The sequence below is a fragment of the Micromonospora sp. A3M-1-15 genome (assembly GCF_024213425.1).
Taxonomy (GTDB): domain Bacteria; phylum Actinomycetota; class Actinomycetes; order Mycobacteriales; family Micromonosporaceae; genus Micromonospora; species Micromonospora chersina.
Map to the genome: position 1 here is coordinate 337446 of NZ_JANAVK010000006.1, position 115343 is coordinate 452788.

The following is a 115343-nucleotide window of genomic DNA, read 5'->3' on the forward strand; positions in this document are numbered from 1 at the left end:
CCGAGCCGGCGGCGCACGACGGTCACCGCACCGGCACGTGGGCCAGCCGGCGCTGCCCCGACGTGATCTCGATCTTGTCGCCGCGCTTGATCGCGCCGCCGTTGTTCAGATAGAGCAGGTAGTAGCTCTGCCCGGGGCGCAGCTCGTGGCCCTGCTTCATGAGCGCCGCCCGCCAGGCCAGCTTGCCGGAGCGCTCGTTGCGCAGCCGCGGCGGATGCTTCGTGTCGTTCTGGAAGGCCGACGCCTTCTGGGTGTCCAGCACCACGTAGCGCAGCTCCACCAGGCCGCCGTCGCCGACGACCGCGGCCTGGGTGAAGCGGATGCCGAGGGTGGCCTCCAGCTGCCCGTCGTGCGGGACGGCGTAGCCCTGGCGGGCGTCGGCGTAGCCGCCGAAGCGGACGATCGACACCGCGACCAGCGCCAGCACGAGCAGCGCGAGGACCAGCCGGCCGAGGCGGGGGCGCGGGATGCGGAACGGGATCGCGACCATGGTCAGGACTCCTCGGGGAGGTGGGGGCCGGGCGGGTGCCCGGCCCCCGGTCGTCAGGGTGCGGTGTAGCGGGTGGCGGCGTAGTTGTCGAAGCGCAGCGACCCGCTGGTGGTGGCGGTGCGGGCGACCAGGCCCAGCGCCGCCGACTCCACCGTGTAGCCGCTGGTGTCGCCGGTCAGCGTGCCGACCGTGACGGCGCCGACCTTGAGCGTGGCCGAGCCCGCGGTGGCCGAGGCCCAGTCGAGCCGTACGGTGCCGCCGCTTGCGGCGACCCAGCCGGTGTACGCCCAGCCCGCCGGCCGCAGCAGCCCCAGCCGGAACTGGTTGACGCCGTTGCTGCGCCGGTACTGCACCACCGCCAGGGCCCCGCCGGAGGCGTTGCGGAGCTGGTAGACGGTGACCACGGCGGTCTGCGGGTTGACGGTGCCGAGGATGACGTCGGCCCGGGCGTGGACGGTCCGCTCGGCGGCCGGGGTGTTGTCCACGACGTACCCGACGGTGCCGGCGACCAGTTCCCCGCCGCTGACCGACACCGTGCCGCTCACCTGCGACCAGGCGCTCGTGCCGCCCGTGAACGCGTCGGCGAAGATCGCGTTCGGCGGGTCCACGGTGACCGTCACGCTGCCGGCCGCGCCCCAGTTGCCCAGCGCGTCCCGGGCCCGCACCCGCAGGGTGTGCGCGCCCCGGCTGAACCCGTTGAGGGCGACCGTGGCGGAGACGGCGGTGCCGCTGACCGCCATCGGGTGCCCGTGGCCGGCGCCGGGGTCGGCGCCCTCGTACCACTCGGCGGCGGCGACGGCGGAGGCCGCGTCGGTGGCGGTGGCGCTCAGGGCGAGCGTCGCCGCCCGTGCGGTCGGGTTCGGGGCCGCGGTGACCGCGGTGATCACCGGCCCGGCGCGGTCCAGCACGAAGCCGACCGCGGCGAGCGGGCCCCAGTTGCCGGCCGAGTCCCGGGCGTGCACCAGCACCTGGTGGGCGCCGTCGGCCAGCCCGGTCAGCTCACTGAGCGGCAGCAGCCCGTACGTGTTCTCGGTGCCGCCGTTGAACGAACCGTCGAGGGCCACGAAGGTGAAGCCGGTGCCGTCCGCCCCGCCGGCGTCGAGGAAGCCCTCCGCGCCGGCGATGACGGAGTGTGTCCCGCCGCCGGCCGGGTCGGTGAAGGCGGCGTTGATCCGCAGGTCGGCCGGGTCGGACGCCGATCCGGTGCGGCCGTCGGTGGCGGCCGGGTCGACCGCCGCGGACAGCAGCGTCGGCACCGTGCGGTCCACCACCAGGTCGGCCGTGGCGTACGGGCCCCAGAGCCCGAACGAGTCCCGCGTGTGCACCAGGACGGTGTGCCGGCCCTCGGCGAGCGCTGCGGCCACCACGGCGGGCACCGTGCCGGACTCGGCGCTGACCGCCGCGCCCGGGCTGCCCAGCGTCAGCGGGGTGCCGGTGCCGTTGGCCCCGGTGGTGTCCAGGAAGTACTCGGCCCCGGTGACCGTGCCGCCGAGGCCCCGGTCGTCGCCGGTGGCGGAGACCGCGACGTCGCCGGTGCCGGCGGTCGGGCTGGGACTGAGGGTGACCCCGGTGGTCACCGCCCCGGTGACCGCGAGGTTCAGCGTCGTGCTGCCCACCACGCCCCAGTTGCCGGCCGCGTCGTGGCCGCGTACCCAGATGGTGTGCCGGCCCTGGGTCAGGGTGGTGAGCAGGTCGGCGGGAAGCGCCGCGACGGCTCCGGTGACGGTGGGACCGGCGCCGAAACCGGCGGCGGTGAACGGGATGCCGGTGCCCTCGGCGACCCGCAGGTCGTCGACGACCGCCTCGGCCCGGTCCACCACCGAGTTGCCGTTGCGGGCGTCGGTGAAGTCCGCCGTGACGGTCACGGCGTCGCGCACGCTGGCCGGGTTCGGGGCGGCCCGCACGTTGGCCGCGGTCGGGCCGGCGTGGTCGCCGCTGACCGGCGGCGGGTTGGTGTCCAGGAAGGTGAGCATGCCGCCGAACGCCTGCTGAGGGCTGACCCCGGTGACCGTGGCGCCATAGCGCTGGCCGGCGTTGTTGAGCCGCCCGCCGGACTCCAGCAGCGCGAAGCGCCGCCCGTCCGGGCCGGCCGGCACGGCGACCACCGCGTCGACCGCCTGCCCGGGTTGCAGCGGCACGGTCACCGCCGCCTCCGGGTACGCGGCCGGACGGGCGTCCTGGCCGACCACCGACTGGTCCAGCCCGAGCAGGGTCATCGGGTGCGGCTGGAGCCCGGCGGCGACGTAGCGCAGCAGCACCCGGCGGCCGACGTCGGTGGCGACCACGTCGGTCTCCGGGAACGCCTTGCCGTTGATCAGCCGGTACGCCGGCGCGTAGGCGCGCAGGTCGTAGGTGCGCGGAGCCGCGTTGAAGGCCGGGTCGACCTCGGTGAGCACCAGCACCGCCTCGTCGTCGTAGACCGAGGCGGCGTCCCCGTACGCGCTGGGCCGGCCGCCGACGGCGGGAGCGCGGACCACCAGGGCGCCGACCAGGCCCATGGCGACCTGCCGGGGGCCGAGCGCGGTGTGCCCGGCCTCGTAGAGGTAGGTGCCGGGGCGGGAGGCGGTGAAGGTGTAGCCGCGGGTCCCGCCGGGCGCGGCGCCGGTGCGGTCCGGGGCGAGCCCGGTGACCGCCGGGAGGGCCAGCGCCAGATCGTCGGCGAGTCCGTTGTGCACGGTGATCGTGACCCGGTCGCCCTGGTCGACCACGAGCACCGGCCCGGGCAGGGTGGCCGGGGCGGCGTCGGTCGAGGCGAAACCCCAGATCGGCACCGGTGTGGCGGCACCGGGCAGCACCACCGTGCCCGGCTTGGCCCACAGGTCGCAGCTGGCCGTGCCGCCGGTGAGCTGGCAGCCGGTCTGCGGCAGCGGACCCTGCGGCGGGGCCGGCTCCCCGGCGAGGGTGGCCGGCGCCCGCCCGGCGGGAGCCGCGTGCGGGGCCGCGGCGTTCGCCGGGGCCGGGCCGAGGGCCAGCAGCGCGGCCGCGATCCCGGCGACCAGCCGAGGCGTACGGGTCAGTGTCATCGTCGCCCTCCCCTGCCTGATCACGCCGGGCATCCGGCGGGCGGGTCGATGCGGATCAGCGTCATCATTCCGCCGAAGCTCGCCCCGTAGTTGGTGGCCTGTTCCAGCGCGTGGCTGTGCGCGACGTGGTAGTACTCGCCGCACTGGTTGTTCTGCACCACGCCGGGCGGCAGCTCGCCCGGCTCGCCACCGAGGTACGGGTTCTCCGCGAACCAGGTCTCCGGGCCGGGCCCGACGATCTGGTCCTGCAACGAGGGCAGCGGCACCGGGATCGGGTTGCCCTGCGGGTCCCAGTGCTCGGCGTCCTTCCAGATCATCAGCGTGTCGACGGTCTGCCCGGGCGCCACGTCGATGAGGAAGTTGGAGTACGACAGGTCCTGCCCGCCGGGGCCCTGCGCGGGCCGGCCGTCCCGGGCGATGAGCTGCTCGTCGCTGCCGTGCGGGTGGAACGGGTAGCTCACCGAGCCGGCGTTGAGGTAGCGGATCAGCGCCGGCTTCGGGTTGCCCACCGGGTCGTACGGGCGGATGTGGATCAGCGCCCCGTACGGCTGGGCGGGCAGCCAGTCCGCGTGGTTGGGCGCGATGGTGTCCGGCATGCTGCGCCCGTTGATGGTGAAGTAGCGGGCCTTGTAGCGGGTGAAGTCGTAGGCCCGCTTCCGCTCGACGGCGAGGTGCAGGTCCGGGTCGATCTCGCCGAGCAGGTAGAGGTACTCGCGGTCGGGGTCGAACGCCGAGTCGGCCCGGTCGTTCTCCCGCTCCGGGTGGCCGGCCGGGCGGACCACGAGGGCGCCGTAGAGGCCCATCTGCACCTGCTTCTGGGCGTCGGTGCCGGACTGGTAGAGGTAGGTGCCCGGCGGGCCGGCCGTGAAGGTGTAGGTGACCGAGCCGGTGTTGGCGGCGGCCGTGGTGGTCAGCGAGGTGAGGGTGCCGGCGGCGTCGGTCTCCGGCTGGGCCGGCTGGCCGTCGGCGAGCACCTGGACCTGGCCGGGGAAGGTGATCGAGGTGGGCTCGGGCAGGCTGTTGTGCAGCACCACGGTCACCTTCACCCCGGCGGTGACGCAGAGCGTCGGGCCGGGGAGCTGGAAGGCGCCGCCGCCGGCCGCGTAGCTCCACATGTAGATGGTGTTGCCGTCGGGCATGGCCGCGTACCCGCCGGTGGCCGTCAGGTCGAAGGCGTTGTCGCCGGCGGTGAGGCACTCCAGGCCGGCGGGCGGGCTGGCGGCCGACCGGCTCGGACCGGGGACGACGAGCACGGCGACGATGGCCGCGACGAGCGGCACCGCGCTGAGTCGCTTCCACCGGCCGCGGTCGAGACGAAGCATCGGAACCCCCATCTCAGGCGTTCGCCCGGGTCTGTGCCGGCAGGGTGCCCGGCGGCGAGACCCGGATCTCGGTCAGCTGCCCGCCCCGTCCGCCGCCGGCGTTGGCCAGCGACATCAGGTCGCGGTCGTAGAGCAGGTACGTGCCGGGGTCGGGCGCGGTGAAGATGACGTCCCGGCTCTCCCCCGGCCCGATCTGGACGGTGTTGGTCACCTGGTACTCGGCGCTGCCGTCGCGGCCGCGCAGGAGCGCGGCGTCCTTGCCGACCACCAGCAGGTCGATGCCGTCCACGGTGACGGTGTGGTTCTGGTAGCCGAGGTTGGCCAGCCGCAGCAGCACCCGTTCCCCGGCGTTGGCGGTGATCAGCGAGGAGATCGGCTGGTAGCGCAGCCGGCCGGCGGCGGCGCTCATCGGGTCGCCGTTCGGGGCGAGGGTGTCCGGGTGGCAGCGGCCGTTGAAGGCGAAGAAGGACGGCCGGTAGTCGGTCCAGTCGGTGGTCTGGATGTGCGCGTCCCGGTAGTGCGCCTCGGCCCACACCTCGGTGAGCATCAGGGCGAACTCCCGGTCGTACCGGGTGGTGCCGTCGCCGTCGTTGTAGACGTACCTCCCGGGCGGCACATCGGCGGTGCCGGCGTTCTGCGCCGGGCGGACGTAGACGATCCCGGTCATGCCCATCTGCACGTGCTCGACGTCCTCGAAATGACAGTGGTACATGTAGGTGCCGGCGTCGTGCGGGCGGTAGAAGTAGGTGAAGTCGCGGCCGATCGGCACCGAGATGGACAGCTCCGGCACGCCGTCGAAGAGCGGGATGGCGTTGCGGAAACCGTGCCAGTGCACGGTGTGCCCGTCGGTGAGGTCGGGGCGGACCGACAGGCCGAGATTGGTCAGCGTGATCCTGATGTCGGTCTCCTGGTCGAAGCCGAGCAGCGGGGCGCTGATCTGGGCCTTGCCGCGCTGGGCGGTGACCTCGGTGGCGGACAGGCCGGTGACGTCGCGGAAGCCGAAGACGTAGAGGTCGGCGCCGGGCGGGGCGAGCGGGTCGGGCCAGAACGGGCTGATCGGCGGGGCGCCCTGCGGCATGGAGACCCAGCCGTCGGTGGCCGCCAGGTGCAGGGTCGCGGTCGGGTTCGGGACCGCGCGGGGCAGCACCGCGGCCGGGCGGCGGAGCTGGGCGTCGGAGCCGCGCTCCGGCAGGACCGCCCAGGTGCCCAGACCGGTGACGCCGGCCAGCAGGGCGCGCCGGCTGATGCTCGGCTGCCGTACGGGATCGGTCACGATCTCCTCCTCGGTGGGTGGGACGGACGGTCAGGGCAGTTCGTCGGCGCCGGCGTCCGGCCGCGTGGTGCTGCGCGGCTGGCCGTCGATGTCGACCCTCGGGGCGGTGAGGGTGAAGGTGCCGTAGGTGCGGGAGGCCACGCCGAGGCCGTTGGCCGGCGAGCCGGCCCCGGCGAGGTGCCAGTCGCCCATCTGCGTGAGCGGGACCTGCTGGAGCACGATCACCGCCTGGCGGAACGACGGGAAGGTGCGCGAGGTCAGGACCTGCACCGACACCGGGAACTGGCTGCGGAACGCCGGGTCGAGGCCCACCCGGTTGGTGCTGCTGAGCGTGGTGCCGGTGGTGTCCTGGAGCACCGAGTTGGTCGGGGTCAGTGGGCCCACACCGTCGGCGGAGCCCATGTCCCAGTGCCGCACCGGCTCCCCGGCGGGTGCGTCGGCGGCCCCGATGCCGGTGACCCGGACGCCGTTCCACTCCCCGGCCCGGTTGTCCCAGAAGATGTTGTTGAACAGCTTCGGCTTGCTGAAGGTGGGCGAGCCGTCCGGGAGCGTGGCCTGGAGCTGGTCGCTGTTGGCGGTGGTGGAGAGGCCGGCGGGAGCGGCCCGGCCGTCGCTGGTGGCGGCGGTCGCCGTGGTGAGGTTGCCGGCCACCGTGTTGTTGACCATCCGGACGTCCGGGGCGTCGTCGAGCGCCACACCCGCGCCCTCGTGGGTGGAGATGTTGTCCACCACCATGTTGTTCGTCACCGAGATCGGCACGTTGCCGGCCTGGAGCAGCCGGATGCCGCCGCCGTCGTCGTTGGCGAGGTTCGCCTCCACCACGTTGGCGTCGATCTCGACGGCGCCGGAGCCGGGCGACAGCTTCGTCGGGTCCGGCGGCAGTTCCCCGGCCACCATGACGCCGCCGGCCTCGTCGTACGACTGGTTGAGCCAGATCCGGTTCGCGGCGATCCGGCCGTTGTAGGACAGGCCGTAGTGGCTGATCCCGCCGCCGTACTCGGCGGAGAAGTTGCCGCAGACGGCGTTGTGGTCCACCGAGTACGCGTTGCTGCCGGCGAAGATGCCGATCCCGCCGGCCAGGTTGGTGCCACCGTTGTCGCGGATCTGGTTGCGGGAGATGCTCACGTGGTCGTTGCTGGTGTTCAGGTACGGGGTGCCGACCCGGATCGCGCCGCCGTAGGACCCGCTGTTGGCGACGATGACGTTGTCGGTGATCCGGGTGTAGTCCGCGCCGGCGTGCAGGTAGACGCCGCCACCCTGGGTGACCACCGCGCCGGGCGCCCCGTACGGCGTCGTCACGCCGCCGGTGACGTCGTTGACGTTGCCGGCGAAGTCCGACTGGTTGCCGCCGGTGATCCGGAAGCCGTCGATCGTGACGGGGTTGCCGGCGCCGAACTGGCCCGACCGGGCCAGCACGGTCACCACCGCGCCGTCGGGCACCGACGCCGGGCCGAGGTGCGGCAGGGAGCCGACCAGGTTCAGCCAGGCGGTGCCGGTCGGGTTGTCGATGCCGAACGCCCGTCCGTCGAGGATGGACCCGGCGACCGTGGTGTCGTCGGCGTACCGGCCGCCCGGGCCGACGCCCTGGAGGCGGACCGAGGAGTGCACGACCACGTTCTCGTAGTAGGCGCCGGCGGGGTTGTCCGGCCCGGGGGTGTTCGGCCAGACCGCGACCACCGCGATGCCGCCGGCGGCGGCCGCCGCCTCCAGCGCCGACTGCACCGTGCCGTAGGTGGTCTCCCCGGTGCGGACCGCCCACGCGGGCGGCTTGACCTGGAACAGCCGCGGGTTGGCCGCGCCGCCGACGCCGGTGCCGGTGGTGGCGCCGAGGAGCTGGAAGGTGAGGCCGTTGGTGGTCGTCCGGCCGTTGGCGGCGGTCACCCGCAGCTCGGCCGGGCCGACCGAGCCGCCGGTCAGGGTGACCTCGATCCTCCGGTCGGACCAGGAGGTGACGGTCACCGTCGGGTCGGTGCCGGCGGAGTCGAGGACGACCGCGCTGCCCGGGCCGCGGGCGCCGAACCCGGTGCCGGTGATGGTGACCCGGCGGTCGGTGTCGGTGCTGCGCAGGAACGGCCGGGAGACCGCGAAGACCTGGGGAACGTCCCCGGCCGGGTCGCACTGCACCGCGCCGAGCTGGCCGGAGCCGGGTGAGATGCCGACGGCCGCGACCGCGGTGGGCGCGGTGTCGGTGACCGTGTAGAGGCCGGGCCACGCCTGGAAGTTGGTGGCGATGGTCCGGTAGCGGGGGTTGTAGTTGCCGTTGAGGTGGCCCGGCTGGCCGGGGTCGTTGCCGACGAAGCGGTACATGTTCGGGCACGGGCCGGCCGGCAGCGGGCAGTTGTAGGTGCTGGTGGACGGCTCGATGGCCTCGTACATGCCGTTGAAGTCGGTGTCCACGGTGTCCACCAGGCGGCCGGCCCAGTCGTACAGGCCGACGGGGATGTTCGGGATGCCCTCGGCCTCGCCGTAGTTGGCGCTGCGCCGGTCGTGGGTCAGCCCGAGATCGTTGATCACCAGGCCCCAGAAGTGGGTGGGCAGCGGCACCGGGGTGAACAGGTTGAAGTTGGGGGCGCTGGCCTGCCCGCCACGGACCTCGACGAGCTTGGTGTCGCAGAGCGGGCGCGGCTGGCCCTCGAACGGGCTGCCGCCGCCGTCGAGGAAGCCGGGGTCGGTGACGTGAACCGTGTGCAGCGCCCCGGCGCAGGACGAGGTGATGCCGTTGCCCTGCGACGGCGGCTCGCCCGGGTCGGGCTGCGGGTCGGGCGGCGCCGGCTGGTCGGCGGCCTGGTCGGGCGCGGGCGGGAAGTTCTCCTGGGGCAGGAAGCCGTCGCCGTCGAAGACGTTGACGTCCTCCTCACGGGTGGGCTGGTACATCGCGCCGCCGCCGACCGGGTTGTCCGGGCTCTCCACGCTGACCAGGTAGTCGTCCGGCACCAACGGCTGGGTCTGCCCGTCGGGCAGCGGCGCGTACAGCGGCAGGTCGTGGTCCGGGCCGGGGTTGGCCGGGTCACCCGGCGGGATCAGGTTGCGCGTGGAGTCGGCGAACGCGTAGTTGCCGTTGACGGTCTGCCCGAAGTTGGTCGGGTCGTTGTCGGTCGGCGCGGCCTGGAAGCCCATCATCGGGGCCTCGACGCACATCTGGTCCGCGTCCCGGCCGAAGTCCGGCAGGGCGAGCTGATCGGTGAGCGGGCGCCCGTCGAACATCCGGGCGGTGCAGCCCCGCCCCGGCTGCCAGGTCTCCGAGGTGTACGCGTCGTTGAGCTCCGGGCCCTTCCTCAGCGAGCCGTCCGTCTCGCGTACCGGGTTGCCGTCGGCGTCCCGGACGACGGCGTACAGGTGGACCTTGATGCCGGGGATGCCCGGCTGGTACGGCTCGGTGGCCGCGTTCGCCGGGTCCAGCTCGTTGCGGGTGGTGTCGTAGGTGACGGTGCCCGCGATGCCGCCGTTCTCGGCGCCCTGGTAGGGCTGCACGCCCCAGTCCACCCGGCCGGACAGCCCGATGATGGGCAGCACGTCCACGTCGACGGCCGCGCCGAGCAGGGTGGTGGGCTCGGGCTCGTTCGGCGCCTGGTAGGTGATCCCGGTCGTCTTGTAGCGGGTGTTGAACGCCTCCAGCACCAGCCACTTGGTCAGCGGGTACGCCTCCTTGATGGCGTAGTGGCCGGCGCTGTCGGTGACCACGCTGTTGGTGGCCTGGTCCATGAGGGAGTTGTCGCGTTCCTTGAGCACCACCGGGAAACGCGGCACGCCGCTCTCCCCCGGGTCCTGCCGGCCGTTGCCGTTGGTGTCGACGAAGACCGTGCCGGTGATCTCGGTGAACCAGCCGACCAGCGGCTTCGCGCCGATGTCGACGGTCTTCCCGCCGCTGACCGTGACGTTGAACGAGTCGAGCAGCATCTCCTGCGGGCCGTCCCAGAGGGTCAGCTGGTAGTCGCCGTCGGGGACGTGCGGGATCCGGAACGACCCGTCGGCGGCGCCCCGGTCCAGGTAGATCATCCGGTCGCCGTCGCCCAGGTCGGACAGGGCCACCCAGGGCCGGGCCACCGGGCCGGCGATCTTCGCGCCGGCCACCCCGTCGGCCGGCAGCGTCACGCCGCCCTGGCCGCCCACGTAGGTGTACGCCTGCACGACCGTGCCGGTGACCGCGCCGGCGGCGGTGCCGGTGAGCGGCTTCGGGGCGACGAAGCCGAAGTCGACGTACGGCACCGGCTCGCCGCCCAGGCTCTGCTCGGTGTCGTAGCCGGTGTCGGCCTCCTGCACCCAGACGTCCCAGTCGTGGCCGCCCTCCAGGGTGGTGGTCTGCACCCAGGTCTGTCCGCTCGGCGCGACCACCGAGGCGGCGTACCGGTCGGGGCCGAGGTTGGGGATGACGATGTCGCCGGCCGCGTCGCTGCGGCAGCCGGTGGACTCCCGGGCGACGACGGGCCGGCCGTCGGCGAAGACGACCTGACCGGCCGGGTGGGTGGCGTCCGGCGCGGTGTGCCGGTACTCGGTGCAGAGCGGGTTGCCGTAGTAGTCGACGGTCACCTCGCCCATCACGTCGGCCAGGTGGGCGGTGAAGCCGGCGAGCCCGCGTTCGGCGCCCACCTCGTAGGTGCCGTCGACCGGGACGCTGTCCTCGAAGATCCGGAGCCGGACCGTGCCGAGCGGCAGCGGGTACGGCTGCATGCCGACGGTCACCGCGCCGGTCCGGCCCGCGGTGACGGTGAAGTGCTCACCGTCGATCTTGTAGCCGTCGGCGGTCACCGAGATCAGGTAGCGGCCGGCGGGCAGGCCGTCCAGGGCCGTACCCGGGGAGAGGGTGTCCTGGTCGCCCTGGGCGACCACCGGGACCGCGCCCGGGGTGTTGCGGATGGACGGCCAGCGGCAGTGGTCGGCGAAGTCGGGCGCGCTGGCCACCCCGGCCCGGGCGGGCAGGCAGTGGTCGAGCCCGTCGTGCGGGTCGCCGGTGTCGTCCGCGGTGATCATCCAGCGGTAGTCGGTCACCGGGTCGCCCTGCTGGATCTGCGGCGCCGGACCGACGGTACGGGCGCTGACCACCGCCAGGGTGACGGCGCCCGTGGTCGGCTCGGCGGCGGCCGGGCCCGGTGGCACCACGAACCCGACGAGCAGCAGGCAACTGGCGGACACGAACCAGCGCGGCCAGACGGAACGACGCGGCATGCCCTCACCCCCTCGGTCAGCGGAGAACGGCCGCGTGCGGTACGCAGCCGGGCTGGTGTGCCGAGCATGGGTGGCGCCGGGGCGGCGATGACCGTTTATGACGACGCCGTCATCCGTCCGTCATCCGGCCGGCGACGCCGCGTGTCGGAACGGCGACAGCAATGCACCCCGTTCGGCTGTGGCGTGAATCAGGAGGAAGGGGCTTCATAAAGGCACCAGAAAGTCGCCGAGGTCTGTGGGGGCACGGTGGGACGAGTACTGGTGATCGAGGACGATGAACGGATCGGCCGGCTGGTCACCCGCGCGCTCGAGGGCGGTGGCCTGCTGACCGAACGCGCGGCGTCCGGGTCGGCCGGTCTGGACGCCGCGCTGCGCCGGGACTTCGACCTGGTCGTGCTGGACCTCATGCTGCCCGGCCTGGACGGTCGCCAGGTGCTGGACCGGCTGCTGGAGCAGCGGCCCGACCAGCGGGTGCTGGTGCTGTCCGCGGTGCCCGAGATCAGCACCCGGGTCGCGGTGCTGGAGGCGGGCGCGGCGGACTTCCTGGGCAAGCCGTTCGCGGTGGCCGAACTGGTGGCCCGGGTACGCGCCCGGATGCGCGGGGCGCCGGGCGGCGACGCCGCGCGGTGGCTGCGGGTCGGTCCGGTGCAACTGGACCTGCACCGGCGACGGACCACCGTGCGCGGGGTGCACGTGGACCTGCCGCTGCGGGAGTTCCTGCTGTTGCAGCACCTGATGAGCCGGGCGGGCCGGCCGTGCAGCCGGGAGGAGCTGCTGGCCGACGTGTGGGGCCTGCACTTCGACCCGGGCAGCAACGTGGTCGACGTGTCCGTCCGCCGGCTGCGGGGCCGGCTGGGCCGGCCCGACCGGATCGAGACCGTACGTGGCGTGGGTTATGCGTACGCCGCCGACTGAGCGACTGCTGGCCCTGGTGTGGATCCTCTTCGCCACGGTCAACGTGGCGTTGATGTGGTTCCTGCCCGGGCAGGAGACGGTGCCGTTCCACCTGGTCTGGATCAGCCTGGCCCTGGTCTACGGCTTCACCACCTGGCGGTTGTCCCGGATGGTGGCCGCGCTGCTCGCGGTGACCACCACCACGGGGGTGATCCTGGCCCACCACGCGGCGGCCGGCGAGATCCGCTGGGAGGAGACCGCCGAGGAGCCGCTGATGGCGACGATCTTCATCGTGATGGCCTGGCACGTGCACCGCCGGCACGTGCTGTTGCAGGAGATGCGCCGCATCGGCGCCGCCGAGCGGGACCGGGCGCACCGGCAGGAACTGCTGGTGCGGCTCGCCTCGCACGAGCTGCGGACGCCGCTGACCATCGCCCGCGGCTACACCGAGCTGCTGCGCAGCACCCATGACGATCCGACCACTGTGGAGGACACCGCGGTGGTCCTGGACGAGCTGGACAAGGCGACCCGGATCGCGCACCGGCTGGTCACCCTGATGCAGCTGGAGGAGCAGCACCCGGTCCGTCCGGTCGACCTGGACGCCGAGCTCGCCCGGATCGCGCGACGCTGGGAGCCCGCGGCGGACCGGGACTGGGCCTGCCGGTCCGCGATCGGGTTGACCCGGGTCAACCCGGAGCGGCTGGAGACCGCGCTGGACTGCCTGATCGAGAACGCGGTGAAGTTCACCGGCCCCGGGGACCGGATCGCGCTGCGGGGCCACCGGGACGCCACCGGGTGGACGGTGGAGGTGGTCGACTCGGGGACGGGCATCCGGCCGGAGGCGGTCGCCGACCTGCTCGCCGGGCGGCCGGGGCGCCCGACCGCCACCGGCACCGGGCTCGGCCTGGCCAGCGTGCGGGCGGTGGTCGGTGCGCTCGGCGGCCGGCTCGTCATCGGCGCCGGACCGGACGGGGGCGCCCGGGTCGGGCTGCGGGTGCCCGAACCGGGCCCGGCCCGCCCCGAGCCGGTCCACCCGGCGTCCGCCGGGCAGCCGGTCGCCTGACCACCGGCCGTCCCGGTCGGGACGGGCGGGCGCCGGCCGGCGTCGTGGACGTCAGCGGGGCGGGTCCCGGTGCGCGCCGAGCGGCCCGACCGCCCAACCCTGGCGGCGGCACTCGGCGAGCAGCCGGGGCAGGGCGGCCAGGCCGGCCCGCCAGGCTCCCGGCGCGCCGGCGCAGGACGAGTCGTGCAGCAGGATGGTGCCCCCGCCCGCCAGGCCGGACCGGACCGTCCCGTACACCGAGTCGGCGGTGGCCGAGCGGGTCCAGTCCCGCCCCCAGCAGCTCCACAGCACCGGCTCCAGTTCGAGCCGCCTGGCGGCCAGCACGGTGGCGCCGGTCAGCACCCCGTACGGCGGGCGCAGGAAGCGGGGCCTCCGTCCGGTCACGGCGGTGATCAGCGACCGGGTACGCGCCAGCTCGCGTACGGTCGCCACCGGTCCACGCAGCAGCAGGTTGTCGTGCCGCCAGCCGTGCACGGCCACCTCGTGACCGGCGGCGACGATCTCCCGTCCGAGGTCGGGGGCCCGGTGCAGCATCCCGCCGAGCAGGAAGAAGGTGGCCCGGACCCGGTGCGCGGCCAGCACCTCCAGGAACCGTGGGGTCGACTCCGGATCGGGGCCGTCGTCGAAGGTGAGCGCGACCCGGTCCGGCGGGCCGAGGCCGTGGAGGCGAGGGAGGAACCGGCGCCGGACGGCGGGCAGCGCGGTGAGGGCGGGCGCCAGGTGCAGCACCGGGAGCGCCACGGCGACGGCCCGGCCGGCCCGTACCGCCCCGCCGGTCATCGCGGGCCGCCGGTGGCCTGGAGCAGCGCGGCCACCACCGCCACGGCGTCGCCGACCGAGTCGACGAGGGCCCGGCGACCGCGCCCCTCGACGCCCGCGCTGCCGGCCCGGCCGGCCACCTCGGCCACCACACCCGCCGGATCGGCGGTCGGGCCGGCGAGGTCGGGTTCCGCCGGGTGGCCGGCCGCCGCCGGCCCGGGGTGGGACCTCGGCTCGCCGTCGCGGTCCGGCCGCTCACCGTCCCCCTCGCCGAACAGGGCGGCCAGCACCGGTCCGAGCTGGTCCGGCCCGGGCACCCACCGGGTGAGGCCGGTCCGGGCCAGGATCGTGGCGTTCGCCCGCCCGTGCCCCGGGATCGGCCGGTACGTCACCACCGGCACCGCGCACGCCAGCGCCTCCTGGCAGGTCAGGCCACCCGCGTTCTCCACCACCACGTCCACCGCGCGCATCAGCGCCGGCATGTCCTCCACCCAGCCGAAGACGTGCTCGCCGCCGCGCAGCCGCTGGTACAGCTCCTCGTTCCGGCCGCACACCACCACGGGGCGCACGTGCCCGGTGGCCCGCACCTCGGCCACCGTGGCCGCGACGTCACCGGCGCCCCAGGCGCCCGCCACGATCAGCGCCAGCCGCTCGTCCGGCGGCAGGCCGAAACGCTGCCGGGCCTTTCGCCGGTCGACCGCCGACGAGGTGGCGAAGGCCGCGGGCACCAGGGGACGGACCACCGTGACCTCGACGTCGTCGACCGCCCCGGACGGTTGCACCTCGGCGTGCCGCACCGCGCAGTAGACGTCGACGCCCGGGGCCAGCCAGGTCGGATGGACGACGAGATCGGTGACGTAGCTGACGACCGGGACGGCCAGCCGCCCCTGCCGGCGCAGCGGCCCGAGGAGCTGGTTGGCGAACGGATAGGTCGTCACGACCGCCCGGGTGTCCGGCGGGATGGCGCGACGCATCCGGCGGCGAACGGGTCGGAGCAGCGATCGGAGCACCGAAGCGGACACGCGGGACCGGCCGGTGAGCCGGAAGAGCACGTCGTAGCCCCACGGCAGCCACCGCAGGAGGCCCCGGTAGGCATCCCGGACCACCCAGCGCGCGGCGACCGGCAGCACCTCCAGGAGGTTCAGCCGGTCCACCACGAGGCCCCGGCCGCGCAGCCGCCGGGCCAGCTCGGCGGCGGCCGCGTCGTGCCCGGCGCCGATGTCCGCGGAGACCACCAGGATCCGTCCGGGCCCCTCCATGTCGCGGCGCATACCCACGGCCACGCCGTCCACGCCGCGATCACACGGCCTCGCGGCGGACGAGCAGGCGCAACGCCGCGTAACCGGGCAGCACCGGCAGCCAGAACGTGGCGAGCCGGTAGACCAGCACCCCGGCGACGGCGGTGTCCACCGCGACGCCGTAGAGCAGCAGACCGGAGACCAGGGCGGCCTCGGTGGCGCCCAACCCGCCCGGGGTCGGCGCGGCCGTCGACACCCCCTCCCCCACCACGCACACCAGCACCACCGGCGCGACCAGCGCCGGGTCGGTCGGCAGGCCGACGGCGAGCAGCGCCAGGTACAGCGCTGCCCCGTAGGCGATGGTGAGCGCCACGCTCACGGTCAGCAGCGGCAGGATCCGGCCGCCGCGGACCAGCGCGCGCAGGGCGTCCGCGGCCTGCCGCCGGGCCGCCCGCAGCCAGGCCCGCCACCGTGGTACGGCGAAGGCCACGGCGACGACCAGCAGCGCGCCGAGCACGATCAGCAGCACCGTCAGGCCCCGCCCGGTGGCGGCGTTCATCAGGTGCCGCCGGGTGCCCCGGGCGAACGGCAGCAGGACCGGCAGCAGGAGCAGGACACCGAGCACGCCGGCGACCCGGTCCACGGCGACCGCGGTCGCCGCCGCCGGTACCGGCAGGCCCTGCCGGCGCAGGTAACGGATGCTCAGCGCGGCGCCGCCGAGCGCGCCCGGCGCGAGCCGGTTGACGAACGAGGCGGCCACCTGGACCGCGATCGTCCGGCCGAGCGGCACCCCCCCGGCGGCGGCGAGCCGCAGCGCCATCGCGCTCAGCAGGTAGGTGGCGGCCGAGGCGAGCAACGCCCCGGCCACCGCGAGCGGGGCGGCGTGGACCACCGCGTGCAGGGCGGCGCGTACCTGGCCGATCTGCGGCAGTAGGAAGTGCACCAGCAGGCCGAGCATGACGAGCAGGAACACGTCCCGGCGGGTGATCCGGACGACCCGGGCGAGGCGGTCGGGCCGGTCGGGGCAACGGCGGGCGATCTCCTCGTGCAGGTCGTCGAGCAGGCCGGGCCGGCGGTCGGCGAGCGCCCGGCCGGCGCGGGACAGCAGCGCCGGCTGGAGCCACGGCAGGCTGTCCGCCACCGCGCCCGCGCCGAGCTGCCCGACGGCGGCCGCCACCGCCGGCCGTACGCCGGCCAGCCCCGCCAGCGTGACCAGAAGCTCCACGAGGTCGCGGGCCTGCTGGTCGGCGGACGCCTCGTCGGTGCCGAAGCCCAGGTCGACCAGCCAGGCGGTGGAGTCCACGACCAGCACGTTGGCCGCCCGCAGGTCCCGGTGGGCCAGCCCGGCCCGGTGCAGGCGGGCCACCTGCCGGCAGACGTCGTCGAGCAGGTCGGGGCCGAGTTCGGCCGGGTCCAGCGCGTCGAGCGGCCGGCCCGGCACGAACTCCTCCACCAGCAGCGCGTCCCCGGCCGGGTCGGTGGCGGTGGTGACCAGGCGCGGCGTCCGTACCCCGGCCCGCTCCGCGCGCAGCAGGAGGTACGCCTCGTGCTCGCTCTTCTGCTTCGCGGTCACGTACGGCGGTTCGTCGACGATGCCGCGGTAGCGCAGCCGGCGGTAGAGCTTGTAGAGCCAGTCGGCGTCCCGCTGGCTGCCCCCGGTGACCTTGACGAAGAGGCACCGGCCGTCCTCGGTGGTGACCCGCAACGGTCGGGAGCCCCGGGCGTCGCCCCGGACCGGGGTCAGCTCGACCGCCTCGATGCCGCGGCCGAGGAGCACCTGCCGCAGCCGCCCCACCGTGCCGCCCGGCCCCACGTCACCCACGACCACCCGGGTGAGGCTCGCCATGAACCAGCCGACCAGGAACCCACCCAGCACGTCGACCGGCAGGTGGGCGCCCACGTAGACCCGGGCGGTCCCGACGGCGGCCACCGCGAGCCAGGCGAGCGGGCGGACCCGCCGGGGCAGCACCGGGGCGAGGACCGCCACGAGTGCGGTCGCCACCGCCATGTGCCCGGACGGGTAGCCGTACCGCCCGGTGACGGTCTCGTGCAACCGGATGTCGGCCAGGAAGGCGGCCGGCCGGGCCCGGCCCACCACGAGCTTGGCCAGTCCGGCCCCCCAGTAGGCCAGGTTCCCGGCGAGCAGCAGGTCGCGGGCGAGCCGCCACTGCCGGGCCGCCGCCGCGACCGCCGCCGCGACCAGGATCGCCGGGTACGCCCCGAGCTGCATGACCGGCACCAGCACCGGGCCGACCGGGCCGGGGACCTGGTTGACCAGCGTGAACAGGTCCCGCTCCCAGGGGCCCGGCGACCGGTGCCGCGCCCAGGAGCTGACCAGCGTGAACAGTCCCCCCGACAGGACCAGGCCGAGGACCAGCGCCGGTGACGGACGGTGGGTCCGGGGCATCGCTGGCGTCAGCGGATGGCGGGCGGGCGACCGGCGGCCGGGCGCGCGGCCGGGTCCGTCGTCCTGACGGCTGCCCCGGTGTCGCACATGGGACGACCATATGGTCGCCCGTGGCCGGTGCGGGCGGCAACGCCGCGATCCGCCCCGCCGGGCGGACCCGGTCGCGGGTCAGGCGCGGCGGCGGCCGGCTCGGCGGGACCGGCCGCGGCGGGCGGCCAGCACCGCCGCCAGCCCGCCGACAACCAGGGCGAGCAGGCCGGCGATGGGCACGATGACGCGCCAGTCGCCGTCGGCCATCCGGCGTAGCGCGGTCCCGGCCGGCCCGCGCCACTGCGCGGGCGGCGTCGGGCGGACCGCCGCCGGGGAGCCGCTGGGGGCGGTCCGCTCGGCGTCCAGTTCGCCGGGCTCGACCAGCCGGCCGACCGAGGCGTCCCGGGGCAGCGAGAAGCCCCAGTCGAGCAGCTGGGCGCCCTGCTGCCAGCCGCGTACCGGGCGGGCCTCGGCGCCGAGCAGGGTGACCACGAGCCGTCGGCCCCCGCGCTGGGCGGCGCCGACGTAGCTGTGCCGGGCCAGCTCGGTGAAGCCGGTCTTGCCGCCGAGCGCGCCGGGGTAGCGGTAGATCAGCTGGTTCTCGTTCTGGATCTGGAAACCGCCGGCCTTGAGCGCGGGCTGGGCCGGGATCTGGGCCCGCTCGGTGAGCGCGTAGCGGCGGAACCGCGCGTCGGCGAAGCAGGCGCGGGCGATCAGCGCCAGGTCGTACGCGCTGGTGAACTGACCGGGACCGTCCAGCCCGGAGGGGGTCACCGCGTGGGTCTGCAGGGCGCCCAGCCGGTGCGCCTCGGCGTTCATCCGGGCCACGCCGGCGCGGGCGCTGCCGGCGCCGAGCCGGGCCAGCATGTTCGCCGCGTCGTTGCCGGACTGGAGCAGCAACCCCAACCAGAGCGTCTCCACCGGGTAGCGGCCGCCGACGAGGAGGCCGACGGCCGAGCTGCCCCGCTCGATGTCCAGGTCGGCCCGGGTCGCGGTGGCCACCTGCTTCGGGTCGATGCGGTTCAGGAGGGTGGCGGCCAGCAGCAGCTTCTGGGTGCTCGCCGGGGTGCCGTACTCGTGCGGGCCGCAGGCGCCGAGCACGGCGCCGGTGTCCAGGTCGGCGACCAGCCAGGTGGTGGCCGTGACGGCCGGCGGCGCCGGGCTGCCGGGTGGGGTCGTCAGGCCCTCGGTGGCCAGCGCGTCCCCGCCGACGGCCCGCTGCTCGGGCACCGACGGCGGCGGGGTGGGCCGGGGCGGCCGGGTCGCCTTCGGCGCCGGCAGTCGGGGGCAGGGCACCGCCGCCCCGGCGGCGGTCACCGGCGGCGCGGCGTCCGCCGGGGCCGGGGCCCCGGTGACGAGCAGGGCGACGACGGTGGTGGCGGCCAGGACCCGGGCTCTCATGGAGAGGCACCCTACCCAGCCCCGTTCCGGGGCCGTCGCGGCTCACCCCGCGGACCGTGCCGTGGCGGCTCAGCCGACCCCGCGCAGCCACCGGCGCTGCCACGGGGTCTCCACCGCCCGCGGGTGGTAGCGCGCGCGGACCCAGGCCACCGCCTGCGCGGGATCGAGGCCGTCCAGGACGGCCAGCGCGGCGAGGGCGGTGCCGGTACGGCCGACGCCGCCGTGGCAGGCGACCTCGACCCGCTCCCCCGCGTACGCCCGGCGCCGCGCCTCCCGCAGCGCGTCGAGCGCGTCGGCGCGATCGAGCGGCAGCCAGAAGTCGGGCCAGCGGATCCGGCGGGCCGGCCAGGCGGGCGCCGGGCCGGGCGCCAGCAGCAGGGCGAAGTCGGCGGGCGAGGCCGCCGCGGCGACCCGCCGCCCGCGTACGGTGGCGCCCCCGGGCAACGCCAGCAGTCCGGTCCGGTCCGTCCACGGCCGCGTCGCGTCCATCCGGTCATTGTGCGGTCCCGGCGTGTGCCGACGCGAAGGTGCCCGCCGGAATCCGGCGGGCACCTTCGGAGATCGGTCCGGGCCCTGCCCGGCGCGCCTCGGCTCAGCGGGAACCGATCCCGAAGCGGCCGCGCCGGCGCCAGGCCAGGGAGAGCAGCACCAGCACCGCGCCGGCGCCGGCCAGGCCGCCGCCGAGCTTCAGCGGCGTGCCGATGCTGTCACCGGTCACCGGCAGGTTGCCGCCGCCCTGCGGCGGCCGGCCCGGCCGCTGCGGCAGGACGATGCCCGTGGCACTGTCCTCCTCCGTCCCCTGGGTGGCGGTGAAGACGTGCCGCCCGGTCCGGGTGGGCTTGTAGGTGGCGGTGAAGTCGCCCTCGGCGTCCGCGGTCACGGTGAACGTGGTCGGCGCCGACTGCGGCTGCTGGTAGGCCACCGCGGCCATCGCAACGACGCTGCCGTCGCTCCGGCGGACCGACCCCGCGGGTGCCGCGTTGGGGTTGCCGGTGATCGTCACGTTGATCGTGACCGTCCCGGGCGCGAAGCCTTCGCCCTCCAGGGTGAAGGTCTCACCGAGTCGGATGGTCGTCGGCGAGACGGTGAGCGACGCCGGCGTCGGCGCGTACACGGGTGGCTGCGGCTGTGCCGCGCCGGCCGCCGTCGGCACGGCCGCCACGGCCAGGCCGACCGTGAGCGCCATGAAGATGCGGGATAGCCGCATGATGGATTCCCTCCTACTGATCACAGCTTGGTGCGGAAACAACTTGGGTGGTCCATGGGGTGACGGTGGGTGTGAGCACCAGCTCGGCCGTGCCGGCGCTCGTCTTGCCGGTGAGCAGGGTGACGTCGAGAGTCCGGGTACGACCCGGCTTGACCTCCACGTTCGCCACGGTCACCTGGCGACTACCGGCGGTCCCGCTGCCCATCGCGGTGTCCCGCCCGTCCAGCCGGCCGCCGAGCACCGCCCCGCCGGTCGGGCTGTACACCGACACCAGGGTGCGGGCGGTGTACGGATCGCCGGAGAGCGCGAGGCCGGTGACCGACTCGGCCAGGCCCGACTTCGGGGCGGTGGAGTGGACCGTGACCCGGAGCCGCAGCTCCCGCCGCCCGTCCGGTTGGCAGTCGCCGACCGTCACGGTTGCCGAGAACCTCAGGTAGTAGCCGAGCTTCGCGCCGCTGCCGTCGTTGAGGAACACGCCGACAGCGGGCACGGTGTCCTTCTCGCGGAGCTTCCCGGCCAGCCGGCTGTCGCCGAGGACGCGCTGCTCCGTGGGGTGGACACTCCAGAACAATATCCGTCGTTCGGTGATAGAACGGTTGAAAACGGTCAAAAGCGCCCGAGGATTTACCGCCTTGGTGAAGAGCGCGTCGAACACGGCCGAGGCGGCCTGCGCGAAGTAGGCGTCCTGCGCCTTGTTGTCGAGCATCCGGTAGGTGTCGCTGAGCAGCGTCCGGACCACGCTGCTGCCCGCCAGGCCCGGACGGCCCGGCACGGCGACCGGCCCGAGCACGCCGAGCAGGTACGACAGCACCAGCGGGTCGACCGCGAGCACGCCGTCCACCGCCGTGCCGGTGCGCCGGCGGACCATCTCCCGGTAGAGCGCCGCCGCGGTCGGGAAGTCCGGGCTGAGGTTGACGTCCGCCGGATACGTTCCGGGCAGGTCCTTCCAGAGGCTCCGCAGCTCCTGGTTCACCTTCAGCGGCGGCGTGAACCTCCCCAGGCTGCTCGCGCTGTTCTGGCCGGACATCCGGATCCGGCCGCCCTCGGCCCGCACCACTGCGTAGGCGCCGAACATGCCGCCGGTGGCGCGCAACTCGGCCGGGTTCTGGGAGACCACCAGATAACTGCGGGGACCGTCGGCGCCGAGCAGCGCCGGCAGCAGCCGGGCGCCCTGGTCCGCGGCGGCGGTGAGCTCCCCCAGCCGGTCCAGTTCGGTCCGCAACCCGGCGACGGCCTCCCGGACCTGCCCGACCAGGTCGTCGGTGGACACGGCGCGCAGGCGCTCACCGTTCCGCCGCACCGCCCGGTCGGCGACGGCGAGCTCGGCCGACGCGCCGCGCAGCCGGCCCAGGTCGAGCTTTCCCTCCTTCGGCACCAGCGAGGCGAGGTCGACCCGGAGCAGGGTGGGGAAGGCGAGCCGGGCCAGGTCGTCCACGGCCACCGCGATCTGGCGCACGGCGGCCAGGTCGTCGCCCGCGTACGGGGCCTGCTGGCCGAGCCACCAGGCCGGGTCGCCGGTGGCGCCGCGGGCGGCGGCGGCCTGCTCCTGCAGCGCGGCGAGGGTGCGCTGGGCGCGGGCCACGTCGCCGCCGACCACCTGCGTGCTGAGCTCCTGGGCCAGCCCGGCCGCGTTGAGCAGGTGCGCCCGGGCCTGCCAGCCGCGGAACCCGACCCACCCACCGCCGGCCAGCAGCACCGAGACGACGACCAGTCCGACGAGCAGGACCCGGCGTACGCGGGCCCGGCTGCGGCGCCGGGAGCGCCGCCGCCGACGGGGCGACCCACCGCTTTCCGTCACACCACACTCCTCGGGTCGAAACCGGACACCAATGACGTTCGATCGCTTTCTAGCACGAACTTCCACGAGTTCGTGGCGTTATAGCGCGCTTCATCGTGGTGTGGCGGTTTCGTGAGGTTCGCTCCGGTCAGCGACGGGTGTCGGCAGCGCGTGCCGAGACCTCGTGCAGCAGCCGCTCGATCCGGTCGACGCCGGCCCGCAGCGACATCTCCCGCAGGTAGGCGTCCCGCCCCCGGCGGCCCATGTCCACGCGGGCCGGCGGTGGGATCGCCGAGGCGAGCCAGAACCGGTCCGCCAGCGCGGCCCAGTCCTCCGGCGGGCAGGACAGGCCCGCCCGCGCGCGTTCCACCAGCGCCACCGTGTCACCGCCGGCCGAGGCGACCACCGGGGCGGCGCAGGAGAGCGCGGCCTGGAGCTTGCCGGGCACCATGCCCCGCAGCTCCGGGAGGTCACGCAGCATGACGAGCTGGTAGTCGGCCGCCGCGTACAGCTCCGGCATGTCCAACGGGGACCGCCGGTCGACGAACCGGACGTTGTCGGCCCCCAGCTCGGCGGCGAGCCCCCGCACCCGCCGCTCCTCGGCTCCCGAGCCGACCAGGACCAGGTCCATCCGGTCGTCCAGCGTGGCCGCCGCGCGCACCGCGGTCTCCAGCCCCTGCCGTACGCCGATCGTTCCGGCGTGCATCACCACACAGCGGTCGTCCCGGCGGATCAGCCGCCGGGCCGCCCGGCTGGGCTCGGTCGGGCGGAAGATCCGCTCGTCGGTCCAGTTCAGCACCACCCGCACCCGGTCCGGGTCGGCGCCGCCGTCGACCACCAGGTCGCGCATGGACGGTGCGGTGACCGCGACGGCGCCCGCCTCCTGGTAGATCCGGCGCAGGGTGGCGTCCAGCCGGCCGGACCACCGGCGGGCCTCCCCCGCCCGGTCCCGCTCCTCCTCCGGCCAGACGTCCTGCACGTGCAGCACGGTCGGCACCCGGCCGAGCAGCCGCAGCAGGCCGGCCGCGGCGAAGGTGACCGCCGGGAGCTGGAAGACGTACAGGGCGTCGACGTCGCCGAGGTAGCGCCGGCCGGTCAGCGCCACGCTGCCGGCGAAGGAGAGCCAGCTGGCCATGCGCGACTTGGCGGAGCCGTCACCGCCGGCGTACCGGGGCACCCGGCGGACGGTCAGCCGCTCACTGTGCGTCTGGTGCCGCCAGCGCTGCCGCCAGCCCGGGTAGACGTGCCCGCCCGGGTAGTCCGGGAAGCCGGTGAGCACCCGCACCTCGTGGCCGCGGGAGGCCAGCTCCTCGGCCAGGCTGCCCGGGATGAACGCGGGCTCCGGCGGGAAGTGGTACGACAGGATGCCGATCTTCATGGCCGCGCTCCCGGCGCGGCTTCCCGGCACGCGCGCCCCGGCACCCCGTACGATGCCGGCATCCCCTCTGCGTCCGGCCGCGATCGCCGGAACACCGCCGTCGCGGCGCCACGTCCCGCGACCGTGCCGACGAGAGGGGTGCAGATGGTCGACGGGGTGCTCTTCGTCTGCCACGCCAACATGTGCCGGTCACCGATGGCGGAGTTCATCGCCCGCCGGCTGCTGCGCGACCTGCCGGTCGCGGTGGCGAGCGCGGGCACCGACGCCCTGGACGGGGCGGCCATGCACCCGTACGCGGTCGAGGTGGCCGCCGGAACCGGGGCGGACCCGGCGGCGTTCCGCACCCGCCGGCTCCGCCCGGAGCACCTGACCCGGGCCGGCCTCGTGCTGACCGCGACCCGGCGGCAGCGCTCGATCTGCACGGCACTGGCCCCGGCCGCGCTGACCCGGACCTTCACGCTCCGGCAGTTCGCCCGGCTGGCCTCCGCCGCGGCGGAGGCGCCCGAGGCGACCGAGCCGGCCGCCCCGCGCGCGGATTCCCCGCTGCGCGCGGCGGTCGCGGTGGCCGCCCGCGCCCGGGGGCGGCTGCAACCCGCCACCCCCGACGCGGACGACCTGCGCGACCCGATCGGCGGCTCCCCCGCCGACTTCCGGCGCTGCGCCGAGGAGATCGAGCGGTCGATCCGACCGGTGCTCGCGCTCATCGGGACAGCCGGGTGAGTTCCTGGGTGTGGTCGCCCGCGGCGGCCGGCTCCCCCCGCCGGGCCACCCCGGCCCGGTCGGTGGGCACGGACGGCGCGGCGGCCGGCACGACCACCTTGTACGCCTCGTACTGGTAGGCGTCCGCCTTGGCCACCTTGGCCATGTTCAGCACGCAGCCGAGCAGGCGCACGGAGACGGAGTGCAGCGCGTGGGCGGCGGCCGCCACCTGGCTGCGCGAGGTCCGCCCCTGCTGGGTGACCAGCAGCGCGCCGTCGGCCTGCACGGCCACCACGACGCCGTCGGTGACCGCGAGCAGCGGCGCGGTGTCGATGATGACGATGTCGGCCGACTCGCGCAGCGCCACCAGCAGGTCCGCCATCGCCTTGGAGCCGAGCAGTTCGCTGGGGTTGGGCGGGGTGGCGCCGCTGGGCAGCACCAGCAGGGACTTGTCGCCCCACCGCTGCACCACGTCGCCGACCTGGACGTCGCCGACCAGCACGTCGGTGAGCCCCACCCCGCCGTCCAGGCCGAGGTAGTCGCCGACCTTCGGACGGCGCAGGTCGGCGTCGATGAGCAGCACCCGCCAGCCGGCCTCGGCCAGCGCGATGGCCGTGTTGCAGGCCATGGTGGTCTTGCCCTCGCCCTGCAGGGCGCTGGTGACCGCGATGACCCGGGCCGGTTCGTGCACGTCGACGAAACGCAGGTTGGTCCGGAGCTTGCGGATCGCCTCGGCGCGCGGGGAGTTGGCCGCCTCGCCGACGATCAGCGGGGCCGCCTTGGCGCCGGACTCGAACGGGATCTCGCCGAGCAGCGGGCTGCCGGTCACCCGCTGGAGCGCGGCGGCGTCCCGCATCCGGACGTCGGCCAGCCCGCGCAGCACGGCCAGCCCCGCCCCGAGCAGCAGCCCGAGCAGGCCGCCGATGACCAGGTTCCGCACCGGCTGCGGCGATACCGGGCTGGAGGTCACCCGGGGACCGCTGACCACCTCGAGCTTGATCGGCGGCGCCTTGCCGTCCGGCGGGGTCTCCACCTTCTGCACCAGGTCGATGAACTTGGCCGAGAGCGTCTCGGTGGTCTTCAGCGCCCGGGTCTGGTCGGTGTCGGTGACTGTCGCCTTCAGCAGCACGGTGCCGGCCTCGGTGGAGGTGGTGATCCGGCGCTGCACCTGGTCGGCGGTGAGCCCGAGCGGGGCCTCGGCGACCACGCTCTGCGCCAGCCGGTCGCTGGTGAGCAGGTCGCCGTAGGACTTCACCCGCTGCTGGAGGAAGAGGCTGCCCTGGTACGCGTCGGTGACGCCCTGGCTCGGCGTGGTGACGAAGAAGGTCACCGACGCCTCGTAACGGGGTGCCGTACGGACCGTCACGAGAGCGGCGGCACCCAGGGCGAGCATCACCGTGACCAGCACGATCCACCAGTGGCGTCGGACCAGGCGCAGGTAGCTGAGAACGTCCATCACGCTCCCCCTCGCGACACGCCGGTCTGCCGATGAAACTGCACGAAAGCCCCCTAATAACCGCAGTACACGTGCCAGGACCGAAAACGCTTATACATGACGGTAAGTGACTTGATGAATGTAAACGATCAGAGCCCCACAGACGGTCTAAATCCTTCCATTCACGGGTCGGACGCAGGGGGCAGCTCATGGATCGTGAAGCCACCGCCGCGAGGACGCCGTCCGACCACGGGGTCGGGCCACCCGCCGGGTGGCCACCCTCTCCCTGTTAACGCTGGACACGGCCGCGTGGTGCGGCGCATTTCTCGGCGCGGCCCGGACCGGTACGAATTCGCGCTGACCGCCGCCCGGCGCCCCGGGTGCTCACCGTGGCGCTCGGCTGCGCCGCGCCTGGTGGGAGGTGCGTCCCCACCCGGTCCGGTCGCCGCGTCCCGCCCGGCCGGATAGGGTGGAAAGTGGTGTGCCGGGAAGCCTGGTCGGCGTTCTTTCGCCGACCCCTGCTCCCGGAACGGACACCGCATGACCGACCCCACCCGGCAGTCCCCTCGCCTGCTCTCCCGCCGGTCCTGGCCGGAGGCCCGGTTCCTGGCCGACGTGCTGCGCACCGAGACGGTCGGCGGCGGGCTGTTGCTGCTCGGCGCGGTCATCGCCCTGATCTGGGCCAACTCTCCCTGGCGGTCGGCGTACGCGGACCTGGGCGACTGGGTGCCCTGGCCCCGCGGCGCGGCACTGCACCTGGACCTGAGCCTGGCCACCTGGGCCGGCGACGGCCTGCTGGCGATCTTCTTCTTCGTGGTCGGCCTGGAGCTCAAGCGGGAGTTCGTGGCCGGTGACCTGCGCGACCCCCGGCGGGCGGCGCTGCCGGTGGTGGCCGCGATGGGCGGCATGCTGGTGCCCGCACTGGTCTACCTCGCGGTGACCCTCGGCGCCGGCGGGGCGGGACTGCGCGGCTGGGCGATCCCCACCGCCACCGACATCGCCTTCGCGCTCGCCGTGCTCGCCGTGGTCAGCTCGCACCTGCCGCAGGGCCTGCGGGCCTTCCTGCTCACCCTCGCGGTGGTCGACGACCTCTTCGCGATCATCATCATCGCGGTCTTCTACACCGCCGACTTCCACCCGCTGCCGCTGCTCGCCGCGCTGCTGCCGATCGCCGCCTTCGCCCTGCTGGTGCAGCGTCGGCGGACCTGGTGGTGGGCGCTGATCCCGCTCGCGGTGACCGCCTGGGCGCTGGTGCACGCCTCCGGCGTGCACGCCACGGTGGCCGGGGTGCTGCTCGGCTTCACGGTGCCCGTGCTCGCCACCCGGGGCCGCGGGCCGGGGCTGGCCGAGCGGCTGGAGCACCGGTGGCGGCCCGTCTCGGCGGGCTTCGCGGTGCCGGTGTTCGCGTTCTTCGCCGCCGGGGTGACCCTGGTCGACGTCGACCTGGGAGCCGTGTTCACCGACCCGGTGGTGCTCGGGGTGGCCGCCGGGCTGGTGCTCGGCAAGGCGGTCGGGGTGTTCGGCTCGACGTTCCTGCTCGCCCGGTTCACCCGCGCGGAACTCGACGAGGAGATCACCTGGGCCGACCTGGCCGGGCTGGCGCTGCTGGCCGGCATCGGTTTCACCGTCTCGCTGCTCATCGGCGAGCTGGCGTTCGGACCGGGCAGTCCCGAGGACGAGCGGGTGAAGGTCGCCGTGCTGCTCGGTTCGCTGCTCTCGGCCGGGCTGGCCACGACGGTCCTGATCCGGCGCAACCGGGTCTACCGGCGGATCAGCGAGCGGGAGAGCCGGGACTCCGACGGCGACGGCGTGCCGGACGTCTACCAGGACGAGAGCGCGTAGCGCGGCAGGCCCGCCCGGCACGCCGCACCGGGGTCACCGCCGGCGGTGGGCCTTCTCCTCCTCCGTCCCGTCGGTCTCCTCCTCCACCGCGTCGGCGTACGGGTCGAGGAGGTCGTCGCCCGGCACCGCGACCTCCTCGGCCCGGTCCTGCTCGTCCGAGCGTGCGCCGGGCGGAGGCTCCGGAGCGGTGCCCTCCCCGGCGAAACCGAACTCGTTGGGCTCGTCGTGTCGACTCATGCGCGGAACCTCCCGATCGTCCCATCTGCTCCAGTGGCACCCGCCCGGCGATGGTCACTCCGCCCCGGCGGGGCCGATATGTTCATACCCAGGGACGCCGCCCACGATCATCGGAACCGGGATTCCGCCGCCGCGACCGGGTCACTGGCCGCGACGGCGGAACGGAGTCAGGCGAGCTCGGCGACCGCCTCGAGGACCAGCCAGAGACCGGAGATGGCGAAGAGCACGGCCGCGCCGTACCGGATGGCCTTCTCCGGCAGGTGCCGGCCGAGCAGGCGGCCCACCAGGATCGCCAGGGCGTCGGCGGCCACCATGCCCAGGGTCGAGCCCAGCCAGGTGCCGAACCAGCCGTACTTGGTGGCCAGGGTGATGGTGGCCAGCATGGTCTTGTCGCCCAACTCGGCCAGGAAGAACGCCACACCGACGGTGATGATCGCATTGCGGCTGCTCTTCTCCGCCTTGCGCTTCTCCGCCTCGGTCAGCTTGTCACCGCGCAGCGTCCAGGCGCCGAAGCCGAGGAACGCCAGACCGGCGATGAGCGAGATCCAGCTGGTGGGCAGCGCGGCGTGGAGGCCGTACCCGACGGCGACCGAGGCCAGGTGCACGACCGCGGTGGCGACGGTGATGCCGATGAGCACCGGCACGGGCTTGAACCGGGTGGCGAACGTCAGGGCCATGAGCTGGGACTTGTCGCCCAGCTCGGCGACGAAGATGACGCCGAAGCTGACCACCAGCGCGACGAGGAAACCGTCCATGTGAACCTTCCCGATCAAGCCGGGAGGAGGTACGGGGCGCCCTCGACCCGGCTGCGACAGCCTGAGTCGAAGGTCTCGCCCGCCCCGGGGACCGGGGCCGCGTGGCCGGATGCGGAACGCACCAGTATGTCGACCACGACATTGGGGGCTACTCCCCTTCGCGCCGCCCAGCCTAGCCGATCATCGCGGGGCGGGCCGCCGCGGGTGAACAGGCTCACCCGCGGCGGCCAGGCGGCTCAGTCGGCCCGGGCCAGGCTGACCCCGAAGAGCCCGTCCGGATCGGTCCAGAACTCCTGCCGGACGAACCCGGCCGCGGCCAGTTCCCGGGCGATCCCCTCCGGGCGGAACTTGGCCGAGACCTCGGTCCGCAGCTCCTCGCCGGCGGCGAACCCGACCTCCAGGTCCAGCACGTGGACCCGGGCCGGGCGCTCGGCGCGCAGCCGCATCTCGATCCACTCGTGCTCGGGATCCCAGACCGCCACGTGTCGGAACGCCTCCGGGTCGAAGTCCGCCCCCAGCTCCCGGTTGATCACCCGGAGCACGTTGCGGTTGAATTCGGCGGTCACCCCGGCCGCGTCGTCGTAGGCGGGGACGATCACCGACGGGTCCTTCACCAGGTCGGTGCCGATCAGCAGCCAGTCGCCGCACTCCAACGCCGCGCGCATCGCGGTGAGGAACTCCGCCCGTTCCGCCGGCAGCAGGTTGCCGATGGTCCCGCCGAGGAACAGGACCAGCCGCCGGCCGCCGGTGGGCAGCCGGTCCAGGTGCCGGGTGAAGTCGCCGACGATGCCCCGCACCCGCAGCCCCGGGTACGCGGCGGCGATCTGCTCGGTGGACCCGCGCAGCGCGCTCACCGAGACGTCCAGTGGGACGAACGTGCCCAGGTCGCCGTGTCGGGTGAAGGCCTCCAGCAGCAGCCGGGTCTTCTCCGACGATCCGGAGCCCAGCTCGATAAGCGTCTTCGCCCCGGTCAGCTCGGCGATGTCGTCGGCGTGCGCGGCCAGCACCGCCCGCTCGGCCCGGGTCGGGTAGTACTCCGGCAGGCGGGTGATCTCCTCGAAGAGCGCACTGCCCCGGGCGTCGTAGAACCATTTCGGTGGCAGCCACTTCGGCGTCGCCGTCAGCCCGGCCCGCACGTCCTCCCGCAGGCTGCGGCCGAGGTCCTGCTCCTCCAGGTGGATCTCCAGCGGCTCCGCGCTCATCAGCAGTCCTTCCTGTTCCTACTGGTGTGGGAAACGGGTTCAGGCGACCGTCAGCTCCCGGCTGTCCAGCCTTCCGGCGGTGGCCATCACGAGCCGGCCGTCCGGCACCGCCCGCCAGCCGGGGTCGTCGTCGAAGGGCTCGGAGGCCAGCAGCACCGAGTCCGGGGTACGGCGTACCGACAGCGCGTGCCCGGCCACGCTGGCCGCCACCGTCGCGCCGTCGGTGAGCAGCAGGTTCAGGCGCGATCCCGGGGCGGCGGCGGAGACCGCCGCGACGACCTCCGCCAGCGCGTCGCCGGGCGCCGCGCCGGCCCGCAGCCGGTGCCGGACCAGCGCCCACAGCAGCGCCGAGTCGGTCGGCACCTCCAGGGTCAGCAGGTCACGGACGGGCAGCCCGGCGGCAAGCGGCACCAGGCTGTCCGGCCAGCCCCGGACCACACCGTTGTGGCTGAACAGCCAGCGCCCCTCGCCGAACGGCGCGGCCGCCGTCTCGTGCAGCGGCATGCCGACCGTGGCGGACCGGACGGCGGCCAGCACCGCGCCCGCGACCGTCACGGCGGCCAGCTCCGGCAGGGTGGTGTCGCTCCACATCGGCTGGGCCCGCCGGTAGCGGACCGGGTCGCCGTCACCCGGGTACCAGCCGACCCCGAAGCCGTCGGCGTTGATGGTGCCGCCGCCGCGCATGTCGCGCGGTGCCCAGGACTGCCGCAGGAGCCCGTACGGCGGGTCGAAGAGCAGGCTGCTCAGGCTGACCGGCGGACCGAGGTACGCGAGATGGCGGCACATCAGCCGGCACCACCCGTCACGCCGCCTCCTCGGGGCGGGCGTCGCGGGCGCAGCGGAAACCGCTGAAGATCTGCCGCCGGATCGGGTAGTCCCAGTTGCGGAAGGTGCCCCGGCAGGCCGACCGGTCGGTGCCGAAGGAGCCGCCGCGCAGCACCCGGTGGTCGTCGCCGAAGAAGACCTCCGAGTATTCCGGGTAGGGGAACGCCACGAAGCCGGGATGGCCCCGGAAGGCCGTCGAGGTCCACTCCCAGACGTCGCCGATGAGCTGGTGCACGCCGAGCGGGGAGGCCCCGTCCGGGTACGCGCCCACCGGCGCCGGCCACAGGTGCCGCTGCCCGAGGTTCGCGTGCGCGCCGGTCGGGTCCTCGTCGCCCCACGGGTAGCGGCGCGACCGGCCGGTCGCCGGGTCCCAGCGGGCCGCCTTCTCCCACTCCGCCTCCGTAGGCAGCCGCCTGCCGGCCCAGGCCGCGTACGCCGCCGCCTCGTGGAAGCAGACGTGCACCACCGGCTCGTCCTCGCGCACCGGCGACCAGCGCCCGAACCGGCGGTACGCCCAGCCGTCGCCGTCCCGCCGCCAGTGCATCGGCGCGCTCAACCCGGCCTCGACACGGTGCCGCCAGCCGGCCTCGCTCCACCAGCGCGGCTCGTCGTAACCGCCGTCGGCGATGAAGGCGCGGTACTGACCGTTCGTGACCGGCGCCGCGTCGATGGCGTACGCCGGCAGGTCGACGGTGTGCGCGGGGCGCTCATTGTCCAGCGCCCACGGGTCTGTCGAGGTGCCCATGGTGAACGGCCCGGCCGGCACCAGCACCTCAGCGCCGACCCGGACCCGCGGCTCGGGCGGCGGCGGGGCGTCCAGCACCGGGCCACCGGCGCGCAGCTGGTGGGTGGCGAGCATGGTCTCGTCGTGCTGCTGCTCGTGCTGGACGATCATGCCGAACGCGAAGCCGTCCTCGACCAGCTTCCGCTCGGTGAAGCGGATCCCGTCCAGCAGGTCGTACACCTTGTCCCGGACGGTGCGCACGTACGCCCGCGCCTCGGCGGGGGGCAGCAGCGGCAGCGCCGGGCGGTCCTTGCGGGGCTGCTTGAAGGCGTCGTACAGGTCGTCGATGTCGCGGCGCACCGGCTCGCGCCCGCCGACGTCGCGGACCAGCCACAGCTCCTCCTGGTTGCCGACGTGCGCCAGGTCCCAGACCAGCGGGGACATCAGCGTGGAGTGCTGCCGCACCAGGTCGTCGTCGTCCACCGCGTCGGTCAGCAGCGCGGTCCGGGCGCGGGTGCGCTCCAGTTCGGCCGCGATCCGGCTGCGCAGCTGCTCGCCCTCCGTGGCCGGTCGGTCGGTCGTGGTCACCGGTGTCCCCTCTCGGCGGCGGCGCGGCGCCGCCGGATCGCTCGGCTCGTCTCGTCGTGGATCCCGGCCGGCAGGTCCAGCCGGGGCAGGGCCGCCAGGGCCAGGTCGAACAGCGCCGCCGCGGCGGCGGCCAGCGGTCGTTCCGTCAGCCCGCGCCGCGCCGCCGCGGACCAGCGGTCGGCGACCGGGGTGGCGACGGCCAGCGCGTCCCGGGTGGTGGCCGGGTCGGCGAGGAGCGCGGCGAGCACCGCCAGCGGCACCGTCCACTCCCGACCGGGCTGGGCGTCCAGGTAGCGGACCTCCAGGTAGCCGCGCGGGCGCACCGGCGGGAAGAGCGTGCTGAGGTGGTATTCCAGGTCGTCGGTGCTCGGCGGGCGCGGCAGCGCCCCGGCCAGCCAGTCGGCGAAGGTGACGCCCGGGGGCGGGGTCCAGTCCGGACCGTCGCCGCGGACGCAGAGCAGCGGCGCGGCGAGCGCGTACTCGGTCCAGGCGGCGACCGGGTCGAGGTGGGCACGGGCCGGTGACCAGACCGGTCGGGTGCGCGCCGGGTCGATGGCCAGCCAGGCGGCCATCCGGGTGGAGGCCCAGCCGGTGCGCCGGCCGGCGTGCCGGTCGGCGGTGGCGAAGGCGGCCAGCAGCGGCGGCCCGACGGCGTGGACGGCGGCCCACCGCTCGGCCACCCGGTCCGGCTCGCCCGCGTCCAGGCAGACCTGGAGCCCGGCGGTGCTGTACATCATGGCCCGGCCGGCGGGCCCGTGCCGGTCGAAGACGCAGCGCATGGCCCGGTAGCGCGGGGTCTCCACGACGGGGCGCGGGGGGCGCCAGGGATCCATGCCGGTGCGGCCCAGGACGAGGCCGGCGGCGTCCAGGAGGGCCCGCAGCTCGGCGTGGTCGGCCTCGGTGGCCAGGATGAGCGCGGCGACCGAGGGTCGCGGCGCGGAGGATATCTCCACCTGCCCGCCCGGCTCCACGGTCACGGTGCCACCGCGCCGGAGCCCGGCGGCCGGGCTGGTGGGGTCGATGGTGACGGGGCTGTGCCGTCCCAGCGCCCGGCGCAGTCGCTCGCGGTCGACCGGGCGGGTCGGGTCCGCGGCGTCGTGCACCGTCCATTCCAGCTCGACGCCGGTCAGGGTGGGTGGCCCGGTCTTGAAGCAGATCCTGGCCAGGTGCCCGCGGGCCGCCGCCTCGTCCCCCAGGACGATGGTCCGGTCCAGCTCCGGCGACATCACCACGAGACGGCTCCTCTCTCCCGGGGTGGGCGACCACGCTGTCGGCGGGCACCCGGCCGCGCCGGCCGGGCGTCCCGCGGGTCCCACCATCTTCTGTCTAGCAGACGGAGTTCGCGCGCCCGAGGAGATGAATTTTTGTCCGGAATCCGGTTGCGGGCCGCACGGGCTCAGCGACTCGGGGCGCTGGTCGGCTTTCCGGTCCGTGGGGTCGGGGCGGCGGGCGTGGACGACGTCGCCCTGCGCTCGTCGGCCGACGGCGTCTTCCCGCCGTCGGCGGACGGCTTCGGCGCGGGCTCCGGCGACTTCTCCGGCACCAGGGCCAGGCAATAGCCCTCGACCCGGTCGGCGCCGCCGGCCGCGGTGACCAGGTCGGCGAACGCCGGGCTCTCCAGCGCCCGGGCCCGCTGCTGGTCGGACTTCGCCAGGTAGCCGCGGCACAGCCCGGCCAGTTGTCCGGCGGTCGGCGAGCGGCCCGGCCCGCCCGACGCGCCGGGCGTCGGCGCGGTGGACGGGACGCCCCCGGTCGGGCCGGCGCTCCCGGATCCGGAGTCGGTCGGCGTGCCCGCGCCGGTGCTGCCGGCACCGGTGCTACCCGAGGTGCTCGGCGCCGGCGGGGGCGTCGGTTCGGTGCCGCGGTCGAGGCTCACCGCGGCGAACGCGACCCCGGCGGTGGCGGTGGCGGCGAGCCCGGCCAGGGCCGCGCCGAGCCGGAAGCGGTGGCGCGGCCGTGGCGCCACGGCCGGGACCGGGGCCGGCGCCGCGCGGGCGGCGCGGAACGCGGCGAGGGCCTGCTCCTCGCCGGCCAGCTCGGCCGGGGCGGCCGGGGCGGCCGCCGCGGCGAGCAGGTGCGCCAGCGGGTCGACCCCCGGCTCCGCGGGTGCGCCGGCGCGGGCCGCGTCGAGGAGGCGTTCCGACTCGGCCCGGTCGGCGGGCCGGTCGGACCGGCGAAAGCTCATCCCGTTTCCCTCCACGTCAACCGTCCGCCGGCTCGGCCTTGGGCGCCTGCGGCGCCTGCCGTCCCCGGCCGGCACGGGGGCGGGGCGGCGTCGCTCCACCAGCCCGGTCCGACGACTGGTCGGGGTCGGTGCGCTCCAGCATGCCGGCCAGCCGGCGCAGCCCTCGGTGGGCGGCGGTACGCACGGCGCCGGCCCGCCGGCCGAGCACCCGCCCGGCGGTCTCCGCGTCGAGCCCGATCACGGCGCGCAGCAGCACCGCCTCCGCCTCGCGGGGCGGCAGGCTGGCGATCAGCGCCAGGGCGCTCTCGGTGCCGATGGTCTCGCCGGCCCGCTCGGCGGTGTCGGCGTCCCCGGCCAGTTCGCTGAGCGCCTGCACGGGCACCGGCAGGGCCGGCCGCCGCCGCTGCCGGCGCAGGTGGTCCATGGCCCGGTTGCGGGCGATGGTGACCGTCCAGGCACGGAACTCGCCGCCGGTGAAGCTGGGCAGGTCACGGGAGATCTGGAGCCACGCCTCGGAGGCCACGTCCTCGGCGTCGGCGCCGACCAGGGCGGTGAGGTAGCGCAGGAGGCCGGGCTGGAGGCTGCGGTAGAGGAAGCGGAACGCCGCCTCATCGCCCGCCTGCGCGGCGACGACCGCCTCGTTCAGCTCACCGGTCATTGTTCCGCCGTTCCCGACGTGCCGACTCCCCGGACCGGCGCCCGCCGGTGCCGGTGTGCCCGACGCCCGCCCGGTCGGACGACCGGACCTCCACCCGCACCATCAGCCCCCCGCTGGCCTGATCCGCACCAGCACGGGGAGGTGCGGGCGCGCCGTTGCACACCGCCGCGCAGGACGGGCGTCGGCGGACATACCGTACCGGCGTCCTGGGGCGGCCGGGAGCCCGGCCAACGCTAGGAGCGGACGGACGGGTTCGACAAGGTGTCGTCGACCGGGAAAAGAGTGAGAATTCTCTACGCCTGGGCACGGCGGGTCGATGTAACGAACGCCACCGCGAGCGCGCTCCGCGCCGGTGAACAGCGGATGTACGCCAGGCCGGAACCCGGACACACGAACTGTCGAGCGCTCATTCCTGGCCGATCGTACGCGAGTCGTCACGGTCAGCCATTCGGCGTGGCGGCGGTTGACCGTTCGGCCGAGCCCCGTCAGGCCGCCCGCCGGCCGTGACGGGAGAGATCGCGGGAAATACTCCGACGCCACTCTGGGTACGGTGTGGAGGTGCTGTCCTCAGACGTCGTACTCAGCGGTCGGTACCGCCTTGATGACCGTGTCGCCACCGGCGGCATGGGCGACGTCTGGCGTGCCACGGACCTGGTGCTCGGCCGTCCGGTCGCGGTGAAGGTCCTGCTGCCCGCGCTGGTCTCCGACCCCGACTTCATCGCCCGCTTCCGCGCCGAGGCACGGATCATGGCGTCGCTGCGCCACCCGGGCGTGGTGCAGGTCTTCGACTGCGGCGAGGACGAGCTGCCCGACGGCAGCCGCGCCGACTACCTGGTCATGGAGTTCGTGGCGGGCGAGCCGCTCTCCCGCCGCATCGAGGCGGCCGGGCAGCTCGAGGTCGGCGAGACCATGTCGATCGTGGCGCAGGTGGCCCAGGCCCTGCACGCGGCGCACACCCGGGGCATCGTCCACCGTGACGTCAAGCCGAGCAACCTGCTCGTGCAGGACGACGGCACCGTGGTGCTCGTCGACTTCGGGGTGGCCCGCTCGACCAACGTGACCAGCATCACGAGCACGAACGCGGTGCCCGGCACCGCCCTCTACATGGCCCCCGAGCAGGCCGCCGGGCGTCCGGTCTCCGGCGCCACCGACGTGTACGCCCTCGGCGCGGTCGCCTACTGCTGCCTCACCGGCAGCCCGCCGTTCACCGGCGACAACCCGCTCCAGGTGGCGGTCCGGCACCTCGACGACGAGCCGCCGGAACTGCCGGTGGAGATCCCGCAGCCGGTCCGCGACCTGGTGGCCCGCTCCCTGGCCAAGGACCCGGCGGACCGCTTCGCCACCGCCGCGGCGATGGCCGAGGCGGCCCGCGCGGCCGGCTCCGAGGCGCCCACCTCGATGGTGCCGGTGGCGCTGCGCGGCGCGACCGGGTCGAGCCGCACCCGCGACGACCAGACCGCCGCCGCCCCGGGGGCCCTGGTGGCCCCGGCCCGCCGGGCGGGTCGGCGGGGCACGCTGGTCGGCGCGGCAGCCGCGGTGCTGGTGGCGCTGACCGCGCTGGGAGCCGCCCTGGGCGCGGCGAAGAACGCCGAGGCGCCGGCCACCCAGCTCGACTCGACCGTGCCGGCGGTTGCCCCGAGCAACTCGGTGGCGGACGCCGCGGTCACCGAGGCGCCGCCGACGGAGGGTGGCGGCCGCAGCTACCGGCCGGTGGGCCCGACCGGCCGGCCCTCCACCTCGGGCTCGGCGACGCCGAGCCCCTCCGGGAGCGGACCGGTCCAGCCGGTCCCCTCCGGCACCCCTTCGTCGGCCGGACCGACGGATCCGCAGACGACGCCGACCACCCCGGCGAACCCGCCGCCGACGACGGCCAGCACCCCGGTCGACCCGCCGCCCACCACGGAGAGCACGCCGCCGGAGCCGCCGCCCGCCGGCACCGAGTGATCCCGATCCACCCGCTCACGGCCCGGTCACCCTGGAGGTGACCGGGCCGTCGCACGTCCCTACTCCGCGCCGAGGGCCGTCACGATCGGCCGGGAGAGCGCCCGGCGGGCGGGCAGGACCGAGGCGGCCAGCGCGGCGACCACCGCCACCGCGACGATCAGGCCGAGCCGCCCCCACGGCAGCACCAGGGTGAAGTCCCCGCCGATCCGGGCCACCACGGCCATCCCGGCGGCGGCCACCCCGGTGCCCAGGGCGATGCCGAGCAGGGTGCCGACCAGCGCGGTGAGCACCGCCTCGACGGCGAGCACCGCCCGCATCCCGCCGCGGCTCAGCCCGACGGCGCGCAGCACCGCGTTCTCGCGGGTCCGCTCCACCACCGAGAGGGTGAGCGTGTTCGCCACGCCGACCAGCGCGATCACCACGGCCAGGCCGAGCAGCGCGGTGACGAACCCGAGCACCAGGTCCACGGTGCCGGTGAGCATCTTCTTGTAGGCGGCCTGGTCGAGCAGGTTGACGGTGGGATAGCGGGTGAGCACCGACTCGACGGCGGCCCGGGCGGCGTCGGCGGTGACCCCGTCGGCGGAGTCCACCTCCGCCAGGTGGCCGCGCTCGGCCGGGAAGAGGCGGGCGAAGTCGGCGTCGGCCACGTCCACCACGTGTCCGGACGGCACCGGACTGCCGGCCAGGACCGGGTTGTCGTCGGCCACCACGGCGGCCACCCGGAACGACCGGCCGGCGAGCGGGACGGTGCTGCCGACCGACCAGCCGCGGGCCGCGGCCAGCTCCCGGTGCACCAGCACCGTTCCCGGGCCCAGGGCGGCCGGGTCGCCGGCGTCCACCGCGGACAGGGTCCGCCGGACCAGCGCCGGGTGGGCGGCCCGCACCTCGACCCCGTCGACCACCCGGCTGCGCTGCTCGTGCACCACGCCCAGCTCCGGCCGGGCGGCCAGCTCGCCGGCCAGCGGCGCCGGCAGGTCCCCGCCGATGCCGGTGACCAGGAAATCCACTCCGATACGCGCGTCCACGGCGCGCTCGATGCCGGCCTTGGCGCTGCCCGCGCCGACCACGAACGCGGAGACCAGGCCGATCCCGATGACCATGGCGGTGGCGGTGGCGGCCACCCGGCGCGGGTTGCGCACGGCGTTCGCCACGGCCAGCCCGGCCGGGACGCCGAGCAGCCGGCGGATCGGCAGGCCGAGCACCCGGACCAGGGCCGGCACCAGCACCGGGCCGAACAGCACGATGCCCAGGAAGGCCAGCACCCCGCCCGCGGCGACCAGCGGCACCTGGCCGGTGGCCCCGGCCCCGGCCAGGGCGGCCACCCCGGCGGCGAGGACCAGCGCGCCGGTCGCGAGCCGGACCCGGCCGGCCCGCTGGGCGGGCCGCACGGCGGCGTCGGTCAGCGCGGCCACGGGCGCGACCCGGGTGCCCTGCCAGGAGGGAACGGCGGCGGCCACCACGGTCAGCACCGTGCCGAGGCCGAGGGACAGCAGCACGGTACGGGCCGTGACGGTGACCGTGCCGGCGGCCGGCGCGTCCAGGGTGGACAGCAGCGCGCCGAGGCCGGCGGCCAGCCCCACCCCGGCCAGCACGCCGACGGCGGAGGCGAGCAGCCCGGTCAGCGCCGCCTCGCCGAGGGTGGCCCGGTAGACCTGACCCCGGGTGGCGCCGACCAGCCGCAGCAGCGCGGTCCGCCGGGACCGCTGGGCGAGCACGATGGCGAAGGTGTTGGCGATCACGAAGCCGGCCACCACCACGGCCACCGCGGCGAAGGTGCCCAGGAACAGCTCGAACTGCCGGCGGTCGCGGACCGCGTCGGCGACCGCCTCGTCGAGGATCGCCGTGCGGTCCCGGACCGCGACGTCCGGCCCGACCGCCGCGCGGACCCGGTCGGCGAGCGCCGCCCGGTCCACGCCCGGCCGGGCGGCCACCATGATCCGGCCGTAGCCGCGCTCCCCGCTCACCGCCAGGGCGTCGGCGCCGGCCAGACCGATGAACGGGCCGCCGACGTCCCGGGAGCTGCCGGCCACGTCGACCGTGCCGACCAGGGTGTAGGCCCGCGCCGGCCCGCCGTTCCCGCCGACGCGCACCGGACCGCCCAGGGCGAAGCGCTGGTCGGCGGCGGTCTCCTCGTCGAGGACCAGCTCGCCGGCCCGCTGCGGCAGCCGCCCGGCGACCACGTCGTAGGACTGGAGGGCCGGGTCGGTGGGGATCGCGGCGAGCACGGCGTAGCCGAGCACGGGCCGCCCGTCGGCGCCCACCACCCCGGCGGTGCCGGTCAGCTCGCCCTCGGCGGCGGCCACCCCGTCGACCGCCCGCACCCAATCGACCAGGGACGGGTTCAGCGGGGCCTTGCCGGCGTACGCGGCCAGGTCGGTGTGCCGGTCGAAGGCGCCGGCCCGCTCGTACGCCCCGGCGCGCATGCCGTCGGTGAACATGAGGGTGCCGGCCACGAAGGCGACGCCGAGGACGATCGCCAGCGAGGACAGCAGCAGGCGCAGCCCCTCGGCGCGGATCTGGCGCAGGGTGAGGCGCAGCATCCCGCTCACCGCCCCACCGGCGACGCGCCGGCCTCGAGCCGGGTGAGCGCGTCGAGGACCTGGCCGGCGGTCGGCGCGTGCAGCTCGTCGACGAGCCGCCCGTCGGCGAGGAACACCACCCGGTCGGCGTGGGCGGCGGCCTTCGGGTCGTGGGTCACCATGACCACGGTCTGGCCGAGCGTGTCCACCGCCTCGCGGAGCAGCCGCAGCACCTCCGTGCCGGAGCGGGAGTCCAGGTTGCCGGTGGGCTCGTCGGCGAAGATCACCCAAGGCCGGGTGACCAGGGCCCGGGCCACGGCGACCCGCTGCTGCTGGCCGCCGGAGAGCTCGGCGGGCCGGTGCCGGAGGCGGTCGGTGAGGCCCACCGCGGCCACCACCTGCCGCAGCCACTCCGGGTCGGGCCGCCGACCGGCGATGGCCAGCGGCAGCACGATGTTCTCCTCGGCCGTGAGGGTGGGCAGCAGGTTGAACTTCTGGAAGACGAAGCCGATCCGGTCCCGGCGCAGCCGGGTCAGCCGGCGGTCGTCCAGGCGGGCCAGGTCGGCGTCGCCGATGCGCACCGTGCCGGCCGACGGCCGGTCCAGGCCGGCGAGGCAGTGCAGCAGGGTGGACTTGCCGGACCCGGACGGGCCCATCACGGCGGTGAACCGGGCGGCGGCCAGGTCGAGGTCGACGCCGTCGAGCGCGACGACCCGGGACAGCCCCGAGCCGTACTCCCTGCGCAGTTCACGGGCGGTGACGGCGACGCCGGTGGTGGCGGTTGCGGACAACATGGTGCTCCTGTCGGACTGGTCCTGAAGACCCTTCCGACGCTATGGGCGGCACCCCGCGAATGATCTCCACCTGCGCGCTCGACCTCGGTACGCCGGTGGTCGCCCCCGAGCGGGTGGACCCGTACGACCCAGGTCGTACGCCGGGTCAGCCGCCCGGGGTGACCAGCCCGCTCTCGTAGGCCAGCACCACGGCTTGGACCCGGTCGCGGAGCTGGAGCTTGGCCAGGATCCGGCCGACGTGGGTCTTCACCGTCGCCTCGGCCACGTGCACCCGGGCGGCGATCTCGGCGTTGGAGAGCCCCTGCGCCACGAGCAGCAGCACCTCCCGCTCCCGCTCGGTGAGCTGGGCAAGCCGCGGGTCCTCGGCGGGCGCCGGACCGAGCTGGCCGGCGAACCGGTCCAGCAGCCGCCGGGTGATCGACGGTGCCACCACCGAGTCGCCCTCGGCGACCACCCGGATCGCGGCGAGCAGGTCCTCCGGCGGGACGTTCTTGAGCAGGAAGCCGCTGGCCCCGGCGCGCAGCGCGGCGAACGCGTCGGCCTCGGTGTCGAAGGTGGTGAGTACCAGCACCCGGGGCCGGCTGCCGGTCGGACGGGCGCAGATCCGTCTCGTCGCCTCCACGCCGTCCATGGTGGGCATCCGCAGGTCCATCACCACCACGTCGGCCTCGACCCGGTCCAGCACCCGCAGCGCGTCCGCGCCGTCGATCGCCTCGCCGACCACCGCGAGGTCGGGTTGGGAGTCGAGCACCATCCGGAACCCGGCGCGCACCAGCGCCTGGTCGTCCACGATCACCACCCGGACGGTCATGCCGCCGCCTTCCCTTCCTCGGTCCCCGGCGCCGACGGTAGCGGCAGCCGCGCCTCGACGCGCCAGCCCCCGCCCAGCGTGGGGCCGGCGGCGAGGCTGCCGTCGTACACACCGACCCGCTCGCGCATGCCGACCAGGCCGTGCCCGCCGGACGGCGCCGGACGGACCACCGGACGGCCGCGCCCGTCGTCGACCGCCCGGACCACGACGGCGTCCGCGGACCAGTCGAGGCGCAACTCGACCGCCGCGCCCACCCCGGCGTGCTTGAGCGCGTTGGTCAGGCTCTCCTGCACCACCCGGTAGACGGTCAGCTCCAGGCCGGGCGGCAGGGCGACCGGCGTGCCGGTGGCGGTGTCGGTGATCCGCAGGCCGGCGGCGCGGAAGCGGTCCAGCAGGTCGGGCAGCTCGACCAGGGCCGGCCGCCGGTGCGCCGGCACCGCGTCGAGCGTGCCGTCGGGCGCGGCCGCCGGGTCCGGCCGGCTCGGTTCCCGGAGCACGCCCACCAGGCGCCGCATCTCCTCCAGCGCCTGCCGGCCGGTGTCCGCCACCACCTTGGCCGCCTCCCGGGCGGTGGCCGGGTCGCGGTCGATGGTGAACCGCACCCCGTCGGCCTGCACGATCATCACGGCCATGCTGTGTGCGACCACGTCGTGCAGCTCCCGGGCGATCCGGGTGCGCTCCTCGGCGACCGCCGCCCGGGACTCCGCCTCCCGCTCCCGTTCGAGGGTGGCGGCGCGCTCCTCCAGGCTCACCACGTAGAGCCGGCGGGTCCGCACGTTGAGCCCGACCAGCCAGACCGCGCCGGTGACCAGGCCGTAGTAGATCGCACCGGCCCACCAGGGCGCCGGCCCGGGCATCTGAACGGCGGCAAGCAGCACCCCGATCGCGGCGACGATCCCGGCCAGGATGCCGTCGCGCAGCCGGTCGGCGTACTTGACCACGCTGTAGAGGGCGATGAGCACGCCGACGTCGTAGGCAAGCGGGCCCCAGCCGGCGACCACCTGGACCAGCGCCAGCACGGCCACCCCGGCCGCCACCGCCGACGGGTGGACCCGCCGGAACAGCAGGACCAGCGCCATCACGATCCCGACGGCCGTGGCCGCCGCCCCGCCGGCCTGGGCGAAGATCCCCAGGACGGCGAAGAGGGCCACCAGCCCGGAGACGGCGACGTCGAACGCGACGCTGCGCAGCGGGCGGCCGAAGACGATGCGGTCCACGGTCACCCAGCGTACGGGGCACCCCGCCCGTCGATGCCCATGCCGTTACGAGAACGGGTCGCCGGGCGCTTCGATCACGAAGGTGGCGTTGTCAGCTCGCGGAGGCGGGCGATCTCGGCGGACTGCTCGCTGGCGACCGCGTTGGCGAACTCCTGGAGGGTCTGGTCCGCGCCCACCTTGAGCAGGTCGGTCGACATGACCACGGCGCCCTCGTGGTGCGCGGTCATCATCCGCACGAAGAGCCGGTCGAACTCCGCGCCCCGGGCGGCGGCGAGCTGCCGCATCGCCTCGGCGGACTGCATGCCGCGCATCGAGCCGTGATCGTGCCCGGGGACCTCGGCGGGCAGGTCGCGCTCGCCGAGCCAGCCGCGCAGCACCCCGATCTCCGGCCCCTGGGCGGCCCGGATCCGGTCGGCGACGGCACGTACGCGGGGGTCGGCGGCCCGGTCGGGGGCGAGGCTCGCCATCTCGACGGCCTGCTGGTGGTGCGGGATCATCATCCGGACGTACCAGACGTCGAGGCCGTTGTAGCGGGGCGGCGCGGCGTCCCGGACCTCCTGCGCGGCGCGGGTGGCCGCCGGCTCCCCCGGCCGGCCGGGCACGACGACCGGCGGCGCGTCCACCGGCGGCGTGCCTCCGGTGGCGGACGGGCTCGCCGGAGCCGCCGCGGGCTCGTGCCCCCGCCCGGCAAGCGCCACGCCGGCGCCGGCGAGGAGCACCACCAGCGCTGTGACGGCGAGCCAGACGCGTCCCTGCCGGCCGGTCATACGGCACTCCCTCCGGTCGAGGTGGCAGCGATCCTATCCATAGACAATCCCGCTTAGATGTGACCGCCGTCACATTGATGCCCGTCGTCGGCCGGTAAGGTGTGGCAAATCATCATCCCCTTTCGGAGGGTGCCGCCGATGATCAGTATCCGCACGTCCCGAACCCGGATCGTCAGCCTCGCCGCCGCCGGCCTGCTCGTCGCCGGCGTCGTCACCGCCCCACCCAGCAGCGCCCAGGAGACCCCCCGGGCGGCGACCGCACCGGCCACCGTGGACAACGCCGTCCCCGGGGTCGACGAGATCTCCAGCAGCCCCAACCTGCGCCAGGTCGCCAACCTGCCGAAGCAGGCGCCGTTCGACACCTCCACGGCGTTCGGCACCGACATCGCGTTCCAGGGCCGGTACGCCTTCGTCGGCAACTACGACGGCTTCGTCATCTACGACGTCTCCCGGCCGAGCGCGCCGACGGTCGTGTCGCAGGTGCTCTGCCCGGGCTCGCAGAACGACATCTCCGTCCACGGCGACCTCCTCTTCCTCTCCACCGACTCCTCGCGCAGCGACGACTCGTGCAGCAGCGTCGCCCAGCCCGCCTCCGAGAAGGGGTCGTGGGAGGGCATCAAGGTCTTCGATATCAGCGACAAGAGCAGCCCGCGCTACGTCAAGTCGGTGGAGACGGCGTGCGGCTCGCACACCCACACCCTGGTGCCCGGCAAGGACCGGCGGACCGTCTACCTGTACGTCTCTTCGTACAGCCCGCGGGCCGAGTTCCCGGACTGCCAGCCGCCGCACGACTCGATCTCCATCGTGAAGGTGCCGCTGCGGTCGCCGACCGACGCCGCCGTGGTGGCCACCCCGAACCTGTTCCCGGACGGCGGCTACCCGGGCATCCCGGGTGAGAAGTCGGCGACCACCGGCTGCCACGACATCACCGCGTACCCGGCGAAGGACCTGGCCGCCGGCGCCTGCATGGGCGACGGCATCCTGCTCGACATCGCCGACCGGGAGGCGCCGCGGGTGATCGAGCGGGTCCGGGACACCGAGAACTTCGCGTTCTGGCACTCGGCGACCTTCAACAACTCCGGCACCAAGGTGGTCTTCACCGACGAGCTGGGCGGGGGCGGCGCGGCGACCTGCAACGAGGCCACCGGGCCGAGCCGCGGCGCGGACGCCATCTACGACATCACCGGCCGCGGCGACGACCGCCGGTTGGCGTTCCGGAGCTACTACAAGATTCCCCGGGCCAACGCCGACACGGAGAACTGCGTGGCGCACAACGGCTCGCTGGTGCCGGTGCCCGGCCGGGACATCATGGTCCAGGCCTGGTACCAGGGCGGCATCTCGGTCTGGGACTTCACCGACTCCCGGCACCCCACGGAGATCGCCTTCTGGGAGCGGGGCCCGCTGGACGCCGAGCGGCTGCGCACCGGCGGCTCCTGGTCGGCCTACTGGTACAACGGCCACATCTACTCCAGCGACATCCAGAAGGGACTGGACGTGCTGGAGCTGCGCGACCCGCGTACCTGGGTGGCGCGGCTGATCCAGGTGCCCGAGCTGAACGTGCAGACCCAGACGGGCTACCTGAGCTGGTGATCCTCGGCTCGTGACCCGCCGGCCGGGTCCGGCCCCCTCGCGGGGGTCGGGCCCGGCTCAGTTCATCGGCAGCCGGTAGTCGCGCTCGCCGCCGCCCGCGGTGACCAGCCGCACCTCGCCGGTGCGCAGCCCGTACGTCACCGACCAGCGGGTGTGCGCCTGCCGCACGGCGTCGAGCAGGCGCAGCGCGCCCGGGGCGTCCACCGCCCCGCCGGCCCGGTCCAGCGCCTCGGCCAGCACCCCGTAGCGGTGGTCGGCGCGCAGGTCGCGGTCGGCCACCCCGACGGCCGGCACGTTTGTCAGCGCCTGCCAGGCGCCCCGGCCCTTCTCGGCCCGAATCCGGCCGTCCACGAACTCGATCACCGCGGACGCGCCGGTGGCGTCGGCGATCAGGTAGTGCAGCGGCGGGCCGCCGTCGAAGTCCAGGTTGTAGCGCCCGAACACGGCGATCGCCTCGTCCACCGTGGCGGCCGAGTCCAGCACCAGGCGCAGGATGCGCACCGAACCCACGGTGGGCCGGCCGGGCACCGGCTCCGCCGTGGCGCCGTCGTCGGCGGCCAGCCCCACGGCCAGGCCCCGCTCGTTCATCCCGTCGAAGGGCAGCAGCGGCGCGTTCAGCAGCCGGCGGTCCCCGGCCGGGTCGGCCGTCACCCCCAGGTAGGAGATGTCCACCAGGGAGATCGAGGCGTACCCGTCCGGCGGGTCCGTGCGCAGCACCAGCGCCGGGTTCGCGTCCCAGTCGAAGTTGCGGGCGAACAGCGGCCGGCTCCGGTCGCCCCGGGCGGCGAACAGGGAACAGCCGAACGGCGTGGCCTGCGGGGTGCCCGCGACACCGGCGGTCGGGTCGTAGTCGCCCACGTAGGTCATCTCGTACAGCGGCAGGTCGTCGACCCGGCGCAGGCTGGCAAGTGTCCGCTCGACCTGGCCGGCGTCCTGCCGTGAGGCGGTAGGCGTGCCGGCCCCGGCCGGCTCGGCGGGCCGGCCGCCCCCACCGCAGCCGGTGGCCACGAGGAGCAGGGCGAGCCCGGTGGCGAGCAGGGTCCTCCGCATGCCCGCGACGCTAGAAGAGGCGGCGACGGATGTCCATCCGGGACGTCAGCGCTCCGGGATCCGGGCCAGCTGCGCCTCGATCGCCTCGGGGGTGAGGGCGGGCCGGCCACCGGGATGGCCCACCGTCGCTCCGGCCGCCGCGACCGCGTGCCGGGCCAGCCGGGGGTACGGGTCGTCGCGGAGCAGGCCGGCCGTCACGGCGGCGACGAACGCGTCCCCGGCGCCGGTGCTGTCCACCGTGGGCGTCTCGCTCAGCGGCACGAACAGCTCCCCGCCGGGCCAGACGAAGGCGTTCCCCTCCCCCGCCACCTCGACCGCGACCAGCGCCGGCCCCCGGGCGGCCAGCTCCCGGCCGGCGCGCAGCCCCGCGTCGGCGTCCTTCGGCGGGTCGCCGCCGAGCAGCAGGCCGGCCTCCCGCGCGTCGGCGCGCAGCACGTGGGCCCGGGACAGCAGCTCCGCCGACCCGCCCGGGTCGTCCGGCGCGCCGTCGAGCACCACGAGCCGGCCGGCGTCGCGGGCGTGCCGGGTCGCCGCGAGCGCCGCCGGCAGCGGCTGCTGGAGCTGGACGACCACCGCCCGGGCCGCGCGCAGCACCTCGGCCGCGCCCGTCACGTCCGCCTCGCTGAGCAGGGTCGCCTCGGGGATGTCCTCCAGGTACCGCCAGCGGGCCCGGGCGTCCACCACGTCCACGATCAGCGCGCTCGGCGTGTCCGGCCGGCGCAGCACCGGGGCGACGTCGATGCCGTCGCTGCGGGCCCGGCCCAGCAGCCGGTCGCCGACCTCGTCCTCGCCCACCACGCCGAGCAGCCCCACCCGGACGCCGAGCTGGGCCAGCCCGACGGCCTGGTTGGCCCCCTTGCCGCCGAGCAGTTCCCGCCGGCAGCGCATCGGGGCCGTCCCGGACGGGCCGGGCAGCTCGTCCACCAGCAGCACGAGGTCCCGGGCCACCTGCCCCACCACGATCGCGTCCAGTCCGGTCATCCCGGGCTGTTACCCCGGCCACCGCCGGTCACGCGCTCAGCCCCGGGCAACCGTGAACATGTAGCAGCCGTACACCACGTTGCGGCTGTGCAGGCGCTCCACCGCCGGATCGGCCAGCAGCTCGGCGATGACCGCCTCCGGGTCGTCGCCGTCGTGCCGCCGGCCGCCGACGATGCGGCCCCGCCGGTCGTACGCCCGGAGCACCTGGGGCCGCCCCCGCCAGTCGGGCGGGTACGCCGTCGGGTCCGCCGGGCCGGGGCAGTCGACCGCGTGCGCGAAGATCGGCCCCACCTCCCGGTACGGGCCGGGCGGCAGCGGCGGCGCGTACCCGAAGAGCAGCAGTGGCTCGCCCGCGGTGGCGTCGCGGAGGCAGCAGCGCAGCGGCTCGCCGCCCTCGGCGCAGCACCGCTCGGGCGGCTGGCCGGAGGCGTCGCGGCCGGTGCGCCGCAGGTCGGCCAGCACCTCGGCGGGCACGGGTCGGATCACGTACCTGGTGCGCGTCGTCGTCATGTCCTCCAGCCTGGCCCCGGGACGCGGCCGGTGGCTGGCGGCGATCGGACCTCGCGTGCCGGCGGGGCCGCCCACGCGGGCGGCCCCGCCGGACGGCTCAGCGGCGGGAGACCGGTATCTGCAGCTCGGTGACGCCCTTCTCGGTTGCGTCCGGGCAGTAGTCCAGGTAGACCTCGCGGGCGTACCCCTCGGCCCGCCAGCCGTTCTCCTCGATCCACCGGGCGAGCACGCCCATGCTGGTCTCCACCTCGTCCATGGGGCCGTGGTGCACAAGCGTGGCGGCGGTCGGCAGGGCCGGCAGGTCGACCACGGCGACGTCCCCGGCGGCCGCCGGGTCGACGCCGACGGCCACCCCCGCGTGCACGACCACCGCCTCACCCTCGCCCTCGGGCTCGTACCAGGCGATGGGCGGTCCGCCGGGCCGGACCCCCGCGGCCTCCAGGCGGCGGAACAGCTCCGGGTAGAGCGGCTGGATCACCGGTCCGATGTCCGGCGGCTGGTAGCCGGCGGCGACCGCGGTCAGCTCCGCGATCCGCACCGCCGGGATCTCCTTGAGTACGACGTCCTCGGTGGTCATGCGTCCCTCCGCATCGAGCATCCGGAGTCTCGCCTCGACCGCGGCCAGCCGGGCGGTGTCGGCGGCGACCTGCGCCGCGAGCTGGGCACGGCGCAGCCGCAGCATGCCGCGCAGCTCGGCGACGTCCAGGCGGTCGTCGAGGATCGCCCGGACCTGGTCCAGGGTGAGGCCCAGGTCCTTCAGGGCGACCACCCGGTTGAGCCGGCCGAGCTGGTCCGCCCGGTAGTGCCGGTAGCCGGTGTGCGGGTCGACGGCGGCCGGGCGGAGCAGCCCGATGCCGTCGTAGTGCCGCAGCATCCGGACCGACACCCGGCCGAGTGCGGCGAATTCTCCGATGGTGAACATGGCCCCCTCACGCTCGCCCCTGACACGGTGTCAGAGTCAAGCGGCGGAGGTCACGGGCGGGACGCGACGCGCCGCACGGCGCGCGGGCCGACCAGCCGCCGGACCACCGGCACGGCGTTCCACTTCGCCGCGCCGACCAGGTCCCGGGCGTGCTCCAGCACCGTGTAGTCCGGCCGGGCCAGCCCGTCGGCGATCGCCCGGTCCAGGTCGTTGCCGCACCGGGTGAGCACGCTGTCGAAGTCGCGCCGGACGGGTTCGAGCAGCTGGTAGCCGAAGGAGCGGTGCAGCCGGGCGAAGAGCGGCTTGTAGAGCCGGGCGCGCTCGTGCAGCCCCGACGAGTACGACATCGGGTTCTTCGGCCGCCGCCGGATGTAGTCGGGCAGCAGGTCGGCGAAGGCCCGCCGGACGATCCACTTCTCCTGCCCGTCGCGCAGCTTCAGGTCCAGCGGGAGCCGCATGGCCAGCTCGACCACGCTGAGGTCGAGGAAGGGCACCCGGGCCTCCACGCCGTGACCCATGCTGGCCCGGTCCACCCGCTGCAGCTCGGTCCGGCACAGGTTGCGGATCTTGTGGAGGAAGAGCCGGCGGGACCGCTGCGGGCCGACCTGGTGGTACATCGGGTACCCGCCGAACAGCTCGTCCGAGCCGTCGCCGGTGAGCACCACCTTGACGCCCAGCTCCCGCAGCCGCCGGAAGATCGGCACGGAGACCACCGCGTTGATGATGTCGCCGTACTCGGTCAGCTCCGAGATCCGGATCGCCTCGCGCACGTCGGCCAGCCGGATGTCGCGCGGGCGCAGCTCGATCACCTCGTGCGGCACGCCCAGGTCGGCGGCGAGCCGCCGGGCGTACGCCACGTCGGGGCTGTCCGGCACGCCGACCGTCACCGCCACGCAGTCCGGGTGCAGCTGCCGGGCGTGCAGCAGGGCCAGCGAGCTGTCCAGGCCGCCGGAGAGCACCACACCGACGGTGAGGTCGGTGTCCAGCCGTGCCCGGATGCTGTCGGTGAGCGCGACACGGACGAGCAGGGCGGCCTCGTCCGGGTCGTCGATCACGGGCAGCCCGGCGCCGAGGGTGAGCAGGTCGACGTACGGGCGCAGCCGGACGGGCCCGTCGGGCTCGGCCCAGCCGTGGTGCCCGGGCGGCACCTCGCTGATCGGCGCGCCGTGCCCGACCAGCGCCTTGACCTCGGAGGCGAGGTGCAGGCAGCCCGGGCCGCGGGACCAGTAGAGCGGCTTCACCCCGAGCGGGTCCCGGGCCAGGTACGCCCGGCCGGTGGGCCGTTCCACCACCACGAAGGCGTACTCGCCGCGCAGCCGGCGCACCGCCTCCTCGCCCCAGTGGCGGAAGGCCGTGAGCACCACCTCGGTGTCGCCGGCGGTGCGGAACTCGTACCCGAGCCGGGTCAGCTCCGCGCGCAGCTCGTGGTGGTTGAAGACCTCGCCGTTGTAGCAGAGCACGTGCCGCTCGTCGGGCGAGACCCACGGCTGCACCGCCCGCTCGCGGTCCACCACCCGCAACCGCCGTACGCCGGTGAGCAGGCCGTCCTCCTGCCGGGTCTCGGTCACCTCACCGCGTGGGGCGAGGACGGCCAGCATCCGGCGGAAGGTGGCCGGGTCGGCCTCGGGGCCGATGCTCAGGGCGATCCCGCACATCGGCTCAGACCCCCATCTCGGCCTCGTACGCGCGCCGGAACCGGCGCTGGGCGGTGGGCGCGAGGCAGAGGTGCCACGCCTGACCCTCGTCGACCACGTTGATCTCGCCGGCCTCCTGGCGGGCCAGCAGCAGGTCGGCGAGGAGGTCCCGGGCGCCGAACCGCCCGTACCAGGCCAGCTCCACGTCGGCCGCCCAGCCGAGGCAGTGCCCGCTGGGCACCATGGCGGCGTAGCCGAGCCGGCGCAGCCGGTACTGGTGCTCGGCGCTGCGGGCCAGGCTGGTGACCCACAGCGGCGGGGTGGCCGGCGGGGCGGCCGCGGCGAACTCCCGGCCCACGTCGTTGAGCAGCGCGATCATCTCGCGCCGGGCCCGGCGGAACCGCAGCCCGGCGGTACGCGGGGTGGCGCCCGGGCGCAGCCGCCGCCGGACACCCCGCAGCCCGCGACCGAGGACGGTGGCGGGCTGCTCCTGGTAGCGGAAGGCGAGCAGCCCGCGCCGGCGCAGCCACTCCAGGTCGACCAGGTCGGTGCTGGTGTCGACCTGGCCGTCGGTGAGGAAGGTCGGGCTGTCCCGCCACCACATCACGTCGATCCGGGAGAGCAGGTAGATCCGCACCAGCGCGGTCAGGTCCTGCGCCGAGCTGCGGGTGTTGGGCTGGTAGCGGGCCATCTCCAGCAGCAGCGTCTCCCGGGCGCCCACGAAGCCCTGCGGGGTGGCGTCGAGGACGGCGGCGATGGCCGGCTCCCGCAGCCGCTGGTCGAGCAGCACCTGGCGGGCCGTCGTGGACGGGGCGTCCGCCAGGGCGCCCACCTCGACGAGCAGTTCCGCCACCGCGGCCCGGTACGCGGCCAGGTCCGGCTGCTCGGGCCCCGGCCGCCGGCCGGGGACCGGGGGCAGCCGGCGGGCGGGGGCGGCGGACGCGACGGCGGATCCGGGCTGGTGGCCGGGGCTTCGGCTGGGCACTCGCATGGTCGGCCCCTCTCCGGGCAGGACACGGCGTAGTAGAACCTGAAACACACCGTAATCACCTGGATCGGCAGCTCCCCGAACAATCCTCCTATCTCCCCCCTAAGGTGCTTCATCCCGCCGAGAGGTCCCGCACCCAGGCGTAATCCGGCGCCGCGGGCAGGCCGGCGTCGCGGCCGGCGCGGACCGCGTCGGCCAGGTGCAGCGCGGCGCCGAGAGCGGCGCGGAACAGCAGCGAGCCGGTGCTGACTCGGGCCGCCCCGAGCCGGCCCAGCGCGGCCAGGTCCGGCCCGCCCGGGCGGTGCAGGACGTTGAGCGGCAGACCCGCCTCGGCCACCAGCAACCCGACCGCGTCGTCCGGCGCGCCCGGGACGAACAGCCCGTCCGCCCCCGCCGCCCGGTACGCCGCGATCCGCTCCAGCGCCGCCGGCAGCGCGTCGGGCACGCCCAGCCAGCAGGCGTCGGTGCGGGCGTTGACGAACAGCCCCGGCACGGCCGCCCGCACCGCCGCGATCTTGGCGGCGGCGAGCTCCACGGGCGCGAGCGTGCCGTCCGGGCGCCCGTCCTCCAGGTTCACCCCGACCGCGCCGAGCGCGGCCAGCTCGGCGACGTACCCGGCCACCGCCGCCGGGTCGTCGTCGAAGCCGTCCTCGATGTCGACGGTGAGCAGCACCGGCAGGTCCCGCAGCCGGCGGGCCAGGTCGAGGTTCTCGCTCCGGGTCGCCCCGGTCCCGTCCGGCTTGCCGGCGGCCGCGGCCACCCCGAGGCTGGTCGTGCCGACGGCCGGGTGGCCCCGGGAGGCCAGCGCCGCGGCGGACGCGTGGTCCCAGGCGTTGGGCAGCAGCAGGGGCTGGCCCGGCCGGTGCAGGGCGTGGAAGGCGGCGGCGCGGTCGGTCATCGGAACATCACCTCGAGGCTGGTCGGAACATGGAGGGTGGGGTGCGGGGCGTAGCGGACGGGCGTCCCGGCGGGCCGGCACCGCGCGCGCAGCACCTCGACCACGCCGGCGGCGAGGGCGAGGGCGTGCCGCTCCCCCGGGCAGCCCCGGGGCCCGGCGCCGAAGGTCAGCGCCGGCACGGGACGGCGGGCGAGCGCCAGGTGACCGTCGCGGCCCGCGCCTGCGGGGCAACCGGCGTGGTCGGCGTGGTCGGGGCCAGCGGGATGGAACCGGTCCGGGTGCGGATGGACGGCCGGGTCCCGGTTGGCCGCGTCGAAGCGGAGCAGCAGCGTGGCGTCCGGACCGATGTCCCGGCCGGCCAGGCGGGTCGCGCCGGTGGCGACCCGGCGGGTGGCGCGGACCGGCGGGTCCAGGCGCAGCACCTCGGCCAGCAGGTCGGCCGTGCCGAGCGCGGCCGGCGCCGCGTGCCCGTGCCGGACGGCGGCGCCGATCAGCCCGGCGGTGGCGTCGGCGGCCTGCACGAGCAGCCCGATCCGGTTCGCCGCGGCCTCGGCCGGGGCCGGCGGCGACATCGCCAGCAGCGCGGCCACCGCCCGGTCGGCGCGCGCCACGGCGGCCGGCTCGGCGCCCGGGTGGTAGGCGGTGGCCACCGCGGTCACCGCCGGCACGGCCGCCGCCGGGTCGGCCAGGCCGAGCCGCGCCGCCAGCACCTCCAGGGGTACGCGCCGCGCGAGCCGGCCCATCACCTCCACCCGGCCCGCCGCCTGACCCCCGGCGAGCCGGTCCAGCGTCCGCGTGGTCAGCCGGGTGGCGGCGTCGCGCAGCTCGTCCGGGTCGAGGTCGCGGAGCGCCGCCACCCCGAGCGCGCGCCGGCCGGGATGCCGGTCCGGGGCGCTGAACCGGCTGACCGTCCCGCGCAGCCAGGCCAGGGTGCCGGGCGGGCCGCAGGGCGCGACGGGCACCACGTACCGGGGATCGGTCAGCACGGCGACCACGTCGGCGTGCCGGGTGACCACCCAGTGGCCGTCGAGGGGCACCGGCGGCCCGCAGGGGGGCGTGTCGGGGAGGGGCGGGATCATCGGCCAGCTCATCGCTGGACCGTACGGCCGGCTTCCTTCGGTCCCGACCGAACTGTCGCGCCGCCGCCGACTCACCGGGGCCGGCATCTCCCACGGGACGTCGCCGCACACCGCCGGCGGTTAGCCTGACGGCGTGCGTACGGTCGAACTGCTCTGCTCGCCGGAGCTGGACGAGGCGGTACGGGCGGCCTGGGACCGGCTCGTCGCCGCCGGCCTGCCCAGCCTGGCCCGCAACACGCACCCGACCAACCGGCCGCACCTCACCCTCGCCTCGGTCGACGAGTTCCCGGCCGGCGCCGAGCAGCGCCTCGCCGACCTCTGTGACGCGGCGCTGCCGTTGCCGGCGCGGCTGGACCGGGTGACGGTCCTCGACGGCAGCGCCCCGCTGGTCTGGCTGGTCCGCCCGACGCCGCAGCTGGTCGCGCTGCACGGCGCCGTCTGGGACGTGCTCGCCGGGGCGCCCGGTCCGCACCCGTGGCACCTGCCCGGGCGCTGGGTGCCGCACCTGAGCCTGGCGCTGCGGTTCCGCGACGCCGACCGCCGCCGGGCCCGGGCGGTCACCGGGCCGGAGCGGCCGGGTGGGGAGTTCGTGGCCGCGCGCAGCTACGACAGCGACGCCCGGACGGTCAGCGAGCTGACCGCCGCCTGCCCGCGTCCCGGCGCCTGACCGGGACCGCCCGTCACGGCGCGACCCCGGCGGACCGGGGCCGTCCGCAGCCGGACGGCACCGGTCGCGCGGTTCAGCGGTGGAACCGCAGGTAGTCGAACTCCGCGGTCACCGCCGGGGTGGCGCCGCCGTGCGCGACGAGGCCGATCCGGGGCGTGGTGTCGGCCGGGAAGGTCCACACGGCGCCCCACGTCCAGTGCGTGCCGTCCCGGCTGGAGCCGGCCCGGAACTCGTGCTCGCCGCTGACCGGGTCGACGTGGTGGGCCAGCCGCAGCCAGGTGGTGGTGGCCGGGGTGCCGACGATGCTGCCACCGTAGACGGGCTGGCCGGCGAAGGGCAGCTCGTAGCCGTACTCGACCTGGCGGGTGTTCCAGATGGCCACCTGGGCGAGCCGGGCGAACCGGTCGTCGTCCACGTACGCCACGAGACCCGCCTGCTGGTAGTTGCGGACCACGTCCTCGCCCAGGTCGAGGGTCACCTTCGTCTCGGCCACGTAGTCACCGGCGGGCGCGTCGCGCAGCAGGACACCGGCCGTGTTGCCGGTGCCGACCAGGTCGCTGGACTCGACCGGCCAGCGCAGCGCGCCGCCGGTCACGGTGGCGGCCGGGTTGGGCCGGATCCACTGCCAGGCCGGGTCGAGCCCGTCGGTGAACTCGTCCGACCAACCGGAGAGCACCGGGCCGACCCGGGGCGGGGCGACCGGGTGCCGGACCGGACGGTACAGCCGAGCCGCGCTGACGTTGTCGAACTCGGCCAGGCCGCCCTCGGCGTGCAGTGCGAGCGGACCGGCCGCCGGCCGGGCCAGCGCCAGCGTCACCACGGCGAGCTGGTCGCCGAGGCGGGCCGGGCTCAGCTCGGCGACGAGGTGCCGGCCTCGTACCTCCACGGCCAGGTTGTGCCGGTCGGTGAGGTCGAGCCCGGCGGGCAGCGCCGCGCTCGCGGTCGCGCCGCCGTTCTGCCGGGCGGTCAGCCGGCCGCCGCCGACCGTGACCTCCACCGTGCCGAGCCGCAGCCCGGCCGTCTCCGCGCCGGCCAGCCGCAGGTCGGCCTCGGCCCGTACGTCCCCGCCGAGCCCGGTCCGGCTGGTCAGCGTGCCGGTGCCGGCGAGGACGCCGCCGGTCACCCGCCAGTCGCCCGTGCCGCCCCGCCAGCCGTGCAGGTCGGCGGTGTCGAAGCGGGCGTCGACCCCGCCGGTGGTGACCGGTGCGGGCTGGGCCTCTTCCGAGGGGCCGGCGCCCGCGTTGACGGTCGGCCAGCCGTCCACCCAGTCGAGGCGGTCCAGCAGCATCGGCCGCTCGTTGATGCCGAACGGCTCGTCCAGGTACGGGTCGGCCCGGTCGATCGCGTGGTACGCGATCCAGTCCTGCCCGGACAGGTCGGTGAGGACGGCGTTGTGCCCGGTGCCGATCCAGCGGTTGCCGTTCTGGGTGAGCACCGGCGTGCCGCCGGCCCGGGACACGTCGAGCCGCTGGCCCTCCCGGTCCACGAACGGGCCGCGCGGGTCGCGTGCCCGGCCGACCTGCACGGAGTAGCCGGTGGCCGGGCCGGCGCAGCAGTTCGCCGTGGAGGCGAACAGCCAGTACCAGCCGTCGTGGCGCAGCACGTAGCTGCCCTCGAACTTGTTGTCGATGGCGACCAGGGTGGACGCGCCGACCGCGCGCAGCCCGTCGGCGGAGAGCTCGGTGACCGAGACACCGCCGTAGTAGCTGCCGTAGTAGAGGTACGACCGGCCGTCGGAATCGGTGAACTGGCTGGGGTCGATGGTCCAGAGGTAGCCGCCGCCCCCGCCCGGACGCGGGGCGACCACGGGCGTGTCGGCGAACGTCCACGGTCCGGCCGGGGTGGGCGCGGTGGCCGCCCCGATCGCGGTGTCGAAGGTGTCGCCGGAGACGGTGGTGTCGGTGACGGTCACGTACATCACCCAGCGGCCGGCGACCCGGCGCACGTCGGGCGCCCAGAACGCCGCACCGGGCGCGGCGAAGGACGGCCGCTGGTCCGGGGTGAAGGCGTCGCCCACGTAGGTCCAGTCGACGAGGTCGGCGGAGCGGGCGATCGGCACCCGGTGCGCCTGGCGTTCGCCCTCGCGCAGCGGGTCGGAGGTGCCGAAGGCGTACCAGAGGCCGTCGTCGCCGCGGACCACGGCCGGGTCGGCGAAGGTGTCGGCGAAGCCGGCCGAGACCGGGTTCCGGTAGCGGTCGGCCCCGGCGGCCGGTGCGGCGGCCGCGGCCGTGGTCGTCGTCAGGAGCAGGGCGAGTGCGGCGGCGAGCACGCCGCCGCGGTGGAGGTGTCCCATCAGGCCTGCCTTGGAGGTAGACGGAGGTCACTGCGGTGACCCTGTTTCTACAACGTTGGAGACAACGATGTAAAGAGCGACGCGCACGGGTCGGTGGGGACCGAAACGTTCGCGTGCCACCATGACGGCATGACCACCCGCACCGACGGCCGCGCGCTGGCCGGGCTCGCCGCGCTGCTCGCCGACCCGACCCGGGCCGGCTTCTGCCTCGCCCTGCTCGACGGGCGGGCCTGGACGGCGGGCGAGCTGGCCCGGTCCGCCGGGGTGGCGCCCTCCACCGCGAGCGACCACCTCACCCGGCTGGTCCGCGGCGGGCTGCTGGTCGAGGAACGGCAGGGCCGGCACCGCTACGTCCGCCTCGCCGACCCGTCGGTGGCCCAGCTCGTCGAGGACCTGGCCGGCCGGGCGCCCACCCCGGCGACCCCGCCCCGCACGTTGCGCGCCGCGTCGGCCCAGGCGTCCCTCGCGTACGCCCGGACCTGCTACGACCACCTGGCCGGCCGGCTCGGCGTGCTGGTGCACGACGCCCTCCTGGCCCGCGGCGTGCTCGACCGCGCCGGCGGCCTGGCGGTGACGCCGGCCGGGATCGCCTGGCTGACCGACCTCGGCGTGCCCGTCGAGCCGCTGCGCGCCGCCCGGCGGCCCCTGGTCCGGGACTGCCTGGACTGGACCGAGCGCCGCCCGCACCTGGCCGGCGCGCTCGGCGCCGCGCTCTGCCGGCGCTTCCTCGACCTCGGCTGGACCGCGCGCGGCACCGGCCGGGCCCTGCGCGTCACCCCGGGCGGCCGCCCCGCCCTGGCCGCGGCCCTCGCGCTCGACCCGGCCGCCCTCGCCCCGCCCGCCCGGGACAGCGGCCCCGCCCGCGCCTGACCCCTCACCGCCCGGCGGTGCTGTTACGTGCGCGTGACGCCGCCACCCCCGCCCGTCGACGGGACCGGCCGGGTCAGAGCCAGCCGGCCTCGCGGGCCCGCCGGACCGCCTCGGCCCGGTCGGCCGCGCCGAGCTTCTGCACGCACGCGGCCAGGTGGTTGCGGACCGTCCCGGCCGCCAGGTGGGTACGCCGGGCGATCACCGCGACCGGGGTGCCCAGCTCGGCCAGACGCAACGTCTCCAGCTCCCGCGGGGTGAGCGGGCACTCCGGCAGGGTCAGCGCCTCGGCGGCGAGGGCCGGGTCGACGTACCGGGCGCCGGCGTGCACCCGGCGGATCACGTCGGCCAGCGCGCCGCCCGGCGCGCCCTTGGCCAGGAACCCGCGCGCCCCCGCGGTCAGCGCCGGCCGGAGGTGGGCGGGCCGGCCGTGCCCGGTGAGGATCACCGTGGCGCAGCCGGGCAGCACGCGGGCCAGTTCGGCGGCGACCTGGACCCCGCCGGGCGCCGGCATCTCCAGGTCCAGCACGGCCACGTCGGGCCGGTGGGCCAACGCCGCGTCGAGGGCGGCCCGGCCGTCGGCGGCGTGCGCCACCACCTCGATGTCCGGCTCCAGGTCGAGCAGGGCCGCGAGGGCGAGCCGGATCAGCTCCTCGTCGTCGGCCAGCAGCACCCGGATCACGAGGCCACCGGCACGGTCGCCACCAGGTGGAACACCCCGTCCTCGGCGTACGCGCGGACGCTCCCGCCGGCCTGGGCCAGCCGGTCGGCCAGCCCGCGCAGGCCGCCGCTGAGCCCGTCCGGGCCGGCGCCGCCGGCGCCGTCGTTGCGTACCGTCATGGTCACCAGGCCGCCCTCCCGGGTCAGCTCGATCCGGCACCAGTCGGCCCGGCTGTGCCGCAGCACGTTCGTCCCGGCCTCGCGCGCCACGGCGGCCAGGTCGGCGGCGACCGGCGCGGGCAGCTCGCCGGCCGGCGGGACCACGGTGCAGCGCACCCCGCTGGAACGCAGCACCTCCCCCACCGCGGCCAGCTGCTCGGCCAGGTCGACGGCCCGGTAGCCGTGCACGGCCTCGCGTACCCGGGTCAGGGCGGAGCCGGCGAGCCGGCGCACCTCGGCGGCCTCCCGCCCGGCCCGGGCGGCGTCGACGGGCGCCAGCCGCTCGGCCAGCTCGGCCTTCAGCGCGATCACGGTGAGGTCGTGGCCGAGCAGGTCGTGCACGTCCCGGGCGAAGCGCAGCCGCTCCTCCGCGGCGGCGAGCCGGGCCCCGGCGGCCTGCCCCTGCCGCGCCTCGACGAGCAGGTCCCAGAACCAGACCTGGAGCCAGGTGATCGCCGCGATCCCGGCGCCCACGCCGCCGGTGACGAGCAGGGCGGCGCTCGGCGGCCCGCCGGTCGCCTGGGTCACCGCGGCCGACACGGCGAGCACGGCCGCCGCCGCGAGCAGGGCGGGCAGCGGCCGGAACAGCAGCGGGGACATGCCGACCAGCGACGCGCCCAGCCAGGCCCAGGTCGGCCAGGCGCCGGCGGCGACCGGGCCGACCAGCGGCAGGCTGAGCAGGGCGGCCACCGCCAGCGCGGCGTGCCGCCGGCGCCGGGCCCGCGCGGCGAGCCAGGGGGTGACCGCCGCGTGCAGCACCGCCGCCTGGGCGGCGGTGACGGCGGCGAGCCCCACCAGGCCGAGCGCCAGCCGCAGCGGATCCGGCTCGCGGGCCAACCCGACGCCGGGCAGCAGCAGGGTGGTCCCGACGTTCGTCGCCAGCGACACCAGCGTGAGCTGCCGGGCCCGCCGTAGCCGGCGGTCCGCCGCGTCGACCGTCATGTCCGCCGATCCTAGGGCCGCCTGCCGCACGGTTCACCCCTGCGGAATGTCACGCGGCACCCGTGCGCGACGCACGGTTTTCCGGTGACGGACGTGCCTGGTCCCGTGCGCGGGGCGCCGGCAGGGTCGGGGCATGACGGAGACGACGGTACGCGTACCCCTGCGGGAGGACGCACGACGGCTGGCCGGCCACCTGGCCGGGATGGTCGTGGCGATGGTGGTCGGGATGCTGCTGCTCGGCCCGCTGTGGCGGGTCGGCGCCGAGCGGCTGGGCGGCGCCGACGTGCTGGCCCGGGCCGATGCGGGCGCGCTGGTGATGGCGACGGACATGGGGCTGGGCATGGCGGCCTGGATGTGGCACCGGGGCCACGGGTGGGCCGCGACCGCCGAGATGGTGGCCGTCATGTACGTCCCGTTCCTGGTGCTGCTTCCGCCGTGGTGGGCGGGGCTGGTCGGGGACGACGCGCTGATGCTCGGCGGCCACCTGCTGATGCTGCCGGCGATGGCCCTGGTGGCGCTGCGGCACCGGCACGCGCATCCGGCGCCGGCCCGCCGCCATCCGGTGGCCGCGGCCGTGGCGCGCCGGTGGCCGACCGGGCTGGCGGTGCTGATGACCGTGGACCTGTGGCTCGCGCCGACCGTGTTCTCCCCGTGGACGCTGCTGGTGCTGCCGGCCGGCTACCTGCTCATCGGCACCTGGCGGCGGCAGTGGGGCGACCGCCGGAACGTGGCGTGGCAGCTCGCGGGGCTGGTCGTCTGGGGCGGGCTGGCGGCGGCCGCCCTGCTCGGGCCGGACGGCCTCGCCGGGGTGCTGGTCGGCGTCGGCTGGCTGGCGCACGCCGCCTGGGACCTGGCGCACCACCGCACGGGCCGGGTGGTGCCCCGGGGGTACGCGGAGTGGTGCGGGGTGCTGGACGTCGCCGTGGGTGTGACCACCCTGCTGGCGGTCCTGTCGGGGTGATCCGGCCGGGGCACGGGGCCCGGCCGGATCACCCGGGGCGTGGCGGGGGCGACGGTTTGCGGCGGTCGCCGCGACGGCCGGGTGGGGGTGATGAAAGGCTTGCCCCATGAGTTCCGCACCAACCCCGACCGATCCCGCCATCCCCGCCGAGGACGAGGCCGCCGCCTTCGCGGACCTCGGGCTGCGCACCGAGCTGCTGAACGCGCTGGCCGCCCTCGGCTACGAGGAGCCGACCCCGATCCAGCGGGAGGCGATCCCACCGCTGCTCGCGGGCCAGGATCTGCTGGGGCAGGCGGCGACCGGCACCGGCAAGACCGCCGCGTTCGCCCTGCCGCTGCTGCAGCGGATGCCCGACGACCGGCCCGGCGGGGAGCCGGTGTCGCTGGTGCTGGTGCCCACCCGGGAGCTGGCCGTGCAGGTCTCCGAGGCGTTCCACCGCTACGGCAAGGACCTGGGCGCCCGGGTGCTGCCGATCTACGGCGGCCAGCCGATCGGCCGGCAGCTGCGCGCCCTCGACGCCGGCGTGGACGTGGTGGTGGCGACGCCGGGCCGGGCGCTGGACCACATCGCCCGGGGCACCCTGCGGCTGGGCGCGCTGGCCACCGTGGTGCTGGACGAGGCGGACGAGATGCTCGACATGGGCTTCGCCGAGGACATCGAGGCGATCCTGGAGCACGCCCCGGCCGGCCGGCAGACCGTGCTCTTCTCGGCCACCATGCCGGCCCGGATCGACGGGCTGGCCCGCAAGCACCTGACCGACCCGGTGCGCATCCAGATCGAGCGGGAGCGGCCGGTCGCGGGCGAGGCGCCGCGGGTGCGGCAGAGCGCGTACATCGTGGCGCGGGCGCACAAGCCGGCGGCGCTGGGCCGGGTGCTCGACGTGGAGTCGCCCACCGCGGCGATCGTGTTCTGCCGCAGCCGGGAGGAGGTGGACCGGCTCACCGAGACGATGAACGGCCGCGGCTACCGGGCCGAGGCGCTGCACGGCGGGATGAGCCAGGAGCAGCGCGACCGGGTGATGGGCCGGCTGCGGTCGGGCACCGCCGACCTGCTGGTGGCCACCGACGTGGCGGCCCGCGGGCTGGACGTGGAGCAGCTCACCCACGTGGTCAACTACGACGTCCCGTCGGCGCCCGAGTCGTACGTGCACCGGATCGGGCGGGTGGGCCGGGCCGGCCGCGAGGGCGTGGCCATCACCCTGGCCGAGCCGCGCGAGCACCGGATGCTCAAGACCATCGAGCGGGTCACCGGCCAGCGGATCGCGGTCGACAAGATCCCCACGGTGGCGGACCTGCGCACCCGGCGGCTGGAGCTGACCCAGGCGGCGCTGCGGGAGTCGCTGCTGGAGGACGACCTGGAGCCCGTCCGGGCGATCGTCGAGTCGCTGACCGACGAGTTCGACCTCATGGAGGTCGCGCTGGCCGCGGTGCGGCTGGCCCACGAGGCCACCCTGCCCGGCACGGCCGACGAGGAGGAGGAGATCCCGCAGGTCGCGGTCCGCGCGCCCCGGGAGACCCGACCGGGGTACGAGGGCCGGGACCGGCGCGGCGGCGCGCGTCCCCGCGCCGGGGGCACCACGCAGGTGTTCATCGGGCTGGGCCGGCGCGCCGGGGTGCGCCCGCAGGACCTGGTCGGTGCGATCACCGGGGAGACCGGGGTCAGCGGCCGGGACATCGGCTCGATCGAGATCGCCGACCGGTTCTCCCTGGTCGAGGTCCCGTACGGGGTCGCCGACGAGGTGATCCAGGGGTTGCGCGGCAGCACCATCAAGGGCCGCAAGGCCACCGTGCGCCGGGACCGGGACGGCGACGGCGACGGCGGCGGCGGCGGCGGCGGCGGCGAGCGCCGCTTCGACGGTGACCGCCGGGAGCGGCGCGGCCGGGACGGCGACGGTGGCGAGCGGCGGGAGCGCCGGGACCGCTGGTGAGCACGGCCGAGGCCCCCGGTCCGGGTGGACCGGGGGCCTCGGCGTGTCGGGTGGTCAGGCCGCGGCGAGCGGCTGGCCGCCCAGCGTCGCCGCGTCGACCTCGGCCGGACGCAGCGCCAGGGCGAGCACGTCGGCCACGTCGGCGAGGGTGTGGATGGTCAGCGCCTCGCGGACCTCGGTGGGCAGGTCGTCCAGGTCCGGCTCGTTGCGCTTCGGGATGATCACCTCGGTCAGGCCGGCCCGGTGGGCGGCGAGCAGCTTCTGCTTCACGCCGCCGATGGGCAGCACCCGGCCGGAGAGGGTCACCTCGCCGGTCATGCCGAACTCCGGGCGGACCGGCCGGCCGGTGACCAGCGACGCCAGCGCCGTCACCATGGTGATGCCGGCGCTCGGGCCGTCCTTGGGCACCGCGCCCGCCGGGAAGTGCACGTGGATCCGCCGCCCGGCGAGGGCGTTCGGGTCAATGCCGAGGCGTCGCCCGTTGGAGCGGAGGTACGACAGCGCGATGTGCGCCGACTCCTTCATCACGTCGCCGAGCTGACCGGTGAGGGTCAGCCCCGGCTCGCCCTCCATGCTGGTGGCCTCGATGAAGAGCACGTCCCCACCGGCGCCGGTGACCGCCAGGCCGGTGGCCACGCCGGGCACCGCCGTCCGCTCGGCCGACTCCGGGGTGAACTTGGGCCGGCCCAGGTAGCGGGCGAGGTTGTCGGTGTCGACGCGGACCGGCGCCGGGTCGGACGCCAGCGCCACGGTGACCTTGCGCAGGATCTTCGCGAGGGCGCGTTCGAGCTGCCGGACGCCGGCCTCCCGGGTGTACTCACCCGCGATGAGGGCAAGCGCCTGGTCGGCCACGGTGACCTCCTCGGCGGTCAGCCCGGCCCGCTCCCGCTGCCGGGGCAGCAGGTGGTCCCGGGCGATGGCCACCTTCTCGTCCTCGGTGTAGCCGTCCAGAGTGACCAGCTCCATCCGGTCCAGCAGCGGGCCGGGGATGCTCTCCACCACGTTGGCGGTGGCCAGGAACAGCACGTCGGACAGGTCGAGGTCGACCTCCAGGTAGTGGTCCCGGAAGGTGTGGTTCTGCGCCGGGTCGAGCACCTCCAGCAGGGCGGCGGCCGGGTCGCCGGAGTAGCCGACGGCCAACTTGTCGACCTCGTCGAGGAGCACCACCGGGTTCATCGAGCCGGCCTCGCGCAGCGCGCGGACGATCCGGCCGGGCAGCGCGCCCACGTAGGTGCGCCGGTGGCCGCGGATCTCCGCCTCGTCGCGGACGCCGCCGAGGGAGACCCGGACGAAGTTGCGGCCGAGGGCCCGCGCCACGGACTCGCCGAGGCTGGTCTTGCCGACGCCGGGCGGGCCGGCCAGGGCGAGCACCGCGCCGGAGCCGCGGCCGCCGACCACGCCGAGGTTGCGCTCGGCGCGCCGGTTGCGCACCGCGAGGTACTCCAGGATGCGGTCCTTCACGTCGGCCAGGCCGGCGTGGTCGGCGTCGAGCACCGCACGCGCCGCGGCCAGGTCGGTGTTGTCCTCGGTACGCGTGCTCCACGGCATCTCGAGGACGGTGTCGAGCCACGTGCGGATCCAGCCGGCCTCCGGCGAGGCGTCGCTGGCCCGCTCCAGCTTGCCGACCTCCCGAAGGGCCGCCTCGCGGACCTTCTCGGGCAGGTCGGCGGACTCGACCCGCGAGCGGTAGTCGGCGGAGCCGTCCGGCTCGTCCTCGCCGAGTTCCTTGCGGATGGCGGCGAGCTGCTGGCGGAGCAGGAACTCCCGCTGCGACTTCTCCAGCCCTTCGCGCACGTCGCTGTTGATCCGCTCGGTGACCTCCTGCTCGGCCAGGTGGTCCTTCACCCAGCCGACCAGCAGCTCCAGCCGGGCGGTGACGTCCGGGGCGGCGAGCAGCTCGGTCTTCTGCGCCAGCGTCAGCCAGGGCGCGTAGCCGGCCGCGTCGGCCAGCTCGGACAGGTCGGTCATCCGCTCCATGGCGTCGATGACCTGCCAGGCGCCCCGCTCCTGAAGGACCGAGGTCATCAGCGCGCGGTACTCGCGGCCGAGTTCCCGGGCCCGGCCGGCCGGGGCGGGTTCGTCGAGGGTGGTGGCCTCGACCCAGAGGGCGGCGCCCGGTCCGGGCACGCCGGAGCCGATCCGGGCCCGGGCGAGGCCGCGGACCACCGCGGCCGGTTCGCCGCTGGGCAGCCGGCCCACCTTCTCGATGGTGGCGACCACGCCCACGGAGCCGTACTCGCCGTCGAGGCGGGGCACGGCGAGCAGCTTCTTGTCACCGGTGGCGCGGGCCGCGTCGACCGCGGCCTGGGTGGTCGGGTCGAGGGTCACCGGGATGACCATGCCGGGCAGCAGGACGGCGTCGGTCAGAGGAAGTACCGGAAGAGTTGCCATCGAACACCTGCTATCACGTTGAGTTGAGCGTGTCAGGCTCAAGTAACAAACCGTCTCCCTTGTTCCGGCTTGTGACCCACACCACTCCCGCCGCCCGGCCGGACAGCCGCACCGGGCCTGAACGCCCATTTGGCGGCACGGGGATAAGGACGACCCGCCGAATGGCGAAGGGCGGGTATTGTTGCGAAATTGCCGCGAGATACGTCAAACTCTTAGCCACACCCCGCCCGACACAGGGAGTAATGGCGATGGCAAGGAAAGTAATCACCGTTCTGACCGACGACCTCGACGGTGGAAAGGCCGATCGGACCGTCGAGTTCAGCCTGGACGGCGTGGCGTACACGATCGACGTCTCCGACGAGAACGCCGGCGTTCTGCGCAAGGCGCTGGACCCGTACATCAGCGCTGGCAGGCGGATCGGGCGCGGCCCGGTGGAGGCCGGGCGCGCGGCGCGCGGCGCGACCCGCCCCAGCACCTCCGGAATGGACCGCGAGCAGAACCGCGCCATCCGGGAATGGGCGACCAAGAACGGCTACGAGATTTCCGAGCGGGGTCGCATCCCCGTCTCGGTGGTGGAGGCCTACAAGAACCGCTGAGCCTCCCGGTTCACCGTCGGGCATCCCGGGGTCACGCTGAGAAATCGGCGTGGCCCCGGTCGGCTTTTCCCACCGTTAACAATTTTCAGCCGGGCGGGGAGACCCGGCAGGGAACTTCACCCCCCGGGCGCCGGGCCGGCGGCGCGATCCTTCACCCCAGGAGCCCACGGATGCGCGTGAGCATGACGACCAGCGCCGGCCACGCCGGCCGGCCGAACGAGGACTTCGTCGGGGCGGTTCCCGGCGCCGTGGTGCTGCTGGACGGCGCCGGCATCCCGGGCACCGGCTCGATCTGCGCCCACGGCGTCGCCTGGTACACCCACCGCCTCGGCGGCGCGCTGCTCGGCCGGCTGTCGCGGGACGACGGGCGGGACCTCGTGTCGCTCCTCGCCGCCGCGATCGACGAGATCGCGGCCGCGCACCGCGACACCTGCGACATCACGGACCCCGCCAGCCCGCAGGCGACCGTCGCGATCGCCCGCGCCCACCGGGGCCGCCTGGACCATCTCCTGCTCGCGGACTCCTTCCTCCTGCTGGACCAGGTCCGCGGCGGCCCGCAGGTCGTCACCGACGCGCGCGAGGCCACCAGCCGGCGCGTCTGCTCCGCGCCGCTGGACGGCGTCGTGGCGGGAACGCCGGAGTACGACCGTGTCCGGGAGTCCTGCGTCCAGGCGCTGCGGGCCCGCCGGAACCAGCCGGGCGGCTACTGGATCGCCAAGGACGACCCGTACGCGGCAGCGGAGGCGGTGACCGGCAGCCGGCCCCTGGACGACCTGCACGGCCTCGCGCTGCTCAGCAACGGCGCCAGCCGCATCGTCAGCCCGTACGGCCTGGCCGACTGGGCCGGCGTGCGGGACCTGCTCGCCACCGACGGGCCGGCCGAGGTCGTCCGCCGCGTCCGGCGCGCCGAGGCCGGCTTCGGCGCGGGCCCCGACGCTCCGGTCCCGGACGACGCCACGGTCGTGCACTGCGCCGAGCCGGCCCGCTGGGAGCTCGGCGACGGGTCGCGGCCGGCATCCGGCCGCTGAGGCGGGCGACCCGGGAGGCACGCACGGAACGGCCGGAGCCGCCCGGGCGTGCCCCCGGGCGGCTCCGGCCGTCGGTGTTCAGTTGACCCGGATCCGCACCGCGTCGAAGGCGGGGGTCTGGTTGGCCCGCTCCATCATGGGGATGCGGTGCGAGCCGTCACCGGCCCAGACCGCGCACTGCGCGAGGCCCGACTGGGGCAGACCGGGGACCTGGATGGTGACCTGGTCGGCCTGGTTGCTGCCGCCGCCGTCCTCGGTCGCCACGAAGAACGCCGGAACGTCCTGCGGGTTCGACGGTGCCGACTGGGTGGTCTGCAGCATCCGGCACGCGGTGTGGAAGTGGCCCCGCACCAGGCCCTGGTCGTTGAGCAGCGAGCTCTCCAGGTAGTAGCCGCCCTGACCGGCCGCGAGGAAGCGGTCGCGGACCAGGTTCCGGGTGCTGACCCGGAGGGTGAACGGCTGGCTGCGCTGGACCCGGTTCGGGAACTGCGTGATGAGCAGCGAGGGGTTGTTGGCGGCGGCGCCGACCTCACCGAACGCGGTGCTCACGCAGCGGTTGCCGTTCTGGAAGCCGTCGTGCGCCTGGAGCTGGCTGTTGGAGCAGTCCTTGGCGAGCACCTGGAGACCGTTGTTGCCGCCGTTGTTGCCACCATTGTTGCCGCCGGTCTGGCCGCCGTTGTTGCCACCGGTCTGCCCGCCGTTGTTGTTCCCGCCGGTCTGACCGCCGTTGTTGTTCCCGCCGGTCTGTCCCCCATTCTGGCCGCCGTTCTGGCCCCCGTTCTGGCCGCCGTTCTGGGCGTTGTCGGCGAGGGCGCACTGGGCCAACTGGTCCAGGCCCTGAGGGCGGTCGGCGACGCGGCCGATGGCCGTCGCGATCCGGTTCAACGTCGCGGTCCGCTTGTCGGCGAGGGGCCGCAGGATCGCGTTGTTCACGAAGTCGCCGTTGCGAGCGCCGTCCGCCGCGAGCCGCCGGTTGGCCTCGGCGATCTGGCTGTCCAGCAGAGCGAGGTTGCGGTCCACCTCGGCGCGCGCCTGGTCGGGCACCTCCGGCAGCTTGCTCCGCACGTCCGGGCAGGCCACGGTCGGCTTCGCGGCGCCCGCGCCGCCTCCCCTGGTCTGCTGGCACTCGGCGGACGACATCTGCCCGTCACCCCAGTGGTTGCGGACCCACCGGCCGTTCTGCCAGGTCCGGGTGGTGCTGCCCTGGCCGTCCGGCGCGGTGGCCCCCGGGCTCGCGGGCACGCAGGACGCCGAGGCGGTACGGACGGTGGTCCGCCGGTCCTGGGCGGACGAGATCTGGGTGACGGCGACGATGCCGCCGAAGACCGCGAGCGTGCCGACCACGGCCAGCAGACGCTTGCTCCGCGCGTTACCGGATGACCGGCGCGCCCGTGTGGACCTGCGCATCGAATTGCTCTCCTTCTCGATCCGGTAGCTGACTGGTGACCCCGGCGGACCGATGGAATTCGGGGTGAGGATCACTGCGACGTTCCGGTCGCACGTCGATGACCGACGATGCCCTTTCCGCACCGTCTCCGCGCCGTCCGGCGCGGCGGGGAAGATCTGCGTCCATTCCCGCTTAGGTACGGAGCGAGGGCGGCGAAGGTTCAACCCGGGATCGGGAGAATTCGCGGGGACACCCGCGGGGCCGGCCGGGGGCCGGGACGCCGGTCAGTCGGCGCAGAGGTGATCGAAGGCGAAGCCGCCGTCGAACTCGTCGCGCCGGGCGGCGAGCCGCCGGATCCGCCCGCGCAACTCGTCCCGGTCCACCAGGGACGGTCCCGCGGCGTCCAGGTCGCGCAGCCGCTCCCCGACCGCCACGGCGGCCAGGTCCTCGGCGAGCCGACCCGCGTCGACCCCGCAGGAGAGGCGCTCGGCGGCCAGGTGCACCCGCTCCACGAGGCACCGGCCGGGCCGCACCTCGACCCAGCTCCAGCCCTCGGCCGGGCCGTCCGCCCACCGCACGTGCAGCCCGCGGACGATCGGGTCGGCGAGCCGGCGCTCCACGTACGCCTCGACGGCGGCGGCCCGGGTGAGCGCCCCGAGGTCGTTCACGGGTCCGCGGCGGCCGTCCGGGAGCCGGCCGACGATGTCCCGGAACCCGACGGCGTCGCCGGTGTCCGGGTCGGTGCCGGCGGCGTAGCCGCGCGCGTCGATGACGTACTCGACGAGGCGGCGGGCGTGCTCGGCGCCGCGCAACGTCGGCGACTCCACCCGCAGCAGCGGCAGGCCGACCGCGGCGCAGACCGCGCTGGTCATCCGCTCGGCCCGGCGGGCGGGCGACCCGGCGGGCGCGGGCGGGGCGAAGCGCACGGCGAACAGCGGCAGGCCGGTGTCGGCGGCGCAGACGACCTGGTCGAAGCCCTCCCGGCCCGCGGCGCTCCACTGGTGCCCGGTGACGCCCGGCGGCCGTCCCTGCACCAGCTCGCCGAGCCGACGGGCCGGATACCCGACCTGGCCCGCGCGGGTGAGCTGCGGCGCGACCCCGGGCGGGATCGGACGCAGCCAGGAAGCGGCCACGCTGCCGGTGCTCGTCATCTCGCCAGATCCATCCGTCGTTCGGTCGACGCCCGAGTCTAGGGCGTCGATCATGGTGGCCGCCTCGGCGGTGCGGCGGTATCCGGTCACCCGGACCGCCCGGGGCCGGCCGAACGGTCCGGGCGGCGTGCGCCGCACGCCGACGGGCCGCCGATCCCGACCCGTCACCTGGTGCGCGCCGGGTTCCGGGCCTCTAGGCTCGGCCGGTGCACAGCGGACGGACCCCGGAGCGCCTGACCAAACGCCACCTCGTCGCCGTCTCCCACGCCATCGAACGGGCCGCGCTGGCCGAGGCGGAGGACGGACCGCTGGTCGTGTTCGCCCTCTTCCAGCGGCTGCCGTACTTCGCCCGGGAACACGCGGTCTACCGCCGGATCGCCGCCCGGGCCGCGGTCACCGTGGTGGGCATGGTCGGTGGGCCGCCGCCGGACCTGCCCGCCGGGGTGTATCCGGTGGTGCTGGAGGAGACCGAGGACCTGGCCCGGGAGTGGAGCGTGGTGGCGCTGACACCGCGCTTCGGGGCGAGCCTGGTGGCGTACGACCGGGCCGAGGTGGCGCCGGCCGAGACCCTGGAGGCCGGCCGCCTCTTCGACGGGCGCTGGGGTTTCCGCAGGGACGAGGCGCTGCACGACGTGATCCGGCTGTCCCGGCTGCTCGCCGGGCGGCTGCCCGGGCCGGCGCGGGCCGGGCTGGACGAGGCGGTGGCACGGGTCCGGGACATCCCGGCCGCACCGGGCGAGTCCCGCGCCGAGGCCGCGCTGCGGTTGCTGGCCCGGCGGGGTGAGCGGGCGCGTCCGGTCGAGCCCGCGGACGTCCTGCTCGACGAGCCGGGGCTGCGTTGGTGGACCGGCGCGGACGGGGTGACCGCCTCGGGCACCCTGCCGGTGGCCCTGGTCGGCCTCCGGGTCGACGAGCCGGCCGGCGCGCCGGAACGCTTCGGCCGGCGCGGCGCGGCCCGGGAGGGCCAGGCCGTCCTCGCGGCGGTCACCAGCGTGCTGAGCCCGGTCGACCGGGCGGTCCGCCTCGCCGACAACGAGTTCCAACTGATCCTGCCCGGGCGGGACGAGGCGGCGGCGCTCGCCGTGGTGGGCCGGCTGCAGGAGGCGGTGGCCGGATTGGCCCACTCGTACCCCTTCGTCCCGTACGCGGTGCACGCGGCCGTCACCGTGACCGCCCGGCGGCCGCTGCCCGTCGCCGACCTGCGGCACGCGGTGGAGTGGGCGGTACGGCAGGGCGTACCCGTGGCCTCGCTGCCCTCGGAGCGCGCTCCCGTCCCGGCCGCGGCCGGCTGACCGCCGGAGGAGTGCCCCGCCCGGAAACGGGTACGCCCCGCCGGTCCGGTCGAGCACGGCGGAGCGGAGGTGGGGGCATGACGCGCGGGCAGTTCGGCTTCCTCGCCGGGTTCCTGGTGGTCGCGGTCTGGGCGCTGGGCGGCGCCGGGGCGGCGGCCGCCGCCACCGTGGCCGGCCTGGTCGGCTGGCTGCTGGTCCGGGTACGCGACGGGGACGTCACCGTGCCCGGGCTCGCCGATCGGGCCACCGCCGCCCGGCGCCGCTGAGGCGGTCCGCCATGACCGGCATCCTGCCCCGCCGCGCCACCGCCCCGCCCGCGCCGACACCAGACGGTCCCGCCGCGCCCGCGCCCGCGCCGGCACCCGACCGTCCCACGGCGCCCGCGCCCGCGCCGGCGCCCGACGGTTCCGCCGCGCCCGCGCCTGCGCCCGACGGTTCCGGCGGGGGCGCGGCCGGCCTCGTCCGCGGCCGGGCGGCCTGGTCGGAGGAGCGGATCGCCGGGCTCGCCGAGGAGGCGGCGCGGCGTGCCGCGGCGGTCAGCGACCCGGTCGCCACGGTCCGCGTCGACGGCGGCGCCGTCCGCGTCGACCTGGACCTCGTGGTCGTGCACGGCGCGGAACTGACCGTGGTGGCCGGGGCGGTCCGCCGCCGGGTCGCCGCCGGGATCGAGGCGTACACCGGGCTCACCGTCGAGGCGGTCACCGTCACGGTGGTGGGCCTGCGCCTGCCCGCCGAGGCGACCTCGCCGACCGGTGGCCACCACCCGGAGGCCGGGCGGCGCGACCCCGCCCGGAGCCCGGGACGGACGCGGGAGGCGACGTGAGCGCCACGCACGGCGACCGGAGCGCGACGTGCGCACCGTGAACCGCGTCGCCACCCTGCTGCTCGCCGTGGCCCTGCTGGCCGGCGGGGTGCTGGTGGCCGTCGCGGGGCTGCTCGCCGCGCTGGGCCGCCCGGGCCCCCTGCCGGCCGGATGGTCGGCCACCCTGAGCGCCGCCCGGTGGCGGGACGCCCCGGTGCGGACGGTCGCCGCCACCGTCACCCTGCTGGGCCTGCTGCTCCTGGTCGCCGAGCTGCGCCGCTGGCGGCCGGCCCGGCTGCGGCTCACCGCCGACGACGGCTGGCACCTGCACCGCCGCTCGGTGGAGCGGCGGCTGGCGCGGGCGGTCCGGTCGGTGCCGAGTGTCCGCCGGGCCCGGGTACGCGTCCGCCGGCGCGGGGACGCCTGGCGTCCCCGGGTGACCGCCACCGGCGACCCGGCCGCCCGGGCCGACGTCGTGTTCGCGCTGCGCCGGGAGCTGGACCGGTTGACCGCGCCCCGCCGCGACCCGATCGAGGTGCGTCTCGTCCCCGCCCGGCGGACACCGTGAGCAACGCCGCCCACCGGCTGCTCTGGACGGTGCTCGCCCTGCTGCTGGTCGCGGCGGGCGGTGCCGCGTCGGCGGTCGGGGCGGGCCGGCTGCCCGGCGGCGGCGTGCCGGTGCTCGCGGCCGGGCCGCTGAGCTGGTGGCGGGCCGGCGCCCCGTGGAGCGCCCTCGCGGTGGCGGTCGGCGGGCTCCTGCTCGCCCTGCTCGGGCAGCGGCTGCTCGCCGCCGGGCTGCGGCTGCCGGACCGGCTCGGCGGCACGCTCGCGCACCCCGGCGACGGGGCCGGCCGGACCCGGGTGGCGAGCGGGGTGCTGGCCGGCGCGCTGGAACGTGACATGCTCCGGGCGCCCGGGGTCCGCCGGGCCCGGGTGGTGCTGACCGGGCCGGTCACCGGGCCGGACGTGTGGGTGGAGGTGTGCCTGAGCCCGTCCGCCGGACTCGGCGCGGCCCGCGCGCACGTCGACGCGGCGGTACGCCGGTTCGCCGCCACGGTGGGCTGCCGCCCCGCCCATCTGGACGTGACGGTGCTGGTGGACGAGACGGCGGGCTGACCGTCCGACCGGACCGACCGCGCTGCCGCCCCGCTGACGACCGCCCGGCCGGTGCCCCGCCACCCGCTCCCGGGCCGGCGCCGGCCCGCGGACCCGCGGACCGGCGACCGTCGATACGCGACGATGGGCCGGGACGTGGGAGGGAGCGGTCGTGCGGGTGGTGTCGCTGGTGCCGTCGTTGACCGAGGCGGTGGCGCTGACCCGCCCCGAGGTGCTGGTGGGCGCCACCGACTGGTGCACCCACCCGGCCGGGCTGGACGTCGCCCGGGTGGGCGGGAGCAAGTACCCGGACCTGGACCGGGTGCGCGCGCTCCGGCCCGACCTGGTGCTGCTCAACGAGGAGGAGAACCGCCTCGCCGACGCGGAGGCGCTGCGGGCGGCCGGCGTGCCGGTGCGGGTCACCTTTCCGCGTACCGTGCCGGAGGCCCTGACCCAGCTCGGCGAGCTGGTCGGCGCGCTCGGCGTGGCCGGCGAGCCGGACTGGCTGCGCGCCGCCCGCCGGGCCTGGGCGGCGCCGCCCGCGCCGGCCACGCCGCGGGCGGCCGTGGTGCCGGTGTGGCGGCGCCCCTGGGTGGTGCTCGGCCGGGACACCTTCGCCGGTGACGTGCTGCGCTGGCTCGGCGTGACCAACCGGTACGCCGACCACCCGGAGCGCTACCCCCGGCCCGGCCTCGACGAGCTGCGCGCCCGGGAGCCAGAGCTGGTGGTGCTGCCGGACGAGCCGTACCGGTTCACCGCCGGCGACGGGCCGGAGGCGTTCCCCGGGGTGCCGGCCGCGCTGGTCTCCGGCCGGCACCTCACCTGGTACGGGCCCTCGCTCGCCGAGGCTCCCGCACTGCTCGCCGCCCAGCTCGCCGCGGCGGCCTGAGCCCGTCGACCGGTCAGGCGACCGGGGTGGCGTGCACCGGGTCCAGCTCCATGAGCGTGGTGTCGTCCACGTCGTACCCGATCGCGTTGTGCACCGCGACCACGCCGCTCACCTGGCCGGCGAGCCGGCCGGCCAGCTCGACGGCGCTGCGCCGGTCCAGCCGTCCGTCCAGGGTGACCTCACCGGCGCGGACCTGGACGGTGACCAGGCCGTCCCGGACGGCGAGGACCCGGCGCAGCACCTCCCGCACCACCTCCTCGCGGATCTCCGCGTCGGTGCGCAGGTGCACCCGGAGCAGGTCGCCGCGGGTCACGATGCCGACCAGCCGGCCCAGGTCGTCCAGCACCGGCAGCCGCTTGACCGCCTCGTCGTCCATGAGCCGGGCCGCCGCGGGCAGGGTTGCCCGCGCGTGGGTGGTCACCGCCGGCGCGGTCATCAGGTCCCGGGCCACCAGCGCGCCCGCCTTCTCCCGGGCGGTACGCCGGCGCCGCCCCTCGAACACCCGCCGCTCGTCGGGGCGCCCGGCCCACTCCACCTTGTGGAGCAGGTCCGCCTCGGAGACCACCCCGAGCACCCGCTGGAACGAGTCCACCACCGGCACGCCGCTGACGCCCCGCCGGATCAGCACGTCGACGATCCGGCGGTACGGGGTCTCCTCCCCCACCGTCGCGACGTCCCGGGTCATCACGTCGTCCACCTGCCAAGTGCGCATCACGGCCTCCTCTGTCCGGCCCTCCTGTGGCGACGGTAGGCCGGCGGCGGCGCCGCTGGTCAGAGGCGGCCGGCAGGCTGCGGCGGGCCGACCGGACCGGGCCGGGAGGGGACCAAGGTCCCGGTCAGGAGGGCACCGGTCGGCCCTGCTGACGGAGCGCCGACAGCGGTGGAATGAATGTGCCACCGGAAAAGCGCGGTGCGAGGCACAGGAAGGGACGTGGACACCATGACCGCGACGATCGAGCGGATCACCGCCAACACCATCGCTCCGGCGGCCGAGACCACCCGGGACGCCGAGACCACCCGACAGAAGGCCACCCGGTACGTCTTCGCCGGACTGCGGATGGCCCTGGGTTGGACGTTCCTCTGGGCCTTCCTCGACAAGATGTTCGGCCTCGGACACGAGACCGCGGCGAAGGCGGCCTGGATCAACGGTGGCAGCCCGACCAAGGGGTTCCTGACCTTCGGCGCGGCCGGCCCGTTCAAGGGGTTCTACAACGACATCGCCGGCGCGGCGTGGGCGGACTGGCTGTTCATGCTCGGCCTGCTCGGCATCGGCGTGGCCCTGCTCCTCGGCATCGGCACCCGGCTCGCGGCGGTCGCCGGCGCGCTCCTGCTGGTCATGATGTGGACGGCCGTGCTGCCCCCCGAGAACAACCCGTTCATGGACGACCACCTCATCTACGCGGGTCTGCTGGCCGGCCTGGCCCTGGTCAACGCCGGTGACACCCTCGGCCTCGGCCGGGCCTGGGCGAAGCTCCCCGTCGTCCAGCGGCTGCCCTGGCTGAAGTGAGGTCACCGCGGGCAGTACCCACCGGGCGGGCGTCACCGAGAGGCGGCGCCCGCCACTCTCGTGCCCTCCACCGTCCCCGCCGCCACGCCGCGGCGGGGACCGACGCGTATCGGCCGGCCGCGATCCGGCAGGATCGACGGGGACCGCATCCGTCAGCACCGAGGAGACCCGCTCATGGAGAAGCCCGAGGTTGGCCCGATCGAGGGCGCGCCGCCCGCCGATCTCGTCATCGAGGACATCACGGTCGGCGACGGCCCGGAGGCCCGCCCCGGCCAGCTGGCCACTGTGCACTACGTGGGCGTGGCCCACTCGACCGGCCGCGAGTTCGACGCGTCGTGGAACCGGGGTGACACGTTCGAGTTCCCGCTCGGCGGCGGCCAGGTCATCGCCGGCTGGGACCAGGGCGTGGTCGGCATGAAGGTCGGCGGCCGGCGCCGGCTGACCATCCCCCCGCACCTGGGCTACGGCGCCCGGGGCGCCGGCGGCGTGATCAAGCCGAACGAGACGCTGGTCTTCGTGGTGGACCTGGTCGGCGTGCGCTGACCCGCGAACCGTGCGCAGGGCCGTCGGCGGCACGCCGGCGGCCCTGACGGGCCGGGCGGGCGTCACGACCCGTCACCGGCGGCCGGCCGGTCAGGCCGCCGCGCAGGCGACCAGCTCCCGGGTCGATTCGCACGACGACTCGCGGACCGGCAGCACCCGGTGCAGGCCGGTGGCGCGCAGCACCCGGGCGACCACCGGGTCGGGATCGACAAGCACCAGCTCGCCGCCGCGGGCCCGGACCCGCAGGTGGGCGGCGACCAGCGCACGCACCCCGGCGGCGGAGAGCAGCCGCACCCCGGACAGGTCCAGCCGCAGCACCGGCCGCGCCGGGGCGGACCAGAGCGCGGCCCGGAACGACGCCACGGTCGCGATGTCGATCTCGCCGACCGCCCGCAGGTCCACCACGTGGTCGCTCACGCTCATCGCCACGTGGAACCGGTCACCGCTGCTTCCCATGTCCCCGAACCTATCCCCCACCCCCGACAGTTCCGGCCCGCCCGCGGCGGGGTTCCGGGTAGGTCCCGGGTGGGACCCTGAGCGGTCTCCGGGTCATCCCGCAGGCCGCCCGCCGGAGGCGAACCCGGCGCCGGGACACGCCGCCGGGTACTCCCGGCGGGGGCATCGGCGGGGAAGAATGGCCGGATGGTCGTCCCCCGCCCGCGAGCGCCCCTGCTGATCCGGCCGGTCCGCGAACCGGCCACCGTGCCACCGCCGCTGGACGGGCCGTGGGCCCCCGGCGACGTCCGGCTGGACCGGGCCGACCTGCTGCCGCTGCCCGACGGCGCGCACGGTCCGGAGGACGTGCTCGTCGACCCGGACGGCCGGGTGGTCAGCGGCGACGAGGACGGCCGGCTCTGGTGGTGGCCGGCGGACGCCCCCGCCGGCACCCGCCCCACGCTGCTCGCCGAGACCGGCGGCCGGCCGCTCGGCATCGAACTGGACCCGGTCGACGGCGGGCTGGTGGTCTGCGACGCGTACCGGGGGCTGCTGCGGGTCACGCCGGACGGGGCGGTGCACGAGCTGACCGGCACGGGGCCGCCGGTGCACCTGGCCGACAACGCCGCGGTGGCCCGGGACGGCACGATCTACTTCACCGACTCCTCGGACCGGTTCCCGCTCTCGCACTGGAAGCGGGACCTGCTGGAGCACCGGCCCAACGGCCGGGTGCTGGCGTACGACCGGCGGACCGGGCGCACCGAGGTGGTGGCGAGCGGGCTCTACTTCCCCAACGGGGTGGCGCTCACCCCCGACGAGTCCGGCCTCATGCTGGTCGAGACGGCCACCCACCGGCTGCTCCGGGTGGACCTGCCCGACGGCCGCGCCACCGTGCTGGCCGACCTGCCGGCCTACCCGGACAACGTCTCGGCGGTGGGCGACGGCACCTACTGGATCGCGCTGCCCAGCCCTCGGCTGCCGATCATGGAGAAGCTGCTGCCGCATCCCCGGGTGCGCCAGCTCGTCGCGCTGCTGCCGGGTGCCGTGCAGCCGCAGCCCCGCCGCTACGGGCTGGTCGCGCTGGTGGACGGGACCGGGCGGGTGCTGCGCACGCTGCACGGCCCGAGCGGGGCGTACCCGATGGTCACCGGCGTGCGGCAGCACGGCCGGCGCCTCTGGCTGGGCAGCCTGACCGCGACGGGCGTGGCCCGGGTCGACCTGGACTGAGCCGACGCGGGGCCGGCCCGCGTCGTTCGCGGGCCGGCCCCGGCCGTTCCTCCCCCCGTGGTCAGCCGCCGGTGTTGCTCTTCGACGGGGCCGGGGCGGGCGCCGATCCGCCGGCCACCGCGCCCGGGTGCGGCGTGGCGCTGTGCGTGGGCTTCAGCCCCGCCGGCACGGGCAGCGCGCTGCCCTTGACGAACTCGTCCCAGCCGACGTTCCACGCCGTGAAGCCGTTGCCCTGGTCCAGCTTCACCTCGGTGCCCTTGACGGTCACCAGGTCACCGACCTGGGTGACGCCCATCAGCCAGTCCGCGGCGGCGGCGGAGACGTTGGTGCAGCCGTGTGAGGTGTTGGTGAAGCCCTGCTCCCCCTCCGACCACGGGGCGGAGTGGATGAACTCGCCACCCCAGGTGAGCCGCTGGGCGTCATCGACCTCGACCACGTAGGGATCGGCCGAACCCCGGGTGTCGAAGATGGTGTGGTCGAACTTCTCCATGATCACCATCTTGCCGCTGGAGGTGGGCGTGCTCGACTTGCCGAGGCTCACCGGCACCTTGCGGAGCAGCTTGCCCTCCCGGAAGACGGACATCTGCTTGGTGGCGTTGTCGATCTCGAGCGAGACCTGCCGGCCGACCTTGGCGGTCGCGCCGTGGTCGGCGTCGCCGATGGCTTCCTTGCCGATCGGCAGCCCCTCCAGGGCGCTCCTGACGCTGATCTTCGTGCCGGGCTTCCAGAAGTCGGGCGCCCGGTATTCGACCTGCTTGCCGTCCGCCATCCAGGACCAGGTGCCGGGCTGCGGCGGGTCGGTCTTCACGAACAACCGGCGCTGCACGTCCGCTCTGGCCTCTTTCGGAATGGGCGGATCGAATGCGACCACCACCGGCATCGCGGTCCCGTATGTCTGTTTGCCGGTGAAATAAAGTTCGCTGGTGATGGTCGGCTTGGTCGATTTCGCCATCGTGGTGAACGTCGTCTTCTGCGTGGTCGTCCGCCCGGAATCGCCGGTCGCGGTCACCTCCGCGGTGTACGTCCGCGAATTCTCCAGCGGCCGGTCCGGCACCCAGCCCGAGCCGTCCTCGCGCGGCTGCGCCGGCACCGGTCGACCCTTGTCGTCGGTGAGCTTCACCGCGGTGACCTTCCCGCCGCTGACCGTGGTTCCGACCTCGGCGCTGACCGGCACGCCCTTCGTCCGGTCCGCCGGGCTGACCGTCACCGACGGCACCGCGGCCGCCTTGCCGTGGCCGGGCTTCACGGCCTCCCGCTGGCCGGCGGTGCACCCGCCCACCACCAGCGGCGCGGCTGCGATGGTTGCCGCGAATAGCGTCAATCGCCGCCTCACGTCCATATTCCGCACCCCATTTCCAATCCCCCTTGGCTCACATTCTGTACGGCCGTCGGGACGCCGTGGCATATTCGGCGGAATTGCCAGCAGCGGCTGACTCCGATTTCGGCGCGGGCGTACGGAAATGGGAATTGGCGACGTCGACGGGTGGGGCGTCACGGCCGTGACCGGTTGCGACGGACGAACCGCGACGACCGGTTCACCCCCGGTCGTCGTCCCCGTGGTTGCGTTCCCAGCGGCCGCCCACGGGGGGCGTGTCCAACCGGATGGACTCCCCCGCGTTCCCGGCCAGGTCGTTGTCCTCGACCCGGCAACCGACGCAGCGGCCCTCCGCGGTGACCCAGAGCCCGTGCGTCTGGGTGGTCGGCTCGTGGCTGTCCCAGACCCGGTTGCCCCGGATGGTGGCCGAGTCCATCGCCGCGTTGACGGTGATGCCGGCCCGGGTCGCCGGCGACCCCGGTAGCTCGTACGGGCTGCCGGGGTTCGGGGTGTCCCCGCTCCAGCCCGTGAAGGCGCCCGGCCGGACCGGGGCCAGGTGCAGTTCGTTCTCGTCGTTCGCGGCGACCACCGCGACCCGCTCGCCCACCCGGATGGTCTTGCCCCGGTGCGCGTCGCCCCGCCAGCTCGCCCGGCGGTCGATCACCGACCGCTCGCTGTACCGGACCGTGTCCCCGCGGTTCCGGTCGCCGGGCCCGCACTGCCGGCCGTTCGCCCGGATCCGGTTGCCGACGACGAACGCGTCCCGGACCGGCCGGTCGAAGCGGACGGCGTCAAGACTGTTGCCGTAGAAGTCGTTGCTCTCGACGACGATCTCCCGGGCGCACTCGTGCCCCGCCTCGCCCAGGCTGCGCTGGTGATAGCCGTACCGGCCATTCCCGCTGATCCGGTTGCCCCGCACCGTGTACGGCCCGGGTGTGTTGCCGATGCTGATCCCGTCGCGCAGGTTCGCGTCGATCACGCAGTCGACGAGCAGGCCGCCCCGACCCGCCGTGCCGGTGGTGCCCTTGGCCGAGACCTGGAAGCCCGCGTCGAGGTTGCCGACAAGCGTGCACGCCGACACGACGAGGCCGTTGGCGCCCCAGTCGGCGATGCCGAAGCGGTTGCCCTCGGCGTGGCAGCCGACCACCCGGATGCCGCGCGGGCGCAGCCCGCCCTCGAACTGCAGCTCGAAGAAGATCCCGCTGGTGGCGTTGCCGACGGCCGAGCAGTTCACCACGTTGACCCGCTCGACGCTGCCCCAGCCGCCGATCCCGATGCCGATCCCCGCGCCGCCCATCTCGGTGCCGTTGTCCATCCGCCCGCACCCGGCCACCAGCACCCCGTCGATCATGCAGTCCTGGAGGAAGTCGCAGCCCAGGCCGGTCGCCGCGGTGTGGTGGATGTAGAGGTTGCGGAACACGCCCCGGACCACGTACTGGAGGCCCAGCCCCTTGGCGAGCGGGTTGTACTCGGCCATCGCCACCCCGGACCCGTCGATCTCGAAGTCGGCGAAGGTGCAGTACGCGAGGTGCCGCTCCCGGCTCGCGCCGTGCTGCTCGGCGGTGTGGAACGCCAGCGGGGTCGGGTCGGCCCGGTTGCCCGGGTTGCCGAGCACGAAGCGGGTGGCGCCGGGACCCGCGCCGACCAGCGAGACGCCGGTCCGCCAGACGGTGCCGGCGTCCCGGATCGAGTAGACCCCGGGCGGGCAGTAGATCACCCGTGCTCGACCGTCGGCGGCGTACGCGTCGCCCAGCAGGTCCACCAGCGCGGCGAGGGCCGGCTGGTCGTTTGTCGTACCGTCCCCGGTCAGCCCGTGCTCCCGCGCGTCGCTCATCAGCGGCGCGCCGGCGACCGGATGCGGGCGCACCCCACCGGCCGAGGGCATGTGCGGATTCGTCATCCGTCCCTCCCCGTCGGCGACCGGGCTCGTCTTCCCGGTGCGGCGGCGGAGAAACAGGGGTGCGGCCCCGGCCGCCAGGGCGGCCGGGGCCCACGGCTCAGACGTTCGCCACCAGCAGGGCGGGCTGCTCGACGCAGTCCGCCACGTGCCGCAGGAAGCCGCCGGCCACGCCACCGTCGCAGACCCGGTGGTCGAAGGTGAGGCTGAGCTGCGTCACCTTGCGCACGGCGAGCTGCCCGTCAACCACCCAGGGCTTGTCCACGATCCGGCCGACGCCGAGCAGCGCCGCCTCGGGGTGGTTGATGATCGGGGTGGAGCCGTCCACCCCGAACACCCCGTAGTTGTTGAGGGTGAAGGTGCCGCCGGTCAGCCGCGCCGGGGGCAGGGTGCCGGCGCGGGCGGCCGCCGTGGTCTCGGCGAGCGCGGCGGCCAGCTCCCGGGTGGTCAGCCGCTGGGCGTCGCGCAGCACCGGGACGACCAGGCCCCGGTCGGTCTGCGCGGCGATGCCCAGGTGCACCCCGGCCGACTGGACGATCCGCTGCCCCTCGGTGTCGACGTGGGCGTTGAGCTGCGGGTACCTCCGCAGGCCGCTCAGGCAGATCCGGGCCAGCAGGGCCAGGATGCTGACCGGCGCGTCCGGGCTGGCGGCGTTGATCGCGGCCCGGGTAGCCAGCAGCCCGGTGGCGTCCACGTCCACCCAGATCGTCACCTCGGGGATCTCCCGCCGGCTGCGGGAGAGCTTGTCGGCGATGGCCTTGCGGATGCCGGTGAGCGGGATGACCACGTCGCCGTCCGCGGCCGGGGCCAGCCCGACGTGCGCGGCCGGGCCGTCCGGCACGGCGGCGAGCTTCGCCGCCGGCGCGGCCGCCGCGGCCTCCACGTCGGCGCGGCGGATAACCCCGCCCGGCCCGGTGCCGTGCAGGGCCGCCAGGTCGAGGCCGCGTTCCCGGGCCAGCCGCCGGACGATCGGCGAGATGACCAGCGGAGCCGTCCGGGGCCCGCCGTCCGCTCCGGTGGCCGGCGTCGCCGTCCCGGTCGGCGCGGCGTCCGCCCCACCGGCGGCGGGGATCGGGTCCGCCGTCGCGGCCCCACCACCGGCCTCGGGCTCCGGGGCGAGGGCCAGCCGGGGCCGGCGGCGCCGCCGGCCCGAGCCGCCGTGGCCGGTGCCGTACCCGATCAGGACGTTGCCGGAGCCAGCCCGCTCCTCCTCGCGGTAGGTGGCGTGCGGGTCGTCGCCGCCGTCGCCGTCCAGGGGCGCGATGGTGATCAGCGGCTGGCCGACCGGGCGGACCTCACCCGCCGCGCCGTGCAGGGCGACGACCCGGCCCGCGTACGGGCAGGGGACGTCGACCACGGCCTTGGCCGTCTCCACCTCCACGACGGTCTGGTCCACGGTGACCACGTCGCCGACGGCGACCCGCCACTCGACGATCTCCGCCTCGCTCAACCCCTCGCCCAGGTCGGGCAGGAGGAAGTCCCGGGTCCCGGTCGCGGTGGTCATGCCGTGCCGGCCGGGCATGCCCTCACGGCCCTCGCTCCGCTCGGTGCGTTCGCTCATGCCGTGCCGGCCGGGCATGCCCTCACGGCCCTCGCTCCGCTCGGTGCGTTCGCTCATGCCGCCACCCACCGCTCGTCCGGCTGGTCGTCCCACTGGAGCCGGGCCACGGTGTCCAGCACCCGGTCCACCGAGGGCAGGTGGGTGTGCTCCAGCATCGGCGCCGGGTACGGGATGTCCAGACCGGACACCCGCAGGACCGGGGCGTGCAGGGCGTGGAAGCAGCGCTCCTGCACCCGGGCGGCGATCTCCGCGCCGACCCCGGCGAAGCCCTGCGCCTCCTGAATCACCACGCAACGGCCGGTCTTCCGCACCGAGGCGGTGACGGTGGCGTCGTCGAACGGCACGATGGTGCGCACGTCGACCACCTCCAGGTCCCAGCCCTCCTCGCGGGCGGCCTCGGCGGCCTCCAGCGCGACCGGCACCGCCGGCCCGTACGCGACGAGGGTGGCGTCGGTGCCGGCGCGGCGCACGACGGCCTTCCCGAACGGCGCGGTCCGGGCCGGCAGGTCCGCCTCGGCGCTGGAGAAGTAGAGCTTCTTCGGCTCCATGAACACGACCGGGTCCGGGTCGTCGATCGCCTCGCGCAGCAGCGAGTACGCGTCCTCCACGGTGGCCGGCGTGACCACCTTGAGGCCCGGGGTGTGCGCGTAGTACGCCTCGGAGGAGTCGCAGTGGTGCTCCACGCCGCCGATGCCGCCGGCGTACGGCACCCGGATGACGATCGGCACGCTGAGCGCGCCCCGGGTCCGGTTGCGCAGCTTCGCCACGTGCGAGGCGATCTGCTCGAACGCCGGGTACGCGAACGCGTCGAACTGCATCTCGACCACCGGGCGCAGCCCGGACATGGCCAGGCCGACGGCGAAGCCGACGATGCCGGCCTCGGCGAGCGGGGTGTCGAAGCAGCGCTTGTCGCCGAACCGGGCCTGGAGCCCGTCGGTGATCCGGAAGACGCCGCCGAGCTGGCCGACGTCCTCGCCGAAGACGACCACCCGCTCGTCGTCAAGCATCGCGTCGGCGAGCGCGGCGTTGAGCGCCTTCGCCATGGTCATGGTGGCCATCAGGCGTCCCCCTCCTCGGCGCGGGTCGCGGCCAGCTCGGCCCGGACCTGTTCGCGCTGCTCGACCAGTTGCGGGGTCGGCTCGGCGTAGACGTGGTCGAAGAGGCTCAGCGGGTCGACCTCGGGCTGGGCGTTCATCCGGTCGCGCAGCGCGGCGGCGTACGCCTCGGCCTCCTCGGCGATCGCCGCGACCGCGGCGTCGTCCAGCACGCCCCGGTTCCGCAGGTACGCCTCCAGCCGGGCGATCGGGTCGCGGTCCCGCCACGCCTCGACCTCCTCGGCGTCCCGGTAGCGGGTCTGGTCGTCGGCGTTGGTGTGCGGCTCCATCCGGTACGTGTGCGCCTCGACCAGGTACGGGCCCTTGCCGGCGCGGGCGTGCGCGACGGCGCGGTTCAGCACGGCGAGCACGGCCACCGGGTCGTTGCCGTCGACCTGCTCGCTGGGCACGCCGTAGCCGACGCCCTTGTAGGCCAGGCTCGGCGCGGCGGTCTGCCGGGACAGCGGCACGCTGATCGCGTACTTGTTGTTCTGCACGAAGTAGACGACCGGGGCCTTGAACACGGCAGCGAAGTTGACGCCCTCGTGGAAGTCGCCCTCGCTGGTGGCGCCGTCGCCGATGAAGGCCAGCGCCACGGTGTCCCGCCCCTGGTACGACTCGCCGTAGGCCAGCCCGGCCGCGTGCACGCACTGGGTGGCGAGCGGGGTGCACTGCGGCGCGGTGTGCACGACCGTCGGGTCGTACCCGCAGTGCCAGTCGCCGCGGAGCAGGGTGAGCACCTCGACGGGGTCGATGCCGCGCGCGGTCAGCGCCATCGACTCGCGGTAGGTGGGGAACACCCAGTCGGTGTCGCGCAGCGCCAGCACCCCGCCGACCTGGCAGGCCTCCTGGCCGCGCGAGGACGGGTAGACGGCGAGCCGCCCCTGCTTGGTCAGCGCGGTGGCCTGGACGTCGAAGCGACGGCCGACGACCATCCGGCGGTACATCTCGCGCAGCGCCTCGACCGGCGGCTCCGGGTAGTCGTCGCGGGCCGGCAGTGGGGTGCCGTCCGGGTTCAGCAGCCGGACCGGCTCGGTCTTCGGCAGCAGACCCTCGGACGGGTCGGGAGCGGCCGGGGTGGCCGGCCGGCGGGTGCGCGGGGATGCCCTGCGGACCGCCTGGGGTGTGGTCGTCACGGCGGGGACCTCCTGGACGTGTGGTGGCCCTATGCTTCCGCTGTCGGATGATTGACTCAACATCCGGCGTGAACGCGGGACGAATGGCATGGAAGGGCGGGCTCCATGAGCCAGGAGACCGGAACCGCACCGGGCACGACGGGCGGAACGGGACGTTCGGCCGGGCCGCTCGACGAGGTCGACCGGCGGATCCTGCGCGAACTGACCGAGGACGCCCGCCTCTCCATCCGTACGCTGGCCGAACGCGTGCACGTCTCGCGCACCAACGCGTACGCCCGGGTGGAGCGGCTGCTGCGCGACGGGGTGATCACCGGGTTCCGGGCCCAGGTGGCGCCCGAGCCGGCCGGGCTGGGCACCTCGGCGTACATCGCGCTGACCATCGAGCAGAACACCTGGCGGGAGGTCTCCGCCGAGCTCGCCCGGGTGCGCTACATCGAGCACGCCGCGCTGCTCAGCGGTGAACACGACGTCCTCGCCCTGGTCCGCGCGCCGGACAACGCCACGCTGCGGGACGTGGTGCTGGACCGGGTGCAGAGCATCGCCGGGGTGCTGTCGACCCGGACCTGGCTGGTCTTCGAGGAGTTCGACGGGACGCTGAGCCCCTGGCAGTGAGCCCTACCGCTCGGGCGGGGCCTCGATCCCCTCGCGGTCGGCCAACTCCAGCAGCGGCTCCAGGGAGAACCGGCGCTCGTCCAGGCCGGCGTGCGGGTCGCCCCGCTCGGCGAACCGGGCCGGCATGCTCACCACGTCGAAGTCCTCCGGCCGCGCGTCGTCCAGCTCCGCCCAGTCCAGGGGCGCGGAGACCAGCGCCCGCGGGGTGGGCCGGATCGAGTACGCCGAGGTCACGGTGTGGTCGCGGGCCATCTGGTTGTAGTCGACGAAGACCGGCCGGTCCCGCTGCTCCCGCCACCAGGTGGTGGTCACCAGGTCGGGCAGCCGGCGCTCCATCTCCCGGCCGAGGGCCAGCACCGCGCGCCGGCAGTCGCCGAAGCTCCACCGCGGCTCGATCGACAGGTAGACGTGGATGCCCCGCCCCCCGGTGGTCTTCGGGTATCCCACCAGGCCCAGCTCGCCGAGGAACGCGCGCACCTCGCGGGCGACCGGGACCACCTGGGCGAAGTCCACCCCGGGCATCGGGTCCAGGTCGATGCGGAGCTGGTCCGGCCGCTCCACGTCGCCCGCCGAGACCGGCCACGGGTGGAAGCGCAGGGTGCCCAGGTTGGCCGCCCAGATCACCACGGCCAGCTCACTCGGGGCCACCTCGTCGGCGGTCCGGCCGCTGGGGAAGGTGATGTGCGCGGTCCGCACCCACTCGGGCGCGCCCGCCGGCAACCGCTTCTGGTAGAACGCGTCGCCCTTGTTGGTCTGCCGGGTGGCGATCTTCGCGCCCTCGAACACGCCGCGCGGCCAGCGCTCCAGCATGGTCGGTCGGTCGCGCAGCGCGCGCAGGATGCCGTCGCCGACAGCGAGGAAGTAGCGGACCACGTCCAGCTTGGTCAGTCCGCGCTCCGGGAAGTAGGGCTTGTCGGGGCTGGAGACGCGGACCAGCCGCTCCCCCACCCGGATCTCCTCCGCCGCCGTGGTCGCCACGCCTCACACCGTAGCCGCCGGGGCCGGTCGCGGGGACCGGCTCACCGGGACTCCGCCGTCACCAGCAGCCGGATCTGGGCGTCCACCCAGGCGCGTACCGCCGCGTCGCCCGGGTCGGCGCCGAGCGCGCCGGCCAGGTCGGTCAGGGCCGCGCCGCAGCGGTCCAGGCCCACCCGGGCCAGCCCGGCGCCGGCCTCGCGCAGCCGGTCGCGGAAGCCGCCCGGCAGCTGCCGCAGGCCGGTGTGCGCGGCCTGGGCGAGCAGCGCCGACCCCGCCCGCAGCGCGCCCGCCACCGGGTCCGGCGGGTCGGCCACCGCTCCGGTCAGCTCGCCGTCGCCGGCGCCGGCCGTCAGATCGGGTACGACCACCGTGTCGGCGACCACCGCCAGCGCCTCGACGACCAGGCCGCCCGCGCCGCGCCGCACGGTGCCGCTGACGTACCGGGGCGCGCCGTGCGCGCCGCCGAGCGCCGCCGCCAGGGCGTCCAACGCGCCGGGGGCGACCGCGCGGTGCACCGCCGAGACGGTCGCCACCCCGCCGGCCGCCCCGGTCACCGTCGCCTCCAGCCGCTGCTCACCGGCGGCGTAGCCGATCGAACGCACCTCGCCCAACGCGAGCACCCGCACCGACTCGGCGGCGGTGCGCGGCCGCAGCAGCCGGGGCGGCCGTTCGGCCAGGGTCGCGGCGAGCGCGTCCAGGTCCCGGGCCAGCAGGGCGGGCGGCAGGTCCGCCCACGATCCGGCGCCCGGGGTGACGGCGGTGCGGGCGAGCCGGCCGGCGGAGAACCGCAGCCGGTGCGCGGCGCTGCGCACCGCGGACTCGGAGACGACGTTGCCGGCGGCCAGCGCGCCGAGCGTGCTGCCGGCCACCCGCCGCCCGGCCAGGGTGTGCCCGGTGAGCTGGTCCCCCTCGGCGGCGGTGAACTCGCGGCGCAGCACCAGCACACCGGCGGCCGCGGGGTGGGCGAGGACGACGTCGACGGCGACCTCGCCGGCCGTCCCGCGGACCCGGGCGCCGAGGCCGGTGAGCCGCAGCCGGCGCAGCGGGGTCTCCGCCGGCTCGTCGGTGCCCAGCACCCGCTGCGCCGGGGTGGCGCCCCCGTTGACCACCGCCCGCCGCCGCGCGGGCAGCTCGGCCAGCACCTCGGCCAGGGTCTCCGGCCGGTAGCGGGCGCCGCGCGCGGCGTACGCGTCGAGCTGGCCGGCCAGCTCGTCGAGGGCGAGCAGCGGCCAGCGCAGCCCGGCGGCGTCGAGGTCCCGCCGGACGGCCGCCAGCCGGGCGGCCGCGCCGGCCCCGGTGTGCACCGCACCGGCCAGCAGCACCTCCCCGGCCAGGGTGACCGCGGCGTCCAGCGCCGGACGGTCCACCACGGACACCGTGCCGCCGACCCGCACCTGGGCCTCCCGGCGGTCCGGCTGCTCCCGGTCGGCCGCCCGGCACGCCCACACCGCCAGGGCCACCGCCTCGCCGTCGCCGCCCGCGGCGTCGCTGCGGGCGTACCCGATCTGGCGGGGCACCAGGAAGCGGACCGTGCCGGTGGGCAGCTCGACCTGCGGCACCGGGTCCTCGGGGCCGGGCCGGCGGACCACCGCCGTGTAGCCGGCCCGCCGCCGCCGCTCGGCCGCGGCGAGCGCGGGCGCGCCGACCGCCGCCGCGAGCTCCTCGTCGGTCACGTCCCCCGGCGACCAGCGCCACGGCTCGGTCCCGCCGACGGCCGACGGGCCGTGTCCCGCACCGCCCGGGCCGGCGGTGTCCCGCTCGGCCCCGTCGCCCCCGGCCGGACCGCCGCCCCCGGCCGGACCGCCGCCCCGGCCGGGACCGTCGTCGGTCGGGCCGCCGGCCGGCGGGGGAAGCCGCGGGGCCGGTGCCGGGCCGGTCGCCTGCTGCCGCTGGTAGGTCAGCACGAGCGCCAGCAGGTGGCGGCAGACGCCGGGCGCCGCGCAGGAACAGACCCCGGTGGCCAGCGCGCCGCCGGCCGGCAGGGTGCTGGTCACCCCGTCGGGATGCGTGGCGTGCACGGCGCCGTCGTCGTCGACGGCGAGCGTGGGCGCCTCGCCACCCTCGACCGCCTTGACGGCCCGCTTCACCAGGCCACGGTTGCTGAGCGCGGCGAGCACCTCCGGGGTGAGCGCCAGCAGGTCGGTACGGATCATGCCTCGCTCCTAACGGCCCACGTGCTCGGCCACGAACGCGGCCAGCTCACCCGGGGTCATCGCGCCGACGGCCGCGCCCACGTCGGCCAGCTTCTGCGCGGTGACCCGGTCGAACGCCGGGTTGGCCTCCTCGTCGAGCGCGGCCAGCCCGAGCACGTGGGTGCCCTGCTCGACGAGCTGCTTCACGGCGCGCACCAGGTGCGCCACGCTGCCGCCCTCGTAGAAGTCGGTGACCAGCACGACGATGGTGCGGCGCGGGTTCTCCACCAGCTGCGCCCCGTAGGTCACCGCCCGGGCGATGTCGGTGCCGCCGCCGAGCTGCACCTTCATGAGCAGCTCCACGGGGTCGTCCACGTCGCTGGTGAGGTCGACGACCTCGGTGTCGAAGGCCACCAGGTGGGTCCGGACGCCGGGCAGCCCCCACAGGCAGGCGGCGGTGACCGCGGCGTGGATCACCGAGCCGACCATCGAGCCGGACTGGTCTACCAGCAGGATCACCTGCCAGCGGTCCAGGTGCCGGCGGGTCCGGGAGAAGAAGTGCGGGGTACGCACGTGCAGCCGCCGCTGGTCGGGACGCCAGTGGGCCAGGTTGGCGCGGATGGTGCGCCGGACGTCGAAGTTGCGGGCCTGCCGGAACCGGCTGGGTCGCCGCGCCCGCGCGCCGGAGAACGACTGCCGCACCTCGCTGGCCATCCGCTCGACGAGCTGGCGTACCACCGCCTCGACCAGTCGCCGAGCCAGCCGCAGCACCTCCGGGTCCATGAGGTGCTTGGTGCGCAGCACGGCGCGCAGCAGCGAAGGGTTGGGCTCCACCCGGGCCAGCACCTGCGGGTCGGTCACCACGTCGTGGATCTCGTACCGTTCGACGGCGTCCCGTTCCAGCCGTTCCACCGTCTCCTTCGGGAACAGCCGGGTGATGCCGTCCAGCCAGTCCACCGTGGTCAGCGCCGACGGGCCGGAACCACCCCGGCGCACGTCGCGCCGGTCCAGGTCCTCGTCGCGCCCGTACAGCCAGTCCAGCGCGGCGTCCCGGCCCGCCGCCTCCCCGGACAGGCCGCCCAGGGGGTCCTGCGCCGCGTCGCCGAGCACCAGCCGCCAGCGTTCCAGCATCGGGTCGGTCACGCCGTCTCCCCTTCCCCCAGCCCTTCGCGGGCGAGCACCGCGTCGACCCGCGCGTCCAGCGCGCGGGCGGCGGCCACGAGCACCGGGTCGACGTCCAGCCGCAACAGGTCGCGGGGCGGCCCGTCGGCGCCGCGCCGGGCCAGCACGTGCCGGGCCACCGCCTCCCGCTCGCGCGGCGGGAACCAGCCGAACGCCTGCCGCAGCGCGGGCAGGGCGACCAGGAAGTCGTGCGCGTCCATCGCCGCGAGCAGACCGTCGAGGACGCCGAGGAGCGCCGCGTCACCGGCGACCACCTCCTCCCGGGCCAGGGCGAACAGGCCGGAGAGCCAGTCGCCGAGGGTGCCGGGGGCGGCCACCGCCCGTACCGCCCGGCCGGGGTCCGCGGCGGCGCCGAGGGACCAGCGCAGACCGAGGGCCGCGCCGCGCAGGTCCGGCGGGGCGGCCGGGTCGGCGGCGACCCGCCCGGCCACCGCCAGCGCGGCCTCCCCGTCGAGGCCCAACGCGGGGCCCGCATACCGGAGGGCGTCGCGGACCGCCACCAGGGCGGCCAGCCGGGCCCGGTCGGCGGGGGCCGTGGCGGCACGTACGCCCTCGACGAGCCAGAGCGCCCGGCGGACGGCAGCCGCGATCAACGCGCCGAGCGGGGCCGCGCCCGCGCTGCCGAGCAGCCGGTCGTGCCGCCACAGGCCGAGCGCGACGGCCAGGGCCCGGCCCAGCGCCCCCAGGTCGGTGACCGTGCCGGTGGCCCGGGCGATCGCGTCGAGCGCCCGGGCCGAGTGCTCCCGGAGCCCGGCCAGGGCGGTGTCGAAGAGCAGCGTGGCCAGGCCGTCCACGTCGCCGCCGAGCAGCACGACGCGCTCCTCGACCAGGGCGGTCACCGCGTCGAGGACGGTCGGGCCGTATCCGCCGGCCTCGATCATCCGGGCCAGCCGGTCCGGAGCCGGGCTGGGCGCCCACCGCTCGGTGAGCACCGCGTCGGCGCCCACCCGGGGGCCGCTGTCCCGCCGGTGACCGGGCACGTCCAGCAGCCGGAGGCGGTGCAGCAGGCGGCTGCGCGCCAGGTCGGCGGGGACGGTCAGGTCCAGCTCGACCACGTCGGCGGGGCCGACCCGGTGCCGGTCCAGCTCGGCGTCGACGTCGTGCACCAGCGGCGGCAGCGGCGTGTCCGGGTGCAGCCGGCCGACCCGGTCGCCGCTGAGCGCGGCCACCATCTCCACCACGGCCGGGTGGGTGCCCGCGGCCAGCCGGCCGCGCGACGCCCACGGCAGCGGTTGGTCGAGGGCGTCGCCGACCAGGGCGGACACCAGCCCGTCGAGCACGTCGACCCGGCCCGGGTGGGCGTGGCCCCGCAGCCGGGCCAGCCCACCGGCCATGGTCCGGGCGGCGATCAGGTCGGCGGTGGAGACCGGCTGCCGGCGGGCCCGCAGCCGGGCCGCCACCGACTCCGTCAGGGCCTCCGCGGCCCGCTGCGGGCCGTCCTCCCAGACCCGCTGGTAGTAGCCCGGTGAGGGCATCCCGGACTGGTAGCCGTCGAAGGCGTCCAGCCGCTTGAACGAGTACGGCACCAGATAGCTGCCGGCCACCGCGTCGGGCTCCGGCTCCGGCACCGCCGGCCAGCCCTCGTCCTCGCCTCCGGCGGCCACCAGGCGCATCAGCGCCGGGCGGTGGAACCCGCCGGTGACCACCAGCACCGGCCGGCCACCGGCGCGGGCACGGGCCGCCCGCACCCAGCGGGCCATGTACGCCTCCCGGGCCGTGTCGTCCTCGCCCGCCGCCGACTCGCCGCGCAGCAGGTCGAAGTACGCGGCCAGCCGCTCGGCGAGCCCGTCGTCGGGGCCGATCTCGAACAGGTGGTCCCAGAGCGCGTCCACGTTGTCCACCGCCAGCGTGGCGCAGAGCCGGCGCACCGCCTCGGCGTAGCGCTGGTCGGCGTCGGCGTACCGGTTGGCGCGGTGGGCGAACGCGGGGTGCCAGGCGGGCAGGTCGATGAAGCGGACCTCCGCCCCGGCGGCCCGCCCGGCGGTCAACGCCACCCACTCCGGCGAGTACGCGCAGAAGGGGCTCCACGAGGCGTGCCGCCGGCCGGCGTCCCGGTACGCGGTGAACACCGCGATCGGCAGCTCGTGGTCGAGCAGCAGCTCGTCCAGCCGCCCGTTGAGGTCGGCCGGCCCCTCCACCAGCACGTACGCCGGGCGCAGCGCGCTGACGGTGGCCGCCACGAGCCGGGCGCAGGCCGGGCTGTGGTGACGGACCCCGAGGAAGGTGACGCCGTCCGGCGCGTCGCCCGCCATCAGCCGGGCAGCAGGTGCCGGGCGTCGTGCAACGCCTGCCACTGCCCGCCCGAGCGCCGGGACACCTGCTGCTCCAGGTAGCGGCGCAACCGGGCCAGGTCCTCCGCGTCGTCCTTGGCGGCGGTGCCGGCCAGGCAGGCCACCACGTCGGCGGCGTCGCCGGCCTCGCCGCGCAGGAACCAGCCGCGCAGCCCGACGGCGTGCGCCACCGAGACGGCCTCCGCCGTGCTCATCACCGACGACAGGCGCTCCATCGCGTCGCCCCGCTCGGTGAGCCCGGTGCGCAGCTCGCGGAACGTCGTGACCAGCACCTCCAGCACGTCGCGGCGCGGCGGCATGGTCACCCCGGAGCGGCGCAGCAGCTCACCGGCCTCCGCCTCGACCAGCTCCAGCTCGGTGGCCAGGTCGGGGATCGGGAAGACCGTCTCGAAGTTGAAGCGCCGCTTCAGCGCGGCGCTCATCTCGTTGACGCCCCGGTCCCGGGTGTTCGCGGTGGCGATCACGTTGAACCCCTCGCGGGCGAACACCATCGCGTCGCTGCCCGGCAGCTCCGGGACGGCGAGCACCCGGTCCGACAGCGGGGAGAGCAGGCAGTCCTGCACCTCCAGGGGGCAGCGGGTGATCTCCTCGAAGCGGACCACCCGGCCCTGCGCCATGCCGCGCAGCAGCGGCGCCGGCACCAGCGCCCGCGGCGACGGGCCGTCGGCCACCAGCAGGGCGTAGTTCCAGGAGTAGCGGATCTGGTCCTCGGTGGTGGCGGCGCCGCCCTGGATGGTGAGCGTGGAGTCGCCGCTGATCGCGGCGGCCAGCAGCTCGGACAGCAGCGACTTCGCGGTGCCCGGCTCGCCGACCAGCATGAGCCCGCGGCTGGTGGCCAGCGCCACCAGGGCCCGGTCGATAAGCGACGGGTCGCCGACGAACTTGCGCCGGATCCCGGCGGCGGGATCACCGAGGATGAACCGGCGGGCGGCCCGCAGGCTGAGCGCCCAGCCCGGCGGCCGGGGATCGCCGTCGTCGGCGGCCAGCTTCGCCAGCTCGTCGGCGTACCGCACCTCGGCCGGGGGCCGCTGGGCCCGCTCGCCGGTGGGGTCGAGCGCGGTCACCGGGTCACCTCCGCCAGGTCGCGCAGCACCTCGGAGGCGGTGACGTCGTCCAGGTCGCCGAAGCGGACCTTGCCGTCGCGGCCGTACCAGTCGCCCTCGGGGCGGTCGTTGACCCAGATCGCGTTGAGCTTCTGGTCGGGGAACATGTCCACCACGCCGACGGCGATGCCCGGATCGAGGTCGACCACCAGCGCGCGGCCGCCGGGCAGTTCCCGTTCCAGCCAGCCCTGCACGCCCGCGTCCTGGGGCGCGCCGCGCCGCCACCCCCGCCGTTCCAGGCTGAGCAGCCGGCCGGCCGGCACCGCGACGCCCATGTGCCGGTGCAGCAGCCGCTCGTCCCGCTCGGCCTCGGTGAGCCGGTGCACCTCGCGGCCGAGCTGGGCGAAGGGCTGGAGGATTTCGTAGTCGGCGAAGAGCTCCGCCCAGGCCGGCACGGCGGCGCCGAGGCGCAGCGGGTGCGCGATCGCGACGACCGCGTCGTCCGGCAGCGCGTACGTCTCGTCGTCGACGTCGGCCAGGGTGCGGTCCTCGGCGACCCGGAACGCGGTGACCACCCCACCGGACGGGTCCACCGCCGCCCAGACCAGCCGCCGGACCACGTGCCAGAGCAGCGGGTGCTCCAGGAAGTAGCGGCGGAAGTCGGCGGCCGGCCAGCGCCGCCCGGCCACCATCGCCGCCTCGAACCGGCGGATCTGGTCGGCGGCGAGGGTGCGGACGTCCTTCTTCAACCCGACGAACCTCTGGTACGCGGCCGGCGCGAGCGCCTGGTCGTCCCGGACGCCCGGCTTGGGCAGGTCCTTGCGGCGGGCCCCGGCACCGTCCACCACGTACGGCTTGAGCTGCTCGTCGAAGCCGACGGTGAACCGGCGCGGGCCGTAGTCGAGGACCAGGCTGCCGTCGGCGTCGAGCCCCAGGTCGGGCACCAGGCGGTCGCCGAGCTGCTCGGAGTCCAGCCCCAGCCCGGCGGCGACCTCGGTGACCTTCTGCGCCGCCCGCTCCCGCAGCCCGCGGAACTTCACCTTCTGCGAGATGCCGTAGAGGTGCATCAGCGCCACGTCGGTGCCGATGGCGGCGAGCACCTCCAGGCCGGTGACCGCCCGGGCGTGCCCGCCCTCGCCGGGCCAGGCCCGGATCAGCGGGGCGAGCCGGCGGGCGGTGCCGTCGTCGCCGATCAGCCCGAGCGCCGTAAACGCCCAGCTCTCCTTCGACGGGGCGCCGGCCGCCTGCCACCGCTCGAAGAGCGCCCAGGCGAACTCGGCCAGCGAGAGCGGGTCGCACGCCTCGCGGGCGAGCTCCACCCCCGGGTAGGGCTCCCCCGGCTTGGAGAGGGCCAGCATCGTGCAGAGGTGGCGCAGCGCGTCGACGGGCAGCGCCGCCGAGCGGTCGCGCAGCAGCACCGGCGGCAGCAGCACCGGGTCCAGCCACTGTGGCAGGGCCGGCATCCGGGCGGGGAGCTGCTCCAGCGGGTCGGCGTCGAGCACCGCCGTCGCCGCGGCGAGGGCCTCCTCGCCGTACTCGCGGGCCGCGCCGAGGACCAGGTCCCGGTGCTCCCCGGCGACCAGGCGCAGGGCCCGCTCGGCGGCGCGCCGGCGCGGCCCGGGCTCGCCGAGCGCGGCCGGCAGCAGCGCCCGCGCGGCGACGGCCGGGTGCCGCCGGAACCAGGCCAGGGCGGTCGACCGGACCGACTTGAGCCGGTCGAACCAGTCGGCCATCAGCTCGGCGACCTCGCCGTCGGCGACCGGCAGCAGCACCTCGCCCGCGCTCTGGGGCGTCGCGCGGGCCAGGTGCAGCGCGGCCGGGACCGCGTCCAGCTCGTACCGGCCGACCAGGCGGCGCAGCCACTGGTCGGCGCACCAGCTCTCCGTCGGCCGCCACCCGGGCAGCAACGGCCGGGCCAGTTCCTCGGTGGCGCGGACGAAGAAGTGGACGCCCTCGTAGTCACCGGTCCCGGCGGCCACCCGCGCCGCGAGGACCGTCAGGTCGTCACCGCGCCAATAGCCCGCCCAGCCCGGCACGATCGCCGCCCAGCGCTCCCGCTCGCCCGGCTGCCAGGCCAGGTCGGTGCCGGAGGAGCGCGCCAGGCCGGTCACCACCGGGGGCGCGGCCCGCCGGCGTCTCACCAGCCAGGGCGGGCTGACCAGCACCGCTGGCAGCCGGTCCGGCCCCGCGACCGGGACGGCCGCGTCCTCGCCGGTCACCCCCTCGACCCGCTCCCGCTCCACGGGGTCGAGGCCGGGCAGCGCGACCTCGACCGCGGCCGGGTTGGTCAGCACGTGCCCGCGCAGCAGCGCGGCGGCCTCCCGACCGGCGGCGGTGCGCTCGCCGGCCGCCCGGGCCAGCAGGCGTAGGCCGCGCACCGGAAAGCGGCGGAGCATCTCCAGCACCCCGGCCTGCACGTACTTCCGGTCGAGGCGGGCCAGCAGCAGCGTCATCGCCTCGTCGGTGGGCAGCCCCGCCAGCAGCGACACCAGCCTCTGCTGGCCTTCGGCGGCGACGCCCTCGCCGTCGAACCACTCGGCCAGCAGCGGCGCGACCGCCGGGCCGATCGCGGCGACGCCGGTCGTCACGACGGCGGGGTCGTACATGAGCGAGTAGACGGAGAGGTGATCGACAAGGGTGGCGAACTGCTCGACTTCGTCGACCGCGCAGAGCAGCAGCTCGACCAGGAGCCAGTCGCCGGCCCGGGTCACGACGGCCACGTCCTCGGCCACCCAGTTCCGCTCGGTCGGCAACAGGAAGGAGCTGACCACCCGCGCCGGCAACAGCTCCGACCGGTACGGGGCGAGGGCGGTGCGCGCGGCGGAGTACTCCTCGTCGGTGCTGGCCGCGAGGTGGGCGCGGACCCGGCGCAGCACGTTCAGCCGGAGGTTCCGGTAGCCCCACTCGGTCTTGTCGGTGTGCGCCCGGCGCAGCCCGCCGCTGGCGGCGTGGCCCGCGCCGACGGTGACGGTGGCCTGCTCGGCCAGGGCCGTCGCGGCGCCGGCCGGGCCGAGTTCGGCGACCAGCAGGTCGGCGATCGCCTGCCCCTGCCGGTCGCGGTCCCGCCAGCCGATCACCGCGGCGGCGGCCACCACGAGCGCGGCCGCGCCCAGCGGGGTCGGCTCACCGGACAGGTATCCGCGCAGCGCAGCGCTCAGCTCCGCGTCCTCGCCGTGCCGGGCCACCGCCTCCAGCTCGGCGGCCACCGGCGCCAGCACCTTCCGCCCGGCGGCACGTGCCGTGTCGGCGCCCGGCAGCGCCGGACCGGTCGCGGCGTCCCGGCGCGGGATGAGCATCCGCCGCCAGCCGGCCGGCACCACGAACGTCTCCTCGTCCGGCAGCTCGGCGGCGGCCGGCTCGGCGGCGATCGGCTCGGCGGCGGCCGGCTCGGCGGCGATCGGCTCGGCGGCGGCCGGCTCGGCGGCGGCGGACTCGACGTACCCCTTGCGGAGCTTCTCGGCGACCAACCGGTCGGCGTGCGCGGTGGCCTCGGCGGCGGTGCCGAACTCCTTGGCCTGGGTCCGCCCCTCGGCGCCGATCCGTCCGTAGCGGACGGTCACCGTGCTGCCGTTCTGGTCCACCTCCCAGAACTTGGCCGCGTTGCCGCTGACGAAGTCGAATCTGCGCACGCCGTCTCCTTGATCACCCGCGATGTGCGGGGACCATAACCGGCCCCACCGACAGCGGGGCGGACGGCGGTCAGGTGATGAGCAGGACCCCGACGACGATCAGCGGCACCGAGACGAAGAGGAAGATGCCGACGCCGGTGAGCACCCGCCCCCCGCCGCCGTCCTCCCGCTCCGGAGCCAGGCCGAAGGTGGACCGGGCGGGCAGCATGCCGATCCGGCTCAGGGTCAGGTCACCGGTCATCCCGATCACCGCGCCGACCAGCATGAACGCCACACCCAGCCGGTGGACGAAGTCACCGCCGCTGACCGCGACCCAGATGCCCACCGCGATCCCGATCGTCACGACCGCGATCAGGAAGAGCACCAGAGCCTCCCGCAGACCCCTGATGACCGTCGCCATGCGTCGCCTCCCCGGCCACCGGGCCCACCCCGGTACGCCGGACGACATTCTGCCCGGTCGATGCCACCCCGCGCCGCCCCGACGGGTGCCGGACACGCCGGTGGCCGGGTGGGCGCACACCCACCCGGCCACTGGTCGTACGGTCAGCCGTTCTCCTTCTGGAGCCGGTCCATGAGCATCTTCTTGCCCTGGTCGGCAGCCTTGCGGTTGTTCTCCTGGATCTTGCGGAACCAGGTGGCGAGCTCGGTGTCGCCCCGGTCCTCCGCGTCGGCGATGTACGTCTCCATCTGCCAGATGTGCTTGAGTGACATCTGCACCGCGTGGATCAGGTCGTAGTTCTTGTCCTTCACCGGGCTCATCGGCTCTCGGACCATCGTCGCCACGGCACACCTCCCCTGTGTCGGCTTCCGCGTAGCCGACCGCGCTTACCCGTCCGGCCGCCGTTCACGCCCGCCGGGCTCCCCGGACCGCCGCCGACCGGACGGTTACCCGCCGGACGGCCCGGGTACCGGAGGCCGCATGGCGGAACTGGCAACCCTCTGGATCGTCCGGCACGGCGAGAGCACGGCGAACGTCGCGGCCACGGCGGCCGAGGCGTCCGGCGCCGAGTTGATCGACCTGACCCACCGGGACGCGGACGTGCCGCTGTCGACCACCGGCGAGGAGCAGGCCCGGGCGACCGGCCGGTGGCTGGCCGGCCTGCCCGAGGGGCGGCGGCCGGACGTCGCGGTGGTGTCGCCGTACCTGCGGGCGGTGCGGACCGCCGAGCTGGCCCTCGCCGGCACCGGCGTGCCGGCGAGCCGGGACGAGCGGTTGCGCGACCGGGAGCTGGGCATCCTCGACGGGCTGACCGGCCACGGCGTCCGGCAGCGCTATCCCGAGGAGGCGGCGCGCCGGGCCCGGCTCGGCAAGTTCTACTACCGCCCGCCCGGCGGTGAGTCGTGGACCGACGTGGCGCTGCGGCTGCGTGCCCTCCTCGGCGACCTGCGCCGGGACCACGCCGGTGGCCGGGTGCTGCTGTTCGGCCACGACGCGCTGGTCTTCCTGCTCCGATACCTGGTGGAGGGGCTCACCGAGGCGGAGCTGATGGCGCTCACCCGGGAGCTTGTGATCGCCAACTGCTCGGTCACCGCCTGGTCGGCCGACGCCACCGGCCGGCTGACCCCGGACGTGTTCAACGACGTGGCCCACCTGCACCGGCAGGGAGCGCGGCCGACCAGGGAGGACGAGGTCCATGCCGAGCCGGTCTGAGGTCATCACCCCCGCGCTGCTGCGGGACTGGGCGCTGCCGGTGCCGACCGGCGGCAAGGAGGCCCGCGGCACGGTGCTGGTGGTCGGCGGGTCCCGGTTCACCCCCGGCGCGGTGCTGCTCGCCGGGGTCGCCGCCCTGCGCGCCGGCGCCGGCGTGCTGCAACTGGCCGCCGCCGAGTCCACCGCCGCCGCGCTGAGCATCCAGGTGCCCGAGGCGCTTGTGGTCGGGCTGCCGGAGACGGGCGACGGCGCGGTCCAGGGTGACCCGGGCGACCTGCTCGGCGGCCTGGTCGCCGAGGCGGACGTGGTGGCGCTCGGCCCCGGGCTCAAGGACATCGACGCCACCCGGGCGCTGCTGCACGTGGTCCTCGACGCGGCCGGCCCGGACACCTCGCTGGTGCTCGACGCGTACGCCCTCGGCGCGCTCAGCCACGAGCCCGACCTGCTGGTCGGCTCGGGGCGCAGGGTGGTCCTCACCCCCAACCTCACCGAGGCGCGGCACCTGCTCGGCCGGAAGCCCGGCGACGACCTCGACGCCGACGCGGTCGAGCTGGCCCGCCGGTACGACGCCGTGGTCTCCCTCTACGGCCACATCGCCACCCCGGAGGGGCGGGCGTGGCGGGAGGAGAGCGGTGACGCCGGGCTGGGCACCTCGGGCAGCGGCGACGTCCGGGCCGGGCTGCTCGCGGGGCTGCTCTCCCGGGGCGCCGAGCCGGCGCAGGCCGCCTGCTGGGCCGCGTTCGCCCACGCGGTGAGCGGGCAACGCCTGGTCCCCCGCTACGGCCGGATCGGCTTCCTGGCCCGTGAGCTGCTCGACGAGATCCCCTACACGGTGGCCACCGTCTGACGGTTGTTGTTCATCCGTTCGGATGTGTGTAACACCACATTCGCTCCCTACGCTGGTTGACCGAAGGCAAGCAACCTGCTCGTCTTCCGCCGGCCCGCTTCCCACCAGGTAGTGGGGTCGGCCGGATCGGCCCCCTGGGAGTCTGTGTGAAGAACCTCCGTCGCAAGACACTGGCCGCCGCGTCCGCCGCGACGCTCGGCGTCGGCCTCGCCCTCACCGGCGGGCTGGCACCGGCGGCGGCCGCCGGACCGGACACCTCGTATCTGGTCCTCGCCCCGCAGGGCGCCAACACCAGCCAGGCCGCCGCCCGCGTGGCGGCCGCCAAGGGCACCGTCGTGGCCACCTACGACCAGATCGGCGTGCTCGTCGTCCGCTCGACCAACCCGGACTTCGCCACGCAGGTGGCGGGGGCGGGCGTCGAGTCGGTCGCGTCCAGCGCCGGCCTGGGCACCGCCCTCGACGAGGGCGAGACCGTGGAGGTCTCCGCGGCCGACGTCGCCAGCGCCACCGGCGACCCGACCAAGGAGCCCATGTACGGGCAGCAGTGGGACATGAACATGATCCACGTCCCGCAGGCCCACGCGGTCACCACCGGTAGCGCGAACGTCGTCGTCGGCGTGCTGGACAGCGGCATCTCCAGCACCCACCCGGACCTGGCGACCCAGATCGCCAAGGACAAGAGCACGTCGTGCATCGGCGGTGTCACCAACACCACCGAGGCGGCGTGGAACCCGACCACCAGCGACCACGGCACCCACGTGGCCGGCACCATCGCCGCCGCCGTCAACGGCGTCGGCGTGACCGGCATCGCGCCGGGCGTCAAGGTCGCCGCCGTCAAGGTGGTCAACGACGCGGGCTACATCTTCCCGGAGGCCGCGGTGTGCGGCTTCCTCTGGGCCGCCGACCACGGGATGCAGCTGACCAACAACAGCTACTACATCGACCCGTGGGAGCTGAACTGCAAGAACGACCCGCGCCAGCGTCCGGTGTGGCAGGCCGTGCAGCGGGCCATCCGCTACTCGCAGTCCAAGGGCGTGCTCAACGTGGCGTCCGCGGGCAACTCCAACTACGACCTGGCGCACAAGATCACCGACACCGGCAGCCCGAACAACGGGACGCCTGAGAACCGTGAGAACCTCACCAACGCCTGCCTCGACCTGCCGGCCGAGGCGCCGGGCGTGGTGACCGTCTCCGCGGTCGGTCCGACCGGTGCGAAGAGCTACTACTCCTCGTACGGCCAGGGCGTGGTGGACGTGACGGCGCCGGGTGGCGACACCCGGTACCGGACCCAGGGTGTGCGGTCGACCTCGACCGACGCCATCCTGTCGACCACCTTCAACACCGCCACCCGGACCAACGGGTGGGGGTACAAGCAGGGCACGTCGATGTCCGGCCCGCACGCCACCGGCGTCGCGGCGCTGGCGCTGTCGGCGCACCCGGGGATGACCCCGGGCCAGCTGGCGTCGTTCCTGGAGCGCACGTCGGTCGCGCAGTCCTGCCCGGAGGGTGTCTACAACCCGGTGCCGCTGATCTCGGCGACCGACCCGCACCTGTACGACGCGACCTGCTCCGGCGGGGAGCGTAACTCGTTCTACGGTGCCGGCATGGTCGACGCGTACAACGTGGTCAAGTAGCGGTAGCACCAACGGTGGGGCCCGGCGACGTGTCGCCGGGCCCCGTTCGTTTGTCCTGCTCGGGACGGGGGTAGGGGGGCGACATCAACCGACTCTAGGAGGTACCGGTGTCCACCGATGCGATCGTCCTGCTCAAGGAGGACCACAAGGAGATGCGCCGCCTGTTCAAGGCCTTCCAGGACGCCGAGGAAGGCCCGGCGAGCCAGCGGCAGAAGCTGGTGAAGCAGATCCTCGAGGCGCTGACGGTGCACACGTACCTCGAGAACGAGGTGATGTACCCGGAGGTCCGCAAGCTCGTGCCCGACGTAGAGGACGACATCCTGGAGTCGTACGAGGAGCACCACGTCGCCGACGTGCTCTGCTTCGAGCTGTTCACCATGGACGCGGACGACGAGCGTTTCAACGCCAAGACGACGGTGCTCATCGAGAACGTGCTGCACCACGTCGAGGAGGAGGAGCAGGAGTGGTTCCCCAAGGTGCGCGAGGCGCTCGGCCGTAACCAGCTCCAGGAGATCGGCCAGCGCATGATCGACCTGCGCCCGAAGGCGCCGAAGACCCCGGCCGCCCCGAAGGCGCTGAAGAAGTCGCTGGACGCGGTCATCGCCTGACCCGGCGCGACGTGACGGCGGGACCCGGCGCAGGCCGGGTCCCGCCGTCGTTTCCGCGGTTCAGCTGCCCGAGCCCGGCTCGGCCATCTTCCGGTGCTGCTCCGCCTTCAGCCGGTCCGGGACGATCTTGCCGGCGGCGGTCTGGAGCTTGTTCACGAAAGAGCCGGCGGCCACCTTGTGCTCCCCCTTCATGAGGGCCTCGAAGGCATCCTCGGCCACCGCGCGCGGGTCGTCCTTCTTCCCCTGGCCCACCCGGGTGTCCTCCATGTGGGCCCGTTCGAAGAACTCGGTGTCGGTCGGCCCGGGCATCAGGGACGTCACGGTGACCCCGCTGTCCTTCAGCTCGTTGCGCAGCCCCTCCGCGAACGACTGCACGAACGACTTCGAGGCGTTGTAGACCGCCTGGAACGGCCCCGGCATGGTCGAGGCGATCGACGAGGTGAACAGCACCCGCCCCTGGCCCCGCTCGACCATGGCCGGCAGCAGGCGCTTGGCCAGGTGCACCGTCGAGCGCACGTTCAGGTCGACGACGGTCAGCTCGTCGCGCAGGTCCGTCCCACCCACGAAGTCGCCGCCGGCGCCGCGGCCGGCGTTGAGCGCCAGCGCGTCGACCGGCCGGCCCAGCTCCGTCACGGCCCGCGCCAGCTGCTCCACCCCGTCGGCCGTGGCCAGGTCCACCTGGACCGGGTACGCCTCCGGGCCGTTGTCGCGGCGCAGGTTCCGCGCCGCCGTCGCGATCGCCGGGTCCTCGGCGGCCACCACCACGTCGTACCCGTGCCCGGTGAACTGCGCGGCCAACTCGTACCCGATGCCGCTGGACGCGCCGGTCACCACGGCGAGCGGACGGCCGGTCGTCGGTGTGCTCATCCCTCGTGCCTCCTCATCCCCCGGACGCGGGCCGCGTGGCACCGCCCCCCCCACCGGAGGGGTTTGCCCAGCCCCGGGCGGACCAACCCCGCCGGCGCGCGGCGGAGGTGCGCCCGGCCGGCCGGAGGCCCACCCGGTAGGATCGGCGCGGGCCGTGACTGGCGCGTGGGGATGGAGAACCATCGGGGAGCGGCCCCGTCATGAGGACGCATGCCGAGCGCCTGGGCCTTCCGCACGTCACCAGGAGGTCGCATGTCGCTGAACGCCGAATCCACCGCCTTCCGCAGCGCGCTGGAGGTGATCCGGGCCGTCGAGCCGCGGGTGGCGGACGCCATCGGTGCCGAACTGGCCGACCAGCGCGAATCGCTCAAGCTCATCGCCAGCGAGAACTACGCCTCCCCGGCCACCCTGCTGGCCATGGGCAACTGGTTCAGCGACAAGTACGCCGAAGGCACCATCGGCCGCCGCTTCTACGCCGGCTGCCAGAACGTCGACACCGTCGAGGCGCTCGCCGCCGAGCACGCCAAGGAACTGTTCGGCGCGGCCCACGCGTACGTGCAGCCGCACTCCGGCATCGACGCCAACCTGGTCGCCTTCTGGGCGATCCTGGCCGACCGGGTCGAGTCCCCGGCGCTCAAGAAGGCCCAGGTACGCCAGGTCAACGACCTCACCGAGGCCGACTGGTTCGCGCTGCGCCGCGAGCTGGGCAACCAGCGGATGCTCGGCATGTCGCTGGACGCCGGCGGCCACCTCACCCACGGCTTCCGGCCCAACATCTCCGGCAAGATGTTCGACCAGCGCAGCTACGGCACCGACCCGGCCACCGGCCTGATCGACTACGACAAGGTCGCCGAGTCGGCCCGCGAGTTCAAGCCGCTGATCCTGGTCGCCGGCTACTCGGCGTACCCCCGGAAGGTGAACTTCCGGATCATGCGGGAGATCGCCGACTCCGTCGGCGCCACCTTCATGGTCGACATGGCGCACTTCGCCGGCCTGGTCGCCGGCAAGGTCTTCACCGGCGACTTCGACCCGGTGCCGCACGCGCACATCGTCACCACCACCACCCACAAGTCGCTGCGCGGCCCGCGCGGCGGCATGGTGCTCTGCGGTCCCGAGCTGGCCGACCAGGTCGACCGGGGCTGCCCCATGGTGCTCGGCGGCCCGCTGCCGCACGTGATGGCCGCCAAGGCCGTCGCCCTGGCCGAGGCCCGCCGCCCCGACTTCGCCGACTACGCCCAGCGGATCGTCGACAACGCCCAGGCGCTCGCCGAGGGGCTGCTGCGCCGGGGCGCGAAGCTGGTCACCGGCGGCACCGACAACCACCTGGTGCTCATCGACGTCTCCGGGTACGGCCTCACCGGCCGTCAGGCCGAGCAGGCGCTGCTCGACTCGGGCATCGTGACCAACCGCAACGCCGTCCCGCAGGACCCGAACGGCGCCTGGTACACCTCCGGCATCCGGATCGGCACCCCGGCGCTGACCACCCGGGGCCTGGGCGCCAGCGAGATGGACACCACCGCCGAGCTGATGCACACCGTGCTCAGCCAGACCACCCCGGGCGCGAACGCCGACGGCACCCCGTCCAAGGCCAAGTACGTCCTCGACCCGGCCGTGGCCGAGACGGTGAGCAAGCAGGCCAGCGACCTGCTCGCCGGCTTCCCCCTCTACCCGTCCGTCGACCTCGGCTGACCCCGGCCACCACGTCCTGGACGCCCCGCCCGGCCCCCGGCCGCGCGGGGCGTCCCCGTCCCACCCCCACCCGACCCCGCCCGCGCCCGGCGCCCGCCCACGCCGGCTAGGGGCGTTGATCATGAAGTTATTGCCATGGAACGCGCTTTCCGCCGCACTAACTTCATGATCAACGCGGCTGGGCGGGGGCTGGGCCGGGCGCGGGCGGGGCGGGTGTCAGGGGGTCGGGTGGGATTGGTGGCGGCGGGTGTTCAGGCGGTGGAGGACATCAGTGCCGCCGCGGCCGAAGTGGTCGTGCAGGGTTTGGTAGTCGGCGTAGAGCTCGTCGTACGCCGTGGCGCGGGCCGGGTCCGGGTGCCAGGTCTCGCGGTGCGACGCGCCCATGGCCGCCGACGCGGTCTCCACGTCCGGGTACGCCCCGGCGGCCACCGCCGCGTGGATGGCCGCGCCCAGCGCCGCCGGGTGCGCGGCGTCGAGCACGTGCAGCGGGCGGCGCAGCACGTCGGCGTAGATGCGCAGCAGCAGCCGGTTGGCGGTGAGCCCGCCGGCGGCGGTGAGTTCGTCGACGGCCACGCCGGCGGCCTCGAACGCCTCGACGACGGTGCGGGCGCCGAACGCCGTCGCCTCCAGCAGGGCGCGCCAGATCTCCTCGGGCCGGGTGGCGAGGGTGAGCCCGACCAGCACCCCGCTCAGCTCGTGGTCCATGAGCACCGACCGGTTGCCGCTGTGCCAGTCCAGCGCGAGCAGCCCGTGCCCGCCCACCGGCTGGTCGGCGGCGAGCGAGTCGAGCAGGTCCGGCACGGGCATCCCGCGCCGGGCGGCCTCGGAGGCGTACGACGCGGGCAGGGCGCGTTCGACGTACCAGGCGAAGATGTCGCCGACGCCGCTCTGGCCGGCCTCGTAGCCCCACCGGCCGGCGGTGACGCCGCCCTCGACGACGCCGCAGACGCCGGGCACCTCGTGGCAGGTGTCCGCGTTCATGATCAGGCAGGTGGAGGTGCCCAGGACGGCGAGCATCCGGCCGGGTGCGACTGACCGGGCCGCCGCCGCGGTGACGTGCGCGTCGATGGCCCCGGCGGCCACGGCGATGCCGGCGGGCAGGCCGGTCCAGCCGGCCGCCTCGACCGTCAGGGCGCCGGCCCGGGCGGCCGGCGGCAGCAGCGGCCCGTCGTCGATCTTCGCGAGCAGATCCGGCAGGTCCGGGTGCAGTGCGGCGAGGAAGTCCGGGGCCGGGTAGTGGCCGTCCTGGCGCAGTCCCTTGAAACCGGCGGCGGAGGCGTTGCGCGTCGGAGCGCCGCAGAGCAGCCGGACCAGCCAGTCGGCGGTCTCGACCCAGCGCTCGGCGCGGCGGAAGACCGCCGGGTCCTCCTCCAGCACCTCCAGGGCCTTCGCGAGCTGCCACTCGGCGGAGACCCGCCCGCCGTACCGGGCCAGCCAGGGCTCGCCGCGGTCGGCAGCGAGGGCGTTGATCCGGTCGGCCTGCCGCTGCGCCGAGTGGTGCTTCCAGAGCTTCGGCCAGGCGTGCGGGCGGTCCCGGAACTCCGGCAGCTCGGCGAGCGGGGTGCCGTCTGCGCGGGTGGGCAGCACCGTGCAGGAGGTGGCGTCGAGTCCGACGCCGACCACCTCGGCCGGGTCGATCCCGGCGGCACGGACGGCGGCGGGCACGGCGGTGCGCAGCACCTCGACGTGGTCGGCCGGGTCCTGGAGCGCCCAGCCGGGCGGCAGCGCCGGCCCGCCGGGCAGCCGCTCCGTGATGACCCCGTGCCGGTACGAGTGCACCGCGCTGCCCCGCTCGGCGCCGTCGGCCACGTCGACCACCACGGCCCGCCCCGAGAGCGTGCCGAGGTCCACCCCGACGACGTACCGGCCCACCGCTGCTCCTCCCCACCCGGGAGGATCACGCTAGCCGCTCAGCGCAGGGGGCGCTTCAGGTGGTAGCGGTGCACCTCGGTGCTGCCCTGCACGTTGTTCACGTCCTCGGCGGCGGAGACCAGTTCCCAGCCCTCCCGGCCGACCCGGTTGAGGTGCGCGATCGCGGTGTCGCCGTACGCGGTCACGTCGGTGCGGGACCCGTCCGGGGCGTACCAGACGAACGAGACGTGGAAATTGCGGCCCTGCCCCTGATAGCGGCGGACCAGCAACGCGTACTCCCAGGCAACCATCCGTCCATTATCAACGGTGGCCGCCCGGCCCGGGAACACGGGTGGTGGCGGAACGGCGACAGTGCGGTGTCAGGCCGGCGCGCCCAATGCGGCCAGTTCGTCGGTGATCAGCGCGGCGAGCCGGTCCAGGCCCAGGTCGATCTGCTCCGGGGTGACCGCGCTGACCGACAGCCGGAGCGCGTTCACCGGGGCGCCGGCGTCGTAGAAGTGCGCCATCGGGGTCCAGAGCACGCCGTACCCGCGGGCGGAGCGGTGCAGCAACGCGTCGTCCACCGCGAACGGCACGGTGACCACCACGAAGAAGCCGCCGGCCGGGACGTTCCAGCGCACCGGCCCGCCGGACGGGAAGCGGCGGCCCAGCCCGTCGACCATGTGCCGCAGGTTGCGGGCGTACGCGGCCCGCTCCCGGACGTTGGCCGCGACCAGCGAGCAGCCGTGGGCCAGCAGCGCCCCGCCGATCACCGCCTGGCTGATCGGCGAGGTGTTCACGGTGACCATGCTCTTGATCTTCGCGAGCTGGTCGGCGAGCGGGCCGACCGTGCCGTCGGAGCCGGCCACCCGCTGGTCGGCGACGACGTAGCCGACCCGGGCCCCGGGCAGCACGGTCTTGGCGAACGAGCCGAGGTAGACCACCCGACGGCGGGTGTCCAGCGCCTTGAGGGTGGGCAGCCGTTCGGCGCCGGCGGCCGGGAACAGGCCGTACGGGTTGTCCTCGATCAACAGCAGGTCCTCCTCGGCGGCCAGGTCGAGCAGCCGCCGACGCTGGGCCAGGTCCATGCGCACGCCGGAGGGGTTGGCGAAGTCGGGCATCACGTAGCAGGCGCGCGGGTGCAACCCCTCGGCCCGGGCCCGGTGCACCTGGTCGCGCAGGTCGGCCAGGTCGATCCCGTCCGGCCCGCCGGTGACCGGGCGCACCGGCAGGTCCACGAGGCGGGCCGCACCGGTCAGCCCGACGTACGTGGGCGCCACGGCGAGCAGCACGTCCCGCGGCCCGGCCCGCAGCGCGCGCAGCACCAGGAACATCGCCTCCTGACAGCCGACGGTCACCACGATCGCCTCCGGATCGACGGTGAGCCGCTCGTCCACGGCCAGGTTGCGGGCGATCAGGTGGTGCACGATCCCCTTGGTCCGGCCGTACTGGAGCAGCGTCCGGTCGACCTGCGCAGGGCCCAGGCCGAGGTCGTCGGCGAGGTGCCGGCGGAACGCGTCCAGGTGCTCGTGCAGCACCGCCGAGTCGAAGAACTCCTCGTACGGCCGGCCCGCGGCGAGCGACACCGCCTCCGGGTAGTGCTGCGCCACCTCGTTGAGGAAGTTCATCGAGTTCAACGCGGGGTCGTCCACGCTCGGGTGCAGGGCCGTGACGGCCAGGTCCACGGGCTCCACGTCAGCCTCCGGTCCGGGTGCGCAGCTCGCGGGCGGCCGCCGGGTCGGCGCAGCCGCTGAGGATGAACGCGTCGCGCAACTCGGCGGCGAGCAGCGCCAGGGCCGCCTCGGCGCCGGCCCGCCCGCCGGCCGCCAGGGCCCAGAGGAGCGGCCGGCCGACCAGCACGCCGGCCGCGCCGAGGGCGAGGGCGCGCAGCACGTCGGTGCCGCCGCGCACGCCGCTGTCCAGCAGCACCGCGCAGCGCTCCCCCACCTCGGCGACCACCTCGGGCAGCACGGCCGCACTGCCCGGGGCGCCGTCGAGCTGCCGGCCGCCGTGGTTGGAGACCACCACGGCGTCCACGCCGAGCTCCGCCGCGCGGACCGCGTCGCGCGGGTCCAGGATGCCCTTCACGGACAACGGCACCGGGGTACGCTCCCGCAGCCAGGCCAGGTCGGCCCAGCTCAGCGCGGGGGCGAAGACCGCGCCGGTGTGCGCGGCCACCGCCGACACCCCGGGCGCGCCCTGGTGGGCCAGGTCGTTCCGGCCGCCGGGCAGGTTCGCGGCGGTGACATGCGGCGGCAGGGCGAAGCCGTTGCGCACGTCGCGCAGCCGCCGGCCGAGCACCGGCACGTCGACGGTGACCATCAGCCCGGCGCAGCCCGCGCCGAGCGCCCGGTCCAGCAGGTCGGCCACCATGCCCCGGTCGCGCAGCCAGTAGAGCTGGAACCAGACCGTGCCGCCGACCGCGGCGACCTCTTCGATGGGTGTGCTGGCCAGGGTGCTCGCCACGTAGGGCACGCCGGCCGCGCGGGCCGCCGCGGCGAGCCCCACCTCGCCGTCGGGGTGCAGCAGTTTCTGGTACGCCATGGGCGCGACCGCCACCGGCAGGGCGTACCGGCCGCCGGGCAGCGGCGCCTCGGTGGACGCCACGTCCACCCCGGCCAGCATCCGGGGCAGCACCGCCACCCGGTCCAGCGCGGCCCGGTTCGCGGCGAGGGTGGTCTCGGTGCCGCTGCCGCCGGCCACGAAGTCCCACACCTCGGCGGGGAGCGCGGCCCGGGCCAGCTCCGCGAAGTCGCCCAGGCTGGCCGGCGGCACGAACCCGGGCTCAGCCGGTCCTCGCCCCGCCACCAGGCCGACGGGATTCGGAGCGTCGGCCACGATCGGGCCGGCCGCGTCGTGGGGGTGCCGCCCCGGCGGCGCACCGGTCGGGGTGACGTCCGCCGGGTCGAGCGGGTGAGGCGCCGCCGGCTCCGGGTTGGTCGTCCGGAGGTCAGCCATGGCCCGGGCCGCCCGCGGCCGTGCCGGCGGCCGATCCGGCCGGGGCGAGGCCGAACCGTGCCCGCAGGAAGGCGGCCGCCTGCTCCTGGGCCCGCTTGCCGGCGTCGAACACGCCCGGCATGGCGAAGAAGCCGTGGACCATGCCGTCGTACCGGGTGGTCTCGGTGGGCACGCCGGCCTCGGCCAGCCGCTCGGCGTACCGCTCCCCCTCGTCGCGCAGCGGGTCGTGCTCGGCGGTGATGACCAGCGCCGGGGGCAGGCCGGCGAGGTCCTCGGCGAGCAGCGGCGAGGCGAGCGGGTGGGCCGCGTCGCCGGGGTCGGCCAGGTAGTGCCGCCGGTACCACTCGACCGAGTGCCGGTTGAACAGCAGCGGGTCCTCGGTGCCGGTGGGCCCGCGGCCGGGCCGCTGGTCGGTGTTCGGGTAGACCAGCAGCTGGGCGGCGAGCCGGGGGCCGCCGTCGGCGCGGGCCAGCAGGGTGACGGCGGCGGCCAGGTTACCGCCGGCGCTGTCCCCGCCGACGGCCAGCCGGTCCGGGTCGACACGGAACTCCTCGGCGTGCCCGGCCAGCCAGCGCAGCGCCGCGTGGCAGTCGTCCACGGCGGCCGGGAAGCGGTGCTCGGGGGCCAACCGGTAGCCGACGGTCACCGTCTGGCAGCCGGCCAGGTTGACCAGCCGGCGGCAGATCCCGTCGGCGGTGTCCACGCTGCCGAGGGTCCAGCCGCCGCCGAAGAACCAGACGAGCGTGGGCAGCGGGCCGTCCCCGGCCGGCCGGTGGATGCGCACCGGAAGCGGCCCGTCCGGGCCGGGGACCTGCGTGTCGCGTACCTCTTCGACCGGCTCGACCGCGCCGGCGCCGGCGCGGATCGCGGCGAGGTCGGCGGCGCGGGCCTGCGCCAGGGTCTGGGTGTAGAGCGGCGCGGTGCCGGCGGCCGCGCGCGCGGCCCGCCACGCGGCCACCTGCGGGTCGAGGGTCATCGGGCCTCCCCCGTGGTGACGAAGAGCTTGTCGATGCCGCGCAGGAAGAGGCTTCCGCTGTACGTGTAGGGCTGGGTGACCGCCAGCTCGGGGAAGCGGGCGAAGAGCCGGGGCAGGGCGAGCCGGCCCTCCAGCTTGGACACCGCCGAGCCGAGGCAGAAGTGCAGCCCGACGCCGAAGGCGAGCGAGGGCGGGCCGGCGCGGTGCGGGTCGAAGCGGTCCGGGTCGGGGAAGCGGGCCGGGTCGCGGTTGGCCGCGGCGATCAGCAGCAGCACGTTCTCGTCCCGCCCGACCGGCACGCCGCCCACCTCGGTGTCGTGCGGCGCGGCGCGGGCCAGGAAGTGCACCGGGCTCTCCATCCGCAGGACCTCGTCCACGCAGCCCCGGGCCAGCGCGTCGTCGCCGGGCAGCGCGGCGACCACGTCCGGGTGGGCCAGCAGCAGCGGGAGGCCGTTGCTGAACATGTAGACGGTGGTGACGAAGCTGGCGTTGAACAGCACGATGAGGTTGCTGATCAACTCCTCCTCGGTGAGGTCGACGCCGCCCGCGTCCAGCACCTCGACCAGCCCGCTGATCAGGTCCTCGCCGGGCTGTCGCCGCCGGTGGGCGAGCAGCTCGCGGTAGTAGCCGCGCAGCTCCTCGGCGGCCTGGTTGGCGCGGGCCAGCCGCTCCGGCGTCTTGCCGGCCACGTCCATGTACTCGTCGATCCAGTCGACCCGCTGCCGGTACCAGGCCAGGTCCGCCTCGGGCAGGCCGATGAACTCGGCCATCACGAGCGCCGGGACCGGGTACGCGAAGTCGGCCACGAAGTCGACCTCGCCGCCGTCCGCGCCGGCCTCGGCCATCCGGTCCAGCCGGTCGGTGACGATCCGGACGATCACCGGCTCCAGCGCGCCCAGCCGGCGCGGGGTGAACGTCTTCGCGAAGACCGCCCGCATCCGGGTGTGGTCCGGCGGGTTGATGAACATCATCGAGGTCAGGAAGGTGCGCAGGATCTCCTGGTCCTGCCAGTCGGGCGGGGCGCCCTTGTACCAGCCGGGGTCCCGCAGGATCTGGTCGACCAGGTCGTAGCCGCCGGCCACGGCGGTGATCGTGCTGTGTTCGGCCCGCTTCGGGACCGCGTTGATCGGCCCGTGCTCGTGCAGGGCCGCGTACCACGGGTACGGGTTCTGCCGGCCCTGCTCGCTGTACAGGCCGGTCAGGATCTCGTCGACGTCCACGGTTCCTCCCCAGGAAAGACGGTGGGGGGCGGCGTGGTGCCGACGCCGCCCCCCACCGGTGTCACAGACCGAGCAGGCGCAGGGGCACGGCGTCGGCCATGGCCTGCGCGCCGGCGTCGTTCGGGTGGATGTGGTCCCCGGCGTCGTACGCCGGCAGCAGCCGGCTCGGGTGCGTCGGGTCGCGCAGCACGGCGTCGAAGTCGATCACCCCGTCGAACTCCGCGCCGCCGGCGCCGCGCAGCCAGGTGTTGACCGCCTGCCGGGTGGCTTCCTTCTCCTCGGTCCACACGCCCGGACCGCCGTTGCCCTCGTACGGCGTGATGGTGCCGACCAGGCTGGTCAGGCCGCGCTCCCGGGTCTGCTGGTTGAGCTGGCGCAGTGAGGCGATGATGGCCTCCGCGCTGTCGCCGTTCATCCAGATGTCGTTGATGCCCAGGTGGGTGATGACCGTCCGCACCCCGGTCTGCGGGAAGACGTCCTCGTTGAGCCGGGCCAGGGCGTTCGGGCCCAGCTCGTAGTAGCCGGGGAAGCCGCCCGCGCCGGGCTCGGCGCCCTCGTGGTTGAGCCGGTTGCCGGAGAGGCTCAGGTTGAGCACGCCCGGCGTGCGCACCTCGGGGCGGGCGTCGATGAGCCGCTCGGCCAGCAGGTCCGGCCAGCGCCGGTCGGCGTTGACCGTGCTGCCGTTGCCGTCGCCGATCGAGTCGCCGAGCACGACCACCGAGCCGGGGCTGAGCCGGCGTTCCACGTCGATGCCGGAGAGGAACATCCAGCAGCAGTCGACCTTGCGGGTGAACTGAGGGCTGGTCACGGCGGTGGTCAGGTCGGTGCCGCCGATGAAGGTGGTCGTGCGCGACTGGCCGTGGAAGGTCACCAGTCCGGTGAGTACCGGGAAGTAGAGGGTGACGACCAGGTCCTCCTGCTCGCCGACGCGCAGGTCCAGCGGGTCGCTGAGCAGCTCGGCGCCCTTGTTGATGGTGGTCGAGGAGGCGCCCTGGAAGGTCAGCTCGCGGACGGTGGCCGGGTCGATGTCCGAGCGGTCCTCGGTGGCGGTGTCCGGGCGGGCGACCGTGGCGTGGCCGACCTTGACGGCCTGCTCGCCGTAGAGGTTGGTGAGCCGGACCCGGACCCGGTCGCCGCCGACCGTGGTCTGCACGGTCATCCGGATGCTCTGGTCGGCCAGGCCGGTGTAGGTCAGGCCGACGGTGTTCCCGCGGGTCACCGCGGCGGCCCAGGTCCCGGCCCACTCCGCGCGCCCGTGCCGGACGCTGTCGGTGTCGGTGGGGCCGGCGCTCGCGGTGACCGCGGGGGTGCCGGCGATCAGCAGTGTCGCGGCGGAAGCTATGACGTGCCATCTCTTCGGGGTCGGCATTGAACCTCCATCGTTGGCAGCCCCGGGCGCGGCGCGGTCGGCGCCGCCGCCGGGCGATGGACCGGAAACTAACCGTCGACGGTGATGAGCGTCAATCAACCTGATCGACATGATCAAATGTCTTCGGGGTGCCACCGAACGCCGTTCGGGCGCTGTCCTCTCAGGACCCCGACTGCCTAGGCTCGGCACTGGCGGCGGTGCGGTCGCCGACTCTGGCACCTGCCGTCGCGTCCCGGCTCCGACCTGCCCGGACGCCGCTTCCGACGGTAGTCGTGGCACCGGGCGCCGGTGCCACCGTCGACCGTCCCCGGACCACGATGGGGGCTGCCCGATGACCGACCGGCCGAACTACGTGCACGAGGCGCTGGACCTGTTCGCCGGGTTCGGCGACCGGGAGGCGCTCGTCGGCGGGGGCCGCCGGCTCACCTACCCCGAGGTCGCCGCCGAGGTGCGCGGCCTGGCTGGCGCGCTGCTGCGGCACGGCGTACGTCCGGGGGCCGCCGTGCTGGTGATGCTCGGCAACACCCTGGAAGGGCCGCTGCTCCAGCTCGCGTTGCACCTGCTCGGCTGCCGGAGCATGTGGGTCGCCCCGGTCACCTCCCGGCGGGAGGTCGACGAGTTCGTCGCCCTGGCCGGCCCGGACGCCTTCGTGCACGACCCGCGCGACCCGCTCGGCGCGGAGATCGCGGCCGGTCTGACCGGCGTGCCGGTGCTCTGCCTCGGGCCCGGCGGCGCGGGACCGGACCTCACGGCCGCCGGCGGCGAGCCGACCGACCTGCCCGCCGCTGCGCCCGCGCCGGAGTCGTTCCTCCAGACCAGCGGCACGACCGGCACCCCCAAGCTGGTGCACCACCGGGAGAGCTTCTACCGGCAGATCCTCGCCCTGGCCGCCGACTTCCGGGCGGCCGGCTTCCCGCTGCTGCGGCACCTGTCGCACTCGCCCATGTGGCTGGCCAGCGGCCAGATCACCACGCTGTTCAACCTGTTCACCGGCGGGGTGCTGTTCCTGCGTGAGCAGTGGGACCCGGCGGCGTTCATCCGGACCGTCCACACCGAGCGGCTGACGTCCACCTTCGTCACCCCGCCGATGCTCTACGAGGTGCTCGACCACCCGGCCCTCGACGGCGCCGACTTCTCCGCCATGTTCATGTTCAACGTGGGCGCCGGGCCCGCCGCGCCGGCCCGGCTGCGCCAGGCGATCGCCCGCTTCGGCCCGTGCCTGCGCATCGTGTACGGGCTCAGCGAGGCCGTGGTGATCTGCGCGCTGCCCGGGCTCACCGACGACCCGGAGCACCCGGAGCGGCTGCGCTCCTGCGGCCGCCCGTACGGGGACGTGGCCGTGGAGATCCGCGACGCCGAGGGCCGGGTGCTGCCGGCCGGCGCGGACGGCGAGGTGTGGGTGCGCACGAAGCTGAGCTTCGCCGGCTACCACGGCCAGCCCGAGCTGACCGCCGAGACGCTTGTCGACGGCTGGGTGCGCACCCGCGACATCGGCCACCTCGACACCGACGGCTACCTCTACCTGGTCGACCGGCTCCAGGATCGGATCCTCACCCGGCAGCGCAGCTGGCCCATCTACTCCCGCCCCATCGAGGACGTGCTCGCCGCCCACCCCGAGGTCCGCGCCGCCGCGGTGATCGGCGTGCCCGACCCGGTCGCCGGGGAGGTGCCGCACGCGTACGTGGTGCCGGCGCCGAGCGCGACGGTGACCGGCGACGAGCTGATCGCGCTGGTCACCCGGGAGCTGAGCGAGACCTGGGCGCCGGGCGCCGTGGAGTTCCTCGACGCGCTGCCACTGAACCGCTCCGCCAAGGTCGACAAGCGTGCCCTGCGCGCCCGGTACGCCGCCGCCCACCCGGCCGACGCCGAGTCGCTGGGCACGGTCATCGGCAGTCCGGCGTGACCCCGCGCCGGGAGCTGTACACCCTGGTCGGCGCCGACCTGCTGTCCAACCTGGGCACCCGGATATCGGTGGTGGCCATCCCCTGGCTGGTGCTGGAGACCACCGGCAGCCCGACCCGGATGGGCCTGGTCGCCGCGGCGGAGACCCTGCCGTACATGCTCTCCAGCGCGCTGGCGACCCCGTGGGCGGACCGGTTCGGGGTACGCCGTACCTCGGTCGCCGTGGACACGGCCAGTGCCGCGGCGATGGCCGTCGTGGCGCTGGCGCCCTGGCTGGGGTTCGGCACGCTGCTGGTGCTGGTCGCGGTGGCCGGCGGGCTGCGCGGGATCGGCGACCGGGTCAAGCACGTGCTGTTCAAGCCGGCCGCCGAGCGGGCCGGGGTGCCACTGATCCGGCTCACCTCCGCCTACGACGGGCTGGCCCGGGGCATGACGCTGTTCGGCGCGGTGCTCGGCGGGCTGCTCATCGACTGGGTGGGGGTGACCCGGGCCATCTGGATCGACGCGGCCACCTTCGCGGCCTGCGCGCTGCTGATCGGCGTGCTGGTCCGGCCGCCCGCGCCGGCCCAGCCGGCGCCCCGGGAGAGCTACCTGCGGGCGCTGCGCGGTGGCTTCACCTACCTGCGCACCGACCGCACGCTGCTGACCATGCTGATCGTCGTCTCCGCGTCGAACATGTTCGCCAACGCCAGCGTCGCCGTCTGGATCCCGCTCTGGGTGGACCGGGTGCTCGGCGACCCGGCCGGGTTCGGCCTGCTGCTGGGGGTGTTCTCCGCCGGCGCGCTGCTGGGCAACCTGCTCTTCACCGTGGCCGGGACCCGGCTGCCCCGGGGGGCGACGTTCGCGCTGGGGCTGGCGCTCAGCGGCGCGCCCCGGCTGCTGGCCCTGGCGCTCAGCGACGACCTCGTGGTGGTGCTCGTCGTGACGTTCGTGTCCGGCATCGCCATCGCGGCGGTGAACCCGCTGCTCGGCGCGGCCCTCTACGAGCGGGTGCCGGAGTCGTTGCAGACCCGGGTGCTGGGCATCTCCGGCTCGGTGGCCTTCCTCGGCCTGCCGGTCGGGGCGCTGCTCGGCGGCTGGTCGGTGGCCGTGCTCGGGCTGACCCCGGCGCTGCTCGTGATGGCGGTGGCCTGCCTGGTGCTCACCGTGGCGCCGCTGCTGCTGAGCCGCCCGACCGCCGACCGCCCGGCCGCGGAACCGGTGGCCTCCACCCCGGCCTGAGCCCACCGTCAGCGGTAGCGGAGTTCCACCACGCCGTTGCCGAACCGGCGCTTTGTGATCAGGGCGAGGGCGAGGCGGGTGCCGGGTGGGAAGGGCGGCTGGCCGGCGCCGAGCACGACCGGGACGACGTGGAGCCGCCACTCGTCGACCGGCCCGTCACGGTCGGTGTCGGTGGGTCGGCGTAGGGTCGGGCCATGGCGACCTGGGACGATGTCCGGCGGATCGCGCTCGCCCTGCCGGAGACCACCGAACGCGGTTCGCACGACGACCTGCCGGCCTGGCGGGTGCGCGACAAGCTCTTCGTCTGGGAGCGGCCGCTGCGCCGCGCCGACCTCGACGCGCTGGGCGACGCCGCGCCCGACGGCCCGATCCTCGGCGCCCGGGTGCCCGACCTGGGCGCGAAGGAGGCGCTGCTCGCCGACGATCCCGGGGTCTACTTCACCACCCCGCACTTCGAGGGCTACCCGGCGGTGCTGGTCCGGCTCGACCGGATCGGGGTCGAGGAGCTGACCGAGCTGGTCACCGAGGCGTGGCACGCGCGCGCCCCGAAGCGGCTGGCCGCCGCCCACCGGGCGGAGGCCGGATGAGCGGGCCGGTGGCCGGGATCGTCTTCGACATGGACGGCACGCTTATCGAGTCGCACGAGGTGGTGCCCGCGGCCTACCGCGCGGCGGTGCTGGCCGGCGGCGGGCCCGAGCGCACCGACGCCGAGGTCATCGCGGGCTACTCGCTCGGCGCGCCCGTCGACCTGCTGACCCACCTGCTCGGGCGGGCCGCCACCGAGGCGGACCTGGCCGCCTACCACGCCCACCTGGCCGCGCTCGCCGAGCGGGTCACCGTCTACCCGGGGGTGGCCGAGGCGCTCGCCGAGGTCGCCGCCCGGGTGCCGGTGGGCCTGTTCACCGGCGCGAGCCACCGCGCCGCCGAGATCCTGCTCGACCGGGTCGGCCTGCTCGACCGTTTCGGGGTCGTCCTGGGCGGCGACCAGGTCCCCCGCCCCAAGCCGGCACCGGACGGCGTCGAGCTGGCGTGCCGCCGGCTGGGCGTGCCACCGGGCCGCGCCGCGTACGTGGGTGACTCGCCGTTGGACCTGCGGGCCGCCCGGGACAGCGGCGCCGTGGCGGTGGCCGCGGCCTGGGGCCACCAGTACGACCCGGCCGAGGCGGCCGACCTCAGCGCGGCCCGGCCCGGAGACCTGCTGGCGCTGCTCGGCTGACCTGGACGACGGGCCGGCTGAAGCACCGGCCGGGCGACGCCTCGTCAGCGCGCGACCGGGTCGGGACGGGCGCCCGGCGGGTCCCGGAGGGCCAGCCGCACAGCCTCCTCCGCGGTGGCCGCCTGAACCGGTCCCAGCACCGGGACGCCGCCGGCGTCGACGACGCGCCACCCGCCTAGCACGACCACCGGGATGCCGCCGCGCCGCATCGCCAGCGCCACCTCGCTGAGGGTCCCCCAGGAGCCGCCGACGGCGATCACCGCGTCCGCGCTCCACACCAGGATCGCGTTGCGGGCCTGGCCCAGGTTGGTCACCACCGAGGCGGACAGCTCGACGGGGCCGGGGGCGCTGCCGTCGTCGGGGCGTACCCCGATGACCAGGCCCGCGCGGTCGCGGGCGCCCGCGGCGACGGCGGCCATCACCCCGCCGCCCCCGCCGCAGAGCACCGTGACCCCGCGCCCGGCGAGCAGCTCCCCCACCCGCCGGGCCGCCGCCAGTTCCTCCGGCGTCGCCTCCGCCGGTCCGCACACCGCCACCTGCACTCCGCCATTGTCCCGGGTCCGCGATCGTCCGGTCCATGATCGACGGATCCGGTGCGGCTGGGTTAGCGTGCGGGGGTGGGATCGACGGTGACCGAAGCGACGGATCCGTGGTGCCTGCGCCCGGGTGAGGCCGGCGAGCTGCTGCGGGGGCACCCGTGGCGGCGGTTCGTGGTGCTGGGCGACAGCGTGGCCGAGGGCATGTGCGAGCCGGTCGACGGCTACCCGGACCTCCAGTGGGCCGACCGGATCGGCGCCGAGCTGCGCGCGGTGCGGCCCGAGCTGGCGTACCGGAACCTGGGGCGGCGCGGGCTGCGGGCGCACGAGGTGCGGGCGACGCAGCTCGCGGCCGCGCTGGAGTTCGCGCCGGACCTGGCGCTTGTGGTGTGCGGCGGCAACGACGCCTTCCGCCCCGGGTACGACCCGGAGGCCGTGGACGCCGAGCTGACCGCGATGGTCACGGCGCTCCAGGGCGCCGGGGCGGACGTCATCACGGTCGGCATGTTCGACGTGTCGCACAGCCCGGCCGTGCCGGAGCCGCTGCGGGCGGGCCTGAGCGAGCGGATGCGTCAGCTTTCCTTCCACACCGGGCGACTGGCGGACCGGCTCGGCACCCTGCACGTGCACCTGACCGACCATCCGCTCGTCGCGGACCCGTCGCTGTACAGCAGCGACGGCCGGCACGGCAGCGCCCGCAGCGACGCCGTCGCGACGGCGGAGACCCTCCGCGTCCTGGCCAGCCGCCTGCGCCCCACAGGGTGAGCCGG

The 115343-nt window shown here is 75.5% G+C and carries 98 protein-coding genes and 1 riboswitch (1 of these 99 only partly in view); of the genes, 32 read left to right on the top strand and 66 right to left on the bottom strand.

The genetic code is table 11. The annotated features are described in order from the left end of the window. The 6 genes in view from NLX85_RS27885 to NLX85_RS27910 are tightly spaced (at most 53 nt apart) and all read right to left on the bottom strand, a layout consistent with a single transcriptional unit that may run on beyond the window. Positions 1-26 carry the start of a copper resistance protein CopC gene (locus tag NLX85_RS27885; protein WP_254340064.1) on the bottom strand. It extends 1900 nt beyond the left edge of the window, so only the first 26 of its 1926 coding nucleotides appear in the window; its start codon is at positions 24-26; its stop codon lies beyond the left edge, outside the window. Continuing rightward, entirely contained in the window at positions 23-490 is a 468-nt protein-coding gene (locus NLX85_RS27890; RefSeq protein ID WP_189196563.1) for a hypothetical protein, read from the bottom strand. Before NLX85_RS27890 ends, NLX85_RS27885 begins: the two co-directional genes overlap by 4 nt. 53 nt (positions 491-543) lie before the next feature. Next, positions 544-3513, bottom strand: coding sequence for a multicopper oxidase domain-containing protein (locus NLX85_RS27895; RefSeq protein WP_254340066.1), 2970 nt, complete (start codon positions 3511-3513; stop codon positions 544-546). Positions 3514-3533: 20 nt separating this feature from the next. Beyond that, positions 3534-4835: a multicopper oxidase domain-containing protein gene (locus tag NLX85_RS27900; protein WP_254340069.1), complete on the bottom strand. Its 1302-nt coding sequence runs from the start codon at positions 4833-4835 to the stop codon at positions 3534-3536. A gap of 13 nt (positions 4836-4848) precedes the next feature. Beyond that, positions 4849-6108, bottom strand: coding sequence for a multicopper oxidase domain-containing protein (locus tag NLX85_RS27905; RefSeq protein WP_254340071.1), 1260 nt, complete (start codon positions 6106-6108; stop codon positions 4849-4851). A 30-nt stretch (positions 6109-6138) separates the two neighbouring features. After that, positions 6139-11271, bottom strand: a complete 5133-nt coding sequence (locus NLX85_RS27910; protein WP_254340073.1) for an IPT/TIG domain-containing protein — start codon at positions 11269-11271, stop codon at positions 6139-6141. Positions 11272-11532: 261 nt separating this feature from the next. On the opposite strand from NLX85_RS27910, the gene NLX85_RS27915 reads away from it, so the two are divergent. Then, entirely contained in the window at positions 11533-12186 is a 654-nt protein-coding gene (locus tag NLX85_RS27915) for a response regulator transcription factor (RefSeq protein WP_254340075.1), read from the top strand. Then, positions 12167-13228 carry a HAMP domain-containing sensor histidine kinase gene (locus NLX85_RS27920; protein ID WP_254340077.1) on the top strand — a complete coding sequence of 354 codons (1062 nt, stop codon included), beginning with the start codon at positions 12167-12169 and terminating at the stop codon, positions 13226-13228. Before NLX85_RS27915 ends, NLX85_RS27920 begins: the two co-directional genes overlap by 20 nt. 51 nt (positions 13229-13279) lie before the next feature. Here NLX85_RS27920 and NLX85_RS27925 read toward each other — a convergent pair whose 3' ends face one another. The 8 genes from NLX85_RS27925 to NLX85_RS27960 form a co-directional block, all read right to left on the bottom strand. Beyond that, positions 13280-14008, bottom strand: a complete 729-nt coding sequence (locus tag NLX85_RS27925) for a polysaccharide deacetylase family protein (RefSeq protein ID WP_254340079.1) — start codon at positions 14006-14008, stop codon at positions 13280-13282. Further along, positions 14005-15246: a glycosyltransferase gene (locus tag NLX85_RS27930; protein WP_254340319.1), complete on the bottom strand. Its 1242-nt coding sequence runs from the start codon at positions 15244-15246 to the stop codon at positions 14005-14007. The genes NLX85_RS27925 and NLX85_RS27930 overlap by 4 nt, the downstream gene beginning before the upstream one ends. A 40-nt stretch (positions 15247-15286) precedes the next feature. Next, positions 15287-17632 (bottom strand): flippase-like domain-containing protein, encoded by a 2346-nt coding sequence (locus NLX85_RS27935; protein ID WP_254340081.1) that lies wholly within the window; start codon positions 17630-17632, stop codon positions 15287-15289. 168 nt (positions 17633-17800) lie between these two features. Continuing rightward, a complete protein-coding gene (locus NLX85_RS27940) occupies positions 17801-19063 on the bottom strand; it encodes a D-alanyl-D-alanine carboxypeptidase family protein (RefSeq protein ID WP_254340083.1) in 1263 nt (420 codons plus the stop codon). A 69-nt stretch (positions 19064-19132) separates the two neighbouring features. Beyond that, a complete protein-coding gene (locus NLX85_RS27945; protein ID WP_254340084.1) occupies positions 19133-19552 on the bottom strand; it encodes a protein-tyrosine phosphatase family protein in 420 nt (139 codons plus the stop codon). A gap of 103 nt (positions 19553-19655) precedes the next feature. Continuing rightward, complete coding sequence (locus tag NLX85_RS27950; RefSeq protein ID WP_254340086.1) at positions 19656-20270, bottom strand: hypothetical protein; 615 nt, start codon at positions 20268-20270, stop codon at positions 19656-19658. Between the two features lie 13 nt (positions 20271-20283). Next, positions 20284-22068 carry a DUF4012 domain-containing protein gene (locus tag NLX85_RS27955; protein WP_254340087.1) on the bottom strand — a complete coding sequence of 595 codons (1785 nt, stop codon included), beginning with the start codon at positions 22066-22068 and terminating at the stop codon, positions 20284-20286. 127 nt (positions 22069-22195) lie between these two features. Beyond that, complete coding sequence (locus tag NLX85_RS27960) at positions 22196-23425, bottom strand: glycosyltransferase family 4 protein (protein WP_254340088.1); 1230 nt, start codon at positions 23423-23425, stop codon at positions 22196-22198. A gap of 144 nt (positions 23426-23569) precedes the next feature. On the opposite strand from NLX85_RS27960, the gene NLX85_RS27965 reads away from it, so the two are divergent. Then, complete coding sequence (locus NLX85_RS27965) at positions 23570-24145, top strand: low molecular weight phosphatase family protein (protein ID WP_254340320.1); 576 nt, start codon at positions 23570-23572, stop codon at positions 24143-24145. On the opposite strand, the gene NLX85_RS27970 is transcribed toward NLX85_RS27965, so the two are convergent. Next, positions 24126-25580 carry a polysaccharide biosynthesis tyrosine autokinase gene (locus NLX85_RS27970; RefSeq protein ID WP_254340089.1) on the bottom strand — a complete coding sequence of 485 codons (1455 nt, stop codon included), beginning with the start codon at positions 25578-25580 and terminating at the stop codon, positions 24126-24128. The genes NLX85_RS27965 and NLX85_RS27970 overlap by 20 nt on opposite strands. A gap of 519 nt (positions 25581-26099) precedes the next feature. On the opposite strand from NLX85_RS27970, the gene nhaA reads away from it, so the two are divergent. Continuing rightward, positions 26100-27401 carry a Na+/H+ antiporter NhaA gene (gene nhaA / locus NLX85_RS27975; RefSeq protein WP_254340090.1) on the top strand — a complete coding sequence of 434 codons (1302 nt, stop codon included), beginning with the start codon at positions 26100-26102 and terminating at the stop codon, positions 27399-27401. Between the two features lie 33 nt (positions 27402-27434). Here the strand turns inward: nhaA and NLX85_RS27980 are convergent, their stop codons facing one another. The 8 genes from NLX85_RS27980 to NLX85_RS28015 form a co-directional block, all read right to left on the bottom strand. Further along, the gene (locus tag NLX85_RS27980; protein ID WP_091306003.1) at positions 27435-27638 is read right to left on the bottom strand and encodes a hypothetical protein; all 204 of its coding nucleotides are present in this window, start codon (positions 27636-27638) and stop codon (positions 27435-27437) included. Positions 27639-27805: 167 nt separating this feature from the next. Next, positions 27806-28393, bottom strand: coding sequence for a TMEM165/GDT1 family protein (locus tag NLX85_RS27985; protein ID WP_254340091.1), 588 nt, complete (start codon positions 28391-28393; stop codon positions 27806-27808). A 236-nt stretch (positions 28394-28629) separates the two neighbouring features. Next, complete coding sequence (gene egtD / locus NLX85_RS27990) at positions 28630-29595, bottom strand: L-histidine N(alpha)-methyltransferase (protein ID WP_254340092.1); 966 nt, start codon at positions 29593-29595, stop codon at positions 28630-28632. A gap of 39 nt (positions 29596-29634) precedes the next feature. Then, a complete protein-coding gene (gene egtC / locus NLX85_RS27995) occupies positions 29635-30381 on the bottom strand; it encodes an ergothioneine biosynthesis protein EgtC (protein ID WP_254340093.1) in 747 nt (248 codons plus the stop codon). Between the two features lie 16 nt (positions 30382-30397). Continuing rightward, complete coding sequence (gene egtB / locus NLX85_RS28000; protein ID WP_254340095.1) at positions 30398-31732, bottom strand: ergothioneine biosynthesis protein EgtB; 1335 nt, start codon at positions 31730-31732, stop codon at positions 30398-30400. Then, positions 31729-32964 (bottom strand): ergothioneine biosynthesis glutamate--cysteine ligase EgtA, encoded by a 1236-nt coding sequence (gene egtA, locus NLX85_RS28005; protein WP_254340097.1) that lies wholly within the window; start codon positions 32962-32964, stop codon positions 31729-31731. Before egtA ends, egtB begins: the two co-directional genes overlap by 4 nt. 164 nt (positions 32965-33128) lie before the next feature. Then, positions 33129-33917, bottom strand: a complete 789-nt coding sequence (locus tag NLX85_RS28010; RefSeq protein ID WP_254340098.1) for a hypothetical protein — start codon at positions 33915-33917, stop codon at positions 33129-33131. A gap of 16 nt (positions 33918-33933) precedes the next feature. After that, positions 33934-34575, bottom strand: a complete 642-nt coding sequence (locus tag NLX85_RS28015; protein WP_254340100.1) for an RNA polymerase sigma factor — start codon at positions 34573-34575, stop codon at positions 33934-33936. 558 nt (positions 34576-35133) lie between these two features. On the opposite strand from NLX85_RS28015, the gene NLX85_RS28020 reads away from it, so the two are divergent. Then, positions 35134-36519, top strand: coding sequence for a serine/threonine-protein kinase (locus NLX85_RS28020; RefSeq protein WP_254340102.1), 1386 nt, complete (start codon positions 35134-35136; stop codon positions 36517-36519). Between the two features lie 59 nt (positions 36520-36578). Here the strand turns inward: NLX85_RS28020 and NLX85_RS28025 are convergent, their stop codons facing one another. The 5 genes from NLX85_RS28025 to NLX85_RS28045 form a co-directional block, all read right to left on the bottom strand. Beyond that, positions 36579-39059 (bottom strand): ABC transporter permease, encoded by a 2481-nt coding sequence (locus NLX85_RS28025; RefSeq protein ID WP_254340322.1) that lies wholly within the window; start codon positions 39057-39059, stop codon positions 36579-36581. Between the two features lie 5 nt (positions 39060-39064). Next, positions 39065-39832, bottom strand: a complete 768-nt coding sequence (locus NLX85_RS28030) for an ABC transporter ATP-binding protein (protein ID WP_254340104.1) — start codon at positions 39830-39832, stop codon at positions 39065-39067. Between the two features lie 145 nt (positions 39833-39977). After that, positions 39978-40643, bottom strand: a complete 666-nt coding sequence (locus tag NLX85_RS28035; protein ID WP_254340106.1) for a response regulator transcription factor — start codon at positions 40641-40643, stop codon at positions 39978-39980. Then, complete coding sequence (locus NLX85_RS28040) at positions 40640-41866, bottom strand: sensor histidine kinase (protein WP_254340108.1); 1227 nt, start codon at positions 41864-41866, stop codon at positions 40640-40642. Before NLX85_RS28040 ends, NLX85_RS28035 begins: the two co-directional genes overlap by 4 nt. A 68-nt stretch (positions 41867-41934) precedes the next feature. After that, complete coding sequence (locus NLX85_RS28045; RefSeq protein WP_254340110.1) at positions 41935-42627, bottom strand: DUF305 domain-containing protein; 693 nt, start codon at positions 42625-42627, stop codon at positions 41935-41937. Positions 42628-42765: 138 nt separating this feature from the next. On the opposite strand from NLX85_RS28045, the gene NLX85_RS28050 reads away from it, so the two are divergent. Then, complete coding sequence (locus tag NLX85_RS28050; RefSeq protein ID WP_254340112.1) at positions 42766-44217, top strand: LVIVD repeat-containing protein; 1452 nt, start codon at positions 42766-42768, stop codon at positions 44215-44217. 57 nt (positions 44218-44274) lie between these two features. Here NLX85_RS28050 and NLX85_RS28055 read toward each other — a convergent pair whose 3' ends face one another. The 8 genes from NLX85_RS28055 to NLX85_RS28090 form a co-directional block, all read right to left on the bottom strand. Beyond that, a complete protein-coding gene (locus tag NLX85_RS28055) occupies positions 44275-45267 on the bottom strand; it encodes a linear amide C-N hydrolase (RefSeq protein ID WP_254340113.1) in 993 nt (330 codons plus the stop codon). 45 nt (positions 45268-45312) lie between these two features. Next, the gene (locus tag NLX85_RS28060; RefSeq protein WP_254340115.1) at positions 45313-46248 is read right to left on the bottom strand and encodes a PfkB family carbohydrate kinase; all 936 of its coding nucleotides are present in this window, start codon (positions 46246-46248) and stop codon (positions 45313-45315) included. A 36-nt stretch (positions 46249-46284) separates the two neighbouring features. After that, on the bottom strand, positions 46285-46758 hold the full coding sequence (locus NLX85_RS28065; protein ID WP_254340116.1) for a DUF1203 domain-containing protein: 474 nt from the start codon (positions 46756-46758) through the stop codon (positions 46285-46287). 97 nt (positions 46759-46855) lie between these two features. Further along, complete coding sequence (locus NLX85_RS28070; protein WP_254340117.1) at positions 46856-47680, bottom strand: MerR family transcriptional regulator; 825 nt, start codon at positions 47678-47680, stop codon at positions 46856-46858. 50 nt (positions 47681-47730) lie between these two features. Further along, positions 47731-49335 (bottom strand): asparagine synthetase B, encoded by a 1605-nt coding sequence (locus NLX85_RS28075; protein ID WP_254340118.1) that lies wholly within the window; start codon positions 49333-49335, stop codon positions 47731-47733. 4 nt (positions 49336-49339) lie between these two features. After that, entirely contained in the window at positions 49340-50305 is a 966-nt protein-coding gene (locus NLX85_RS28080) for a hypothetical protein (protein ID WP_254340119.1), read from the bottom strand. Positions 50306-50414: 109 nt separating this feature from the next. Further along, positions 50415-51200, bottom strand: coding sequence for an isocitrate lyase/phosphoenolpyruvate mutase family protein (locus NLX85_RS28085; protein WP_254340120.1), 786 nt, complete (start codon positions 51198-51200; stop codon positions 50415-50417). Further along, positions 51197-52291 carry a cytochrome P450 gene (locus NLX85_RS28090; RefSeq protein WP_254340121.1) on the bottom strand — a complete coding sequence of 365 codons (1095 nt, stop codon included), beginning with the start codon at positions 52289-52291 and terminating at the stop codon, positions 51197-51199. The genes NLX85_RS28085 and NLX85_RS28090 overlap by 4 nt, the downstream gene beginning before the upstream one ends. Positions 52292-52412: 121 nt before the next feature. Between NLX85_RS28090 and NLX85_RS28095 the strand changes: the two genes are divergently transcribed. Continuing rightward, positions 52413-52946: a 2'-5' RNA ligase family protein gene (locus NLX85_RS28095; protein WP_254340123.1), complete on the top strand. Its 534-nt coding sequence runs from the start codon at positions 52413-52415 to the stop codon at positions 52944-52946. 73 nt (positions 52947-53019) lie between these two features. On the opposite strand, the gene NLX85_RS28100 is transcribed toward NLX85_RS28095, so the two are convergent. Beyond that, positions 53020-55239, bottom strand: coding sequence for a family 43 glycosylhydrolase (locus NLX85_RS28100; RefSeq protein ID WP_254340125.1), 2220 nt, complete (start codon positions 55237-55239; stop codon positions 53020-53022). 129 nt (positions 55240-55368) lie between these two features. Here NLX85_RS28100 and NLX85_RS28105 point away from each other — a divergent pair, with 129 nt between their 5' ends. Beyond that, positions 55369-56109, top strand: a complete 741-nt coding sequence (locus NLX85_RS28105) for a helix-turn-helix transcriptional regulator (RefSeq protein ID WP_254340131.1) — start codon at positions 55369-55371, stop codon at positions 56107-56109. A gap of 73 nt (positions 56110-56182) precedes the next feature. On the opposite strand, the gene NLX85_RS28110 is transcribed toward NLX85_RS28105, so the two are convergent. Next, a complete protein-coding gene (locus NLX85_RS28110) occupies positions 56183-56788 on the bottom strand; it encodes a response regulator transcription factor (protein ID WP_254340133.1) in 606 nt (201 codons plus the stop codon). Next, positions 56785-57927, bottom strand: coding sequence for a sensor histidine kinase (locus NLX85_RS28115; protein WP_254340135.1), 1143 nt, complete (start codon positions 57925-57927; stop codon positions 56785-56787). The genes NLX85_RS28110 and NLX85_RS28115 overlap by 4 nt, the downstream gene beginning before the upstream one ends. Before the next feature lie 133 nt (positions 57928-58060). Here NLX85_RS28115 and NLX85_RS28120 point away from each other — a divergent pair, with 133 nt between their 5' ends. Together NLX85_RS28120 and NLX85_RS28125 are read left to right on the top strand one after the other, a co-directional pair. Continuing rightward, a complete protein-coding gene (locus tag NLX85_RS28120; protein WP_254340137.1) occupies positions 58061-58888 on the top strand; it encodes a hypothetical protein in 828 nt (275 codons plus the stop codon). Positions 58889-58994: 106 nt separating this feature from the next. Continuing rightward, positions 58995-60815, top strand: coding sequence for a DEAD/DEAH box helicase (locus NLX85_RS28125; RefSeq protein WP_254340139.1), 1821 nt, complete (start codon positions 58995-58997; stop codon positions 60813-60815). 54 nt (positions 60816-60869) lie between these two features. Here the strand turns inward: NLX85_RS28125 and lon are convergent, their stop codons facing one another. Next, on the bottom strand, positions 60870-63206 hold the full coding sequence (lon, locus tag NLX85_RS28130; protein WP_254340141.1) for an endopeptidase La: 2337 nt from the start codon (positions 63204-63206) through the stop codon (positions 60870-60872). Positions 63207-63454: 248 nt separating this feature from the next. Here lon and NLX85_RS28135 point away from each other — a divergent pair, with 248 nt between their 5' ends. Next, entirely contained in the window at positions 63455-63802 is a 348-nt protein-coding gene (locus tag NLX85_RS28135; RefSeq protein WP_254340324.1) for an Lsr2 family protein, read from the top strand. Between the two features lie 170 nt (positions 63803-63972). Continuing rightward, positions 63973-64830, top strand: a complete 858-nt coding sequence (locus NLX85_RS28140) for a hypothetical protein (protein ID WP_254340143.1) — start codon at positions 63973-63975, stop codon at positions 64828-64830. Between the two features lie 78 nt (positions 64831-64908). Here the strand turns inward: NLX85_RS28140 and NLX85_RS28145 are convergent, their stop codons facing one another. Next, on the bottom strand, positions 64909-66237 hold the full coding sequence (locus tag NLX85_RS28145; RefSeq protein ID WP_254340145.1) for a hypothetical protein: 1329 nt from the start codon (positions 66235-66237) through the stop codon (positions 64909-64911). A 264-nt stretch (positions 66238-66501) separates the two neighbouring features. Next, positions 66502-67368 (bottom strand): hypothetical protein, encoded by an 867-nt coding sequence (locus tag NLX85_RS28150; protein WP_254340147.1) that lies wholly within the window; start codon positions 67366-67368, stop codon positions 66502-66504. Between the two features lie 206 nt (positions 67369-67574). Here NLX85_RS28150 and NLX85_RS28155 point away from each other — a divergent pair, with 206 nt between their 5' ends. The 6 genes from NLX85_RS28155 to NLX85_RS28180 all read left to right on the top strand — a co-directional run bounded on the left by NLX85_RS28155 (position 67575) and on the right by NLX85_RS28180 (position 71446). Beyond that, on the top strand, positions 67575-68660 hold the full coding sequence (locus tag NLX85_RS28155; RefSeq protein ID WP_254340149.1) for a DICT sensory domain-containing protein: 1086 nt from the start codon (positions 67575-67577) through the stop codon (positions 68658-68660). Positions 68661-68737: 77 nt separating this feature from the next. Continuing rightward, positions 68738-68926 carry a hypothetical protein gene (locus NLX85_RS28160; RefSeq protein ID WP_091305946.1) on the top strand — a complete coding sequence of 63 codons (189 nt, stop codon included), beginning with the start codon at positions 68738-68740 and terminating at the stop codon, positions 68924-68926. 11 nt (positions 68927-68937) lie between these two features. Beyond that, the gene (locus NLX85_RS28165) at positions 68938-69483 is read left to right on the top strand and encodes an Asp23/Gls24 family envelope stress response protein (protein ID WP_254340151.1); all 546 of its coding nucleotides are present in this window, start codon (positions 68938-68940) and stop codon (positions 69481-69483) included. A 28-nt stretch (positions 69484-69511) separates the two neighbouring features. Beyond that, complete coding sequence (locus NLX85_RS28170; RefSeq protein ID WP_254340153.1) at positions 69512-70030, top strand: hypothetical protein; 519 nt, start codon at positions 69512-69514, stop codon at positions 70028-70030. Continuing rightward, positions 70027-70578, top strand: a complete 552-nt coding sequence (locus tag NLX85_RS28175) for a hypothetical protein (protein ID WP_254340155.1) — start codon at positions 70027-70029, stop codon at positions 70576-70578. Before NLX85_RS28170 ends, NLX85_RS28175 begins: the two co-directional genes overlap by 4 nt. A 151-nt stretch (positions 70579-70729) precedes the next feature. Continuing rightward, the gene (locus NLX85_RS28180) at positions 70730-71446 is read left to right on the top strand and encodes a helical backbone metal receptor (RefSeq protein ID WP_254340157.1); all 717 of its coding nucleotides are present in this window, start codon (positions 70730-70732) and stop codon (positions 71444-71446) included. Between the two features lie 13 nt (positions 71447-71459). On the opposite strand, the gene NLX85_RS28185 is transcribed toward NLX85_RS28180, so the two are convergent. Next, positions 71460-72158: a CBS domain-containing protein gene (locus NLX85_RS28185; protein ID WP_254340159.1), complete on the bottom strand. Its 699-nt coding sequence runs from the start codon at positions 72156-72158 to the stop codon at positions 71460-71462. A 228-nt stretch (positions 72159-72386) separates the two neighbouring features. On the opposite strand from NLX85_RS28185, the gene NLX85_RS28190 reads away from it, so the two are divergent. Continuing rightward, positions 72387-72953, top strand: a complete 567-nt coding sequence (locus NLX85_RS28190; RefSeq protein WP_254340326.1) for a DoxX family membrane protein — start codon at positions 72387-72389, stop codon at positions 72951-72953. A 174-nt stretch (positions 72954-73127) separates the two neighbouring features. Further along, positions 73128-73496, top strand: a complete 369-nt coding sequence (locus tag NLX85_RS28195) for an FKBP-type peptidyl-prolyl cis-trans isomerase (RefSeq protein ID WP_091305934.1) — start codon at positions 73128-73130, stop codon at positions 73494-73496. Between the two features lie 90 nt (positions 73497-73586). Here the strand turns inward: NLX85_RS28195 and NLX85_RS28200 are convergent, their stop codons facing one another. Beyond that, a complete protein-coding gene (locus NLX85_RS28200; RefSeq protein WP_254340161.1) occupies positions 73587-73952 on the bottom strand; it encodes an STAS domain-containing protein in 366 nt (121 codons plus the stop codon). A gap of 186 nt (positions 73953-74138) precedes the next feature. Between NLX85_RS28200 and NLX85_RS28205 the strand changes: the two genes are divergently transcribed. Next, a complete protein-coding gene (locus tag NLX85_RS28205) occupies positions 74139-75158 on the top strand; it encodes an SMP-30/gluconolactonase/LRE family protein (protein WP_254340163.1) in 1020 nt (339 codons plus the stop codon). A gap of 61 nt (positions 75159-75219) precedes the next feature. Here the strand turns inward: NLX85_RS28205 and NLX85_RS28210 are convergent, their stop codons facing one another. The 5 genes from NLX85_RS28210 to pdhA all read right to left on the bottom strand — a co-directional run bounded on the left by NLX85_RS28210 (position 75220) and on the right by pdhA (position 82194). Further along, positions 75220-76497: an Ig-like domain-containing protein gene (locus NLX85_RS28210; RefSeq protein WP_254340165.1), complete on the bottom strand. Its 1278-nt coding sequence runs from the start codon at positions 76495-76497 to the stop codon at positions 75220-75222. Between the two features lie 196 nt (positions 76498-76693). Further along, positions 76694-78373, bottom strand: coding sequence for a right-handed parallel beta-helix repeat-containing protein (locus NLX85_RS28215; protein WP_254340169.1), 1680 nt, complete (start codon positions 78371-78373; stop codon positions 76694-76696). A gap of 97 nt (positions 78374-78470) precedes the next feature. After that, positions 78471-79874: a dihydrolipoamide acetyltransferase family protein gene (locus tag NLX85_RS28220; protein WP_254340328.1), complete on the bottom strand. Its 1404-nt coding sequence runs from the start codon at positions 79872-79874 to the stop codon at positions 78471-78473. A 110-nt stretch (positions 79875-79984) separates the two neighbouring features. Beyond that, a complete protein-coding gene (locus NLX85_RS28225; protein WP_254340170.1) occupies positions 79985-80989 on the bottom strand; it encodes an alpha-ketoacid dehydrogenase subunit beta in 1005 nt (334 codons plus the stop codon). Further along, positions 80989-82194 carry a pyruvate dehydrogenase (acetyl-transferring) E1 component subunit alpha gene (pdhA, locus tag NLX85_RS28230; protein WP_254340330.1) on the bottom strand — a complete coding sequence of 402 codons (1206 nt, stop codon included), beginning with the start codon at positions 82192-82194 and terminating at the stop codon, positions 80989-80991. The genes NLX85_RS28225 and pdhA overlap by 1 nt, the downstream gene beginning before the upstream one ends. 72 nt (positions 82195-82266) lie before the next feature. Between pdhA and NLX85_RS28235 the strand changes: the two genes are divergently transcribed. After that, entirely contained in the window at positions 82267-82773 is a 507-nt protein-coding gene (locus NLX85_RS28235; protein WP_091305919.1) for an Lrp/AsnC family transcriptional regulator, read from the top strand. A 3-nt stretch (positions 82774-82776) separates the two neighbouring features. On the opposite strand, the gene NLX85_RS28240 is transcribed toward NLX85_RS28235, so the two are convergent. The 8 genes from NLX85_RS28240 to NLX85_RS28275 form a co-directional block, all read right to left on the bottom strand. Beyond that, positions 82777-83751 (bottom strand): DNA polymerase domain-containing protein, encoded by a 975-nt coding sequence (locus tag NLX85_RS28240; RefSeq protein ID WP_254340171.1) that lies wholly within the window; start codon positions 83749-83751, stop codon positions 82777-82779. 41 nt (positions 83752-83792) lie between these two features. Beyond that, on the bottom strand, positions 83793-85904 hold the full coding sequence (locus NLX85_RS28245; protein WP_254340173.1) for a hypothetical protein: 2112 nt from the start codon (positions 85902-85904) through the stop codon (positions 83793-83795). A gap of 9 nt (positions 85905-85913) precedes the next feature. Then, positions 85914-87026, bottom strand: coding sequence for a VWA domain-containing protein (locus NLX85_RS28250; RefSeq protein ID WP_254340175.1), 1113 nt, complete (start codon positions 87024-87026; stop codon positions 85914-85916). Beyond that, positions 87023-89317, bottom strand: coding sequence for a DUF5682 family protein (locus tag NLX85_RS28255; protein ID WP_254340176.1), 2295 nt, complete (start codon positions 89315-89317; stop codon positions 87023-87025). Before NLX85_RS28255 ends, NLX85_RS28250 begins: the two co-directional genes overlap by 4 nt. Beyond that, positions 89317-90420, bottom strand: a complete 1104-nt coding sequence (locus NLX85_RS28260; RefSeq protein ID WP_254340178.1) for an AAA family ATPase — start codon at positions 90418-90420, stop codon at positions 89317-89319. The genes NLX85_RS28255 and NLX85_RS28260 overlap by 1 nt, the downstream gene beginning before the upstream one ends. Beyond that, positions 90417-94028, bottom strand: coding sequence for a DUF4132 domain-containing protein (locus NLX85_RS28265; RefSeq protein ID WP_254340180.1), 3612 nt, complete (start codon positions 94026-94028; stop codon positions 90417-90419). The genes NLX85_RS28260 and NLX85_RS28265 overlap by 4 nt, the downstream gene beginning before the upstream one ends. A gap of 70 nt (positions 94029-94098) precedes the next feature. Continuing rightward, positions 94099-94428, bottom strand: a complete 330-nt coding sequence (locus NLX85_RS28270; RefSeq protein WP_254340182.1) for a hypothetical protein — start codon at positions 94426-94428, stop codon at positions 94099-94101. A 143-nt stretch (positions 94429-94571) separates the two neighbouring features. Beyond that, positions 94572-94802 carry a hypothetical protein gene (locus NLX85_RS28275; protein WP_254340332.1) on the bottom strand — a complete coding sequence of 77 codons (231 nt, stop codon included), beginning with the start codon at positions 94800-94802 and terminating at the stop codon, positions 94572-94574. A gap of 145 nt (positions 94803-94947) precedes the next feature. On the opposite strand from NLX85_RS28275, the gene NLX85_RS28280 reads away from it, so the two are divergent. The 4 genes from NLX85_RS28280 to NLX85_RS28295 all read left to right on the top strand — a co-directional run bounded on the left by NLX85_RS28280 (position 94948) and on the right by NLX85_RS28295 (position 98768). Beyond that, a complete protein-coding gene (locus NLX85_RS28280) occupies positions 94948-95679 on the top strand; it encodes a histidine phosphatase family protein (RefSeq protein WP_254340184.1) in 732 nt (243 codons plus the stop codon). Then, entirely contained in the window at positions 95663-96526 is an 864-nt protein-coding gene (locus NLX85_RS28285) for an NAD(P)H-hydrate dehydratase (protein ID WP_254340186.1), read from the top strand. Before NLX85_RS28280 ends, NLX85_RS28285 begins: the two co-directional genes overlap by 17 nt. Positions 96527-96672: 146 nt before the next feature. Continuing rightward, positions 96673-98160, top strand: a complete 1488-nt coding sequence (locus NLX85_RS28290; RefSeq protein ID WP_254340188.1) for a S8 family serine peptidase — start codon at positions 96673-96675, stop codon at positions 98158-98160. Positions 98161-98267: 107 nt separating this feature from the next. Beyond that, complete coding sequence (locus NLX85_RS28295; protein ID WP_254340190.1) at positions 98268-98768, top strand: hemerythrin domain-containing protein; 501 nt, start codon at positions 98268-98270, stop codon at positions 98766-98768. Between the two features lie 60 nt (positions 98769-98828). Here the strand turns inward: NLX85_RS28295 and NLX85_RS28300 are convergent, their stop codons facing one another. After that, positions 98829-99635 carry an SDR family oxidoreductase gene (locus NLX85_RS28300; protein WP_254340192.1) on the bottom strand — a complete coding sequence of 269 codons (807 nt, stop codon included), beginning with the start codon at positions 99633-99635 and terminating at the stop codon, positions 98829-98831. 144 nt (positions 99636-99779) lie between these two features. Continuing rightward, positions 99780-99869, top strand: a riboswitch (ZMP/ZTP riboswitch). Between the two features lie 18 nt (positions 99870-99887). On the opposite strand from NLX85_RS28300, the gene NLX85_RS28305 reads away from it, so the two are divergent. Beyond that, on the top strand, positions 99888-101324 hold the full coding sequence (locus tag NLX85_RS28305; RefSeq protein ID WP_254340194.1) for a glycine hydroxymethyltransferase: 1437 nt from the start codon (positions 99888-99890) through the stop codon (positions 101322-101324). 216 nt (positions 101325-101540) lie between these two features. On the opposite strand, the gene NLX85_RS28310 is transcribed toward NLX85_RS28305, so the two are convergent. The 7 genes from NLX85_RS28310 to NLX85_RS28340 all read right to left on the bottom strand — a co-directional run bounded on the left by NLX85_RS28310 (position 101541) and on the right by NLX85_RS28340 (position 109671). Next, entirely contained in the window at positions 101541-103196 is a 1656-nt protein-coding gene (locus NLX85_RS28310) for a ribulokinase (RefSeq protein WP_254340196.1), read from the bottom strand. A 38-nt stretch (positions 103197-103234) separates the two neighbouring features. Next, the gene (locus NLX85_RS28315; RefSeq protein ID WP_091658185.1) at positions 103235-103486 is read right to left on the bottom strand and encodes a hypothetical protein; all 252 of its coding nucleotides are present in this window, start codon (positions 103484-103486) and stop codon (positions 103235-103237) included. Between the two features lie 69 nt (positions 103487-103555). Then, entirely contained in the window at positions 103556-104869 is a 1314-nt protein-coding gene (locus NLX85_RS28320; RefSeq protein WP_254340198.1) for a PLP-dependent aminotransferase family protein, read from the bottom strand. Between the two features lies 1 nt (position 104870). Beyond that, positions 104871-106013, bottom strand: a complete 1143-nt coding sequence (locus tag NLX85_RS28325; protein ID WP_374628544.1) for an alpha-hydroxy acid oxidase — start codon at positions 106011-106013, stop codon at positions 104871-104873. A 112-nt stretch (positions 106014-106125) separates the two neighbouring features. After that, entirely contained in the window at positions 106126-107109 is a 984-nt protein-coding gene (locus NLX85_RS28330) for an alpha/beta hydrolase (RefSeq protein WP_254340202.1), read from the bottom strand. Further along, positions 107106-108329, bottom strand: a complete 1224-nt coding sequence (locus tag NLX85_RS28335; protein WP_254340204.1) for a cytochrome P450 — start codon at positions 108327-108329, stop codon at positions 107106-107108. Before NLX85_RS28335 ends, NLX85_RS28330 begins: the two co-directional genes overlap by 4 nt. Before the next feature lie 61 nt (positions 108330-108390). Further along, positions 108391-109671 (bottom strand): SGNH/GDSL hydrolase family protein, encoded by a 1281-nt coding sequence (locus NLX85_RS28340; RefSeq protein ID WP_254340334.1) that lies wholly within the window; start codon positions 109669-109671, stop codon positions 108391-108393. Between the two features lie 358 nt (positions 109672-110029). On the opposite strand from NLX85_RS28340, the gene NLX85_RS28345 reads away from it, so the two are divergent. The 4 genes from NLX85_RS28345 to NLX85_RS28360 all read left to right on the top strand — a co-directional run bounded on the left by NLX85_RS28345 (position 110030) and on the right by NLX85_RS28360 (position 114037). Next, positions 110030-111601, top strand: a complete 1572-nt coding sequence (locus NLX85_RS28345; protein WP_254340206.1) for a class I adenylate-forming enzyme family protein — start codon at positions 110030-110032, stop codon at positions 111599-111601. Next, a complete protein-coding gene (locus tag NLX85_RS28350; RefSeq protein WP_254340208.1) occupies positions 111598-112821 on the top strand; it encodes an MFS transporter in 1224 nt (407 codons plus the stop codon). The genes NLX85_RS28345 and NLX85_RS28350 overlap by 4 nt, the downstream gene beginning before the upstream one ends. A 194-nt stretch (positions 112822-113015) precedes the next feature. After that, positions 113016-113408 (top strand): MmcQ/YjbR family DNA-binding protein, encoded by a 393-nt coding sequence (locus tag NLX85_RS28355; RefSeq protein WP_254340210.1) that lies wholly within the window; start codon positions 113016-113018, stop codon positions 113406-113408. Further along, on the top strand, positions 113405-114037 hold the full coding sequence (locus tag NLX85_RS28360; RefSeq protein ID WP_254340212.1) for an HAD family hydrolase: 633 nt from the start codon (positions 113405-113407) through the stop codon (positions 114035-114037). Before NLX85_RS28355 ends, NLX85_RS28360 begins: the two co-directional genes overlap by 4 nt. A gap of 44 nt (positions 114038-114081) precedes the next feature. Here the strand turns inward: NLX85_RS28360 and NLX85_RS28365 are convergent, their stop codons facing one another. Then, a complete protein-coding gene (locus tag NLX85_RS28365; RefSeq protein ID WP_254340214.1) occupies positions 114082-114579 on the bottom strand; it encodes a dethiobiotin synthetase in 498 nt (165 codons plus the stop codon). A 75-nt stretch (positions 114580-114654) separates the two neighbouring features. Here NLX85_RS28365 and NLX85_RS28370 point away from each other — a divergent pair, with 75 nt between their 5' ends. After that, the gene (locus NLX85_RS28370) at positions 114655-115338 is read left to right on the top strand and encodes an SGNH/GDSL hydrolase family protein (RefSeq protein WP_254340215.1); all 684 of its coding nucleotides are present in this window, start codon (positions 114655-114657) and stop codon (positions 115336-115338) included. Positions 115339-115343 lie beyond the last annotated feature (5 nt).

Coding starts and splice junctions, on each gene's coding strand:
- NLX85_RS28235 (WP_091305919.1), top strand. CDS start 82,267: ATGAGCCAGGAGACCGGAACCGCACCGGGCACGACGGGCGGAACGGGA.
- NLX85_RS27985 (WP_254340091.1), bottom strand. CDS start 28,393: ATGGACGGTTTCCTCGTCGCGCTGGTGGTCAGCTTCGGCGTCATCTTC.
- NLX85_RS27965 (WP_254340320.1), top strand. CDS start 23,570: ATGGTCGACGGGGTGCTCTTCGTCTGCCACGCCAACATGTGCCGGTCA.
- NLX85_RS28330 (WP_254340202.1), bottom strand. CDS start 107,109: ATGACCCTCGACCCGCAGGTGGCCGCGTGGCGGGCCGCGCGCGCGGCC.
- NLX85_RS28100 (WP_254340125.1), bottom strand. CDS start 55,239: ATGGGACACCTCCACCGCGGCGGCGTGCTCGCCGCCGCACTCGCCCTG.
- NLX85_RS28140 (WP_254340143.1), top strand. CDS start 63,973: ATGCGCGTGAGCATGACGACCAGCGCCGGCCACGCCGGCCGGCCGAAC.
- NLX85_RS27950 (WP_254340086.1), bottom strand. CDS start 20,270: ATGCGGCTATCCCGCATCTTCATGGCGCTCACGGTCGGCCTGGCCGTG.
- NLX85_RS28280 (WP_254340184.1), top strand. CDS start 94,948: ATGGCGGAACTGGCAACCCTCTGGATCGTCCGGCACGGCGAGAGCACG.
- NLX85_RS28165 (WP_254340151.1), top strand. CDS start 68,938: ATGACCGGCATCCTGCCCCGCCGCGCCACCGCCCCGCCCGCGCCGACA.
- NLX85_RS28300 (WP_254340192.1), bottom strand. CDS start 99,635: ATGAGCACACCGACGACCGGCCGTCCGCTCGCCGTGGTGACCGGCGCG.
- NLX85_RS28285 (WP_254340186.1), top strand. CDS start 95,663: ATGCCGAGCCGGTCTGAGGTCATCACCCCCGCGCTGCTGCGGGACTGG.
- NLX85_RS28215 (WP_254340169.1), bottom strand. CDS start 78,373: ATGACGAATCCGCACATGCCCTCGGCCGGTGGGGTGCGCCCGCATCCG.
- NLX85_RS27940 (WP_254340083.1), bottom strand. CDS start 19,063: ATGAGAGCCCGGGTCCTGGCCGCCACCACCGTCGTCGCCCTGCTCGTC.
- NLX85_RS27910 (WP_254340073.1), bottom strand. CDS start 11,271: ATGCCGCGTCGTTCCGTCTGGCCGCGCTGGTTCGTGTCCGCCAGTTGC.
- NLX85_RS28010 (WP_254340098.1), bottom strand. CDS start 33,917: ATGAGCTTTCGCCGGTCCGACCGGCCCGCCGACCGGGCCGAGTCGGAA.
- NLX85_RS27890 (WP_189196563.1), bottom strand. CDS start 490: ATGGTCGCGATCCCGTTCCGCATCCCGCGCCCCCGCCTCGGCCGGCTG.
- NLX85_RS27945 (WP_254340084.1), bottom strand. CDS start 19,552: ATGGACGCGACGCGGCCGTGGACGGACCGGACCGGACTGCTGGCGTTG.
- NLX85_RS28045 (WP_254340110.1), bottom strand. CDS start 42,627: ATGACCGGCCGGCAGGGACGCGTCTGGCTCGCCGTCACAGCGCTGGTG.
- NLX85_RS28080 (WP_254340119.1), bottom strand. CDS start 50,305: ATGCGAGTGCCCAGCCGAAGCCCCGGCCACCAGCCCGGATCCGCCGTC.
- lon (WP_254340141.1), bottom strand. CDS start 63,206: ATGGCAACTCTTCCGGTACTTCCTCTGACCGACGCCGTCCTGCTGCCC.
- NLX85_RS27900 (WP_254340069.1), bottom strand. CDS start 4,835: ATGCTTCGTCTCGACCGCGGCCGGTGGAAGCGACTCAGCGCGGTGCCG.
- NLX85_RS28090 (WP_254340121.1), bottom strand. CDS start 52,291: ATGAGCTGGCCGATGATCCCGCCCCTCCCCGACACGCCCCCCTGCGGG.
- NLX85_RS27935 (WP_254340081.1), bottom strand. CDS start 17,632: ATGCCCCGGACCCACCGTCCGTCACCGGCGCTGGTCCTCGGCCTGGTC.
- NLX85_RS28050 (WP_254340112.1), top strand. CDS start 42,766: ATGATCAGTATCCGCACGTCCCGAACCCGGATCGTCAGCCTCGCCGCC.
- egtC (WP_254340093.1), bottom strand. CDS start 30,381: ATGTGCCGCCATCTCGCGTACCTCGGTCCGCCGGTCAGCCTGAGCAGC.
- NLX85_RS28085 (WP_254340120.1), bottom strand. CDS start 51,200: ATGACCGACCGCGCCGCCGCCTTCCACGCCCTGCACCGGCCGGGCCAG.
- NLX85_RS28270 (WP_254340182.1), bottom strand. CDS start 94,428: ATGGCGACGGTCATCAGGGGTCTGCGGGAGGCTCTGGTGCTCTTCCTG.
- nhaA (WP_254340090.1), top strand. CDS start 26,100: ATGACCGACCCCACCCGGCAGTCCCCTCGCCTGCTCTCCCGCCGGTCC.
- NLX85_RS28355 (WP_254340210.1), top strand. CDS start 113,016: ATGGCGACCTGGGACGATGTCCGGCGGATCGCGCTCGCCCTGCCGGAG.
- NLX85_RS28200 (WP_254340161.1), bottom strand. CDS start 73,952: ATGGGAAGCAGCGGTGACCGGTTCCACGTGGCGATGAGCGTGAGCGAC.
- NLX85_RS27980 (WP_091306003.1), bottom strand. CDS start 27,638: ATGAGTCGACACGACGAGCCCAACGAGTTCGGTTTCGCCGGGGAGGGC.
- NLX85_RS28025 (WP_254340322.1), bottom strand. CDS start 39,059: ATGCTGCGCCTCACCCTGCGCCAGATCCGCGCCGAGGGGCTGCGCCTG.
- NLX85_RS27895 (WP_254340066.1), bottom strand. CDS start 3,513: ATGACACTGACCCGTACGCCTCGGCTGGTCGCCGGGATCGCGGCCGCG.
- NLX85_RS28220 (WP_254340328.1), bottom strand. CDS start 79,874: ATGACCACCGCGACCGGGACCCGGGACTTCCTCCTGCCCGACCTGGGC.
- NLX85_RS28305 (WP_254340194.1), top strand. CDS start 99,888: ATGTCGCTGAACGCCGAATCCACCGCCTTCCGCAGCGCGCTGGAGGTG.
- NLX85_RS27925 (WP_254340079.1), bottom strand. CDS start 14,008: ATGACCGGCGGGGCGGTACGGGCCGGCCGGGCCGTCGCCGTGGCGCTC.
- NLX85_RS27930 (WP_254340319.1), bottom strand. CDS start 15,246: ATGGAGGGGCCCGGACGGATCCTGGTGGTCTCCGCGGACATCGGCGCC.
- NLX85_RS28190 (WP_254340326.1), top strand. CDS start 72,387: ATGACCGCGACGATCGAGCGGATCACCGCCAACACCATCGCTCCGGCG.
- NLX85_RS28035 (WP_254340106.1), bottom strand. CDS start 40,643: ATGACCGTCCGGGTGGTGATCGTGGACGACCAGGCGCTGGTGCGCGCC.
- NLX85_RS28060 (WP_254340115.1), bottom strand. CDS start 46,248: ATGACCGGACTGGACGCGATCGTGGTGGGGCAGGTGGCCCGGGACCTC.
- NLX85_RS28135 (WP_254340324.1), top strand. CDS start 63,455: ATGGCAAGGAAAGTAATCACCGTTCTGACCGACGACCTCGACGGTGGA.
- NLX85_RS28345 (WP_254340206.1), top strand. CDS start 110,030: ATGACCGACCGGCCGAACTACGTGCACGAGGCGCTGGACCTGTTCGCC.
- NLX85_RS27970 (WP_254340089.1), bottom strand. CDS start 25,580: ATGGACGTTCTCAGCTACCTGCGCCTGGTCCGACGCCACTGGTGGATC.
- NLX85_RS28030 (WP_254340104.1), bottom strand. CDS start 39,832: ATGTTGTCCGCAACCGCCACCACCGGCGTCGCCGTCACCGCCCGTGAA.
- NLX85_RS28225 (WP_254340170.1), bottom strand. CDS start 80,989: ATGGCCACCATGACCATGGCGAAGGCGCTCAACGCCGCGCTCGCCGAC.
- NLX85_RS28275 (WP_254340332.1), bottom strand. CDS start 94,802: ATGGTCCGAGAGCCGATGAGCCCGGTGAAGGACAAGAACTACGACCTG.
- NLX85_RS27960 (WP_254340088.1), bottom strand. CDS start 23,425: ATGAAGATCGGCATCCTGTCGTACCACTTCCCGCCGGAGCCCGCGTTC.
- NLX85_RS28195 (WP_091305934.1), top strand. CDS start 73,128: ATGGAGAAGCCCGAGGTTGGCCCGATCGAGGGCGCGCCGCCCGCCGAT.
- NLX85_RS28360 (WP_254340212.1), top strand. CDS start 113,405: ATGAGCGGGCCGGTGGCCGGGATCGTCTTCGACATGGACGGCACGCTT.
- NLX85_RS28125 (WP_254340139.1), top strand. CDS start 58,995: ATGAGTTCCGCACCAACCCCGACCGATCCCGCCATCCCCGCCGAGGAC.
- NLX85_RS28055 (WP_254340113.1), bottom strand. CDS start 45,267: ATGCGGAGGACCCTGCTCGCCACCGGGCTCGCCCTGCTCCTCGTGGCC.
- NLX85_RS28245 (WP_254340173.1), bottom strand. CDS start 85,904: ATGATCCGTACCGACCTGCTGGCGCTCACCCCGGAGGTGCTCGCCGCG.
- NLX85_RS28255 (WP_254340176.1), bottom strand. CDS start 89,317: ATGGCGGGCGACGCGCCGGACGGCGTCACCTTCCTCGGGGTCCGTCAC.
- NLX85_RS28065 (WP_254340116.1), bottom strand. CDS start 46,758: ATGACGACGACGCGCACCAGGTACGTGATCCGACCCGTGCCCGCCGAG.
- NLX85_RS28070 (WP_254340117.1), bottom strand. CDS start 47,680: ATGTTCACCATCGGAGAATTCGCCGCACTCGGCCGGGTGTCGGTCCGG.
- NLX85_RS28160 (WP_091305946.1), top strand. CDS start 68,738: ATGACGCGCGGGCAGTTCGGCTTCCTCGCCGGGTTCCTGGTGGTCGCG.
- NLX85_RS28205 (WP_254340163.1), top strand. CDS start 74,139: ATGGTCGTCCCCCGCCCGCGAGCGCCCCTGCTGATCCGGCCGGTCCGC.
- NLX85_RS28120 (WP_254340137.1), top strand. CDS start 58,061: ATGACGGAGACGACGGTACGCGTACCCCTGCGGGAGGACGCACGACGG.
- NLX85_RS28015 (WP_254340100.1), bottom strand. CDS start 34,575: ATGACCGGTGAGCTGAACGAGGCGGTCGTCGCCGCGCAGGCGGGCGAT.
- NLX85_RS28145 (WP_254340145.1), bottom strand. CDS start 66,237: ATGCGCAGGTCCACACGGGCGCGCCGGTCATCCGGTAACGCGCGGAGC.
- NLX85_RS28185 (WP_254340159.1), bottom strand. CDS start 72,158: ATGCGCACTTGGCAGGTGGACGACGTGATGACCCGGGACGTCGCGACG.
- NLX85_RS28210 (WP_254340165.1), bottom strand. CDS start 76,497: ATGGACGTGAGGCGGCGATTGACGCTATTCGCGGCAACCATCGCAGCC.
- NLX85_RS28115 (WP_254340135.1), bottom strand. CDS start 57,927: ATGACGGTCGACGCGGCGGACCGCCGGCTACGGCGGGCCCGGCAGCTC.
- NLX85_RS28315 (WP_091658185.1), bottom strand. CDS start 103,486: ATGGTTGCCTGGGAGTACGCGTTGCTGGTCCGCCGCTATCAGGGGCAG.
- NLX85_RS28075 (WP_254340118.1), bottom strand. CDS start 49,335: ATGTGCGGGATCGCCCTGAGCATCGGCCCCGAGGCCGACCCGGCCACC.
- NLX85_RS28105 (WP_254340131.1), top strand. CDS start 55,369: ATGACCACCCGCACCGACGGCCGCGCGCTGGCCGGGCTCGCCGCGCTG.
- egtD (WP_254340092.1), bottom strand. CDS start 29,595: ATGAGCGCGGAGCCGCTGGAGATCCACCTGGAGGAGCAGGACCTCGGC.
- NLX85_RS27920 (WP_254340077.1), top strand. CDS start 12,167: ATGCGTACGCCGCCGACTGAGCGACTGCTGGCCCTGGTGTGGATCCTC.
- NLX85_RS28150 (WP_254340147.1), bottom strand. CDS start 67,368: ATGACGAGCACCGGCAGCGTGGCCGCTTCCTGGCTGCGTCCGATCCCG.